General features: G+C 68.8%; 98 protein-coding genes and 7 pseudogenes (2 of these 105 cut by a window edge). 59 read left to right on the forward strand and 46 right to left on the reverse strand.

The annotated features are described in order from the left end of the window. Window positions 1–1,098, forward strand: partial view of an ABC transporter ATP-binding protein gene (locus OIE74_RS37670; protein ID WP_443076332.1) — the 3' portion only. The gene continues 690 nt to the left of window position 1, outside the view; the window shows 1,098 of its 1,788 coding nt (coding positions 691–1,788); its start codon lies off the left edge, out of view; it ends in the stop codon at window positions 1,096–1,098. A gap of 22 nt (window positions 1,099–1,120) precedes the next feature. Here OIE74_RS37670 and OIE74_RS37675 read toward each other — a convergent pair whose 3' ends face one another. Beyond that, window positions 1,121–1,969 (reverse strand): helix-turn-helix transcriptional regulator, encoded by an 849-nt coding sequence (locus OIE74_RS37675; protein ID WP_329391985.1) that lies wholly within the window; start codon window positions 1,967–1,969, stop codon window positions 1,121–1,123. 86 nt (window positions 1,970–2,055) lie between these two features. Here OIE74_RS37675 and OIE74_RS37680 point away from each other — a divergent pair, with 86 nt between their 5' ends. Both OIE74_RS37680 and OIE74_RS37685 read left to right on the forward strand, forming a co-directional pair. After that, a complete protein-coding gene (locus OIE74_RS37680) occupies window positions 2,056–2,838 on the forward strand; it encodes an SDR family NAD(P)-dependent oxidoreductase (protein WP_329391987.1) in 783 nt (260 codons plus the stop codon). A gap of 74 nt (window positions 2,839–2,912) precedes the next feature. After that, the gene (locus OIE74_RS37685; RefSeq protein WP_329391989.1) at window positions 2,913–3,503 is read left to right on the forward strand and encodes a helix-turn-helix domain-containing protein; all 591 of its coding nucleotides are present in this window, start codon (window positions 2,913–2,915) and stop codon (window positions 3,501–3,503) included. 12 nt (window positions 3,504–3,515) lie between these two features. Here the strand turns inward: OIE74_RS37685 and OIE74_RS37690 are convergent, their stop codons facing one another. After that, on the reverse strand, window positions 3,516–4,571 hold the full coding sequence (locus tag OIE74_RS37690) for an SMP-30/gluconolactonase/LRE family protein (protein WP_329391991.1): 1,056 nt from the start codon (window positions 4,569–4,571) through the stop codon (window positions 3,516–3,518). A gap of 198 nt (window positions 4,572–4,769) precedes the next feature. Here OIE74_RS37690 and OIE74_RS37695 point away from each other — a divergent pair, with 198 nt between their 5' ends. Then, window positions 4,770–6,578, forward strand: coding sequence for a flavin-containing monooxygenase (locus OIE74_RS37695; protein ID WP_329392578.1), 1,809 nt, complete (start codon window positions 4,770–4,772; stop codon window positions 6,576–6,578). Between the two features lie 92 nt (window positions 6,579–6,670). Here the strand turns inward: OIE74_RS37695 and OIE74_RS37700 are convergent, their stop codons facing one another. Together OIE74_RS37700 and OIE74_RS37705 are read right to left on the reverse strand one after the other, a co-directional pair. Beyond that, window positions 6,671–7,633 carry a hypothetical protein gene (locus tag OIE74_RS37700; RefSeq protein WP_329391993.1) on the reverse strand — a complete coding sequence of 321 codons (963 nt, stop codon included), beginning with the start codon at window positions 7,631–7,633 and terminating at the stop codon, window positions 6,671–6,673. Window positions 7,634–7,821: 188 nt separating this feature from the next. Further along, window positions 7,822–8,247, reverse strand: a complete 426-nt coding sequence (locus tag OIE74_RS37705; RefSeq protein ID WP_329391995.1) for a class II aldolase/adducin family protein — start codon at window positions 8,245–8,247, stop codon at window positions 7,822–7,824. A gap of 107 nt (window positions 8,248–8,354) precedes the next feature. Between OIE74_RS37705 and OIE74_RS37710 the strand changes: the two genes are divergently transcribed. The 5 genes from OIE74_RS37710 (at window position 8,355) to OIE74_RS37730 (ending at window position 13,011) form a co-directional block, all read left to right on the forward strand. Then, on the forward strand, window positions 8,355–9,143 hold the full coding sequence (locus OIE74_RS37710) for a FadR/GntR family transcriptional regulator (protein WP_329391996.1): 789 nt from the start codon (window positions 8,355–8,357) through the stop codon (window positions 9,141–9,143). Beyond that, a complete protein-coding gene (locus OIE74_RS37715; RefSeq protein ID WP_329391997.1) occupies window positions 9,140–10,381 on the forward strand; it encodes a cupin domain-containing protein in 1,242 nt (413 codons plus the stop codon). Before OIE74_RS37710 ends, OIE74_RS37715 begins: the two co-directional genes overlap by 4 nt. Before the next feature lie 58 nt (window positions 10,382–10,439). After that, window positions 10,440–11,114 carry a TetR/AcrR family transcriptional regulator gene (locus OIE74_RS37720; protein WP_329392000.1) on the forward strand — a complete coding sequence of 225 codons (675 nt, stop codon included), beginning with the start codon at window positions 10,440–10,442 and terminating at the stop codon, window positions 11,112–11,114. A 92-nt stretch (window positions 11,115–11,206) separates the two neighbouring features. After that, window positions 11,207–11,992, forward strand: a complete 786-nt coding sequence (locus OIE74_RS37725; RefSeq protein ID WP_329392003.1) for an electron transfer flavoprotein subunit beta/FixA family protein — start codon at window positions 11,207–11,209, stop codon at window positions 11,990–11,992. Between the two features lie 56 nt (window positions 11,993–12,048). After that, window positions 12,049–13,011: an electron transfer flavoprotein subunit alpha/FixB family protein gene (locus tag OIE74_RS37730; RefSeq protein WP_329392005.1), complete on the forward strand. Its 963-nt coding sequence runs from the start codon at window positions 12,049–12,051 to the stop codon at window positions 13,009–13,011. A 12-nt stretch (window positions 13,012–13,023) separates the two neighbouring features. Here the strand turns inward: OIE74_RS37730 and OIE74_RS37735 are convergent, their stop codons facing one another. The 7 genes from OIE74_RS37735 to OIE74_RS37765 form a co-directional block, all read right to left on the reverse strand. Then, window positions 13,024–15,360 (reverse strand): glycoside hydrolase family 3 N-terminal domain-containing protein, encoded by a 2,337-nt coding sequence (locus tag OIE74_RS37735; RefSeq protein ID WP_329392007.1) that lies wholly within the window; start codon window positions 15,358–15,360, stop codon window positions 13,024–13,026. A gap of 122 nt (window positions 15,361–15,482) precedes the next feature. Next, on the reverse strand, window positions 15,483–17,432 hold the full coding sequence (locus tag OIE74_RS37740) for a glycoside hydrolase 5 family protein (RefSeq protein WP_329392009.1): 1,950 nt from the start codon (window positions 17,430–17,432) through the stop codon (window positions 15,483–15,485). A gap of 147 nt (window positions 17,433–17,579) precedes the next feature. After that, window positions 17,580–18,581, reverse strand: coding sequence for a LacI family DNA-binding transcriptional regulator (locus OIE74_RS37745; protein ID WP_329392579.1), 1,002 nt, complete (start codon window positions 18,579–18,581; stop codon window positions 17,580–17,582). A gap of 95 nt (window positions 18,582–18,676) precedes the next feature. Further along, window positions 18,677–19,504, reverse strand: coding sequence for a carbohydrate ABC transporter permease (locus OIE74_RS37750; RefSeq protein WP_329392010.1), 828 nt, complete (start codon window positions 19,502–19,504; stop codon window positions 18,677–18,679). A 13-nt stretch (window positions 19,505–19,517) separates the two neighbouring features. Next, window positions 19,518–20,459, reverse strand: coding sequence for a carbohydrate ABC transporter permease (locus tag OIE74_RS37755; protein ID WP_329392012.1), 942 nt, complete (start codon window positions 20,457–20,459; stop codon window positions 19,518–19,520). Window positions 20,460–20,491: 32 nt separating this feature from the next. Continuing rightward, window positions 20,492–21,784 (reverse strand): ABC transporter substrate-binding protein, encoded by a 1,293-nt coding sequence (locus OIE74_RS37760; protein ID WP_329392014.1) that lies wholly within the window; start codon window positions 21,782–21,784, stop codon window positions 20,492–20,494. Window positions 21,785–22,159: 375 nt separating this feature from the next. Then, on the reverse strand, window positions 22,160–22,444 hold the full coding sequence (locus tag OIE74_RS37765; RefSeq protein ID WP_329392016.1) for a hypothetical protein: 285 nt from the start codon (window positions 22,442–22,444) through the stop codon (window positions 22,160–22,162). A 236-nt stretch (window positions 22,445–22,680) separates the two neighbouring features. Between OIE74_RS37765 and OIE74_RS37770 the strand changes: the two genes are divergently transcribed. From OIE74_RS37770 to OIE74_RS37780, 3 genes and pseudogenes are all read left to right on the forward strand, one after another. Beyond that, window positions 22,681–22,953: a DUF1876 domain-containing protein gene (locus OIE74_RS37770; protein ID WP_329392018.1), complete on the forward strand. Its 273-nt coding sequence runs from the start codon at window positions 22,681–22,683 to the stop codon at window positions 22,951–22,953. A gap of 610 nt (window positions 22,954–23,563) precedes the next feature. Then, window positions 23,564–24,076: pseudogene (locus OIE74_RS38765) on the forward strand (ATP-binding protein); the annotation flags it as partial. Between the two features lie 72 nt (window positions 24,077–24,148). Next, the gene (locus OIE74_RS37780; protein WP_329392020.1) at window positions 24,149–24,739 is read left to right on the forward strand and encodes a lytic polysaccharide monooxygenase auxiliary activity family 9 protein; all 591 of its coding nucleotides are present in this window, start codon (window positions 24,149–24,151) and stop codon (window positions 24,737–24,739) included. Window positions 24,740–24,893: 154 nt separating this feature from the next. On the opposite strand, the gene OIE74_RS37785 is transcribed toward OIE74_RS37780, so the two are convergent. The 20 genes from OIE74_RS37785 to OIE74_RS37880 all read right to left on the reverse strand — a co-directional run bounded on the left by OIE74_RS37785 (window position 24,894) and on the right by OIE74_RS37880 (window position 42,927). Next, entirely contained in the window at window positions 24,894–25,970 is a 1,077-nt protein-coding gene (locus OIE74_RS37785) for an MSMEG_0565 family glycosyltransferase (protein WP_329392022.1), read from the reverse strand. Continuing rightward, complete coding sequence (locus OIE74_RS37790; RefSeq protein WP_329392023.1) at window positions 25,967–26,803, reverse strand: carbon-nitrogen hydrolase family protein; 837 nt, start codon at window positions 26,801–26,803, stop codon at window positions 25,967–25,969. Before OIE74_RS37790 ends, OIE74_RS37785 begins: the two co-directional genes overlap by 4 nt. Next, on the reverse strand, window positions 26,800–27,648 hold the full coding sequence (locus OIE74_RS37795; RefSeq protein ID WP_329392024.1) for a carbon-nitrogen hydrolase family protein: 849 nt from the start codon (window positions 27,646–27,648) through the stop codon (window positions 26,800–26,802). The genes OIE74_RS37790 and OIE74_RS37795 overlap by 4 nt, the downstream gene beginning before the upstream one ends. After that, on the reverse strand, window positions 27,645–29,138 hold the full coding sequence (locus OIE74_RS37800) for an MSMEG_0567/sll0787 family protein (protein ID WP_329392026.1): 1,494 nt from the start codon (window positions 29,136–29,138) through the stop codon (window positions 27,645–27,647). The genes OIE74_RS37795 and OIE74_RS37800 overlap by 4 nt, the downstream gene beginning before the upstream one ends. Continuing rightward, complete coding sequence (locus OIE74_RS37805) at window positions 29,108–30,205, reverse strand: MSMEG_0568 family radical SAM protein (protein ID WP_329392027.1); 1,098 nt, start codon at window positions 30,203–30,205, stop codon at window positions 29,108–29,110. Before OIE74_RS37805 ends, OIE74_RS37800 begins: the two co-directional genes overlap by 31 nt. 10 nt (window positions 30,206–30,215) lie before the next feature. After that, entirely contained in the window at window positions 30,216–30,737 is a 522-nt protein-coding gene (locus tag OIE74_RS37810) for an MSMEG_0572/Sll0783 family nitrogen starvation response protein (RefSeq protein ID WP_329392028.1), read from the reverse strand. 44 nt (window positions 30,738–30,781) lie between these two features. Then, on the reverse strand, window positions 30,782–31,597 hold the full coding sequence (locus tag OIE74_RS37815) for an amidohydrolase family protein (RefSeq protein ID WP_329392029.1): 816 nt from the start codon (window positions 31,595–31,597) through the stop codon (window positions 30,782–30,784). Window positions 31,598–31,620: 23 nt separating this feature from the next. Beyond that, window positions 31,621–32,934, reverse strand: coding sequence for an MSMEG_0569 family flavin-dependent oxidoreductase (locus tag OIE74_RS37820; RefSeq protein WP_329392031.1), 1,314 nt, complete (start codon window positions 32,932–32,934; stop codon window positions 31,621–31,623). Further along, a complete protein-coding gene (locus OIE74_RS37825) occupies window positions 32,931–33,236 on the reverse strand; it encodes an MSMEG_0570 family nitrogen starvation response protein (RefSeq protein WP_329392032.1) in 306 nt (101 codons plus the stop codon). The genes OIE74_RS37820 and OIE74_RS37825 overlap by 4 nt, the downstream gene beginning before the upstream one ends. Window positions 33,237–33,505: 269 nt before the next feature. Then, window positions 33,506–34,660 (reverse strand): hypothetical protein, encoded by a 1,155-nt coding sequence (locus tag OIE74_RS37830; protein WP_329392033.1) that lies wholly within the window; start codon window positions 34,658–34,660, stop codon window positions 33,506–33,508. A 38-nt stretch (window positions 34,661–34,698) separates the two neighbouring features. Beyond that, window positions 34,699–35,604 (reverse strand): ABC transporter permease, encoded by a 906-nt coding sequence (locus OIE74_RS37835; protein ID WP_329392034.1) that lies wholly within the window; start codon window positions 35,602–35,604, stop codon window positions 34,699–34,701. Beyond that, window positions 35,601–36,413 (reverse strand): ABC transporter ATP-binding protein, encoded by an 813-nt coding sequence (locus OIE74_RS37840; RefSeq protein ID WP_329392035.1) that lies wholly within the window; start codon window positions 36,411–36,413, stop codon window positions 35,601–35,603. The genes OIE74_RS37835 and OIE74_RS37840 overlap by 4 nt, the downstream gene beginning before the upstream one ends. 183 nt (window positions 36,414–36,596) lie before the next feature. Beyond that, window positions 36,597–37,250: an SAM-dependent methyltransferase gene (locus OIE74_RS37845; RefSeq protein WP_329392036.1), complete on the reverse strand. Its 654-nt coding sequence runs from the start codon at window positions 37,248–37,250 to the stop codon at window positions 36,597–36,599. A 5-nt stretch (window positions 37,251–37,255) separates the two neighbouring features. Next, on the reverse strand, window positions 37,256–37,624 hold the full coding sequence (locus OIE74_RS37850) for a hypothetical protein (protein ID WP_329392037.1): 369 nt from the start codon (window positions 37,622–37,624) through the stop codon (window positions 37,256–37,258). Continuing rightward, a complete protein-coding gene (locus OIE74_RS37855; RefSeq protein ID WP_329392038.1) occupies window positions 37,621–38,130 on the reverse strand; it encodes a nuclear transport factor 2 family protein in 510 nt (169 codons plus the stop codon). Before OIE74_RS37855 ends, OIE74_RS37850 begins: the two co-directional genes overlap by 4 nt. Further along, window positions 38,127–39,362 carry an aromatic ring-hydroxylating oxygenase subunit alpha gene (locus OIE74_RS37860; RefSeq protein ID WP_329392039.1) on the reverse strand — a complete coding sequence of 412 codons (1,236 nt, stop codon included), beginning with the start codon at window positions 39,360–39,362 and terminating at the stop codon, window positions 38,127–38,129. Before OIE74_RS37860 ends, OIE74_RS37855 begins: the two co-directional genes overlap by 4 nt. An 82-nt stretch (window positions 39,363–39,444) precedes the next feature. Next, complete coding sequence (locus tag OIE74_RS37865) at window positions 39,445–40,275, reverse strand: aspartate dehydrogenase domain-containing protein (RefSeq protein WP_329392040.1); 831 nt, start codon at window positions 40,273–40,275, stop codon at window positions 39,445–39,447. Then, window positions 40,272–41,684 carry a gamma-glutamyltransferase gene (locus OIE74_RS37870; RefSeq protein ID WP_329392041.1) on the reverse strand — a complete coding sequence of 471 codons (1,413 nt, stop codon included), beginning with the start codon at window positions 41,682–41,684 and terminating at the stop codon, window positions 40,272–40,274. Before OIE74_RS37870 ends, OIE74_RS37865 begins: the two co-directional genes overlap by 4 nt. Continuing rightward, on the reverse strand, window positions 41,681–42,118 hold the full coding sequence (locus OIE74_RS37875; RefSeq protein ID WP_329392042.1) for a VOC family protein: 438 nt from the start codon (window positions 42,116–42,118) through the stop codon (window positions 41,681–41,683). The genes OIE74_RS37870 and OIE74_RS37875 overlap by 4 nt, the downstream gene beginning before the upstream one ends. A 146-nt stretch (window positions 42,119–42,264) precedes the next feature. After that, complete coding sequence (locus tag OIE74_RS37880; RefSeq protein WP_329392043.1) at window positions 42,265–42,927, reverse strand: GntR family transcriptional regulator; 663 nt, start codon at window positions 42,925–42,927, stop codon at window positions 42,265–42,267. A gap of 1,991 nt (window positions 42,928–44,918) precedes the next feature. Here OIE74_RS37880 and OIE74_RS37885 point away from each other — a divergent pair. The 3 genes and pseudogenes from OIE74_RS37885 to OIE74_RS37895 all read left to right on the forward strand — a co-directional run. Beyond that, window positions 44,919–46,274, forward strand: a complete 1,356-nt coding sequence (locus tag OIE74_RS37885; RefSeq protein WP_329392044.1) for an amidohydrolase family protein — start codon at window positions 44,919–44,921, stop codon at window positions 46,272–46,274. Then, window positions 46,271–47,596, forward strand: a complete 1,326-nt coding sequence (locus tag OIE74_RS37890; protein WP_329392045.1) for an MmgE/PrpD family protein — start codon at window positions 46,271–46,273, stop codon at window positions 47,594–47,596. Before OIE74_RS37885 ends, OIE74_RS37890 begins: the two co-directional genes overlap by 4 nt. Before the next feature lie 570 nt (window positions 47,597–48,166). Beyond that, window positions 48,167–48,265, forward strand: a pseudogene (locus tag OIE74_RS37895) (helix-turn-helix domain-containing protein); the annotation flags it as partial. A 314-nt stretch (window positions 48,266–48,579) separates the two neighbouring features. On the opposite strand, the gene OIE74_RS37900 reads toward OIE74_RS37895, so the two are convergent. Together OIE74_RS37900 and OIE74_RS37905 are read right to left on the reverse strand one after the other, a co-directional pair. After that, window positions 48,580–49,566 carry a LacI family DNA-binding transcriptional regulator gene (locus OIE74_RS37900; RefSeq protein WP_329392047.1) on the reverse strand — a complete coding sequence of 329 codons (987 nt, stop codon included), beginning with the start codon at window positions 49,564–49,566 and terminating at the stop codon, window positions 48,580–48,582. An 814-nt stretch (window positions 49,567–50,380) separates the two neighbouring features. Beyond that, window positions 50,381–51,550, reverse strand: a complete 1,170-nt coding sequence (locus OIE74_RS37905) for an NAD(P)/FAD-dependent oxidoreductase (RefSeq protein WP_329392049.1) — start codon at window positions 51,548–51,550, stop codon at window positions 50,381–50,383. Window positions 51,551–54,044: 2,494 nt separating this feature from the next. Here OIE74_RS37905 and OIE74_RS37910 point away from each other — a divergent pair. The 4 genes from OIE74_RS37910 (at window position 54,045) to OIE74_RS37925 (ending at window position 57,921) form a co-directional block, all read left to right on the forward strand. Further along, window positions 54,045–55,097, forward strand: coding sequence for an extracellular solute-binding protein (locus OIE74_RS37910; protein ID WP_329392050.1), 1,053 nt, complete (start codon window positions 54,045–54,047; stop codon window positions 55,095–55,097). Continuing rightward, window positions 55,094–55,990: an ABC transporter permease gene (locus OIE74_RS37915; protein WP_329392051.1), complete on the forward strand. Its 897-nt coding sequence runs from the start codon at window positions 55,094–55,096 to the stop codon at window positions 55,988–55,990. The genes OIE74_RS37910 and OIE74_RS37915 overlap by 4 nt, the downstream gene beginning before the upstream one ends. Window positions 55,991–56,179: 189 nt before the next feature. Further along, window positions 56,180–56,800, forward strand: a complete 621-nt coding sequence (locus tag OIE74_RS37920; protein WP_329392052.1) for an ABC transporter permease — start codon at window positions 56,180–56,182, stop codon at window positions 56,798–56,800. Beyond that, window positions 56,797–57,921, forward strand: a complete 1,125-nt coding sequence (locus OIE74_RS37925) for an ABC transporter ATP-binding protein (RefSeq protein WP_329392053.1) — start codon at window positions 56,797–56,799, stop codon at window positions 57,919–57,921. Before OIE74_RS37920 ends, OIE74_RS37925 begins: the two co-directional genes overlap by 4 nt. A 362-nt stretch (window positions 57,922–58,283) precedes the next feature. On the opposite strand, the gene OIE74_RS37930 is transcribed toward OIE74_RS37925, so the two are convergent. After that, window positions 58,284–58,622, reverse strand: a complete 339-nt coding sequence (locus tag OIE74_RS37930) for a hypothetical protein (protein ID WP_329392054.1) — start codon at window positions 58,620–58,622, stop codon at window positions 58,284–58,286. On the opposite strand from OIE74_RS37930, the gene OIE74_RS37935 reads away from it, so the two are divergent. The 3 genes from OIE74_RS37935 to OIE74_RS37945 all read left to right on the forward strand — a co-directional run bounded on the left by OIE74_RS37935 (window position 58,621) and on the right by OIE74_RS37945 (window position 61,211). Further along, complete coding sequence (locus OIE74_RS37935; protein WP_329392055.1) at window positions 58,621–58,770, forward strand: hypothetical protein; 150 nt, start codon at window positions 58,621–58,623, stop codon at window positions 58,768–58,770. The genes OIE74_RS37930 and OIE74_RS37935 overlap by 2 nt on opposite strands. Window positions 58,771–58,993: 223 nt before the next feature. Then, entirely contained in the window at window positions 58,994–59,326 is a 333-nt protein-coding gene (locus OIE74_RS37940) for a DUF262 domain-containing protein (RefSeq protein ID WP_329392057.1), read from the forward strand. Further along, a complete protein-coding gene (locus OIE74_RS37945) occupies window positions 59,292–61,211 on the forward strand; it encodes a DUF262 domain-containing protein (protein ID WP_329392059.1) in 1,920 nt (639 codons plus the stop codon). The genes OIE74_RS37940 and OIE74_RS37945 overlap by 35 nt, the downstream gene beginning before the upstream one ends. A gap of 372 nt (window positions 61,212–61,583) precedes the next feature. On the opposite strand, the gene OIE74_RS37950 is transcribed toward OIE74_RS37945, so the two are convergent. Continuing rightward, window positions 61,584–62,546: a GntR family transcriptional regulator gene (locus tag OIE74_RS37950; protein ID WP_329392061.1), complete on the reverse strand. Its 963-nt coding sequence runs from the start codon at window positions 62,544–62,546 to the stop codon at window positions 61,584–61,586. A gap of 90 nt (window positions 62,547–62,636) precedes the next feature. Here OIE74_RS37950 and OIE74_RS37955 point away from each other — a divergent pair, with 90 nt between their 5' ends. The 14 genes from OIE74_RS37955 to OIE74_RS38020 all read left to right on the forward strand — a co-directional run bounded on the left by OIE74_RS37955 (window position 62,637) and on the right by OIE74_RS38020 (window position 77,393). Further along, window positions 62,637–63,680: a BMP family lipoprotein gene (locus OIE74_RS37955; RefSeq protein WP_329392062.1), complete on the forward strand. Its 1,044-nt coding sequence runs from the start codon at window positions 62,637–62,639 to the stop codon at window positions 63,678–63,680. 4 nt (window positions 63,681–63,684) lie between these two features. Continuing rightward, window positions 63,685–65,253, forward strand: a complete 1,569-nt coding sequence (locus tag OIE74_RS37960) for an ABC transporter ATP-binding protein (protein WP_329392064.1) — start codon at window positions 63,685–63,687, stop codon at window positions 65,251–65,253. Continuing rightward, window positions 65,253–66,368, forward strand: coding sequence for an ABC transporter permease (locus tag OIE74_RS37965; RefSeq protein WP_329392066.1), 1,116 nt, complete (start codon window positions 65,253–65,255; stop codon window positions 66,366–66,368). Before OIE74_RS37960 ends, OIE74_RS37965 begins: the two co-directional genes overlap by 1 nt. Window position 66,369: 1 nt before the next feature. Further along, the gene (locus OIE74_RS37970) at window positions 66,370–67,449 is read left to right on the forward strand and encodes an ABC transporter permease (RefSeq protein ID WP_329392067.1); all 1,080 of its coding nucleotides are present in this window, start codon (window positions 66,370–66,372) and stop codon (window positions 67,447–67,449) included. A 3-nt stretch (window positions 67,450–67,452) separates the two neighbouring features. Next, entirely contained in the window at window positions 67,453–68,346 is an 894-nt protein-coding gene (locus OIE74_RS37975) for an amidohydrolase family protein (protein WP_329392069.1), read from the forward strand. Window positions 68,347–68,372: 26 nt separating this feature from the next. Then, on the forward strand, window positions 68,373–69,065 hold the full coding sequence (locus OIE74_RS37980; RefSeq protein WP_329392071.1) for a cupin domain-containing protein: 693 nt from the start codon (window positions 68,373–68,375) through the stop codon (window positions 69,063–69,065). A gap of 16 nt (window positions 69,066–69,081) precedes the next feature. Continuing rightward, entirely contained in the window at window positions 69,082–69,606 is a 525-nt protein-coding gene (locus OIE74_RS37985; protein WP_329392072.1) for a YbhB/YbcL family Raf kinase inhibitor-like protein, read from the forward strand. A gap of 26 nt (window positions 69,607–69,632) precedes the next feature. Continuing rightward, the gene (locus tag OIE74_RS37990; protein WP_329392073.1) at window positions 69,633–70,781 is read left to right on the forward strand and encodes an FAD-dependent oxidoreductase; all 1,149 of its coding nucleotides are present in this window, start codon (window positions 69,633–69,635) and stop codon (window positions 70,779–70,781) included. A gap of 14 nt (window positions 70,782–70,795) precedes the next feature. Continuing rightward, window positions 70,796–71,683: an MBL fold metallo-hydrolase gene (locus tag OIE74_RS37995; protein ID WP_443076400.1), complete on the forward strand. Its 888-nt coding sequence runs from the start codon at window positions 70,796–70,798 to the stop codon at window positions 71,681–71,683. A gap of 29 nt (window positions 71,684–71,712) precedes the next feature. Next, on the forward strand, window positions 71,713–72,099 hold the full coding sequence (locus OIE74_RS38000) for a carboxymuconolactone decarboxylase family protein (RefSeq protein ID WP_329392077.1): 387 nt from the start codon (window positions 71,713–71,715) through the stop codon (window positions 72,097–72,099). After that, window positions 72,096–72,977 (forward strand): NAD(P)-dependent oxidoreductase, encoded by an 882-nt coding sequence (locus OIE74_RS38005; RefSeq protein ID WP_329392079.1) that lies wholly within the window; start codon window positions 72,096–72,098, stop codon window positions 72,975–72,977. Before OIE74_RS38000 ends, OIE74_RS38005 begins: the two co-directional genes overlap by 4 nt. Next, on the forward strand, window positions 72,974–74,407 hold the full coding sequence (locus tag OIE74_RS38010; RefSeq protein ID WP_329392081.1) for an aldehyde dehydrogenase family protein: 1,434 nt from the start codon (window positions 72,974–72,976) through the stop codon (window positions 74,405–74,407). Before OIE74_RS38005 ends, OIE74_RS38010 begins: the two co-directional genes overlap by 4 nt. Window positions 74,408–74,451: 44 nt before the next feature. Then, window positions 74,452–75,237 carry an aldehyde dehydrogenase family protein gene (locus OIE74_RS38015; protein ID WP_329392082.1) on the forward strand — a complete coding sequence of 262 codons (786 nt, stop codon included), beginning with the start codon at window positions 74,452–74,454 and terminating at the stop codon, window positions 75,235–75,237. A 1,184-nt stretch (window positions 75,238–76,421) separates the two neighbouring features. Further along, window positions 76,422–77,393, forward strand: a complete 972-nt coding sequence (locus tag OIE74_RS38020) for a DUF4238 domain-containing protein (RefSeq protein ID WP_329392580.1) — start codon at window positions 76,422–76,424, stop codon at window positions 77,391–77,393. Between the two features lie 230 nt (window positions 77,394–77,623). On the opposite strand, the gene OIE74_RS38025 is transcribed toward OIE74_RS38020, so the two are convergent. Together OIE74_RS38025 and OIE74_RS38030 are read right to left on the reverse strand one after the other, a co-directional pair. Next, window positions 77,624–78,895 carry a competence protein CoiA family protein gene (locus OIE74_RS38025; RefSeq protein ID WP_329392083.1) on the reverse strand — a complete coding sequence of 424 codons (1,272 nt, stop codon included), beginning with the start codon at window positions 78,893–78,895 and terminating at the stop codon, window positions 77,624–77,626. 133 nt (window positions 78,896–79,028) lie between these two features. Beyond that, a protein-coding gene (locus OIE74_RS38030; protein ID WP_443076401.1) for an IS3 family transposase occupies window positions 79,029–80,260 on the reverse strand; the annotation gives its coding sequence in 2 pieces (ribosomal slippage) (window positions 79,029–79,957 and window positions 79,957–80,260; 1,233 coding nt in all). Between the two features lie 72 nt (window positions 80,261–80,332). Between OIE74_RS38030 and OIE74_RS38035 the strand changes: the two are divergent. The 5 genes and pseudogenes from OIE74_RS38035 to OIE74_RS38055 form a co-directional block, all read left to right on the forward strand. After that, window positions 80,333–80,506: pseudogene (locus OIE74_RS38035) on the forward strand (type I-E CRISPR-associated protein Cas7/Cse4/CasC); the annotation flags it as partial. A gap of 181 nt (window positions 80,507–80,687) precedes the next feature. Then, window positions 80,688–81,482, forward strand: a complete 795-nt coding sequence (cas5e, locus tag OIE74_RS38040) for a type I-E CRISPR-associated protein Cas5/CasD (protein ID WP_329392085.1) — start codon at window positions 80,688–80,690, stop codon at window positions 81,480–81,482. Continuing rightward, entirely contained in the window at window positions 81,479–81,688 is a 210-nt protein-coding gene (locus OIE74_RS38045; protein WP_329392086.1) for a type I-E CRISPR-associated protein Cas6/Cse3/CasE, read from the forward strand. Before cas5e ends, OIE74_RS38045 begins: the two co-directional genes overlap by 4 nt. Further along, complete coding sequence (locus OIE74_RS38050; protein ID WP_329392087.1) at window positions 81,655–82,116, forward strand: type I-E CRISPR-associated protein Cas6/Cse3/CasE; 462 nt, start codon at window positions 81,655–81,657, stop codon at window positions 82,114–82,116. Before OIE74_RS38045 ends, OIE74_RS38050 begins: the two co-directional genes overlap by 34 nt. Before the next feature lie 27 nt (window positions 82,117–82,143). Further along, window positions 82,144–83,724, forward strand: a complete 1,581-nt coding sequence (locus OIE74_RS38055; RefSeq protein ID WP_329392088.1) for a Mu transposase C-terminal domain-containing protein — start codon at window positions 82,144–82,146, stop codon at window positions 83,722–83,724. A 290-nt stretch (window positions 83,725–84,014) separates the two neighbouring features. On the opposite strand, the gene OIE74_RS38060 is transcribed toward OIE74_RS38055, so the two are convergent. Continuing rightward, the gene (locus OIE74_RS38060) at window positions 84,015–84,344 is read right to left on the reverse strand and encodes a hypothetical protein (protein WP_329392089.1); all 330 of its coding nucleotides are present in this window, start codon (window positions 84,342–84,344) and stop codon (window positions 84,015–84,017) included. 213 nt (window positions 84,345–84,557) lie between these two features. Here OIE74_RS38060 and OIE74_RS38065 point away from each other — a divergent pair, with 213 nt between their 5' ends. After that, window positions 84,558–84,788, forward strand: a complete 231-nt coding sequence (locus tag OIE74_RS38065) for a DUF4387 family protein (protein ID WP_329392090.1) — start codon at window positions 84,558–84,560, stop codon at window positions 84,786–84,788. A gap of 276 nt (window positions 84,789–85,064) precedes the next feature. On the opposite strand, the gene OIE74_RS38070 is transcribed toward OIE74_RS38065, so the two are convergent. Continuing rightward, window positions 85,065–86,090: a LacI family DNA-binding transcriptional regulator gene (locus OIE74_RS38070; protein WP_329392091.1), complete on the reverse strand. Its 1,026-nt coding sequence runs from the start codon at window positions 86,088–86,090 to the stop codon at window positions 85,065–85,067. Window positions 86,091–86,401: 311 nt separating this feature from the next. On the opposite strand from OIE74_RS38070, the gene OIE74_RS38075 reads away from it, so the two are divergent. From OIE74_RS38075 to OIE74_RS38100, 6 genes are all read left to right on the forward strand, one after another. Then, window positions 86,402–87,769, forward strand: coding sequence for an extracellular solute-binding protein (locus tag OIE74_RS38075; RefSeq protein ID WP_329392092.1), 1,368 nt, complete (start codon window positions 86,402–86,404; stop codon window positions 87,767–87,769). A 97-nt stretch (window positions 87,770–87,866) separates the two neighbouring features. Further along, window positions 87,867–88,775 (forward strand): carbohydrate ABC transporter permease, encoded by a 909-nt coding sequence (locus OIE74_RS38080; RefSeq protein WP_329392093.1) that lies wholly within the window; start codon window positions 87,867–87,869, stop codon window positions 88,773–88,775. Between the two features lie 2 nt (window positions 88,776–88,777). Next, window positions 88,778–89,665, forward strand: a complete 888-nt coding sequence (locus tag OIE74_RS38085; protein ID WP_329392094.1) for a carbohydrate ABC transporter permease — start codon at window positions 88,778–88,780, stop codon at window positions 89,663–89,665. Between the two features lie 45 nt (window positions 89,666–89,710). Next, window positions 89,711–91,228 carry an arabinosylfuranosidase ArfA gene (gene arfA / locus OIE74_RS38090; protein WP_329392095.1) on the forward strand — a complete coding sequence of 506 codons (1,518 nt, stop codon included), beginning with the start codon at window positions 89,711–89,713 and terminating at the stop codon, window positions 91,226–91,228. 614 nt (window positions 91,229–91,842) lie between these two features. Further along, a complete protein-coding gene (locus OIE74_RS38095; RefSeq protein WP_329392096.1) occupies window positions 91,843–92,019 on the forward strand; it encodes a hypothetical protein in 177 nt (58 codons plus the stop codon). Window positions 92,020–92,408: 389 nt separating this feature from the next. Then, the gene (locus OIE74_RS38100; protein WP_329392097.1) at window positions 92,409–93,401 is read left to right on the forward strand and encodes an immunity 49 family protein; all 993 of its coding nucleotides are present in this window, start codon (window positions 92,409–92,411) and stop codon (window positions 93,399–93,401) included. Between the two features lie 829 nt (window positions 93,402–94,230). On the opposite strand, the pseudogene OIE74_RS38105 reads toward OIE74_RS38100, so the two are convergent. Further along, window positions 94,231–95,295 (reverse strand): annotated as a pseudogene (locus OIE74_RS38105) (transposase); the annotation flags it as partial. Between the two features lie 25 nt (window positions 95,296–95,320). On the opposite strand from OIE74_RS38105, the gene OIE74_RS38110 reads away from it, so the two are divergent. The 3 genes and pseudogenes from OIE74_RS38110 to OIE74_RS38120 all read left to right on the forward strand — a co-directional run. Beyond that, window positions 95,321–96,268, forward strand: coding sequence for a GMC family oxidoreductase (locus OIE74_RS38110; protein ID WP_329392581.1), 948 nt, complete (start codon window positions 95,321–95,323; stop codon window positions 96,266–96,268). A gap of 350 nt (window positions 96,269–96,618) precedes the next feature. Next, window positions 96,619–97,782, forward strand: coding sequence for an FAD-dependent oxidoreductase (locus OIE74_RS38115; protein ID WP_329392098.1), 1,164 nt, complete (start codon window positions 96,619–96,621; stop codon window positions 97,780–97,782). Beyond that, window positions 97,783–98,076 (forward strand): annotated as a pseudogene (locus tag OIE74_RS38120) (transposase); the annotation flags it as partial. It abuts the gene before it with no gap. Between the two features lie 326 nt (window positions 98,077–98,402). Here the strand turns inward: OIE74_RS38120 and OIE74_RS38125 are convergent. Beyond that, complete coding sequence (locus tag OIE74_RS38125) at window positions 98,403–99,035, reverse strand: acyl-CoA-like ligand-binding transcription factor (protein ID WP_329392099.1); 633 nt, start codon at window positions 99,033–99,035, stop codon at window positions 98,403–98,405. Window positions 99,036–99,146: 111 nt separating this feature from the next. Here OIE74_RS38125 and OIE74_RS38130 point away from each other — a divergent pair, with 111 nt between their 5' ends. Then, on the forward strand, window positions 99,147–100,085 hold the full coding sequence (locus tag OIE74_RS38130; RefSeq protein ID WP_329392100.1) for a zinc-binding dehydrogenase: 939 nt from the start codon (window positions 99,147–99,149) through the stop codon (window positions 100,083–100,085). Window positions 100,086–100,170: 85 nt separating this feature from the next. Continuing rightward, on the forward strand, window positions 100,171–100,545 hold the full coding sequence (locus OIE74_RS38135; RefSeq protein WP_329392101.1) for a hypothetical protein: 375 nt from the start codon (window positions 100,171–100,173) through the stop codon (window positions 100,543–100,545). 671 nt (window positions 100,546–101,216) lie between these two features. Here OIE74_RS38135 and OIE74_RS38140 read toward each other — a convergent pair. After that, window positions 101,217–101,708 (reverse strand): helicase associated domain-containing protein, encoded by a 492-nt coding sequence (locus tag OIE74_RS38140; RefSeq protein ID WP_329392102.1) that lies wholly within the window; start codon window positions 101,706–101,708, stop codon window positions 101,217–101,219. A 75-nt stretch (window positions 101,709–101,783) separates the two neighbouring features. On the opposite strand from OIE74_RS38140, the pseudogene OIE74_RS38145 reads away from it, so the two are divergent. From OIE74_RS38145 to OIE74_RS38155, 3 genes and pseudogenes are all read left to right on the forward strand, one after another. Further along, window positions 101,784–102,710, forward strand: a pseudogene (locus OIE74_RS38145) (IS256 family transposase); the annotation flags it as partial. An 809-nt stretch (window positions 102,711–103,519) separates the two neighbouring features. Continuing rightward, window positions 103,520–104,383 carry a hypothetical protein gene (locus tag OIE74_RS38150; protein ID WP_329392103.1) on the forward strand — a complete coding sequence of 288 codons (864 nt, stop codon included), beginning with the start codon at window positions 103,520–103,522 and terminating at the stop codon, window positions 104,381–104,383. A 447-nt stretch (window positions 104,384–104,830) separates the two neighbouring features. Then, window positions 104,831–105,445, forward strand: a complete 615-nt coding sequence (locus tag OIE74_RS38155; RefSeq protein ID WP_329392104.1) for a hypothetical protein — start codon at window positions 104,831–104,833, stop codon at window positions 105,443–105,445. On the opposite strand, the gene OIE74_RS38160 is transcribed toward OIE74_RS38155, so the two are convergent. Continuing rightward, window positions 105,430–106,659 (reverse strand): hypothetical protein, encoded by a 1,230-nt coding sequence (locus OIE74_RS38160; RefSeq protein ID WP_329392105.1) that lies wholly within the window; start codon window positions 106,657–106,659, stop codon window positions 105,430–105,432. The genes OIE74_RS38155 and OIE74_RS38160 overlap by 16 nt on opposite strands. Window positions 106,660–106,663: 4 nt before the next feature. After that, the gene (locus tag OIE74_RS38165) at window positions 106,664–107,773 is read right to left on the reverse strand and encodes an ImmA/IrrE family metallo-endopeptidase (protein WP_329392106.1); all 1,110 of its coding nucleotides are present in this window, start codon (window positions 107,771–107,773) and stop codon (window positions 106,664–106,666) included. A 1,620-nt stretch (window positions 107,774–109,393) separates the two neighbouring features. Here OIE74_RS38165 and OIE74_RS38170 point away from each other — a divergent pair. Both OIE74_RS38170 and OIE74_RS38175 read left to right on the forward strand, forming a co-directional pair. Beyond that, window positions 109,394–110,272 carry a helix-turn-helix domain-containing protein gene (locus OIE74_RS38170; RefSeq protein ID WP_329392107.1) on the forward strand — a complete coding sequence of 293 codons (879 nt, stop codon included), beginning with the start codon at window positions 109,394–109,396 and terminating at the stop codon, window positions 110,270–110,272. Next, window positions 110,269–110,760, forward strand: coding sequence for a hypothetical protein (locus OIE74_RS38175; protein WP_329392108.1), 492 nt, complete (start codon window positions 110,269–110,271; stop codon window positions 110,758–110,760). Before OIE74_RS38170 ends, OIE74_RS38175 begins: the two co-directional genes overlap by 4 nt. Window positions 110,761–111,694: 934 nt before the next feature. On the opposite strand, the gene OIE74_RS38180 is transcribed toward OIE74_RS38175, so the two are convergent. Continuing rightward, a complete protein-coding gene (locus tag OIE74_RS38180; RefSeq protein ID WP_329392109.1) occupies window positions 111,695–112,045 on the reverse strand; it encodes a nucleic acid/nucleotide deaminase domain-containing protein in 351 nt (116 codons plus the stop codon). Window positions 112,046–112,103: 58 nt separating this feature from the next. Further along, window positions 112,104–112,619, reverse strand: a pseudogene (locus OIE74_RS38770) (hypothetical protein); the annotation flags it as partial. A gap of 310 nt (window positions 112,620–112,929) precedes the next feature. Here OIE74_RS38770 and OIE74_RS38185 point away from each other — a divergent pair. Continuing rightward, window positions 112,930–115,343, forward strand: partial view of an RHS repeat-associated core domain-containing protein gene (locus OIE74_RS38185; protein WP_329392110.1) — the start only. The gene runs 4,453 nt beyond the window's last position; the window shows 2,414 of its 6,867 coding nt (coding positions 1–2,414); it begins with the start codon at window positions 112,930–112,932; its stop codon lies off the right edge, out of view.

The following is a 115,343-nucleotide window of genomic DNA, read 5'->3' on the forward strand; positions in this document are numbered from 1 at the left end:
GCCGGGGCCCTGGACCGCAGGCGGGCCCGTCTGCGGTCATCCGGCCACCGGCTGGCACGGGAACAGCGGGCCGAGCAGTCCTGGGAAGCGAGCGCGGCGGGCCTGCGCGATCTGCTGGTCGTCGGCGCGGTGATCGGCGTGGTCGCCGCGACGGTGTACGTGGCCGACGGCGGCCGGCTCGAAGGAGCCTGGGCACCCGCCGCGATGGCGCTGGCCCTCGGCGCACTGGCACCGGTCGCCGACTCCGCGGCGACGCTGGGCCAGGCGGGCGGGCTGCGCGCCGCGGCCGTCCGGGTCCGCGCCGCGCTCCGGGCACCCGCGGGCGCGCCGGAACCGGCGGCTCCACGCCCCGTACCGGCCGGACCGCTCGGGATACGGCTGCGCGGCGTGCGGTTCGGATACGGCGGCGGGGCCGTGCTGGACGGACTCGATCTGACGGTACGGCCCGGAGAGACCGTGGCCCTCGTCGGGGCGTCGGGGGCGGGCAAGACGACCTGCGCACATCTGCTGGCCCGCTACTGGGACCCGCACGAGGGGGCTGTCGAGCTGGTGCCGGAGTCCGGCGCCGACCCCGCCGAGCTGAGGGATCTGTCCGAGCGGGACCTGCGTGCGGCGATCGCCGTCGTCGGACAGGAGGCCCCCCTCTTCCACGGCACGCTCGCCGAGAACCTGCTTCTCGGAGCCCCCGACGCCACCGCGGAGCAGCTGCGCACGGTGATCCGTGTCTGCGGCATCGACTCCCTCGTCGGCGCCCTCCCCGAGGGACTCGGCACCGCGGTCGGCGAACGGGGCGCCACCCTGTCCGGCGGACAGCGGGCCCGGGTGGCCCTGGCCAGGGCGCTGCTCAGCGACCCCCGGGTCCTGGTCCTCGACGAGACCACGGCACATCTCGACCACCGGGGCGACGCCGAACTCGCCGCGGCCCTCGCGCGGGTCTCCGCCGACCGTACGACCCTGGTGATCGCACACCGCCCCGCCACCGTGCGCAGAGCCGACCGCATCGCGGTGCTGGAGGACGGACGGGTCGTGGAGGAGGGAACCTGGGACGAACTGACGTGTTCCGGGGGCGCGTTCGCGCAGCTGTTCCGTGCCGGCTGATCGGGCCGGCCGGCATGGGCGGTCAGAGATAGTCACCGGCCTCGGCTCCCAGCACGTTCAGAAGTGCCAGGGCCTCGGCCCCGGAGGATCCCGGGGGCGCGCTGTAGAGCACGAGGTGCTGGTCGCGGTCGGTGAGTGTGAGCGCGTCGCAGTCGACGGTGAGCTCGCCGACGACCGGATGGCGGAAGGTCTTCGTGAGCATCGGCGCGGCCCGCACGTCGTGCCGCGCCCAGAGCCGGGCGAACTCGGGGCTGCCGTCGCGGAGTTCGTCGACGAGACCGGTCACAGCGGGATCCGCCGGGTAGCGGGCGAGGGTGGCCCGGAGCTCCATGACGACCTGCTGCCGGAACTCGGTGGCGTCGGAGATCCCGTACAGCTCCGCGCCGGGTCGCGGCGGCTCAAGGAACGCCCGGCGCGCGAGATTTCGGTCCTTCGGGGCCAGCGCGCCGAAGTCCTCCATGAGCGCGGCGGTCAGATCGTTCCACGCGAGTACCTCGAACACGGCGGACGTCACGAAGGCGGCCGTCTGCGGCAGCCGGTCGAGGAGCGTGAGGATGCTCGGGCGGACATCGCGCCGGTGCAGGCGGTTACGGGTCGGCGCGGTGCCCGCGAGGACGTGGAGGTGGTCGGACTCGGCGTCGGTGAGCCGCAGCGCTCCCGCGATCCCGGCCAGGACCTCGCCCGACGGCCGCGGCGCCCTGCCCTGTTCGAGCCGGACGTAGTACTCCGTGGAGATGTGCGCGAGGACCGCGGCCTCCTCACGGCGAAGACCCGGTGTCCGGCGTCGCGGCCCGGAGGGCAGACCCACATCCTCCGGCCGTAGCCGCTCGCGGCGGCTGCGGAGGAACACCCCGAGTCCCTGTCTGTTCATACTCCAAGTCTGCACGCCGCGCGGCAGCGGATCCTGGTACCGCCTGTGCCTGTATCCGGCCCGGTGGCCGACCCGACAGTGTCGTCATGACCAACACCACTCACACCGCACCCATCGGCCTGCTCACCGGCAAGGTCGTGTTCATCACGGGCGCCAGCCGCGGCATCGGCGCCGCCGCGGCCCGGCTCTTCGCCTCGGAGGGCGCCGCCGTCGTGCTCGCGGCCCGCGGCACGGACGCGCTGCGGCGGATCGTCGGCGAGATACGCGCCGACGGAGGCGTCGCCGACGCCGTAACCCTGGACCTCGCCGACCGTACGAGTGTCCGCGCGGCGGTCGGCCGCGTCGAGGAGCTGCACGGACGGCTCGACGGCGCCTTCAACAACGGCGCCGCGATCCAGCGGCCCGGCCCGCTCGAAACCACGAGCGACGAGGACATCGACGAGCAGTTCGCCGTGAACTTCCGCTCGCACTGGACCGCCATGACCGCCGAGGCCGCCCTCATGCGACAGAACGGCGGCGGCGCGATCGTCAACACGTCGAGCATCGGCAGCCGCCGCGCGAACCCCGCCCTCCCCGCGTACGGCGCCATGAAGCGCGCGCTCAACAGCATCACCGAGACCGCGGCCGTGACCTGGGGCCGTCAGGGCGTCCGGGTGAACGGCATCACGCCCGGCGGCACCGCCACGGAGATGATCGACGCGTGGGAGGCGGTGTCCCCGGGCATCATCGAGCGCAACATCGCCCTGACCCCGCTCGGCCGCATGGCCGAGCCCCGCGAGGTGGCCGAGGTGGCGGCGTGGCTGCTCAGCGACCGTGCCTCGATGGTCACCGGCGCGATCGTCCCGGTCGACGGCGGCGCCGGCGCCTGAAGGCCCTGAGGCCGTCGCCCACACCGTGCGGTCGACGCTCCGACCGGATTGCCCCGGCCCGGTACTCTCTCCGGGTGACTCGGCAACCTCCACCTGGTGAGCGGCGGCCCGCGAACGAAGGGCGCAAGGCCGCCGCCCGCAACCGGGCCGCTCTTGTCGCCGCCGCCCGGGAGATCTACGCGGACCAGGGCCTGAACGCTCCGCTGTCCGCCATAGCGCGGCGAGCCGGAGTGGGGCAGGCCGTGCTGTATCGGCACTTTCCCGATCGTGCCGCCGTCGCCACCGCGGTTCTGGGCGAGAACGTCCGGCAGATCGAGCAGGCGGCGGCAGCGCGGGGGGCGGACATCGCCGGGGTGCTCGGTGTTCTGACCTGGCATCAGACCCAGTCCGCCGCCTTCATCAGCATCTTGCACGCCGATGGTCTGGCCGGCCGCTCCGGCGATCTCTCGTACGCCTCCGAGCTGTCAGGGCGGGTCGAGCATGCCCTTCGGACACTCCTGCCGGACAACCATCCGCTGACCGGCGCGGAAGGCGATCTCATGATCGCCGTTGCCATGGTCTCCGGTGCCGTCACCGGCCCCACCCGCGAGCAGCGGGAACACCGAGCGCTGGCGGGATGGCGGCTGCTCGGTGTCGAGGTGGGACCGGTGCGCCCCTTCGACTAGTGAAGAGTGTGGTCAGCCGCCGTTGGACTGCCTGACACCTTCCGCCAGCGCGTCGAAGGAGTAGAGATAGCCCCCCGCGGGGCCGCTGACAGTCATATAGGCCTTGGTCCCGCCGGGCGTGATCGCGACATTGGTGGCCGATTCGAGCCCTTCGGCTTCGCGCCCTCCGGCCTGGGCGGGAACCGTGACGGTGGCCAGACGCTCACCGTGCCGGTTGTAGACCACCATCGCGGCGCGGCCGTGCAGGCCCTGATAGAGGTTTCCGTCCGCGTCCACGGCGATCGAGTCCGTCTGTGCCGTCCCGCCGTCGACCCGGATCGCGGTGTGCTGGGAAGTGACCCCGCCCTTGCCGTCCAGGCGGAAGTAGGAGATGCGGTTCTGAGTGAGCTCGCTGACCCACAGACCACGGTAATCCGCGTCGAAAGAGATCCCGTTCGGCGCTGCCAGCTCATCCGCCAGGACGGTCGCGCTCTTCCCCGCGCGGTCGATCCGCACCACGCGCCCCGTCGCCTCGCCCTCGGACATGCCTCGTGAATCGCTGATGTACAGGTTGCCGTCCCGGTCGAAGGCGAGGTCGTCGGGGTTCATCCGCGCTCCGTCGACCTCACCGGAGAAGAAGGTGCGCCGGTCACCGCCGTCCGGGGCCAGGCTCACGATGTCGCCTTGGGAGAAGTCGGTGAGATAGACGCGCCCGTCGTACGGGCTGAACTGGGCCGACGTGTAGGCGCCCCGGTCGTCGGTGTGGACCGGGCGCGATGTCTTCTTCGCCGTGTCGACACTCAGCACCTTGGGCTCGCCGGCGGGTGCGGTGACATCGACGACGAGCAGCTTGCCGTCCTCGCCGAAGGTCGGACCCTCCAGCAGGGTCATGCCGGTCTCTTCGTGCACCTTCGTCAGTCGCATGACCTTCTGGGCCCGGATGGTCCTGTCCGCGCCCGTGGCCGCCGCCGTGTTCCCGGCCGCCGCGGCGCCCCCGGCCGCTCCGCCTGTGCCGGTACCGCACCCGGTGAGGGTCAGCAGACCGATCGCGGCAAGCCCGCTGAGGGATCGGATCGGGGTTCGTCGCATGGGGTCACTCTCTCTGTCCGAGGTAGCCGTCCGAGGCGGGCGGATGCTTCCTCCGCCTCAACCGGACAACGCTGTCCGGTAGTTGCTACGGTAGTACATGCCTGCTCAAGTCCGGTGACTGCTCCGCCAGTTGTCGGACAAGCGGCTTTCTGGACGTGAACCGGAAGGATCGGGATCCCCCACATGACGAACTCCGAAATGACGAACTCCGACGCGTTGTCCGCCACGGAACTCGCCGAGTTGAGGCGGCGCTATCGCGTCGAACGAGAACGGCGCGTGCGCCCCGACGGCGCTCGGCAGTACCTCGCCGCCGACGCCCGTTTCGGCTACTACGCCGACGATCCGTACGCGGGTGAGACGCCTGGGCGTGAGCCGCTGCGGGACAGGGTGGACGTCGCGGTCGTCGGCGGCGGCTTCGGCGGCATCCTCGCCGGCGCGCGGCTGCGCCAGCGGGGGATCGGGCGCGTCCGCGTCGTGGAGAAGGGCGGTGACTTCGGAGGCACCTGGTACTGGAACCGGTACCCGGGCATTCACTGTGACGTCGAGTCGCACGTCTACCTTCCACTGCTCGACGAGACCGGATACGTACCGGAGTGGAAGTACGCTCCCGGCGAGGAGATCCGCCGGCACGCGGTACGGATCTCGGAGAAGTTCGACCTCTACGCGGACGCGCTTTTCTCCACGTCGGTCACGTCCTTGACCTGGGACGAGACCTCGGAGGCGTGGATCGTCACGACCGACAGGGGCGACGAGTTCCGTGCCACGTACGTCGTCACGGCCACCGGCACCCTGTCCGAGCTGAAACTTCCCGGCATCCCCGGGATCGAGGACTTCAAGGGCCACACCTTCCATACGTCACGCTGGGACTACGCCTACACCGGTGGCACCCCGGACGGCGGCCTCACCGGCCTCTCCGGCAAGCGCGTGGGCGTGGTCGGCACCGGCGCCACCGGCATCCAGGTCGTCCCGAAGCTCGCCGAGGACGCCGGACATCTCTACGTCTTCCAGCGCACCCCCTCCACCGTGGACGTGCGCGCCAACCGCCGCACCACCGCGCAGGACGTCGGCGCCGACCACGACGGCTGGGCACGGGAGCGCCGCGACAACTTCCTGCGCGTGGTGTCCGGCGAATCCGCAGAGGAGGACCTCGTGGCGGACCGGTGGACCTCGTCCGCCGGTCTGCTGGAGAAGCTCCTGCCGAGCTTCCGCCGCCCGGCCGACCGGAAGGCGTTCGAAGCGGCCTACGAGGTCACGGACGGCACCAAGATGAACGAGATCCGCGCCCGCGTCGAGCGGATCGTCATCGACGCGGACACGGCGGAGAAGCTCAAGCCCTGGTACCGGTACGCCTGCAAGCGCCCCACGTTCTCCGACCTGTACCTCCAGGCGTTCAACCTCGACAACGTCACCCTGGTCGACACGGCGGACACCCACGGCATCGAGCGGATGACCGAGCGCGGGGTCGTGGTCGGCGGCACCGAGTACGCACTCGACTGTCTGATCCTCGCCACCGGGTTCTCCGTCGGCACCTCCGGTGTCCACTCCGGCCAACTGCCCGTCCACGGCCGGGGCGGCGTCCAACTGCGGCACGCCTGGCAGAAGGAGGGCCCGCGGACCCTGCACGGCTTCACGAGCAACGGCTTCCCGAACCTGATCCAGTTGGGGGGCACGCAGAGCGCAAGCAGCGTCAACTACACGCACGTGCTCGACGAGCACGCCGTACACGCGGCGGCCCTCGTCGCGGGCGCCGAAGCCAGGGGCGCCGTCATCGAACCGTCTCGCGAGGCGGAGGACGCCTGGATCGCCGTTCTGGCCGGGAACGCCCCCGATCACGAGTGGTTCCACGCCGAGTGCACACCCGGCTACTACAACGGTGAGGGACGCGGCCGGCCGAACGGCCCGACCGCCTACCCCCACGGCGCGTACGCCTTCCACGATCTTCTGAAGCGATGGCGGGAGGAGTCCATGGACGAGGTCCTCCAGGACAGGACGTCCGCTCGGCCGTAGGGCGGCCGATGGCGCCAGGGTGGCGCGACGAGTGCCGCACCCGCTGATGAGAAGCCGGGTGCGGCACGCGCCTTCGCCCCGAATCCCCGGGGTCAGTCGCGGATGTCCTGGAGCAGCCACTCGCGGGGGATCTCCCGGCCCAGGCCCCGCTCCCGGGCACGTTCGTAGACGAGGGCCGCGATGGCGTGGAACTGGGCTCCCTGAATGTTGCCGCGTTCCGAGAAGGCCACCTGGCTCTCGTCGTCGCGGGCGCGGGCGCGGCCTTCGAGTACGGCGTCGAGGCGCACCGTCCGGGCGGTGCCCGGCGGCCGGCGGGCCTCCTTGCCATGGTGGTGGCGCTGCCAGACGGGATCGTCGGGCCGAGCCCGGTAGGTCACGTACTCGTCGTCGGTCGCCCAGGCCGGCGCCGACGTGGGCACGCTGGCACTGCCCAGCCGAAGCCAGACATCGACGCGCCGCAGCGCGTCGGCGTCCAGGCGCCCGCCGATGCGGGTCATGTGCGTTCCCGGCCGCAGCGGGCTTCCGAGGACGACGCTGCCGACCGCATCGGTGCACCCGGCCACCATGTCGGCGCCCTCATGGGCCTTCTCGGGCGCGTCCACCGCCACCACGTCGATGCCGTGCTCTTCGCGCATCTCCGCGGCGAATCGCTCCCGGTTCGCTCGGGTGGGGCTGTAGACCTGCACCCGTTCCAGCGGGCGGACCGTACGGAACGCCTCGATGTGGCTGCGTGCCACGCCGCCCGAACCGAGCAGCCCCAGTACGCGGGCGTCCTCGCGTGCTCCGAGGTCCGCGCCGATCGCGGAGTCGGCACCCACGCGCAGATGCTGCAACAGCCCGTCGTTGAGGAGCGCGAGGGGTTCACCGGTGCGCGCGTCGAGCAGAAGCACCAGCCCGCAGAAGGTCCCCGGTTCCAGGCAGTACTTCTCCTGGGTCCGGTTGCTCCCGGTGGTGACCTCCGTGAGCAGGTCCGACTTCATGCGGATGGCGACGTAGCCGGTACGCGCCGATCCGCCGTCCATCGTTCCCCACTGGTAGACGCGCTCGTCGTCCACGGGCAGGGACAGGTCGATGCGCGGACGGCAGACGGCGATACCCGCGCTCAGGTCCCGATAGGACTGTTCGAGGCCCGTACGACATCGGGCATGGTGAGCACGCCGGCCGTGACCTCGTTGTTGAGGACGAGCATGAGTCTCCCCTCGCTTGGCTTCCGTCCGGGCCGGGGCCTGGTGGCCGGGGCCGGTCAGGTACGCAGTGGTGTACCGGGACCCTCGGCCTCGACCCGGGCCGAGAGGTGGCGCCACATCGTCGACACGTTGAACGCCGCGCCGAGGTCCGGCAGTTCGCCGAGGTCCTCGTCGGGGATCGGGCGCAGCGGCGCACCCGTGGAGGCCACGGCGAGCGCCATGCGGGCCAGGGAGTCGACGGCCAGGGCCCGGGTCACGGCCTCCGCGACCGCATGGGCGGGGTCACCCGTGCCCACGGCGACCAGGCCGTGACACCGCAGGACGACCACGGGACGGTCGCCGAGCGCGGCCACCATTCCCTCCGCCAGATCGCGGCGGCGGATCAGCGCCGAACGGGGCCACACGGGGATGCCGTCGTGGGCGAGCCGGGCGGCAGGGATGTCGTACGCCCCGATGAGCGGGAGCCAGGGCGGCTCCGCCATCGACGCCCCGATCCGGAATCAGTTGGGCTATGGGTCTGTTGGTATGACTTTAATCCATTGAGTAAGATAGCGTCAATGAAGCCTCTGACCAATGGGAGAATGCGGGTATGTCATCACGCCCCGGCCAGTCCCAATCCCCTGAGACCGAAGTCGGGACCTCCGCCAAGCGGAGCGCCTCGTCCGGCGGTCTGTTCAAGGCGGTTTCCTCAAGTCGCGTCTCCCAGCTGATCGTCGACCAGATCAAACTGCTGTTGAAGGAGGAGCGCCTGCAGCCTGGTGACCGGCTTCCCAGTGAGCGAGAACTGTGCGTGCAGTTCGGGGTCAGCCGGGTGACAGTGCGTGAGGCGCTGCGCAGTCTGGAGACCAGCGGGCTGGTCGAGATCCGGGTCGGCGCCCGGGGCGGCGCGTTCGTGACGGCGCCGTCGTCGCGCCGGGTGGGGGAGGGGCTGGCTGATCTGCTGACGCTGTCGCCGCTGTCGGCGTCCGAAGTCACCGAGGCGCGGCTGGTCTTCGAGCTCGGGATCATCCCCCTGATCGTCGAGCGTGCCACCGAGGAGGACCTCGACGCGCTCCGTGTGATGTGTGACGAGCACGCGGAAGCGGTCAAGCGGGGCGCGTACGACATGGAGATGTCCGCCGCCTTCCACACCCGCGTCGCCGCGTGCACGCACAACGCCGCGATCGAGATGCTCGTGCAGTCCTTCCACGGTCCGCTGCTCATGAGTCTGCGCGAGGCGCAGAGCGTGGAGCCGAAGATGGGTCAGTACGGATCGAAGGAACACCGCCAGTTCGTCGATGCCGTTGCCGCGCGGGACGCGGAGGCGGCGACGGAGATCATGCGCACGCATGTCGGACGGACGGCTTCGCGGGTGAAGGCCGACAGCGGAGGTAAGTGACCGAAGCGCGGACGAGTCCCGGGTCCTGCCAGAACGAGGCGGCCTTCTACATCCTGGAGGGCCGTGGCTACGAGGTCCACGACGACAAGCGTTACGACTGGACCAAGGACGACCTCGTGTTCGTCCACACCGACTCGGTGCACCGCCACTTCAACCCCTACGACGAGACCGCCACCGCCCTGGTGGTGAAGGCCAAGAGCACCTGGATGTTCATGGGCCTCCCGCAGCAGGGACGCAGCGGCCCCGTCGAGGGCGAGGAGAGGTTCGGGCCCCGCGAGGACTGGTCCCGGATCTGGACGCCCGGAGTCGGGGACCGCAAGAAGGTCATCGGCGTCGGGGACACCACCTGGGAGAACACACCGCTCGGCCGTGTGCGGGTGATGTCCTCACCGGAGCGCACCGATGCCCGCATCTTCTCGATCGACGCGTTCGAACTCGACATCCCCGCCGGCAGCCGCTCGGGCAAGTACTGGAAGATGGCCGACGAGGTCCACTACGTGCTCGACGGCAGCGGCTACGCCCTCCAGTGGGAGGTCGAGGCGGAGATCGCCGAGAAGTACTACGCGCGGGTCGCCAAGGAGCCCACGCGGCACGAGATCACGAAGGGCGACACGCTGTACGTGCCGCAGAACCACGTCACCCTGGTCGACGCCGCACGCGGCGGACTGCGGGAGATCAGCGGGAACCGGCTCCGCGTCGACGGCAGCGACTACGAGGCGGACTGCCTCGTCTTCGCCACCGGGTTCGAGTGGAACACGCCCTACGTGAACAAGATCGGGTTCTACCCGGTGGGACGCGGGGGCATGAGCCTCGGGGAGAAGTGGCGCAACGGCCCGAGGACTCTCCACGGTGTCATGACCAACGGGTTCCCCAACCTGTTCATCATCCCCCTCCCCAACTCCCAGTCGGTGGTGACCGAGAACTTCGCCCACTCCATCCAGGAGAACGCCGGACACATCGCGCGCATTGTCGCCGCGACCGCGGGCCAAGGCATGGCCGCGGTCGAGGCCACCGCCGAGGCCGAGGACGAGTGGTGCCGCATCATCCTCCAGCGGCGGCGCGACGACGCGGCCTTCCTGGAGGCCTGCACTCCAGGAAGGTCCAACAGCGAGGGACATCCCGAACTCAGGTCGCCGCTCAGCTCCAACTTCGGCGGCGATGTTTTCGAGTTCTTCGGACTCCTGGCCGACTGGCGGAATGAGAGGTCACTGCCGGGGCTGCACCTCTCGCCGGGCTAGCCGCCCCCCTGTGGGGCAAGTGGCGCTCACGCGGTGAGACGGTGAAGGATGAGCGGCCATGAGCAAGCCACCTGCACGGATCCGCCTGGCAGACGCCGCGTTCGCCCTCTTCGACGAGCGCGGGTACGAGCAGACGACCGTCGATGACATCGCCGAGCGGGCGGGGCTCGGGCGAACGACGTTCTTCCGGCACTACCGGTCGAAGGAAGACGTCATCTTTCCCGACCACGACCGCCTGCTTGAGCTGATCAGGGAGCGGCTGGCGACCTCCAGTCACAGCACCGCGCTGGTCGCCGTGTCGGACGCGGTGCGGCTGGTGCTGCTGCACTACCTCGATGAGGGTGATCTGGCGAGGCGGCGATACGCGCTCACCAGCAAGGTGGCGGCCCTTCGGGACCGGGAGATCGCCAGTGTGGCCCGCTATCAGCGGCAGTTCCGGGAGTTCATCGCGGACTGGATGGGGGACCCGACGGAGTCGGCGTCGCTACGGGCCGAACTCATGGCCGCGGCGGTGGTCGCGGCCCACAACCACGTGCTGCGCAGGTGGTTGCGGGGCGAGTCCTCCGACCCGGTCGCCGAGCTGGACGAGGCGATGCGCGAGGTGCTTGCCCTCTTTCCGGCACCCGGTTCCCCGCCGGAGCCCGGCGGCACCACCGTTGTCGCGTTCAGGACCGGGCAGGACATCGACGCCTTGCTCCCCTCGCTGCGACGCCTCGTCGAGGGTGGCGAGTGATCCTTGCCGTGTGATCAACGGCACCACCACATGAACGAGACTCAGTATGCATAATTAGGTACTGAGTACCGAACACTGTAAAGGGGCGTTCAGTGAGCTTGAGGATCGTTGTCACTGTGAAGTACGTGCCCGACGCCACGGGTGACCGGCATTTCGCCGATGACCTGACGCTTGACCGTGACGATGTGGACGGTCTGCTCTCCGAGCTGGACGAGTACGCGGTCGAGCAGGCGCTGCAGATTGCCGAAGACGCGGACGGCGCCGAGGTCACCGTGCTGACGGTGGGTCCGGAAGACGCGAAGGACGCGCTGCGCAAGGCTCTGTCGATGGGGGCGGACAAGGCGGTCCACGTCGAGGACGACGATCTGCACGGCACGGACATCATCGGCACCTCGCTCGTGCTCGCGAAGGCGATAGAGAAGGCCGGCTACGACCTGGTGATCTCCGGCATGGCGTCCACCGACGGCACGGCCGGTGTCGTCCCGGCACTGCTGGCCGAGCGGCTGGGTGTGCCGCAGGTGACGCTGCTGTCCGAGGTGTCGGTCGACGGTTCCACCGTGAAGGGGCGTCGTGACGGTGACGCGGCGACCGAGCAGCTCGAAGCCTCCCTGCCGGCCGTCGTGTCGGTTACCGATCAGTCGGGCGAGGCGCGCTACCCCTCGTTCAAGGGGATCATGGCGGCGAAGAAGAAGCCGGTTCAGTCCTGGGATCTGTCCGACCTGGAGATCGACGCGGAGGAGGTCGGTCTCGCCGGTGCCTGGACGGCGGTCGAGTCCGCTGCCGAGCGTCCGGCCCGTACGGCGGGCACGATAGTCAAGGACGAGGGTGAGGGCGGCAAGCAGCTCGCTGAGTTCCTCGCGAGCCAGAAGTTCATCTAAGGCTCATCCGCCTGACCGCCCGTCAGACTTCGTAATCCGCAAGGAGATCCATTCCCATGGCTGAAGTTCTCGTCTATGTTGATCATGTGGACGGTGCCGTCCGCAAGCCCACCCTGGAGCTGCTGACGCTGGCCCGCCGCATCGGTGACCCGGTCGCCGTCGCGCTCGGGAACGGCGCCGCGGACACCGCCTCCACACTGGCGGAGCACGGCGCGGTGAAGGTCCTGACCGCCGACGCCGCCGAGTTCGCCGACTACCTCGTCGTCCCGAAGGTCGACGCCCTCCAGGCCGCCTTCGGGCAGGTGTCCCCGGCCGCCGTCCTCGTCCCCTCCTCCGCGGAGGGCAAGGAGATCGCGGCCCGTCTCGCGGTGCGGGTCGGGTCGGGCATCGTCACCGACGCGATCGACCTGGAGGCCGGTGACGGGGGTCCGGTGGCGACGCAGTCGGTGTTCGCCGCCGCATACACCACCAAGTCCCGTATCACCAGGGGCACTCCGGTCATCACCGTGAAGCCCAACTCGGCCCCTGTCGAGCCGGCCCCGGCCGCGGGCACCGTCGAGGAGCTGGCTGTCACCTTCTGCGAGGGGGCCACCGGTACGAAGGTCGTCGCCCGCACGCCGCGTGAGTCGACCGGCCGTCCCGAGCTGACCGAGGCCGCGATCGTCGTCTCCGGCGGACGCGGCGTCAACGGCGCCGAGAACTTCGCGATCATCGAGGCGCTCGCGGACTCCCTCGGTGCGGCCGTGGGTGCTTCGCGTGCCGCTGTGGACGCGGGCTGGTACCCGCACTCCAACCAGGTCGGCCAGACCGGCAAGTCCGTCTCCCCGCAGCTCTACATCGCCTCCGGCATCTCGGGTGCGATCCAGCACCGGGCGGGCATGCAGACCTCGAAGACGATCGTCGCGGTCAACAAGGACGCCGAAGCGCCCATCTTCGACCTCGTCGACTACGGAATCGTCGGCGACCTCTTCCAGGTCGTCCCGCAACTCACCGAAGCCATCAAGGCACGCAAGGGCTGAAGACCGCCGCTGCTATCGCGTGCCGTTGGTTGTTGGGGTGGTCACCAGGAGTCGGGTGCTGTGGGTCCGGTCCGAGGACGGGCCCGTCTCGATCGCGAACTCTCCCGGTTCCACCGCGCGTTCGCCTTCGCGGGTGACGGAGGCCAGGGTCTGCGCCCCCACCCGGAAGCAGACCTCCGTTCTTTCTCCGGGTTCCAGCACGGTCCGGGTGAAGCCGCGTAGTTCCCGTACGCGTGGCCATGAGGTGCCGCCGACCACCCGGCGTACGTAGAGCTGAACTGTTTCCCGGGTGGACCGGTCGCCGGTGTTGCGGATCTCGACCGTGCACAGAAGGGGCTCTTCTGTGCTGGCGGACGTGCCCGTGGCGAGTTCGGCCGCCGTGACGGAAGTGCGGGAGAGCCGGGGTTCTCCGTACTCGACCGTCGTGTAGCCCATGCCGTGGCCGAACGCGTGGCGCGCGGTGGCGGGCTGGTCGACGTAGCCGCGGTAGCCGTGGTCCTTCCCGTTGTAGAACACGGGCAGTTGCGCCGCCGACCGGGGGACCGAGACGGGGAGCCGGCCGATGGGTTCCGCCGTGCCGAACAGGACGTCCGCCACCGCGCGTCCGCCCCATGGGCCGGGGTACCAGGCGCTGAGTACCGCCTCGGCCCGGTCGGAGAGGTCCGGCAGGGCGTGTGGTCGTCCCTGGACCAGCACCACGGCGACGGGGGTCCCGGTGGCCGTGATGGCGTCGAGCAGTGCCGACTGGCCTTCGGGGAGGCCGAGTTCGGCCAGGTCCACGCCCTCCCCGCAGGTCATGCCCACGGGGTTCCCCACGGAGACGACCGCCGCCCCGTTGGCGTCGAAGCGTGTCCCCGACGCCCGTGCGCTGGAGCCGCCGAGCACCACCACCGCGACGTCGGCGTCCGCGGCCAGAGCGACCGCCGCGGGCAGGGCCGACAGGTCGCCGCCCACGAGATCGCTGCCCCGGGCATGAACGACCTCCACGCCGTCCGGGGCCGCGGCCCTGAGCCCGTCGAGGACGGTGATGCCTGTGCCGGGCCGCTGGGGTGCGGTGTAGTCGCCGATCTGCTGGGGTACGGAGTCGGCGTTCGGACCGACGACCGCGACCCGCCGGACGCTGCCGGTCAGCGGGAGGGTCATGCCGTCGTGCGCGAGCAGGGTGACGGATTCCCGGGCGATGCGTTCGCTGAGGTGCTCCGGGCCCGGGGGCGGGACGCGTTCCCCGGTGTACGGCTGCTCGAAGAGGCCGAGCCGGAACTTCAGGGCGAGGACCCGTCCGACCGCGGTGTCGAGGGTGTGTTCGTCGACCAGTCCACGTCGCACGGCCTGCTCCAGCCGGGGGAAGCTGTCGTCCCACAGGCTCAGGTCGGTCCCCGCCTTCAGCGCCATCGCGCCGGCCGCCGCCGGGTCCCCGGCCAGCCGTACCAGGCGGTCGATCGCGAGTCCGTCGGCCATCACCAGACCGGTGAACCCCCACCGTTCGCGCAGGATTCCGGTCAGCAGTTCCCGGTTCGCGGCACACGGGAGGCCGTCGAATTCGTTGTACGCCGCCATGACGCCCGCTGCCCCGGCGCGGACGCCTGCCAGTGCGGCTTCCAGGTGGATCTCGTGCAGCTCACGGGTGCCGAGTTCGGTGGCCGCGCTGTTTCGGCCGCCGACCGTGGCGCCCTGTCCGGCGAAGTGCTTGAGCACGACAGCGGCCCGGTCCGGCTCGATGCGCTCTCCCGGCGGTCCCTGGACGCCGCGTACCAGGGCTTCGGTGAACCGTGCCGCGAGGTAGGGGTCCTCGCCGAAGCACTCTTCCGCGCGGCCCCACCGTGGATCCCTTACCAGGTCGAGCGCGGACACCAGCGCCACATGGCCGCCGCGCGAGCGGAGCTGCGCGGCGGCGAGGGCGACGGCCTCCTCGTACAGTTCCGGGTTCCAGGTGGCGCCGACGGCGAGGTTGACGGGCAGCAGCGTGCCGTCCAGTGCCTGGAGGCCGTGCGGCATCTCCTCGACCAGCAGGACGGGAATGCCGAGACGGGTGTTCTCCACCACGTGCCGCTGCACGTCGTCGCTGACCCGGGCACCGTCCGCCGCGCCGATGCCCGTGGCCGCCGTCACGCCCGACCAGGGGTCGGCGCGCTGGAGCCCGTAGAGCGCGCCCATCCCGTCGTACGTGGCCACTTCCGTCCGGAACGCCCCGGTCAGCCGGTGGCCCGAGGGGGTGCGTTCGTACGCGTCCCACCCGTACATCCGCTGGTTGACCTGACCCGCCTTCTCGGTGAGTGTCATCCGCGCCAGCAGGTCACCCACCCGGTCGGCGACGGGCGCCGTGGGATCCCGGAACATCGGTTCGGACATCGGATGGCTCGCTTTCACGCAACAGGAGGGGGTGTGCGCCGCTACGGCAGCACACCTGGCGGGCTCAGAGGTTCGCGGCGGGCCCGGAGCTCGGGCCCCGGGCCCGCCGCGCAGGCGGCCGGTCAGCGCGGTTCGGGTCGGCGCAGTTCGAGGACGCGCACCCCGTACGGGGCGATCACCACGTCCCGTACCGGTTCGCCGCCGGCCGGCTCGCGCAGCTCTCCGTCGGCCGACGGGCGGACGGTCAGCTCCTCGTCCGACTGGCTCACCAGCCACACGTAGCGGGTGCCGTCCTCATGGACCAGGGTGTCGGCGGCGACGTACGGCGTGTCGACCGTCACCGGCCGTGCGGCCCCGGCGAGTTCGGCGAGCGCCGCGTACAGGCGATGTGTCTGTTCCGGGTTCGCGCGGGCCGTGCGCGCGGCCATGTGCTCCAGCGGGTAGGTGGCCAGGACCGTACGGCCCTCGCCCGTCTCGTGGCACAGCAGCGCCGGGCGGCCGTGCGCGTCGGTGGCGACGACCCGCGCACCGGCCGGTACGACGGGCAGGTAGGCGCGGCTGTCCTCGTTGCCGGCGACCGGGAAGAGAAGGGTCTCGCCGGCGGCTATGGAGCCGAAGTCCTCGGTGAACGTCATCTCCAGGACGTCGTCCTCGATCGGTTCGGCGACCCCGTAGGAGAGCTGGAGTTCCACGCCGAACAGGCCGTCCAGGTCGTGGAACCACGGGCCGCGCGTCGCCGGGTGCTCGCCCGAGCAGAACGACAGGTAGACCGTGGCGCCCTCCCGGGCCCGCCGCTCCAGCACCCGCCGGGTACGGGTGGTCAACTGCCGTGTCGAGGGCAGCAGATACAGCGCGGCGTCCTCCGGCAGCCCGTCCGCCTCCCGGGCGAGCGCCACGGGCAGGTCCGCGCCGCGCGCGGCCACGTATCCCTGGTGCAGCGACGTGAAGATCAGCGGCCGGTCGGCGGGCCGGCTGTAGGGGTAGCCGCGCTCCAGGAAGGCGGGCACGACCAGGGCGGTGTCGGCGTCCGTCCGGCGGCAGCGGGCGAAGTCGACCCGCTTCAGCACCTCGGCGAAATCGGCCAGCTCCCGCAGCGGTTCCTTCGGGCGGCCGGTGTGGTCGGTGATCCCGAAGTGCATCTCGAAGGGGTGGTGGTCGTACGGAGACTGTTCCCACAGTTCGTCGTAGTCGGTGTTGTTCCAGGCGATCCACCCCGTGGCCCCGCCCAGCAGCGAGTTGTGGAGGGTCTGGCGGTAGAACACGCCCGCGTTCGCCGCGGACACGGTGTCGGTCGACAGCCCGAACTCCTCCAGGACGACGGGCCGGCCGGCGACGGCGGCGAGTTCGCACTCGAACGCGGCACGGTAGTGCTGGCGCGCCCGGTCGGTGTCCGAGCGGTAGACGTGCGGTCCCACGAAGTCGACGTACTCGGCGGTGTCCCGCAGCGAGAAGCCGTTGTCGCGGCCCGTCACCTCGATGCCCCACGCGCCGTCCCCGAGCGACACGGGCTGGGTGCCGCCCGCCGCCCGTACCGCGTCGCACATGAACTGCGCCCAGGCGGTGACGACATCGCTGGAGGGCGGGTCGACCTGGTAGATCCGGCCGTAGCCCGGCATCTCGTTGGTGATCAGCCAGCCGGTGACCGCGGGATGGTCCTTGAAGCGGCGGGTCATCTGGGAGACGAACCACGCCTGCCGCCCGACGAGCCACACGTCCTCGTACAGGTCACGGTTCCCGCGCCAGGCGGGATCCCAGTTCTCGCCCGACATGTGGCCGACGATGAAGGTGGGAACGGTCCCCATGCCCGCCTCGGTGTGGGCGTCCAGGAAGTCACGGAAGCGGTCGCACAGTTCCTCGTCGATCCGCCCCGGCTCCGGGTGGAAGTCGGGCCAGTAGAAGAAGGACCGGGTCATGTTCAGCCCGTGGTCCCGCAGGACGGCCAGCTCCTCGCGGACCGTCTTCGGCTCGTAGTTCCGCCACATCAGCGGACCACCGGTGCGGGACCAGAAGTTGGCGCCGAGCCAGGGCAGGACGGCGGAGTCATGGGTGAGCTGGGCGCTGTGGCGTCGCATGGTCTTTCTCTGACCTCTTCGAAGTGCGGGGGTGGGGCAGGTGCGGCCGGCGCGGGGCCCGTTCGGGCCGGGCCGGGTGAGCCGCGGGGCAGGGCGGGGGCCGTGCCCCGGCGGGCCGCGTGCGCTGCGGATCGGGAGGCTCATGCTTCAGGGCGCGGACGGTACGGGGCCGGTGGACTCCCGTACGACCAGGCACGGGCGTCCGTCGAGGACCGGCGGGGGTACGTCCTCGCCGCACCGGACGAGCAGCGTGCGGGCGGCGGCCGCACCGACCCGCTGCACCTGCTGGTCCACGGTGGTGAGCCGGGGATGCAGCCAACGGCCGAGCGGCAGGTTGTCGTACCCCACCACCGACACGTCCGCGGGCACCCGCAGCCCGCCGCGCTGGGCCGTACCGATACCGCAGACGGCCATGGAGTCGTTGGAGAAGACCAGCGCGGTCGGCCGGTCGGGCAGGGCGAGCAGTTCCTCGGTGACCGCGACGGCCGCCCGCTCGGTGAAATCGGTGTGCCGGACGGCGGCGGGCCGCAGCCCCGCCCCGGCGAGGGCGTCCTCGAACGCGGCCCGGCGCAGACCGGTGTGCACCAGATCGGCCGGGCCCGCGATGTACGCGAGGCGCCGGTGGCCGAGCTCCAGCAGGTGCGCGACGGCCTCACGGACACCGGCGTCCTGCTGCCCGAGGCCGACGCCGGGCACGGGCGAGGCCGGGTCAGGCGCGCCCAGCAGTACGGCGGGCAGCCCGAGGTCGCGCAGCAGCCGTGGGCGGGGGTCGTCCGCCCGCGCGTCGGTCAGGACCGCGCCGTCGATCCGGCCTTCCGCGGCCAGCCGTTCGTACAGCGCGCTCTCCTGGGCCATGTCGGCGACCAGATGGAGGAGCAGACCGTAGCCCCGGGGGGCCAGTTCGCCCTCCAGACCGGTGATCAGCTCACTGAAGTGCGGGTCCGCGCCCAGGACATCGGTGGGCCGCCGCACGACGAGCGCGATCGTACGGGTGCGCGCACGGCGCAGGGCCGACGCCGACGCGCTCGGCGACCAGCCCAGTTCGGCGGCCGCGTCCAGGACCCGGCGGCGGGTGGCATCCGAGATCCGGCCGGTGCCGTTGACGGCCTGGGAGACCGCGGCGGTGGAGACCCCGGCCGCGGCGGCCACTGCCTTGATCGTGGGCCGGGCGGCCGGGGCCCCTGACCCCGGCGACGTGCCCGCGCTGTTCCCCGCGTCCTCAGGACGCTCCTCGATACGTACCTTCACATCTTCACCGCCCCGCTGACGAGAGCCTGCTGCATGCGCTTCTGGAGCACGGTGTACACCACCCACACCGGGACCAGCGTCAGTACCGTGCCCGCCGTCAGAATGCCGTAGTCGGTGCCGGTCAGGGACTTCAGGGTGGGCAGGGCCACCTGTACGGTGCGCTGCTCGGGGTCGGGTCCGATGATGACGAGCGAGTAGAGGTACTCGTTCCAGAAGGTCAGGAAGTTCAGCAGGAGGATCGTCGCGATCCCCGGCATGCACATCGGCGTGTAGATGTGCCGCAGGACGGCGAAGGTGGACGCGCCGTCCAGGCGTGCCGCCTCCTCCATCTCCTGCGGGATGGTCCGCATGAACTGCACCAGGATCACGACCGAGAGCGGCATCGCCGTGGCCGGCAGGAACAGCACCATGAACGCCCGGGTGTGGAACAGCCCGGTCGCGGCGGCGAGCAGGAACGTGGGGAACAGCGCGGCGAACGTCGGGACCAGGAATCCCAGCGAGAACACCCGCTCCACGAACGCGCCGACGCGCCCCTGGCTCCGCGCGATGGCGAAGGCCGCCGGAATGGCGAGCGCCAGGGTGAGAGCCAGCGCGAGCACCGTGACCAGCGCGGAATTGACGATGGCCGTGCCCAGATCCGCGGAGGAGAACGCCTCCCTGAAATTGTGCGGGGACAAGGAGGCCGGCAGGGCGAACGGGCTCCCGAAGATCTGGTCGTTCGTCTTGAACGCCGAGACCAGCAGGTAGTAGAGGGGGACCACCAGCAGTGCCGCGTACAGCCAGGCGAGGATATGGGCCGGCAGCCAGGACCTTCCGAACTTCATGGAACCGCTCCGATCAGTAGTTCTGGCGGAAGACGCGACGGATGGTCAGCAGCCCGGCCAGACCGACCAGGAACAGGACCACACCGACGGTCTGGCTGTAGCCCAGATCGGCCGCGATGAACGCCTTCTGGTACACAAGGAAGGACAACGTTGTCGACGAGCTTCCCGGACCGCCCTGGGTGAGCAGCAGCACGTTCTGCGCGGAGCCGAACAGGGTCCACAGGAACTGAAGCATCGTCACGACACCCACGAAGTCCCGGATGACGGGGAAGTGGATACGCCACATCGCACGCCAGTGCCCGGCGCCGTCCAGCTGGGCGGCCTCCCCGATCTCGTCCGGCACGCTGCCCAGCCGGGCGGCGAACAGAACGGCCGTGAAGCCGATGCCGCTCCACACGTCGAGGACGATCAGGCAGTACAGGGCGGTGGACGGCGAGGCGAGCCAGGCGTCCGTCAGCGAACCCAGACCGACCTTGTCCAGACCGCCGTTGAGCAGCCCGTCCGGCGAGAGGACCGCGTAGAAGACCATCGCCTTGGCCGGGGTGGAGATCAGACCGGGGATGAAGAGCAGGTACCGCAGAGCGCGGTGGCCCGGCGGCCTCTGTGCGACGTAGTACCCCAGCATGTACGCGCCCACGATCATCACGGGCAGCGCGACGACGAGCTGGACTGCCGTGTTGCCCACCGCGTCCCAGAAGACCGGGTCGTCGAGGACGGCGCGGACGTTGCCGGAACCGGCGAACGACACCGGCTGGAGCATGCCCGGCCAGTGCAGGGCGGCGATGACGAAGATGGCGACCAGCGGGCCGACCATGAAGACGAGGTACCAGACCAGTGCCGGTACGGCCAGGACGACCCCGCCCTGCTTGCGGCGCGAGGGAGCGGCGGGGGACGGCGGCGGCGGGTCCGGCCGGCGGACCGGGGCGCCGCCCGGGGCGGACGAGAGCAACGTCATGAGGGGCCTCGCAGAGGGCTCGGGCGCGCGGATCAGGCCGTGCGGTAGGCGGATTCCAGGGCGGAGCGCACGGCGGCGGCGCTCGTCCCCGGGGTGAAGGCGGTGCTGGTCGCCGTGATCAGCGGCTGGGTCGCCGTCGGAGGGACGTACAGATCGGGCAGCAGGACCTGGCTGACCCGCTCACCGAGCCGCTGCGCCTCGGCCACCAGCGGGAACTGCTTGCTGACGGTGTCCGTCACGAGAGCCATGTCGCGTCCGCTCTCGGTGATGAAGCGCGAGACCACCTCGGGCCGGTACATGAAGCGCAGGAACTTCTCGACCGAGGACAGCTTCTTGACGCCGTTGGGACTGATCCAGAAGCCGATGAGGGTGTACGAGCGCAGGATCGTCGGTTTGTCGTGCGAGGCGCCGGGGGCCAGCGGCCAGCCACCGATCGCGGTGTGCCCGGCGGGCTTCGGGGCGACCTTCGCCAGCGCCGAGGACATCGCGGACTGGATGGCCGCCGCCTCGGTGTTGTACTGCGTCGTCATCGTGTCGGAGGTCAGTCCCTGTGCCTTGTCGGCGAAGACACCGGCGTCGCGCAGCTGGACGAAGTAGTCGATGCCCTCGCGGACGCCCCTGCTGCCGCTGAAGTCACCGGTCGAGTAGACGTTCCTGGCCTCGTCGGGCGTGAGGAAGGTCTGGATGATCTGGGCCAGCAGCTTCTGGCCGGTCCAGTCGTTGCCGCCGACGGTGACCGGGGCGATGCCCTTGGCGCGCAGCTTGCGCGCGGCGCCGATCAGCTGGTCCCCGGTGGTGGGCACGGAGTCGACGCCGGCCCGCTCCAGCAGGGCCGTGTTGTAGGCGACGGGCCAGTTGGTGGCGAAGTAGGGGAAGGCGCGCAGCCTGCCCTTGCTGTCGGTCCACTCCGCCAGGGCGGCGGGCAGGACGCGCTCGCGCAGTCCCCAGTCGTCGAGATACCCCTTCACATCGACGGTGGCACCGACATCGGTCCAGGCCAGCGTCTTGTCGTAGAGGTTGACCATGACCACGTCCGGCTCCTTGCGGGCCAGCCGGGAGGTCTCGTACACCTGGGGAAGGTCGTCGCCGTTGACAAGGTTCTTGATCCGGAGCCCGGGGTTCTCCTTCTGGAAGGCCTTGACGGCGGCCGTGTAGGTGGGGGAGCCCGGTGCGGTGGTGCCGAGCTGGGTGTGCACGAGCAGGGTGCCGGGGTCGGAATCGGCCGAGGCGAACGTGGAACAGCCGGACAGGGCGGGAAGTGCGGTAGCGGCGGCGAGGCCGGAGCCTGCCACGAGGAAACCGCGCCGACTCGGGGATGAGCGCACAGCGGGATGCCTCCAACCAGGATGCGAATCTTGTGGTTAATCGATGTACCAGTGGGTTGGGAGCAACTTAGAGGCACTTCCCGAAACGGTCAACCCCCGGTTGTGCATGCCGGAAACACGGACATCTCACGCGGATCGGCGCGGCGGCGCCCGGAGTTGGGAAGGCCTCCGGCGGTCTGCCGTATCCGTCGCAGGGCCGCCCGGCCGTCCGGCGCCGGCACATCCGCAGGGGGGCGGGGGCCGTCAGCTCCGCGGCAACTGGTCAGGTTCCGCGCTCTGTTGAAGTGCCGTAACGGTGATGCCCCCCCGCACCCGTACGGATCCGGTCCCTGTTCCCTCTGCCTGTCGCCCGGGCTATTTTCGGCGCAGGTCTCGCTACGCGGAGGCCCCGACTTTGCCGGCTGTGATCTGGGGAGGGTTGGGGAGCCGTGAGGCGAGGTTGTCCCGCACGAAGTGCGATGCCCGCAGGGTTGATTCCTCGGCACCGGCCTGGTCCCGGAAGACGCTGGTCGAGACGAATACCCCGTTCCCGGCGTCGATCCAGTAGAAGGCCACGAAGCCGGGGATCTGGCGCACGAGCGGTACGAATCCCTCTCTCACGAGGCGTGCCACCTCGGGCGGGTCGGTCACGCCTTCGTAGCGCCGTACCGCTGCGTACATGGCTGGTCTCCTCGCCGGTTCCGGGGGTGGTTTGCCTGTGCCGGAGTGCCGTACCCCCGCGGGGGTCAACCTGCTCACGAGGTGTCCCGCAATCACCGGAAAGGGCCGCTCGCGGTGATCCGGACGGCGGTTCCCGCTCCGAGTGGCTGTGGGGCCGGGCCGGGCGCAGGCTGGAAAGGGGCGTGTCATGCGGTGCATGGCAAGGGGGTGCAGGGGGGACCTGGAGGTGATTCGTCATGTCCACGCTCGTGGGATGGCATGTGGAGTTGCAGTTCACTGAGGAGGGCAGCCGTACCACGGCTGCGGCGCTGGTCAGACTCGCCGACGGCTCGGAGCTGAGGGGTCGGGGCCACGCTCTGCGTCACCCGACCGATCCGGAGCAGCTTCGGGTGGGCGAGGAGATCGCGGGCGCGCGGGCCATGTCGGACCTTGCGTCGCAGCTCCTGGAGAAGGCGCACGCGGAGATCGACGAGACGACGGGCCGTCACTCTCACCCGATCAACCACTGAGGGCCCGGATGCGCCGCGGGGGTCCATGCGTCCTGGCTCCGTCACGGGGAGCCCGGGCAGCCCCGGAAGCCCCCCAGTCCTTCACACGCCGTTTCGGACGCCGACGGCCGGAACGGCGGCCGATTGCCCGAGGCGGGCAGGCCCGCCACTACGGTCGTAACGGTCGGTGTCCTGATGGCCGAACGTCCGGACCGGGACACCGCCCTGGGCAGGAGCTGTGATCATCGTGTCCAACACGGTTGCCGGACCCGGCCTGGTGAAGCAGATGGCCGCCTGTGAGTGACACGACGACGTCACGATCCTCACACCCTGATGCGTCGGGAAAGCGGAACAGGTTGTCGTCGGTCCGGTTCTCGGCGAAGTCGCCACGGCGCACCGCCCGGCCGAGAGCGTCTTCCTCACCCAGGCCGGGTCACCTGGCGACGGCTCCCGGCAGGCCGGTCGTCGCGGGCATGAAAGCGGTCCTGGATGCGGGATCCATCTCGCCCGACCTGGTGGCGATCGAGGAACCGAAACCGGATCCGCCCAGGTCATCTCGTTGCCGCAGCGGCGGTCTGCCCTGTCGCCGGACTCCCGAAGCGGATCGAGGACTTCGACTTCGCGGCCCGCTTGGGTCCAGGCCGGCAACCCGCTCTGCCTGATCGGCGACTCCGGCACCGGCAAGTCGCACCTGCTGATCGGCCTCGGGACCGCGATCGCGGAAGCCGACGGCCGCGTCCGCTACACCACCGCCGCGAACCTGGTGAATGAACTGGCCGGAGCCGCCACCGGCAAGCGCCTCTGCCAGGCCATCGTCGACCGGCTCACCTTCGAGGCCCACATCATCGAGACCGGCACCAGACACGATCCCTCTCCCTCCCAGGACAGCCCGGAAACGTCACCTGATCGAGGGTGGGACCAACACAACTCGTTCAAGTGGGGCCGCTACGAACCGTCGAAAACACGGTTCGGGAACGCCGTGCCCGGCCTCGCCCCTTGCGTATCACCGATGCCCGCTGGGGAACGTCCCGGGGCTCGCCGGGAGGGCGGTCGTGAGGCGTACGCGCCGTGCGGGCGCAGGCTGGCGGGGCAGGGTGAAACCGCTCTCTTTATTGGTCTGGACATGACCAAGCCGGGCGGTTAGCTTCGTAGTTGGTCTGGACCAGAGCGCTGTTTTCTCATATGCGTGCCCCCCACCACGACTGGAGTGAGTAGGATGCGTAAGAGACTCATCACGGTACTGGCCGCCATAGGTCTCGCGGGCGCGAGTGTCTTCGTCACCACCGGCCCCGCACAGGCCCACGGTTACGTCTCCGACCCCACCAGCCGCCAGGTGTACTGCGCCGACGGCACCGTGTCCGGCTGCGGTCCCATCCAGCACGAGCCGCAGAGTGTCGAGGGACCCATCGGATTCCCGGGGGCGGGTCCCGAGGACGGGCAGATCTGCGCGGGCGGCAACGAGACGTTCGCGCCCCTCGACGACCCGCGGGGCGGCGCGTGGCCCACCACCAAGCTGACCGCGGGCGCCGAGCACACCTTCACCTGGACGCACACCGCGCGCCACGCGACCGTCGACTACCAGTACTTCGTCACCAAGGACGGTTGGGACCCCGGCTCCGAACTCACTCGCGCGGATCTGGAGCCGCAGCCGTTCCTGACGGTGCCGATGGGCGGGCAGCTCCCGGACATGAAGGAGAGCCACGCCGGGAAACTGCCGGACAAGTCCGGGCGCCACCTGATCCTGGCCGTCTGGAACAACGTGAACACTCCCACCGCCTGGTACGCCTGCTCCGACGTGGAGTTCTAGGGCGCGTGAGCACCGGGCGTCGCGTACTCGTCGACGGTGCGCTCGCGGCCCTCGCCCAGGACCAGCATGTGCAGGTTCATCGAGGGCGTGTCGCGACGCGCATGGCAAGCCGCGTGGGCCACGGTCGGCCCTGGGCCGAGCGCTTCCATCTGGATCAGGCGCGCGAGCGGTAGAAGTCCAGGTGGCGTTGCGCGGCGGTGTCCCAGGTGTGGCGGGTGGCCAGTGCCCGGCCGGCGGCCTGTCGGGCCGGGTCGTGATCGGTGAGGGCCTGGCCGAGTTCGCCGGCCAGGTCTTCCGGGGTGGCGCCGAAACGGGCAGCGGGTCCGAAGACCTCGCGCAGGACAGGGAGGTCGCGAACGACCAGCGGGACCCCGGCAGCCAGTGCCTCCATGGCGGCGAGCCCGAAGCCCTCTTTGAGGGAAGGGAAGGCGAAGGCATCGGCGGCCGCGACGAGCGCGGGGAGTTCGTCGTCGGGGACAGGTCCGAGGGCAACGGGTTCGACGCCGAGTTCGCGGGCCCGGGTCTCCCAGCGGGCGCGGTAGTCGCGGTAGTCGAAGAGGGTTTCACCGCCCGCGATGACCAGCCGCACGTCGGGGTGTTCGGCACGCAGCAGCGCGTAGGTCTCCAGCAGGTCCAGTGATCCCTTGCGAGGCTCGATACCTCCGACGGTCAGCACATAGCTGCCCAGCTGGTCCTTCCAGCGGGCTCGGTCGGCCGGGACGGTGGTCGCGAAGCGCTCGTACGCCACCCCGTTGGGGATGACCTCGGTCTTCAGGCCCCAGCCCCGGGCGAGTTCGTCGGCGACTGACTGTGACACGCACACATGCGCGTACGGCTCCACGATGGCGCGTTCGTGGCACGCGGCCAGTTCGGGGGTGGTGAAGTGGTCGAGGTGGTGGACCGTGCGGATGCAGCGGCCCACCGCGTTGGCGCTGATGCAGTCCTGGGCGTGGACGATGTCGTACGGTCCCGGATCGAAGGCCGCGCGCAGGGTCGCGATGGAGCGCAGAATGCGGGCGCCGACCGTCTCGTCCGGCGGCCCGTCCGGGAAGGGCACGATCCGTACGCGTACAGCCGGGTCCACGGGGCGGAAGAAGCCGCCGTCGCCGCCCCGGCCCAGCGACCAGACCGTGACGTCCTGTCCGGCGGTGGCGAGTGCCTCGGCGAGGGCAAGCGTGTGCACGACGCCGCCGCGCGGTTTGGTCGAGTAGCTCAGCAGGGCGATCTTCACGAGGGAGTCTCCCGGTAGGCGGCGGGCCGGCGTTCGTCGAGGTGGCGCAGGATGCGGCGGGCGCGGTCGATCTCGGCGGCCACGTCGATCTCGGCGACGGCGAGGCCGGCTTTGGCCCAGGTGCGGGCGAGGATGTCGCCGCCGGGGCCGACGACCTTGGACTGGCCGAGGAAGCGCATGCCGCCCATGGCGCCGGTCTGGTTGGAGGAGGCGAGGACGACCTGGTTCTCGGCGGCGCGGGCCTGGTCGTAGAGGTCGAAGAGTTTGGCCTGGCGGTCCTGGGCCATGCGCGGGGCGCGGTTGGTGATGCTGGTGGGCCATGCGGACAGGCAGGCGAGGATGCCGGCGCCGTCCAGGGCCAGGGAGCGGGCGGACTCGGGGAAGGTCTTGTCGTAGTCGATGAGCATGCCGATGCGGCCGACGGGGGTGTCGAAGGCGTTGAAGCGGTCGCCGGGCGCATAAGCCGTGACCTCGCCGGCCGGGAGGTGGACCTTGCGGTGGCGGCCCAGGACGCCGTCACCGCTGACGCATACGGCGGCGTTGAAGCGCTCGGTGCCGCCGTCCTCGCAGTAGCCGACGCACACGACCATCTCGGCGGCCAGGCGCGCGACTTGGAGGATCAGCGGGTCGTCCGGCTTCAGGGCCGGGGGCAGGGCATCCGGTTCCGGGTGGCGCAGGTCGGCGAGGTAGCCGCCGAGCGCGGCGTCGGGCAGGACGAGCAGTCCGGCGCCGGACTTGCGTGCGTCGTCGATGAGTTTGGCGATACGCGCGAGGTCGAACTCCAGGTCGCGGCCGAAGTGGGCGGCGGCGGCCGCGATCCGGATCGTGCTCATGTGCGGGACGCTCCTGCGTACGTGTAGGTTTCCGGGCGCCGGTCGCGCAGGTGGCCCATCGAACGGCGGGCGGTCTCCAGGGCCTGGGCGACATCGAGTTCGGCGACCGCCAGGCCGGCTTCGACACCGGTGTCCGCGAGGATCTCACCGCCGGGGTCGACGACCTTGGCGCTGCCGACGAATCGTAGCGATCCGAAGGTACCGGCCTGGTTGGAGGAGATCCACACGATCTGATTCTCCAGGGCGCGGGCCCGGTCGAACAGGTCGAAGCGGCGCTTCCAGCGGTCGTCCGCGAGGTCGGTGGCGGCGTTGGTCCGTGAGCCGGGCCAGGCCGAGACCACCACGCCGATCTCGGCGCCGTCGAGGGCCAGTGCGCGGGCCGACTCGGGGAACGCCTTGTCGTAGCAGATCATCATGCCGATCCGGCCGACCGGGGTGTCGAAGGCGTCAAAACGGTCGCCGGAAGCGTAGCTGGCGTCCTCGCTCAGCGGCTGGTGGACCTTGCGGTGGTTGCCGAGCACGCCGTCGCCGTTGACGCAGACCACGCTGTTGTAGCGGGCGTCGCCGGCGTCCTCGCAGTAGCCCGCCACGACCGTCATGTCACCGGCCAGGCAGGCCAGTCGGCGGATCTCCGGCCCGTCGAGGGCGAGCGCGGGCGGGCCCTCGTCCACCTCGCCGTCGTCATCAAGACTCAGCAGATAGCCGCCGAGGCAGGCCTCCGGCAGGGCGAGGAACCGGACGCCCTCGGCCCGAGCCTCCTTGATCAACCGCTCGACCATCGCGAAGTCCTCTTCGAGGTCGCGGCCGAACTCGGCGGCGACGGCCGCCATTCGCAGGGTGGTCATGCGCTCCCCATCCCGGTTACCGATGAGGTGACCGCTTCGGTGATCTCTCCGTCGGGCCAGCGCAGCCCGACGCCTTGTCCTTCTGTCAGCTCGCCGCACACGGCGCCCGTCGCGGGCCCGGCGGGCAGCGGCGGGGCACCCGGCGCGTCGGTGGTGAGCATGGCGAAGCCGGGGAAACAGGTGAACCAGTCGCCCGTCGTCGCGGCCGGCGGCCGGGGCACGGCGGCCACGTCGAGGACGGCCCCGCAGCCGCTCGCCTCGGCGAGCATGCCGAGGGTACCGGCGATCCCCGCCATCGAGACGTCCTTGGCGGCGGCAGGCCGGGCGGCGGCCACCGCGCCGGTCATGGCGCGCAGTTCGTCCGTACGACGACGGGTGGACGAATCCCACTGCCGGCCCCGGTAGCCGGGGCGCCAGCTCCCGCCGAGGTCGGCTGTCAGGCGTACGGCGTGTCCTGGGCGCCCGCCGCCGCCCGGGACGGGACGGTCGGTGCGGCCGAGGGCTGTCACCGACAGGGCGGCGGGGACGCCCAGTTGGGTGTGCCCGCCGAGGACCGGCACGCCGTACGCCTGCCCCGCCCGGCCCAGTCCCGCGAGGATCCGCGCGGCGTGTGCGGCGTTCTTCGCGGCCACCGCGTCGAGCAGCCCGAGCGGTGAAGCACCCATCGCCGCGAGGTCGTTGACGTTCACGAGGACGGAACACCAGCCCGCCCACCCGGGATCCCGCTCGACCATGGACGGCACGATCGCGTCGCAGGCGGCGATCACGTCGGTGCCGGGGATCGGGGCGCCGTCGTCCCCGATGAAACCCGCGCCGCCGAGGGCGGCCGGGTCCCTCGCTGTTCGCCGCAGCTCCGTGAGCAGTGGTCCGAGCGCGGCTTTGGCAGATGTTGCCCGGGCCGCCGTCCGCCCGATCGGCCACCGCATCAGCACATGCGGCGCGTTTGCGACCGTCGCCTCGCGCACCGAGCGCCAGCCGAGCCGCTTGAAGAGGACTTCGTTGCGGGCCTGGACGGTCGCGTCGAAGCGCAGCGCACCCTCGGCCTCCGCCCTCGCGCAGGCCGCCCGGACGAGCGCGGCGCCGATGCCCTGCGGGCCGCGGGCGCCGGGGGCGACGACGAGTCGGCCGCCGGCCCACCAGCCGATGTCGGGGCCGTCGGCGACCGGACCGAGCCGTACTCCGCCGACGATGGTGCCCGCGTGATCCCTGGCGACCAGCACGAGTGTACGGGCGTCGCCGTCCCGGTCGTCGAGATCGTGGCCGGTGAAGAGGCCCTGCTCGTGGACGAAGGCGTCCCGCCGCAGGCGGTGGTAGGCGACCAACTCCGCTTTGTCAGCGGCCTGTTCGATGTGGAACCGGGGTCTGCGGGCGAGTGTGCTGCGGTCGCCGAGCAGCGCCAGGATGTCGACCGGCCCGTCCGCCGTGGGCGGTGCCGTGGATCCGTCGAGGTACACGGGCATCACCCGCCCGCCGTCCTCAGTACGCTGCACGCGCCGCAGGCCGCGCAGCCGGCCTGCTGGTCGGCACCGTTCATGCCCGCCGCGCGCAGCTTCACGGCGACGCCCTCGGTGACGTATCGCAGCAATTCCGCACTCGGGGCCGCGATCCCGTCGCGGGCGGCGAGCGTGCCGCCCATCGGCCGGAAGGGCACGACGAAGGGGTATACCCCGCGGTCGATCAACTCCGCGGCTCCCGCGATGAGTTCGTCGGGATTCTCACCGAGGCCGACGAGCAGGTAGGTGGAGACCCGGTTGGGTCCGAAGACCCGTACCGCCTCGTCCCACGCGGCCTCGTACTCGGCCATCGGGACGGTGGACTTGCCGGGCATCCACCGCCGGCGCACCTTGTCGTCGAGGGATTCGACATGAATGCCGATGGCGGTGGCTCCGGCTTCGTGGAGTTCGCGGATCCAGGCCAGGTCGCCGGGCGGTTCGCACTGCACCTGGATGGGCAGGCCGGGCACGGTGGCGAGGACGGCGCGCACGGAGCGTACGAGATTGCGGGCGCCCCGGTCCGGGCCGGTCGTCGTGCCGGTGGTCATGACCATCTGCCGGACACCGTCCAACCGCACGGCCGCCTCCGCGACTTCGGCAAGCTGCGCCGGGGTCTTGGCCGCGACCGTGGCGCCGGTGCGCAGGGACTCCTCGATTGTGCAGAAGCGGCAGCGGTCGGACTCGGCGTAGCGGATGCAGGTCTGTACGACGGTGGTGGCGACGACGTCGGCGCCGTGCAGGCGGGCGATGTGCTCGTAGGGGATGCCGTCGGCGGTGGTCAGGTCGTAGAACTTCGGGCGGCGTACGGTGGTCAGGGTCAGGCCGGTGTCCTGGGGTGTCCCGGTGTCCTCGCCGAGCCAGACCTTTCCGTCGCGCACGGAGTAGGGGCTGTCGGGGTTGGTGGGCAGCGCGGCGTTGGCACCGTCGACGAGGACGTGCCCGTCGTCGCTGGGTCCCGCGCCGTCCGGCCGCCGCACAGGAGCCGCCAACCGGACTCCGTGGAGGGCGAGTTCGGCCCGGGTCATGATCCGCACGTCCACCGCTGTGTTGGTGCCAACGCTCACGGCATGCCCCTCAGAGCTGGTAGGTGGAGTTGATGATGGCGCCCTTGCGCGCGTAGTGGATCAGCGCGTCCTGGACGTCCAGGGGATGGGTCGGGATGACGCCCTCGATGAGGTCCTCCTCGCGGGCGCCGTGCAGGGACAGGCCGAAGCGGCAGCAGAAGGCCTTGCCGCCCTCGGCGATGAACGTCTTGAGCTGGTTGTTGATGTTGTGCTCGCCGGGGAAGGCGGAGTTGCCGACGGTCGGGAACCCGCGCGTGGCAAGGCAGTTCAGCGAACCCGGGCCGTAGAAGTAGATGGCGGTCTCGAAGCCTTTGCGCAGGGCACGGGTGGCCTGGAGCACAGCGACGAAGGAGACCGACGACTCGTGGGCGATGCCGTGCACGAGAGTGAAGTAGGTCTCTCCGTCCTCGGCCTTGTAGTCCGGGAAGACCTTGGTGTCGCCGTAGATGCTCGTGCCCTCGGGGAGGGAGGGGTGGGCGATCTCGTTGAGGGACTTCCGCTCGATCTCGGTGAGTTCGACGATTTCCGACATGGCTGTCTCCTTGTACGAGTGGACGGTGAGGTGGGTGGAGGTGGTCAGTCGTAGAGCGCGGCGAAGGTGTCTTTGAAGACCAGTTCGCCGAGTTCGCCGCCGCCGGTGGCTTCGGCGAGCCGGGCGTACTCGCCCGTGAAGTCGCCCCACGGCTGGTCGCTGGCGAAGAGCACCCGGTCGTGGCCGATGCCCCGGCGCTCGATCTCCTGGGCCAGCCAGCGGGGAGTGAAGCCGATGGCCCAGGAGAGATCGGTGTAGACGCGCTTGCCGGCGCTGATCCAGTCGAAGAACCGCGAGCCGGCAAGCTTGATGTGGCCGCTCATCCCGCCGCCGAAGTGCACGAGATGGACGGGGACCTGGCCGGCGTACCAGTCCACCAAATGGCCGACCTCGTCGATGTCGGAAGCGGCACCGGGCGAGGTGTGGACGTGGACGACGAGATTGCCGCGCTCGGCCTCCTGGAAGATGCGGTCCAGCATCGGGCGGCAGGCCGGGTCGGTGGGGCGCCCGCCGAGCAGGAAGCTGAGTTTCAGCGCTTTCACGCCCCGTTCGCCGGCCAGAGCCAGCGCCTGTGCGGTGAGGTGTTCGTCCTCGGGGCGCGGGGAGACCCACAGTCCTGCCCGGATCCGGTCGTCGCTCTGGGCGGCCTCGACCGCCAACTCGTTGAAGGAGAAGGCGATGCCGGGGTCGGGTACGCCGTAGTTGGGGATGACCAGGGCGCGTTCGGTGCCCTCCGCGTCCAGGTCGGCGATCAGTTGCCTGACGGTGGCGCGGGCGGTGGTGTCGGGGTTCACGGGCGGACCGCCGTAGAAGGGATGGGCGGGCAGGACGCCGATGTGGCGGTGTGCGTCGTAGACCATGGTGATGGGTCCTTAAAGCCTGCTCAGCCGATCGGGAGCGCGGAGGCGAGTTCGCCGGGGGCGCCCGTGAGGGTGCCGCAGACGTCGGCCGTTCGGCGTGAGGCGTCGATGTGGTTCGCGAGGAACTCGGCGTCCCTGCCCACCGCCTCGAAGCGACCGGAGCCCCACGAGTACTGCCAGGGCAGGCCCAGGAAGTACAGGCCGGGCGTGCTGGTGGCACCGCGCCAGTGCATGGGGTAGCCGCGGCCGTCGAAGACGGGTATCTCGACCCACCGGTGGTCGCGGGTGAAGCCGGTCGACCAGATGACGGAGGTGATGCCGGAGGCCTTGAGGTCCAGTGCGGCCGGCTGCTCGGAGGGCTCCCACACCGGTATGTACCGGGGCTCGACGGGGGCGTTGACCCTCCGCGCGGTGATGTGGGCGTCGATGCTGTCCTTGATGCCCTCGGCCACCGCGTCCGCCCGGTCGAGGTTGACCTTCAGGTCGTCGGCGAAGTCCAGCCGCACACCGTCGATGCCGGTCAGCCGTCCGTACAGACGCATCCCGTCCCGGGCGAAGGCACGCAGGTCGATGTCACGGCCTCCGTCCCGCCCGGTCACGTAGTGGTTGACCCTCATCCGGACGGCACCGGCGTCGTCGAACTCGTCGATACCACGGGCGTAGTAGCCCATCTCGTCCAGCCAGGCGACGCAGTCCCGGCCACGGTAGAAGCGGGCCACCCGGGGCGCGCTGCCGACGGCCAGATGGACCTGCCGGCCGGCCAGGTGCAGGTCCTCGGCGATCTGACAGCCGGACTGTCCCGTGCCGACCACCAGGACCGCCCCGTCGGGGAGCTGTTCCGGGTTCCGGTACCGGGAGGAGTGGATCTGCTCGACACCGGCGGGCAGCCGCTCGGCCATCCGGGGGACGGACGGGGTGTGGTACGGCCCGGTGGCCACGACCACCTGGTCGGCTGTGAACTTCCCTTCGGTGGTGGCGAGTTCGAAGACGCCATCGGCGCCCCGGCGCAGTCCGGTGACGGCGAGGCCTTCCACCAGCGGGGGCCGGGAGAAGGCGACGTACTCCTCCAGGTACCGGATGATCTCGTCGCGGACCATGAAGCCGTCGGGGTCGTCCCCCTGGTAGGGGTAACCGGGCAGTTTGCACTGCCAGTTGGGGGTCACCAGGCAGAACGAGTCCCAGCGGCGCTCGCGCCACTCGTGGCCGGCCCTGTCGCGCTCGACGACGATGTGCTCGATGCCGCGCTCGCGCAGGCAGTAGCTGACCGACAGGCCGGCCTGACCGCCGCCGACGACCGCCACCGGGTAGTGGGCCCCGACCGGCCGCCGGGCACTCACCGTGTGCTCCCGTCGGCGTTGTGCAGGGCTTCGACGGTCACCTTGGCCCCGCCGAGGGAGGCGTACGCGGCCGCGGTCTCCTCGATGAGCGCCAGTTGTCCGGACGCCCTCGTGCACGCGAACCCGTACTTCTCGCGCACCCTGTCGCTTGCGATACGCAGCGCCGTCCGGCTCCGCTCCACGAAGTCGTCGAGTTCGTACACGCCACCAGTGGCAAGGTAGTCCTCGATTACTGTGGAGGGTGAGTAGCAGCGCTGGGTCTCTCCGCCGGGCCAGCGCACATGGAAATACAGCTCAGGCATGAAGTCCTCCATGCGGGGCGCCGAGGTCTTGACACCTCGCCGCTGCTTGTGAAGACCATTTCAGCCAGCGGGAATTACCGAACGAGGTCATCCGGAATAAAGCGGAGTTACGGAGTCCTCACGGGAGTGGTGCCCGGCCTGGAGGCCACCGGGGCGACCGCCTCGGTCACCCTGAACTCGTTCTCGTCCGGACCGTATCGAGATCGCCGGCCTGTTCAGCCGGTTCGCTCGCTTCCACGGCTGCGGCGGTCTGCTGCGGAACCGGTGGATCACTTCATCGAGATCGAGGTGTCCTGGTATTCGTTGGTGACGAGGGCATCGGCGGCGAGACCGCTCCGGACCGTGATGTGCTGCTTCTTGGCAACCGGCGCCATGTCGCTGATGAGCTGGGTGACGCGGTCGGCGTCGAAGCTGCCCACCACACCGTCGGTGCCGGCGGCCAGGATGCCGTTGTCCTTCATGAAGGTGACCGAGTAGGCGTTCTGAGCGGGTGTCAGTGTCGTCGGGCTCTTGGCGTCGGTCGCGTACTTCTCCATGGTCGCGTTCATCGGATCCGGATTCGTCGTGTAGCTGACAACGGCCTTCTGGATCATGGGCACGAGCGCCTTCAGACAGGAGTCGTACTTCGTCCTGTTCGCCGGTGTGACGGACAGGGAGTTCTCGTAGGTGGTGTAACCGCCGTCGGCGAGCGGGAGACTGCTGAGTGTCTTGCCCCACTGCTTGAGGTGCTCGAACCGGTACGTCGTGGCATCGGCGTAATCGATGATCATGTCCTTGCCGCCCGCGGTGATGAAGCGTCCCGGCGAGCCGTCGTAGCTGTAGTCGAGCTGGCCGGACTTGAGGCTGCCGTTCGCGACCAGGAGGTTGCTGGAGGCGTCCTCGCCGGCCTTGAGCACGGTGGCGCCGGTTTTGGCCACGTCGGCGATGGACTTCACGTCGGGGTACGTCGCGGGGTCGTAGATGATTGCCTTGGGGCTCTTCTGCAGGGTGGCGACGACCGCGATCACGGGCTGCTCGGCCGAGACCTCGATGGCATCGTCCGTACTGACCTCGCCGAGCAGGATCGAGGAGTCCTGGTACATACGCGCCATGACGGACTGGTTGCCGAGGAAGGGGCCGCCGGCCAGTACCGAGACGGTCACACCGCCGACCTCGCCGCTGTAGGTGCCCTGACTGGTGTCGACCGTCCCGTTCGGTCCGACGAGCTGATAGAGCGGGCCCTTGGACGGCTGCGGGTACCAGCTCGACTGGATCTTCACGGTGCTCGGGCAGATGCCGGCCAGCGGTCCGCTGCCGGTGGCCGCGGTGCTCGCGGGAGCGCTCGTGTCGCTTTCGCAGGCGGCGAGCAGCATGATTCCCGCCGAGGCGACCGCGAGAGGCGTGGATCGCCGGAGTCTGCGGGCGGTGCGGGCAGTGGTGTGCATGTTCTCTCCAGTGTGGCGAGGGGGAGCGGTGTGGTCGGTCAGTCGTCCGAGCGCGTCGCGGTCGACGTCTCCCACCGGCCGATGGTGAGCCTGCGGACGAGTCCGACCGCCCAGAACACCGCGAGACCGAAGGTGCAGGTGACGATCAGCGCCGCGTAAAGCCGTTCGGACTGCAGGTTGGCCGAATAGTTCTGCAGGAGGCCGCCGATACCGGGCTGCCCCTGCCGGATGAAGAAGTCGGTGACGATGGAGGCGATCACCGACAGTCCCGCCGAGATCCGCAGCCCGGTGAAGATCGCCGGCCGGGCGCCGGGGAGCCGCAGGCGGACGAGCCGGACCAGACGCGACCGGTTGTGCAGTCGCACCAGGTCGTGCAGGGCGGCGTCACCGGACTGTAGTCCGAACAGCGCGTTGGTGGTGATGGGGAAGAGCGAGACCAGCGTCGCCACGATGATCCGGCTCTGCTCGTTGAATCCGAACCAGAAGCCGATCAGCGGCACGAGTGCCAGGAACGGGATGGTCTGGAGCGCGACGGCGAACGGGTAGAACGACCGCTCGATCCAGCGGGCCTCGCTCATCGCGATGGCGAAGACCAGGCCGATGACGGTGGAGAGCGCGAAGGCGACCAGCGCGACGGTGCCGCTCGACAGGAGCCCCTGGAGGATTTCCCTGAGGTTGATCCAGTCGAGGAAGCCGACCTTCACGACCTCGTGCGGTGGGGGAAGGATGAAGCGCTGTGACCGGCTGAGGCCGAAGTACGCCAGCAGGTACCAGATTCCGATGGCGGCCGCGCCCACCAGGGCGGGTGGCCCGGTGACGGCGAGGACGTTGCCGGCGCGGGTCCGGCGTCGCTTGGTGGAGGGAAGGATGACCTGGGGTTTCTTCAGGATGCCGGCGGCGGACTCGGCGGGGGGTGTCGCCGGGACGCGGGAGGTGGCGGTCATGCGCTCGCTCCTCGCAGGCACTCGGAGACCTCGTGGGCGATGGCGCCGAACTCCTCGCTGTAGCGCAGGTGTGGAGACCTGGGGTAGTCGAAAGGGACGTCGAACTCGCCGATCACGCGTCCGGGGCGGGGCGCCATCACGACGACGCGCGACGAGAGGTATACGGCCTCGGCGATGGAGTGGGTCACGAAGACGGCCGTGAACCGCCGTTGCGTGTACAGCTTCAGCACCTCGTCGTTGAGCCGCTCGCGGGTGATCGCGTCGAGCGCGCCGAACGGCTCGTCGAACATGAACGGGTTGGGGTTCAGCGTGAGCGAGCGGGCCAGCGAGACGCGCATCCTCATGCCACCGGACAGCGTCTTGGGGAAGTTGCCCTCGAACCCGCTGAGGCCGACGAGGTCGATGGCCTCCTGCGCGAGGAGGCGCCGACGGGCCTTTGGCAGACCCTCCAACTGGGCGAGTAGCTCGACGTTGTGCGCGACCGTCCGCCATGGCATGAGCGTGGCGTCCTGGAAGATGTAGCCGAGCGAGTCGAACCGGGTCTCGACGCGGCCCTCGCTGATCGGGCTGAGGCCAGCGGCGATCCGCAGCAGGGTCGACTTGCCGCAGCCTGACGGTCCGACGAGCGAGACGAACTCTCCCGGCCTGATGGAGAGGTCGAGGTCGCTCAGGGCCACGGTGCCGTCGGCGAACCGCTTCGTGAGTCCTGAGAACTTCACGATCGGCCCGAGGGACTCGTCGAGCGAGGCCGGAGTCCCGTCGGCCCGGTGCTGTCCCACCGGTCCCCGCCCGTCTTCTGTCGTGTCCATCGGCAGGATGTTCGTCATACGTCGTCTCCGCCTCTGCTGGTACGCGGCCTGGGTCCCCGCTTTGTCTGATGAATTTTGTATCCCAACCCCGGGGAAGGGTTTCTGCGGCGTAAATCTGCGGTAACTGCTGAATCTGCGGTAACTGCTGTAGGAGCGGCGCGCGGCGCCCGGTCCGGCGGGGTTTCAGGATTCCGCCAGCGGTCGGAACGCGAACAGGACGCCGTCGTCGGACCACGGTCGGCCGGCGCCGTCGAAGCGGTGCACGGCCACCAGCCAAGAGCGGTCGGCCGCCCAGACCAGCGACACGAGGGTGAATTCGGCGGCGGCGAAGGCGGTCAGGACATCGCCGGCGTCGCCGACGGAGCCGCCGTACGTCGTCCAGATCACCGACCCGGCGGGCGCGACGAGTTCGTTGAGGCGGCTGATCGTGTGCCGGGCGGCCTTGCGGTCGATGTTCGCGAAGACCCCGCACATCAGGAGCAGTTCGGCCGGGACGTGACCGGCGTACGACGCCGCCGCGCCGGCGTCCGCCACGACGACGTCGACCGAGGTGAGAGCGGTGCTGCCGAGCGCACCATGCAGGAACGAGGCGTTCAGCGGGTCGAGTTCGATCAACAGCGCATCGATGTCGGGACCGCGGGGATGGCTGATGAGGACGGGAAGGAGGTCCCGCGCCTGCCCGGCGCAGGCGCTCACCGCCGTGAGACGCCCCGGTGGCGCGGTGTCCAGAGCGGCGGAGATCGCTTCCTGCACCTGCTCAAGACGGTCGGTTTCGGGCGTGCGGAGCTGATCGTACGGTGCGTGCCACGCGTACCAGTCGTAGTTGGTGAGCGGCATGGGGTTCAGGTCCGTTCTGTGGCGAGCCCGAGGCGCTGTAGCCGGTCGTGGGCCGTCCCGGGGATCACGAACGCGAGCTGCCGCGTGTTGAGGGAGGCCATCGAGGTGATCTGCTTTGTCGCGGCGTGTTCCTGCTCGAAGTCGGCCATCGAGGCGAATGAGGCCTCCAGGACCAGGTGGTGCAGACCGCCGAAGGCCGGTGCCCAGATCGCGTACGGCGTCAGCCCGGCCGCGAGCAGCAGCGTGTTCTTCTCCTCCTGCAACCGGGTGAAGGCGGGCAGGGTGCCGAACGCGAGGTTGCGCAGGATCTGGTGGCGGTAGGTCATCGTCGTCATGGTCCGGTCGCTTTCAGGGAGTTCGGGAGAAGGGGTCACGGCGTCTCCAGGTGGGGCACGGCGACCCAGCCCTGGTCGAACGGCGTGGTGAAGAAGTTGCGGACGCGCATGTGGGCGATGAGCCATCGTCCGTCCACCCGGGCGAAGTCGTTGTCGTAGGAACCGGCGATCCAGAGCGGCTGGTTCCCGCGGTAGGTGCAGGCCTGGAAGTACATGAACTGTCCGCGGGCCGTGTCGCCGGACACCTCCACCGCGGGGTTGGTGACGAAGTGTGCCGAGAACGGCATGCGTTCGACATTGCGGTCGAACTTGGTGACGAGCGCCAGTCGCCCGGCGGCGGCCCATCCCGGGTTCCCGTGCGGTCCGACGCTTTGCCAGCGCCCGTCCTCGGTGAACAGCGCGGCGACCTTGGCTCCTTTGTCCTGGCCGGCGTCGGTGGCCGCCATGTAACCGACCATGAGGGCGTTGATCTCGGCGCGGGATTCGAGCAGGTCGAGCCGGGCGAGGACGGCGGACAGATCGGGCGGGGTGGCGATGTCGGTCACAGCGTGTCCAGTGCCTTCTGATAACGCTCGACGAGCCAGGCGTTGAGCTGGGGGATGTTGGATTCCATCCAGGACAGGGGGCCGCGTGGGGCGTACCGTGAGCGGAGTCCCTGCTGGAGGGCCGCGGTCGTCACGGCGTCCTGATGGATCGCGAGCGACTTGCGGTCCAGGAACTTCTCGTAGGCCTCGGCGAAGCCCGGCTCCTCGACGGCGTGCTTGGGATAGAGATTGACCCGGCGCAGGTCCATCGAGCCCGGCCCGTTCGGATGGATCATCGCCAGTTGCACGAAGGTCGGCTGGAGGATCGAGAAGAGCATGGGCGGGATCGAGGCGAACATGACCCGCTTGCGCTGTTCATCGGTCAGGCCGGGGATGATGGATGTGGTCCGCCTGCCGTCGGTGCTGGCGAGACCGGCGTTCTCGTCGAGCAGATACGTGGGGTGCATGACCTGTCCGTCGCCGCGCTCGAAGTCGTAGAAGCGCGCGTTCTTGGCGGGAGCGGCCTCGTGCACGCCGCGGTGCACATAGCTCGTGTGGTACGGCTCCAGAGCGTTGTCGTGGTGGATCTTCCAGTTCCATTTCTGGTCCTCGAAGACGGAGGCCGGCATCGGGACCAGCTCTTCAAGACCGAACGTCGACAGCTCCTCGTCCATCCGTGCGACGGCCGGGGCCAGGGGGGCGGCGTCGTCGTCGAAGTTGATGAACACCAGGCCGTGGAAGATCTCGTGGCGGATCTGGGGGAGGCGGATCGTCTCGCGCAGGCGCTTGACGGGTACCGTCTCGGTCATGGACGGAGCCGCCGCCAGCCGGCCGTCGAGATCGAAGGCCCAGTTGTGGTACGGGCACTTCATGACCCGGCCGGAAACGCAGGGGGCCGCGGCGCTGCGGCCTTCGCCGGCGAGTCCGCCGAACAGCGGCTGGCCGCGGTGCCGGCACACCGCCGACATCACCCGGATGTGGCCGCCGAGGTCGCGCAGCATCACGATCGGCTCGTCGAGAATCGTCAGCGGTAGCTGGTCGCCGGGCTCGGGAACCTCGTTGACGTGACCGACACACAGCCACTCGCGGTGGAAGATGGCTTCCTTCTCGAACTCCCAGAAGTCCCGGCTCGTGTAGACGGCAGGGGGTAGGAGCCGTGCGGTGGCGACCGGATCGGTGGTGCGGTCGACGTCGGCCAGCACAGCCCGGGCCGCAGCCAGGGCGCGGTCACTGATCGGGGGTGTCGTGCTCATATGTCTCCTCGTCGCTGCCGAACCGGGCCGACCGTATCTTGTATCCAATAGTGGGCAGGGATTTCCTCGCTGCGGACTCGCGTCACGAGGGCGGAGCCAGTCCGCGGCCCGGTGACCGCCTCCCGGGCCCCGACGGCGGGAGATCCCGTGGGCCTGCCGGGGTCTGGCACCTGGCAAGCTTCTCCAGGGTGTCGATGACCGACCATGCGGTGATCTCCGACGTCCGTCCGCCCGAGCCGGGGGACACCGCGTTCTCGATGGCGAAGTCGTAGCGGCCGACGGGCGAGGACAGCTCGATCCGGTGCCGGGTGCGGGTCGCGTCCGGATCGGCGACGACAACGACTTCCACCGCGTCGAGGCCGGCCGTCGCGAGCGCCAGGGCGACGGAGGAGTTGGAGGTACGGGGATGGGCGAGGGCCGCCTCGCGCGCGGAGCCACGGAAGACCACATCGGGCCGGGTCGGGGTGACGATCATGCCGAGAGCCGCCGGACCCTTGGTGGTGGTGTGCCGCACGGAAACCCTGTCCACCGCACGGCCCACCGCGCGGTACGCCGCACCGAGGATGTCGAGACCGCCGATCGCCCCGGCCGGCACCATGACACCTGAGCCGAGCACAGTGCCGCGCCGCCGCAGATCGAACTCGACGCAACGATCGGCGAGGACACCGCAGGAGCAGAGCACGACCCGCCGTCCGGCGTCGAGCGCGCGGGGGAGTAGCGCGCGTGCCGCCTCGGCGGTGCTGGCCTCGACCAGGAGGTCGGCCGCCCGCAGAGCCCGGCCGATCACGGTGGCGCCGCTCGACGAGTCCAGCACAGCCACGAGTTCGCAGCCCGCGACCCGGCCGGCGCTGAGCTCGGCTGCGACACGTGCTCCGATCGTGCCCTTGCCGGCGACGGCGATCCGCCACGTCATGACGCGACCGCCGTCGTGTCCCACCGTGGATCGGCGGCTGCCGAAACGAGGTCCGCGCCGAGCCGGACCAGGGTGTGGGCCGACCGGGCACCGAGCGGCGGGATCTCGGCTCCTTCGCGCAGGACACCGCGCTCGGAGATCTCCCACTTCGGCGCCGTCACGGCGTCGCCCAGCCGCGCCGGGCCGTCGAGCAGATCGGGGTGGGTCAGCCGATCGATGACCTGGACATTCCAGGGGACCTGCCGAGCGCCACCGGGCGTGGCCCCGAGGACCCACGACTGCGCCGCGTCCTTCAAGGCCCAGGCGTGGAGCGTCGTGAGGGGCCGCCGGCCCGGGCGGGGTGCGTTGGGATGGCCCGGCTCGAAGGTGAAACCCCGTCCAGCGCGATTGGCCAGGACGAGGTCGTCGCCCGGAAGGACCAAACCGCTGCCGTACTGCGGGAACGAGTTGGAGTGGACGATCACCACGGCGTTGCCGTCCGCGTCGGCGGCCGACACGGTCGAGGTCCCCTCGGCCGCCGGCGCTGGGTGGAGCCCGCCCCGGGCCAGGACGGCGAGAGCCTGCGTCACCGCGTCCGGCGAGGTGGGAGCACCGCGATCGATGCGGTGCTCGCGGTCGAACGTCCGAGTGAGGGCGATCCCGTAGCTCGGGCCGTTGGTTGCCCAGATGCGGCCACGCTCCGACTCCACGCTGTGCGCGCGCTCCTCGATCACCTCGGCGGCGCCGAGGTCGTCGAGGTCCAGGACGCCCCCGTGCTCCTGTACGTAGTCGGCCAGGCGCCGGCCGAGCCCGCCGGCGAACAGGTCCGGCCCGTCGCGGACGAACCGCTCCAGCACCCCCGCGAGACCGGGCATCCGTACGGCCTCGCCCTCGGCGAGGGGTCCCGCGGCCGGGAAGCACCGGCCGCCGCCGGGCTGGTAGCGCGTCAGCGTCGGGAGCGACTCCCGGGTCAGCAGCACGTTCAGCCGCGACCAGGGGAAGCCCCGGCGCGCCAGCGCGACCGCAGGCGAGGCCAGGCGCTCCCGGGTCATCCTGCCGAGCGCCCCCAGGCGGGCGTATCCCGCCGGCGCACCGGGAACACCGACCGACAGCGGGCCGGTCGCGGGGACCTGCCAGCCGCGGGCCGCCGCGGCGGCGTAAAGGCCGGCCGGCGCGCTGCCCAGCGCGATGACGGAGACCGGCTCCTCATGGTCCGCGGTTACGTACAACGCCACGAGGTCGCCGGCGAGGCCGCACTTGGACGGCATCACGACGGTCTCGGCGAGGGCGGCTGCGAGGGCGGCGTCAAAGGCGTTGCCGCCGTCCAGCAGGGCAGCGAGCCCGATGCCGCTGGCCGTCGGTGAGCCTGCGGCCACCGCGCCGAGCGTCCCGGAAGCCACCGCGCGTCGCGCCATCGTCCGCAGGCTCATGTGTCCAACTGGCTGGGAGCGTAATGGCGCAGCTCGATCGTGTTGCCGTCAGGATCGTTGACGTACACGAGGTCGCCGGGCCCGCGCGCTCCCCAGCGGCGGAACGGGCCCTCGACCGTCTCGAAGACACCGGAGTCCCGCAGAGCGACGAAATCGGTCGCCTCCACCTCGATGGCGAAGTGGGAGACGTTCGTGCCAGTGGCCTCGGCGCGTGCGTCGAGGTCGATGATCGTGCCCGGGCACACCTCGACCGAGGGGAAAGGCACCGTTCCGGCGCGGAACTCATCAAGCCGGTGCACCAGGAAGCCGAACTTCTCGACGTACCAGGCCACGGAGGCTTCGGGATCCTTCACGCGCAGCACGATGTGGTCCAGCCGTTTCGCGGACACGACGGCGCCCTCGCGGGCGGGGATGGAGGAATAAGCAATCGCCATGGATATTTTGTATCCAAAAGCCATCACGAATGGTGGCGGCTTGTGTTAAACCCGTGTGTCCAGGCGGCTGCGCCGGCCTCGGGCTAGCAACGCACGGATGCCCGGAGAAATCTTCCTCCGGGCATCCGCGGGCGACCTGGCGCCGGTCAGCCTTGAACCGCTTCGACAGGCTGGGGTCCGCCCTGGTTCGTGTGGCGCTGCTGGAGGTGGCGACGCATCAACAGCACCGCGAGCTCGGCGTCCCGGGCGAGTGCCGCCTGGATGATCGCCGCATGCTCGTCCCACGACTGGTTGACCGCCGCACTCTTGCCTCCCACCAGGTGATGCGCCTGGTTGCGCACCGAGCGCAGCGTGTCGGCCAGGAATCGTGAACCGCCACCGGACGCAAGCAGCTCGTGGAACTGGTCGTTCAGCGCGTTGAGTTTGTCGTGATCGGCGGCTGCCGCCGCGGAGTGCCCCTCCTCGAGCGCCACGCGCAGGGCGGCCAGCGTCGCCTCGTCGGCACGTTCCACCGTGTGCTGGACCGCGATCAACTCAAGCGCCAGACGGATCTCCCGGACGATGCGCAACTCGTCCCTGTCGAGTTGGACGACACGTACTCCACGGCGCGGAAGCGCTTCGAGCAGGCCCTCTGTCTCCAGCCGGCGGAACGCCTCGCGCACGGGGTGGCGAGAGACCCCGAGGCGCTCGGAGATCGTGGCCTCGCTCAGACGCTCGCCAGGGCGCAGGTGGCCGTCGAGGATGAGCCGGCGCATCTCATCGGTCGTCTCGTCACGGAGGGAACGATGACGAGATCCCACGGATGACATAGGTGACTCCTCGGCACACAGGGCTTTGAATACAAGATACAACCGAGGTTACCGTGTCCGAGCCGCCGACGGGGTGAGCTGACAGAGAGTCAGATGGGAATCATGAGAGGAACATCGACCATGGCTGCCCCCAGGAAGTACTCGTTGGAGTTGCGCGAGCGTGCCGTGCGGATGTACCGCGCCTCCGGAGGCATGCGCGGCTGGATCCGGCAGGCCGAGGCGGACGCCGGCGAGCGCGATGACCGCCCCACCACCGGTGAACGCTCCGAACCCGCCGCCCTGCGCGTCAAGGCGCACGTGCAGATTCGAGGACCACTGCACGGACGCCCTCGCGGAAGCCATCAAGGCCAAACGGGACGGGCACGCACTTCCCGAGGCCCCGGAGCCGGAAAAACCCTCGGGGCAGGTTGTTGATCTGATGTCCGCGCCGGAGGCATCCGTGAAGAAGGCCGGGGCCTCCCGCGGTGAAACCTGACGTCCCACGGACCGCACCTCATGTACGTCATGTCAATGAGGTGCGGTCCGTGGGACGTCCCCCCTTTGCTCTCCCAGCAACCTATGGCGTCTTCTCAAGGAGTTTCGCCGGCGAGGGCGCGGTGGAGGCCACCGACGCCAAAGTGCGTGACCCGGCGACAAGGCCGGCAGGCCGGAGGCCGGGATCTCAAGTACGCCGGACGTGACCATCACGCCGAACGGCGCATGGCTGATGGCGTTGGTTATGTCCTTCCCGCTGGAGAGGGGAGGCGAGTTATCGGGTGTTCCCGGAGCGGTCCGCCGGGGCCGGTCCGGTCGTGCGCCCGACGACCAACTTGCCGCGCAGCAGGATTCCGCCTGTCTCCACGTGGCTGTCGCGGGCCGTCCACCAGCGTGACTGCAGTGAATTTGAGCCTCCACCAGATGGACCCGAAGGCACAGAAGACGTGTTCGGGTGCGGACAGCATCCCCGGGAGTGAACGAATCCCCCCAAGTGTGTAACTAGTTTCACCACATTGCCGGCGGTTCCGCAACAGGCCATGCCATGCGGGAGTCTTCGATGCTGCCCCAGTGCTCACCGTGGAGCGTGGTCGCGTCAACGCGGCAGGCCATGGGGTCCGAACTTCCGAACCTCGGCGTTCGGGCCTTCATTTCGAGGTCTCGGCGCAAGCTTACGAAGGTAACGCCCGGATAACGTTTCGAACCTCGATGAAACTAGTTACAGTCAAGTCTTGACGCCGTGGGCCCCGGCGTCGACATGATGAACAGCATGCGACGACAGCCGACGCCCGCGGCTGAGCCCACGGGTGACCAAAATTCGACTATGCGTGCCGAGCCCCCGCCGGCAGCACCGGACCTGGCCATCGACATCTCGACACAGCACGGCTCTGCGACACCGGCGCAGCCATGATCTTCATCAGCCGCGACCGTAATTTGGCCGGCAGCCTGGCCGACCGCATCCCTGTCATGAACGGAGGTGGTCGTGTCATCGAAAGGGGCCTGCTTGCGTCGACGCCAGAACTGTTGAGCCCGCGCGTCGCACGGTTCGCCGGCGTCGACGAAAAGCATCGCCGACGCCACGCGCGCGGAGGTCTTCGGAGCTCCCGGCGGAGCAGGGGGCCTGGAGAAGCTTGCCGTGGCTGACGCGGTAGCTCTTCAGCCGCCGTACCCGTCATCCCCGCCGAACCGGAGCCGGAGTCAGGAGACACGACACCGCTGCACCCGCGTCCACGCCAGACACGGACAGGCACGTCACCGAAATCCTCCTTGATGTGCGGGACCTCAGCGTGCGAGTCGGCTCGGTGGGACGAATTGGCCGCGCACCCCCCGCCGTTGAGGCTGGGGCAGCATGACCAAGCGCCAGCAGCCCCTGGTGGCCACCCAATGGTGGATCTCTACCTTCCCCGGCGCCGCGCTGCTGTTCATCCTCGTCCTCGTCGATCTCGTGGGTGAGCAGATCCACGACCGACTTGATCCGCGCCTCAAGCGCTTCTGCCTCACCTCGCGAAAGGAATTCCATGCTCATCCTCAACCATGGCCTCATCGTCAACGGGGACGGACGAACGGCTCCCTTCACCGGTTCGGTCGTCATCGAAGGCAGCCGCATCGCCGCCGTCGGCCCGGGCAACTACACCGGCGGCATCGACGACACGGTCATCGGCCTCGAAGGTCGCCTGGTCATGCCAGGAGCCATCGACCCGCACACCCATGCCGTTGCCCCGGGCCCCCGATTTGCTAGCGGCACGCCTGGCGTCTCGCTGGAAGAGGTCCTGGGTAACCTGCGGAGGCACCTCAGCCAGGGCCACACAACGGTCGTCGACCTCGACGGCTTCAAGGTGCCCGAGGAGACGGCACTGGCACAGGGACGCCAGCCCGTACGCATCGAGGCCGGCACAGTGCACTTCGCCCCGATGTTCGACGCTGCCGACGCCGCGGACGGCGCCGGACTGAACGACGTGCACCGCTCCATGACTGCACGAGAGATGGTCGATGCGGGCGCGGTCGTCATCGGTGAGGTCGGGGCCGGTATGACACTCGGTGGCGGCGGCCAGGACTACATGTACATTCCTGCCGCAGTCGAACAGACCACGGGCGTGAAGATCCTGCCGGCACAGGCAAAGGCCCTCAAATACGCCGTGCTGGGCCGGCATATCCGCCCGGGCAATCCCGACCGTGAGAAGATCGCCGAGCTCCTCCAGCAGCAAGGCCTGGCCGGTCTGATCACCATCGACAAGATGATCAAGCTGATCGAGGAGTCGGTGCTTCCGAGCTTCCAGGTCGCGCTCGACGGGCTGGTGGCATCGGCCAACCTCGCGGTCGAACTCGGCGTCCCGACGCTGGTACACAACTCGGCCCCGTCGGACGAGGCCGCCCGAGAGGCCGCGAGCATCGCCAAGGAACTGTTCATCGGCGGCCACACGAACCACGGAACGTTCAGCGCCGAAGAAGCGGTTGAGAACGCGCGCTGGATCCGGGAACAAGGCGGCTTCGTCGAGATCGACACCTTTGACGCGTGGGGACGGAAGGAACTGCACGCTACCCCCGAGCACCTGATCGCACTGATGCAGGAGGGCCTGGTCGACATCATGGCGACGGACTACGCCGCCGGACACTGGGACGGCATGTTCGAGATGGTCGATGCGGTCGCCCGCGTGGGCCTCGTGCCGCTGGAGCAAGCCGTAGCCATGGCCACGGGCAACGTCGGCAAGGCGTTGCCCCGGGTGGGCGCCGACCGCGGTCAGCTGAAGGCTGGCCAGCTCGCCGACGTCGTCGTATCGGCGGCCGCCAGCCCGGCCGACGTGCAACTCGTTGTCATCGACGGAGAAGTCGCGCTCACCCGTGTCGACTTCGCGGTGCCGACGGTAGCGGCGTGATCACCGACGGGGCAACACACCAACTGCTGGAGCGGTGCCAGGCGATGGCGGGCACAGCGCTGCCCGAGGAGGTGCGACGGCGCGCACGGCACTGCCTGCTCGACCACCTCACCTGCAGCCTCGTCGGCGCCCAACTGGACTACGTGCAGCCCAGCTTCACTGCCACAGCACCGCTCAGTGGACAACCCGAGGCGACTACCGCAGACGGCCGCCGGCGCTCCGCGTTTACCACGGCCTATCTCAACGGCGAGTCCGCCAACGCACTCGACTACGACGACACCCTGTTGGGCCACCCCGGCGCCCCCATCATCGCCGCGGCCCTCGCGGTCGGTGAGCGGGCGGGTGCCACACTCGACGACCTCATCACGGCCATCGTCGTCGGCTACGAGACGCACTGGCTGCTCGCCCGGGCGGCATCGCCGTCGCAGGCCCGAGCAGGAAAGGTGCGCGGGGACGGGGTATTTGACGCCATCGCCGCCTCGCTCGCGGCGGCCGCAGTCACCGACGCATCAGCTCAACGGCTAGGCCGCGTCATGGGAGTTGCCGGAGCACAGTCCTGCGTCCCGTACGTCGCCAAGTGGTACGAGAGGCCGGTGCCCAGCGTGAAGAACAATGCGGGATGGAACGCAGCCGCAGCCGTCCTCGCGGTCGACCTGGCCGACTCCGGCGCAGTGGGCCTGCCCGACGTCCTCGACGGGCCGGCCGGGTTCTGGCTGATGGCAGGCAGCGACCGTTGGCGCTGGGACGACACGCTGGCGGAAACCGTGGAACCCGCGATCCTGCGGACCGGCTTCAAGCGATTCCCGGCATGCTGGCACACCCAGCAGTATCTGGCCGTACTCGCATCCGTACTGCAACACATTCCCGAGGGCCGCGCCATCAGGCACATACAGGTAGCTGGCCCACAAGACCTGCAAAAGTTCGCCGAGACACGGATCACCGGGCCCGCCGACGTCGCGTTCAGCATCCCCACGCTGAGCGCCCTGCTCGCCGGCGGCGTCGAGCCCGGTCCGGCGTGGGTGCACCCAGACACTCTCGCATCCATCACGTCGCTGACACAGCGCGTGATGGTGTCCCACACTCAGCAAAGGTCTGTCACCGTAACCCTCGATGACGAGCAGTCACTGCGAGCCAATGTGCCCGAGGCAGACTTTGCTTACCCCCACCCGTTCGGCCTCACCGAACGTGAGGTACGGGACAAGTTCGACCGGCTCGTCTCACCGTTGCTCGGTGCAGACACTGCAGGGGCACTGCGGGAATCGGTGATCGACACCGACGGTTCGCAGAAGCTTTCGGAGATAACCGCAGCCATGCATCGATGAACAGCACGTCCGGGACGGCTCACTGCCATCCAAGCCGGTCCCGGAACGACAGATATGCGTGCTGTTGGGGAGGGAGCCCCGTCGCAACGACCTGTGTCGTTGCGACGGGGCCCCGACCAGATGGCTCCAGGGCGTGTCCGCAAACTCCCGTCCGGCTCACGCCCGCCGCGGAGCGGCTGATGACTCGTTGGCACGCGCGCTCTCCCCCGTAGCCCTTCGGGCACGGGAGGTGCTCCCCGCGTTGTCGGAGTCGTCCACGTACGTCCGGTCCATCTGCGGGGCCGATCCTCCGCGTTGCGATCGCACGCACCAACGGGACATCAGCCGCTGCCGCGGCTGGCGCGAGCCCCGCCCTTTCGGCCGGACGACGCTACTTTGCGGACACGCCCCAGTGCTGGGTTTCTCTTTCGCTGGGTATATGTCCTGGTGGCGGTGGTTCGGTTGCTCGGTGGCGGGTGCTGGACGGTGGTGTTACAGGCACGGCCGAGCTGTGACGCAAACGACGAACGGGTCGTACTTCAACTGTCACGAGCCCGCAAGGCTCCGCGTGATCTGGCGCCGCGGCCACGGATGGTTGAGCTGAGCCGGTCCGGACAGCGAGTGCCTGCCATCGCTGATGAGTTGAGATGCAGTGCCAAGGCGGTCCGCCGCTGGCTGAACCGCTTCAACCGCTCGGGGCGTGCGCTCGCGAGGGGAAGGCAGGCGCGGCAGCGGGCCGTGTCAGACGAACTACGGTCCCTGAACGAGCCGTTGCCGGCCGAGCAGGGACCGAAGTCGGTAGAGAGCCGGCCACGGGCCGGGCTGGCAGGCGTTGTGCGGGTTCCTGGACGTGGTGCACCCGCGCCCAGGGGGAGTAGGGGCAACTTGCCGCAGGAAGTCAGTTTCCTGTTCGGGCATGACCCGCGCACACGCCTACCACACACTGATCCCAGGTCCAGGCCGATACACCCTCCGCTGTTCGGGCGCGCGGATCCCGGTCTGGGTCATCCGCGCTCGCCACAGGATGTGCGGGCAATGAGCTCCGGCTGGAACGTCAACTGTGCCGACTCCGCGGGGCTTTCAACGATGAGTCCGGCCGCCTTCAGCCCCATCTGGTACGACGGTTGCGCGATGACAGTGATGCCGAGTGCCGGCGCCCAGGAGAAATCGTCCATCGTGAGGAATCCGATGTCATCCGGGATCATCAGTCCCCGGGCCATCAGTGCGGAGTGGACAGCTACGGTGCGCCGACCTGCAAAGCACACGATCGCGTCGGGAGCGCAGCGTTCCAGCAACACCTCAATCGCCGCGTCAACATCCTCATTGCCGGCCACGGCCACCACAGCCTCGTCAGGCAGCGGAAGACCTGCCTCGGCGAGCCCCCGCTGCAGCCCTTCGGTGCGCCCGCTTTGCGAGGGCCGTTTCCCGGAGGTGATCACACCCACGGTTCGCCGCCCGCAGGAGACCAGATGCTCCGCGACGAGCCGACCGGCCGCACGATTGTCCAAGGCAACCGAGTGCAGATTGGGCAGCGGACTCTGTACCGATCGTGCGACGACTACACAGGGAGTCCCCCGTGCGGCCATCCTGCGTGTTCGGTCATCAGTGGACACACTGGTGGTGACGATCAGCCCCCGCACTCGCTGCTCATCCATCGTCTGGACCTGGGCGACCTCGCGGTCGACATGGCGGAAAGTGTTGGAGAACATCACAAGGCTGCCGTTGGCGTCAGCGACCTCGTCGATCCCACGCATCAAGTCCAGGTAGAACGGACTGCTGAGATCGTCGATCAGCACCCCGATCGTGCTGGACTTCCCGGCGAAAATGCTCTTAGTCAGGGCGTTCGGCGTGTAATCCAGTCGGTTGGCCGCGTCCCACACCCTGGTTGCGGTGGCCCCTTTGACGGCGCCGCCGTTGAGCACCCGCGAAACCGTCGCCACTGACACCCCGGCGGCCGCCGCGACATCGCCAATGGTCGTTCGCTTTCCCATCCTGCACCCTCTCACTGCATCAATCAGGCGGCGGCCACATGCCATCGCGAACACCGCCCATGATGACGATGCGTACACGCCACCACTACTTCGGATCGGTCAACTCGGATTGGCGATCACGTCCGGTGCGACGCGCACCGCAACGGCAGCACCAGAATGGCATCGGCGACATGGGCGGTGCGACGCCAATCACTGGCAAGCACACCACTCTTGCCTCGGCGGTGCCGTTCCCGAGGGGCCGACCGCCAACCGCAACGGCGCGCCGCAGACCCGGGAGCCCATAACATCGACCTGCCTGGACATACGTGGATATTTTACTCGCTTATGTGAGGGCGAATTTCTGAGCGTGAACACCTGTCGCCCGCTTCGATCTGCGATCAGCTTCTGAAGGTACGGCAGGCGAACTCGTCATGTAATTAGTTTCAGATGGAACACGAGAGCGCGTGGAAAGTCAACGCCAGGCCGCGACGTGAATACGGAGGCCCTAACGGCACGGCCTGGCCGCACTTGACCACCGCTGGGCAAGAGGCCTCGGCCAGGGCGTGCCCAACACCGTAGACAGATACTTTTGACTCCTTCATGGGGCAGGACGCAAGTTGCCGCGGGCGCTGACGGTGAGCGCCCGCGGCTACGGCTGCGGATCTGGAAAACCGGACAGTTGCTGGGACTGCGGTCGTGGAGAGGACTCAGAAGGCAGGCTGTGGAGGGTGCCAGCGCGAGTCGCAGCGGCTGTCGGCGGCTGCCACGCGGGTCCAGTGGTGGGGGAGCGGCCTGGAGCTTTTCGAGATCACGTTGCTCATGACCGCCCCTTCCTCTACCTCTGGGAAGCCTTCTCGCCCTCGATGGCGTAGGGGTCGAAGCGAGGTACGCCGTCAGCGGCCTTGGCGATCACCCGCGCTGGACGGAAATCGTCGAGCAGCGAGGACTCCTGGCCTGTCGTAACCTCGTGGGCCGCGAGACGACCCATGAGGGCGCCCATCGTTACACCGCTGTGCATGGTCATGACGTACAGGCCCGGCACACCGTCCCAGAATCCGGCGACGGGCAGGCCATCAAGGGGGTACGGGCGGGTCGCGATCTGAACCCGCTCACTGCGCACGGCGGCGGCGTCAACGTCGGCGACTCCGTCCGCAGTCTGTGCGATCAGCTCCTGGATCGCCTCGTCGGGGAGGGTCCAGGTCGAATGATCGATCTGCGTGTCGCTCTTGCTCGACCGTATGACGAGACGGCCGCTGGTGTCGGGACGGACACTGAGGCCGGGGAGGTGAAGCATCGTCGTCAGGTTGGACGTCCCGGGCGAGGTCGTCACTGTGAGGCCAGGAGTGCCCGCGGTCACCACGTCGATGCCCTGCGTCTTCATGACATCGCCGATGCCGGCACCGGCCGCCAGCACGACAACGTCGGCGTCGAGCCGATCCCCGTTTTCGAGGACCACGCCGCAGACTCGATCGCCGTGGTCGATGAGGCCAACCACGTTCGATCCGTCACGGACGCTCGCACCGACATCCCTTGCGGCGCGTAGAAGGTCGTGAATGAGCAGCGGCACTGTGATGTGGCCTTCGCCCGGGTAGAACGCGGCCAGCTCGTACGCATCCTTCCTCCGGATGAGCGGGTCAATCCGGCCGAGCTCGCGAGGGGGCACCGGGATTGCGGCGTACCCGTAGAAGTTGAGCCGCTCAATCCGGTTCATGAGCTTCTGAGCGTCGGCGGCGTTGTCGACGACATCGACGTTGCCCTGCTTGTGCAGCCAGTCAGACTTGCCGAGGTCCCGTGCGACCGCATCCCATTCCGTCATCGAGATGACGTTGAGGTCGTGGTAGTTCCTCGGCTCCTTGCCGTGGGAGTTCAGCCAGGCGAAGCTCGCTGCGCTGGCGGCGTCGCCCGGGACGCCCTTGTCGACGACGGTGACATCGACGCCGCGCCGAGCGAGCTGGTAGGCCGTTGAGGCGCCGAGCACGCCCGCGCCTATCACGACTGCTTTCATTACAGTTTCTCCCTTGTCAGGTGGTGCCGACGCGAAGAGGGCCGTCGGCTGGTGAGTGCGCCCTGCCCTCGTCGATGAGGTCGAGTTGGATGTCCGGGTAGCGTTCGGGGCGATGTGATGACGGTGTCTGCCGCGAGCCCCGGTTTGAGTACGCAGCGCCGCGCATGGATCCGATGCGGGGTGGCGTAGGCGATGTCGCCAGCCGCCAGCGCGACTGACTGTTCATGGGCAGAGCGTCCGGGGCCGGCATGACTCCTCCTCTCACAAGTGCAACTAGTTACATCTGCGGCCGTGGGCCTTGTCCTGCCTGCGGGTCGATGTGGCGAGTTGGCAGCCGCTTCGCCAGGGATGAGCTTGATGTCCCCGAGCTGGTGTGGCCGTTGCGGCCCGCGGTCCGCCCCCACAGCTCAGAACTCGCGGCCGGCGGCAGCAGGTGGGCTCGGCGGATTGCATGCAGAGCTGTCCCGCGAGCCTGCCTATCTCGAATGTAACTAGTTACAGGATACCATGAGGAGCTTCTGGCTGCTCCGCTGAGACCGGCCATGGCCCCGTGGATCGCTGTGAAGGAGGATGACTTCAGTCAGGCCGCCGTCATGATCAGGTGCTTCGGCGCACCACTGGTCAGGTCCACGCTCTCGCTGGTGTCCTGCTACCGGGACGTGATCGACAGGGCTCGTAACCGCCGCAGTCGGGGTGCTGGTCCAGCGGGCCCGCAGAAGCCCGGACCGGGTACTGCGGATCGCGGCAACTGTGTGCTCGGACTGTGGCGCACCCGGTTCCTCTGATCCCGGGGCGACGGTTTGCGGTTGGTCGCACCCAGGTCGGGAGAGCCCTTCCTTCGATGCATGAGCATTGAGGCCCCAGGCATTGACTGCGGTGCGGGCGTGTGCTCTAGTTGTAACTAGTAACAGTAACTAGTTACATCAATACGTTCCCTACACGGAACGCTGCGCCTTGAGGTCGGGTCCACCCCTTCGACCGTCGCCGGCGGGATGCCTTCACGGATAGGGTAATAGGCGGCAGAACCACCTCATTCTGTCGTTGATCTGTCCGGTCGAACCGCGCCATTCATATGCGTCAGGACCTTCGGCGCAGGACGAACTGCAGGCATCTGTCACCTGGTTGGGCGGAGTTGGGCTCTCCAGGCGAACCTCAGTACCAGATCGGGCCCAACACCAGGGCCCCCTCCCAGAATTGAAGGAGGAGCGTGCATCATGCCTCCTTACGTCGCACAAAACCTGCCTGAGGTCCGAGTCGGGGTAGCAAATTTAGCCCCGCAGCGATTCGAAATGGGGACTCTAAGGGCGCCCGAAGTTGTCCCTCGGTCCTCGCGGAATGCTGGGGCTCGGCACGACCCTGATGCTGGTTCGAGCCTGGCTGCTTCGCGCACCGACACCCACAGCACACCCCTGCCGGCCATTGGGTCGCCCGCTTCGATCCGCGATCCTCTTTCTGAGGGCATCGAACACTTCTGGATGATCGGGCTTCGGTTCTGTACGGCGACCGGCCAAGAGGTCAGGCAGTACTACCTGGTCGAGAAGGCTCAGGACGATGACAGCGCTAGGGCGTGTTTGAGAAGTAGCGTCGTCCGCCCACTGGGCGGGGCCCACGGCGTCTGGTGCGTGCGATCGCAAGGCGGAGGATCATCCCCGTAGATGGACCGGACGTACTTGGATGACTCCGACAACGTGGCGAGCGTGCGTGCCAGGCGTCGTGGGCCAGACGGGACTTCTCAAACACGCCCTAAGCGCATCGCCCAGTACCGGGCTGGGTCCACCAAGGAAACTGGGCTGCGTGGGGGAGCGCCACTCGACGATCAATGGGCTGAAGTGCGGCAGGTGCGATGTGACGATCTGGGAAACTGGTCCCTCTCCGAGTCAGGTACGTGAGGTTCTTTTGAACGTGGCCGGCGCAGGTGGCGAGGTGTCGAGGGTGAACAAGTCTCAGGTACTCGGCCGACTTGAGAGAACGGACCAGGCTCTCGGCTCCGTAGGGGTTCATCGCCGATCGGCCCGATCACGGGGTGGTCGTGGTCGATCGTCACAAGGTCACCAACTTACTTCGAGCGGGGCAGAAAGAATCCACCCGTCAGCCACTCGGGGATTGTGTGAACGTAGCCCGCGTGTGGCTTCCGAAGAACCTCCTTTAGGGGCAAGCTAATCTGCCACTGCTCCGCCGATCACCGCGCTGAGCCTCTGAGTGCTTAGCGAGACTTCCACCGCGTCTGTCGGTGCACAGCTCTCAACTGGCTCCCCGGCTCACGCCTTTCTGTCAGGCGGATGAGCCTCCCGTTAATTCTGGCGGCCCAGTCTCTTCGTCAGCGAGGGTGCCGTCCTGTCTGACGTATCCACTCTGCGATCTCGACGGCTCCGGAGATGGAGACCCCCGATTCTCCCGGGAAACGCGACGAACCAATCATTCTCGTCTATGCATGAACCAGCGCATATGGCATTGATGTATCCGAACCAGTCTAAGAAATGGAGGTGCGGCCGACATGAAGAAGATCATCAGTGTTGCGCTCGTGCTCGGGCTCTCAGCGTCACTGGCCGCCTGCACGTCAACCGGCCCGGATGCCGGCTCCGGGGGAGGGGACGTAGTCGTCGTTGAAGGCTATGGCGCTGAGTACGAAACCCTCTTCAGAGAGAACATCGCGAAGCCGTTCACGAAGGAAACCGGCATCAAGGTCGAGTACAGAGGGGGCGGCTCCGGGGCGGAGACCTACGCCGCCGTCCGTGCCGCCAACGGTGACCCTGGTTTTGACCTCGGGATAATGACCCACCTCGAGCTCGAGCAGGGCCATCAGGACAATCTGCTGGCCCGGGTGACCGAGAAGCAGGTGCCCAACCTGGCCAACGTGCCCCAGAAGCTGAAGGAACACACCAACGGCGTCGGCGCGATTCAGGAAGTCCAGCAGGTCTGCCTGATGTACAACCGCGACGACTTCCCCAAGCCGCCCACCAGTTGGGACGTGATGTGGAATCCGAAGTACCGTCAGGGAACGTTGATCTTCAGCCCGAGCAACGCGCTCGGGGTCTATTCCCTGCTCACCCTCGCCGACATGGGCGGCGGAAGTAGCAACAACATGGGGCCCGCGTTCAAGCGGACCGAGGAGATGGCCAAGTACGCCTTGGCCACTCCGACGAGTTCCTCGGAAGCCGTGCCCTTCATGGCGAAAGAGACCGCCACGACCTTCCCCTACTTCGACGGCCGCGCCGCGATCTACGCCAAGACCAACAACTACGACTTCACCGTTCCCAAGGAGGGTACATACGCGAACCTGGGCGCCTTGGGCGTCCCGGACGGCGCGGACCACAAGGGCAACGCCTTCAAGCTCATCGACTACTGGCTCTCCAAGGAGGTCCAGGAGCGCTGGGCGCTTGCCTACAACGTCGGGCCCGCCATCACCAGTTTGACTTTTCCCGCGGCCTTCGCGGCCAAGCACGTCACGACGCCGGAACAGCTCGACAAGATCAAGATCGCCGACGCGTCAACGGTCAACGACAACCGTAACGAGTGGCAGCAGCAGTGGCAGGAGGCCGTGCGATGACCACCTCGCTGACAGGCTCGCCCCCGCGCGTGCCCGGGCACACGCCGACGCGGAAGCGTTCCAACTTGCCGCTGCTGTCATTGCCGGCGACGGTCTGGGTCCTGGCGGTCTTCGCGGTCCCGACCATGATCCTCCTCGCCAGCAGTGTGCTGACTTACGACGGCGCCCAAGTCACCACCGATCTCACCACCGAGCACTACACGGGCCTGTTCGGCGACAGCTATTTCCGTTCCGTGTTGTGGGACACCATCTGGACGTCCATCGTTGTGGGCCTGACTTGTACGGCCATGGGGCTTCTGGTCGCGCACTTCCTCGTCCGCTCCCGCTCTCGTCTGCGCACACTTGTGCTGCTCATCGTGGTTTCGCCTCTCGTCTCCAGCGTTGTCGTGCGCACCTATGGCTGGTTGGTGGTGCTCCAGAACGACGGCCTGCTCAACACGATCCTCCAGTGGTCGGGCGTGACCGATAGACCGGTTGCGTTCATCGGCACCTGGTTCGCGGTCATCGTTGGGCTCGTGCACGTGCTGCTGCCGTTCGCGGTATTTACCGCGATGTCCAGCGTGCAAAGCGTCGACCCAGCCTTGGAACGCGCCTCACGCGACCTGGGTGCCGGACCGGTGCGTACCTTCTTCCGGATCACGCTGCCGCTGATCAGGCCCGGTCTGATCTCCGGTTTCATGCTCACCTTTGCGATCAGCCTGGGCTCATTCGCTGCGGCTGCGATCCTCGGCGGCGGACGGGTCCAAACCCTCGCGACCCTGGTTCGCGAGCGCATGGTGGTCAGCCTTGAGTGGGGGGAAGCTGCAGCCATCGCCGTGGTCATCCTCGTGGTCAGCGCGATCACGGTCGGCGCACTTCTGTGGGCCGGCAACCGGTCACGAAAGGGGATCTGACCATGCGCCCTCGCCTCTGGATCCTGCTGCGCTCCACACTACTAACGCTCGTGATGCTGTTCATCGCCGTGCCAATGGCCGTCGTGGTGTGGACCTCCATCCAGCCCGACACCTACCCGGCCTTCCCCCCCAAGCGGCCTCTCCCTGAAATGGTGGGACTCCGCGCTCACCCGCGAGTGGCTGCTGCCGATGGCTCTGTCCGCACAGATCGCACTGGCCTCTGCCCTGTGCGCCCTGATCACCGGTACCGCCGCCGCCTATGCACTCTCTCGCGGCCAGGGGCGCGGCCGGGCCGCCCTGGAGGGCTTTCTCGCCACCCCGCTGCTCTTGCCGGAGATCGTCATCAGCCTCGCCGTCGTGCAGCTGATCTCCATGATGAGCGCACGCGGGCTCATCGGCTCGCCCCTGCTCGTGGTGACCCACACGGTGATCGGTATTCCGTTCGTACTGCGAACCGTCGGCGTCAGCCTACTCGGCGTCAACACTTTGTGGGAGCGTGCAGCTCGCGATCTCGGAGCCACCCCGCTGCGCGCTTTCACCTCGGTCACTCTGCCGCTCATGCGGTCAGGCATGTTCGCCGGCGCACTCTTCGCCTTCATCATGTCGTTCAACAACGTCGAGTTGTCCCTGTTCCTGACCACCCGCGACGCGAACACCTTGCCCATCCAGCTCCTGCAGTACATGGAGTACGAGTACTCGCCCACCCTGGCCTGCGTCGCGGTCACCAGCGTCCTCGGCATCTGCGCCATCGCAGGTATCGCATCCAGGTTCACCCACCTGACCGAGTTCATCCACGGAGGTACCAAGTGACCGCACTGAGCGCCGCCAAGCGGCCCGCCATCCAGGAAACAGCCGGTAGATACGCGGTCACACTGCTCGGCATCCGCAAGGAGTTCGGCTCCGCAGTCGCCGTTGAAGACCTCGACCTCGACGTTCGCCCCGGCGAGTTCCTTACCCTGCTCGGACCGTCCGGATGCGGCAAGACAACCACCCTGAACATGATCGCGGGCTTCCTCACGCCCGATGCCGGGCAGATCATGCTCGACGGACAGGACGTCCACCATTTGCCCCCTGACCGACGCGACACCGCGATGGTATTCCAGCAGTACGCCCTCTTCCCTCACCTGACCGTCGGCCGCAACGTCGGCTACGGACTGCAGATGCGCAAGCGCCCGAAACCGGAGATCCGCAAGCGCGTCGCCGAGGCCCTCGAACGCGTTGGCCTGGCCGGCAAGGAAGACCGTCTACCCGGTCAGCTCTCCGGCGGGCAGCAGCAGCGCGTCGCGCTCGCCCGGGCCATCGTGGTGCAGCCGAAAGTGCTGTTGTTCGACGAGCCGCTGTCCAACCTGGACCTCAAGCTGCGCGAACAGCTCCGCCTGGAGATCAAGCACCTGCAGCGCGAACTCGGCATCACTTCCATCTTCGTGACACACGATCAGACCGAGGCCCTGGTGATGAGCGACCGCATCGCAGTGATGCGCGGCGGCCGGATCGACCAGCTCGACACACCAGAGATGATCTACCGCGAACCTGCAAACGCTTTCGTAGCGGGGTTTATCGGCCAGTCCAACCTCATCTCCGGCGTCTGTACCGAGGCCGGCTCCGACCGATGCACGATCGAGCTGTCCACATCGAACACCGTGCACGCACGGCACCCGGGCACGGTCACCGCGGGCGACTCCGTCCGTGTCCTGCTCAGGCCTGAAGCGCTCCGCCTGGGCAGCGACGGCGCCCCCTCAACCCTCACGGGCGCGGTGATCGAGATCATCAACGAGGGCAACATCGCCACTGTAGTCGTTCAGGTCAGCACGGATGTCCGGCTTCGCGTCGCCGTCTCCGACCCGGGCGCACTCAGGCTGCCCACCCTCGGCGACGTGATCCCCGTCTCGATTCCCCCCGGAGCCGCCCGAGCTCTGCCCACCGGCGGCTGAAACCCTCACCTTCCCTCCTGCACAGGGGTGGAGCCAGTACGACCAAGATCGGCAAAGCCGCTGGCTCCGCTCGGTTCTATCGCGCCGTTGCCCGAGCGGAAGAGCCCCCGGCCACCCCACGAGGTTGGCCGGGGCGCTGCCCTGCGTCTCGGAGCGATGGGAACACTTCGACACCGGACTGAGATCGATCACCCCGGCACGTCCCCCCGACCCGCGGCCGTCCGCCGCCGGGACTGTGTCCTGCCTGCCGATGTGTCGTGGTCGCGCCTGGTGTCCACGGGCCCGCTGGCTGGCGCCGCCCGGTATGCGGGATCCCTCCTCGTCGGCCTCGCGGTGGCTTGGTGGCACCACGAGTGACCCCCTCAGGGGGTAACGTGGGTGCCGTCGAGACGGCGGTGCACCATCGACAGCGTGGTCAGCAGATCCAGCCGGTGGGTCACTGGCTTGACCGTTTCCAGGTCGGCGTGGGATGCGTTCTTGGCGGGGTTCTCCAGCGTGCGGTAGGGCAGTTCCTCCGGGTGCTTGGTACGTTGACGCAGTTCGGGCTGCTGGGAACTGGCTTGCCGTGACCGCGAAGGAGTCGGGGATGTCCGGTGCCTGCCGTCACTGGTGTGCTTGCTACATCTGCAGGCCGCTCGGGACGTATTCACTGCGGTGGAACTCCTGTCGCTCTGGGAGATTGCTGCGATCGTGGCCTGCATGACGTCCGCCGACTGGGTCCGTGGCATCGCTACCGTGGCCGCGCCGCCCATTGTCGCGCAGGAGCCGCTGGACCCGGCCAGGGCGCTGGACATCTTCCACCACCCGTCCGGTGCAGGCCGCAAGTCGCCACCGTCCTCGGTCCGATGACGTGGCCGGCCCGTCCAGAGGCAGTCCGCGGAGCAGCTGCCGTCGTGCGGTCGCCCGGTGGCTGCTTGGGCAGCGGTATCGCCCGGCCCGGCAGGGCCGGGGAGGCCACGGTCGCCTGCGCTGATGTTGTGCATGCCGCCGATCAGAGTCCCGCGCCGTCTGTACGCCGTGGCGCCGGATTGGGAGCGTGACGGGATATGCCTGGCAGGTGAGGGGTGGTTGCGTGGGCGCGGACGAGATCAGGTCTCAGGGATTCAACCTGAATGAGCTGTTCCGTGACGTGACGTACGAGATCGACTACTACCAGCGTGACTACATGTGGGGCAGCGAGGAAGTCCGCACCCTGCTGCGGGACTTGTGCGATTCGTTCAAGCACTGGTTGGGCGACTCCGCGTACCGGCGCCGTTCCCACACCGCGCCGCAGTATTTCCTCGGCCCCTTCGTTTACCACGAGCCCTCGGAGAAGCGCCGCTTCCTCGTCGACGGTCAGCAGCGCTTCGTCACTTTGCACCTGCTCTTTTTTGCGGCTGAGACTGTCGGCCCAGGAAGCCGGTGATACGCACACGGTCGACCAACTCAACCGTGTCATCACGACCGACGGGAAGCACTTCTGCGTCGGCATCACCGACCACGACCCCGTCCTGCAAGCCATCAGCGAGGGCCGCAGATACGAGGCCGGCGCGGGGGACTCCCTCTCCCGCCGCAACCTGTGGGCACGCGGCCAGCAGATCGAATCCCGGCTCGCCGAGGAACTCGACGCCGAGAAGCTCCACCCCTTCACCGAATGGCTCCTGACACGCGTGGTCCTGGTGGGCATCCGCGCGGCAGGCCCCGACCACGGCTACCGCATGTTCGAGACGATGAATGACCGCGGCGCCCGCCTCACCACCGTCGACCTCCTGAAGAGCCATCTGCTGTCCAACGTCGGCTCCGCTGAAGATCAGCTGAATACCCGGTGGAAGGAGATGCTGCGGGAGCTCCCCGCCGACCGCGATGACCCCCAGGCGGCATCCCGTTTCATCAAGGCCTACCTCCTTGCCCACTGCGCGCGCGAGGACTGCGACGAGGACCGCCGCCAGATCACCACCAACCTCAACGTGTGGGTACGCCACAACGCGGAGTACCTCGGCTTGACCCCGGGACGCCCCGACCACTTCCTCAACTTCGTGCAGAATCTGCTGAAGACAGCCCGTCTGTACAGGCCCGTCCTCGCCGCCACCCGCACCCTGAAGATGGACGGCGACCGCCTGGAGACGGTGCTGTTCAACGAGCGCAACGGCCTCGGCGTCCAGTCCGTCGCCGTGCTCGCTGCCATCGCCCCCGACGACCGGCCCACCGACGCCAAGGACAAGGGCCGCCTCGTCGCCTCCTGCATCGACCGCTGGTACGCCCTGCGGATCCTGCAGGATCTGCCCGTCCAGTCCGCCGATGCCGACGCCCTGGTCCACACCGAGCTCGTCCCTGTCCTGCGCGGCTGCCGTACCGTCGCCGACGTCGCCTCCACACTCGGCGGCCTTGCCCAGCACAACGGGAACCCGGTGCGCGAAGCAATCACCCTGGGCCTGCGAGGCAACAACGCCCATCAGATCCGCTATCTCCTCGCCCGCGCCACCGCTTACGCCGACAAGGCCTGCAAAAAGCCCTTCGGCATCCTCGCCTACCTCGACCGCGACCAGTTCCACATAGAACACCTGTGGGCCAACCACCACCATCGCGTCGCCGGTGACATCCCTGACCCGGTCGTCTTCCGCAGCCGCCGCAACCAACTCGGTGGCCTCGGCCTGCTGAGGGGCCGCGAGAACGCCAGCATCAATGACCTCCCCTTCCACGACAAGAACCGCCTCTACGCCCGCGACAACGTCCTCCTGGGCGTCATGGCCCCTGAATACGATCACCGCAACCCTGAACTGCGCGACTTCATCAAGGCACACCAACTCGACAAGCACATGCGGGCCTTCGGGCCGGGAGAGACCATGACCACGGTCATCGAGACCCGGCAGGAGCTGTATCTGCGCCTGTTCGAATACATCTGGAAACCCGAACGCCTGGGGTTGCCCGTCTCTGCTGCCGTTGCACCTCCACAACGTGACGCCGGCCGGCCGGTCGCCCGTCCGCGCCGGGCCCCTGTGCGGCGCGAAGCGGCTTCTGGCCGACGCACCGACGTGGCCAGGATGATCGACGCCCAGGTTCTGACAGCCGGCACCCGGATCGTGCTCACCTACCGCGCCACCGAGCACTGGGCCACCATCGACGCGAACGGCGGCATCATCCTCGCCGCGACCGGAGGCACACCCTACGGCCGGGCCGACGAGGCCGGGGCCGTCGCCCGTGGCACCAAGACCTGCCAGGGCATGAACGAATGGCACATCGAAGACGAGAACGGAGTACGCGTCAGCCTGCGAACCATCCGTGACCGCGCGGCGGCGGCCGGCGCGCTGTAGCCGGTCAGGCAGGTCTGCCGACGGCTGCCCCGGTCCCGGTCAGCGAAGTGAGCGAGGGATCCTTTCGGCAGAGGCGAAGCGCGGACACAGGGAATGTACCAACGTGCCCTGGAAGAAAGGCCGTTGGGATCTCGCCGTCCACGCCCGCATGCTGCTCCAGCCGGATGTCGCGGCCGGTGTCCGCGAGGCCTTCCCCCATCCCGGCCGGCCCGGCCGGACTGGCCGCCGAAGCGACCGTATGCGCCCAGGTCATCGCTGACCTCGGGCAATGCGAGGCTTCGTAGCCTGGGGCGTCGCCGTCAGGTGGTGTGCGTGGCCGTGGAACAGCAGGCTCGCCGGACCGTCGGTCAGATCGCCACGGACCGCTACGTGTCAGGCGTGATCGGTCGGCTCGGGGCCGCCGAACTTTGTGCTGACCTCTTCCTGGAGCTCGAGCCGGCCCCGCCGGACGTGCTCGCGCATGGCCGTCTCGGCCTCGTCCGCACTGTGCGCGTGCAGGGCGCGGACGATCTCGCGATGCTCGGCGAGGGAGCGCTCCATGCGGCCTTCACGGCGGGTCACGATCGAGGAGAGCAGTCCGCGATGCAGATACTGGATCAACAACCGGTAGTGGTCACTGAGGCGCTCGTTGGACGCGCCGGCCACGATCAGGCCGTGGAATTCCGCATCAGCGCGGGTGTAGCCATCCGAATCCGCGACACGGACGTGCTCTGCCATGTCAGCGACCGCCCGGTCGATCCGATCGAGGAAGCCATTGTTCGCCCTCCCGGCACACAGCCGCGCGGCCATGCCCTCGACGGCCTCGCGCACCTCGAACAGATCGAGGATCTCCGAACGGGAGACCGAGCGTACGAACGTACCCCGGCGCTCCTCGATCGCGACGAAGCCCTCCCGTTCGAGCTCCTTCAACGCCTCGCGGACCGGCATCCGGCTGACACCGAAACGGGTCGCCAGACGCGCCTCCGAAAGCCGCTCCCCCGGCGGGACCGCGCCCGTGACGATGTCCCTGCGCAACAGGCGGAGGATCGTCTCCCTCTTCGAGCTCTCGCGGGCCGGGGCAGGGTCGGTGTCCACTCGGGGTCCGTTCGTCAGGGGGGAGATCCGGGTACACGAGAAGCCGGCGAGCGGCCTCCGCCTTCCTAGTATGGTAGCCGTCGCCCACCGATCGGCGCCGAGCCACCGGTGCCTGCCGCACAGGCCGAAGGCCGGTTCCTTCCGTCGATGTCGCGCTCCACACCACAGCGTCTGCCCTTCGAATTCGTTCTGCGATTCTCTTGACAGCTGGTATGTCAGAACCGCAGAGTGCGTCCCACGATACGAAGAACCCGTCGTCACTGCTGCTCAGTACTGACATACCAGTGATGCTGGGATCGCGCGGGTATTCGTAACGAGCTCGGAATCCTGGCCGACGAAGGGGCCCCTCGGATGAGAAACAAGATCGTGCTCGCTGTGGTGGTAGCTGCCATACCAGTGGTGCTGACCGCGTGTGGCGGCAGTTCCTCCGGTAACGCCGGCGGCTCCGCCGGCTCCGGCAAGAAGACCATCGGCTTCCTGGCCCAGGCGCCGCGCAATGACGGGGGCTTCACCCAGTTCAGCCTCGCCGGCGTCAACGCCGCGATCGCGAAGAACGCGGACCTCAGGCTCTCGTCCGTCGTCGATAATGCCGGCAACTCCCAGGAGCAGATCCAGGGCCTGGAGTCGCTGGCGGCCAAGAACGACATCGTCATCGCGGACGGCGCCTCGCTGAACAAGCCGGTCGCGGTCGTCGCGCCGAAGTACCCGAAGGTGCGCTTCATCCTGGTTGCCTCCGACCTCGACAAGTACGCCGGGAACGTCACCTCCGTGACCACCGCCGTCGGGCACAACGCCATCGTGGCCGGCGCCGTCGCCTCGATGCACTCGCACTCCAAGAAGCTCGGCATGATCGCCGGCCTGCAGGTCCCGGCCTCGACCGCCTGGTACCACGGCATGGTCCAGGGCGCCAGGATCGACAACCCGGCCACCAAGGTCGTCCAGACCTACACCGGTGACTACAACGACGTCGGCAAGGCCAAGCAGGCCGCCGAGGCGATGATGGCCAACGGCGTTGACCAGATCCTTTCCGACCTGGACTCCGGTTCCGAGGGCGTCTACCAGGCCGCCGATGCCGGCAAGCCCGCCGCCAGTGTGTACGACGTCTTCGCCACGCACTGCGACTCCAGCCCGAACATCATCGGCTCCGGTGTCGTCTCGTGGGCAGACATCCTGCAGAGTGCCGTCACCGATGCCGCGACGGACAAGCTGCCCTCGGGTGCGATCAGCTACGGACTCGCCTCGGGTGCGCTCCGCTTCGAGTTCTGCCCCGGCAAGGGCAGTGCCGCGGAGAAGGCCCTTGCGCAGAAGGTGACCAAGCAGATCGTCGACGGTGGGATCACCGCGGACAAGGGCGTACTGCTGCCCAAGCCGAGCTACAAGTTCGAGCAGCGCTGATCCGATGACGACCATCCTCGATCCCGGCCCGGACGCCCAGGCGTCGCAGGGCAGTGCGCCCGCGCTGCGGCTGCGCTCGGTGACCAAGCGCTTCGGAGCCTTCGTCGCCAACGACGCCGTCGACCTCGACGTCGCCTGGGGTGAGATCCACGCCCTCCTCGGCGAGAACGGGGCCGGGAAGACCACGCTGATGCGCATCGTGACGGGTCTGTACGACCCCGACGAGGGACAGGTGGAGGTGTCCGGCGAGCCGGTCCGTTTCCGTAAGCCGCAGCACGCACTTCGTGCTGGGATCGGGATGGTCCACCAGCACTTCACCCTGGTTCCCACGCTCACCGAGCTGGAGAACCTCGTGATCGCACCCTCGCCGGTGCCGTGGCGCAATGGCGCTGCCGCCGCCCGTCGGAGGGCGGAGGAGGTGGCCGCGGCGACGGGTCTGCGGATCACCCCCGACCAGCTGGTCGGCGATGCGGCCGTCGGTGAACGGCAGCGACTGGAGATCGTCAAGCTGCTGTGCGGCGGTGCCCGGATCCTCATCTTCGACGAGCCGAGCGCCGCGCTCAGCCCGGGGGAGTGGGACGAGCTGGCCCGCCTCATGCGGCGGCTCGCCGACGACGGTCACGCGATCATCCTCATCTCCCACAAGCTCTCGGAGGTCTTCGCGACCGCCGACCGCTGGACCGTGCTGCGTCGTGGCGCGGTGGCCGGGAGCGGCCGCATCGCCGATGCCACGCCCGACCGGCTGGTCGAGCTCATGGTCGGCGGGCCGGTTGCCGAACGCCCCCGGCCCGAACCGCAGGAGCCCGGTGCCGCGGTGCTGTCGGTCCGCGAGCTCACAGTGGCGCGCGATCCCGGCGTACCGCAGGGGCCGCGTGCTCTCGAGGAGGTCTCCCTTGAGGTCCGCGCCGGGGAGATCCTCGGCGTCGCCGGTGTGGCCGGCAGCGGTCAGGCCGAACTGGTCGAGGCCGTGATGGGCCTGCGTCCGGCGCTGTCCGGCGAGGTCGGCCTGGGCGGCTCCGCCTTCACCGCGCGCTCGCCGGAGGAGTTCTACCGCCGCGGCGGTGCGCTGATCCCCGAGGACCGTCACCACGTCGCGATCGTCGGCGACATGACCCTGTGGGAGAACATCGGCCTGCGTGCGCTGCGCACCGAACCCCTTGCCCAGCGCGGTGTTCTCCGCACCGCTGCCGCCCGCGAGCACGCCCGCGCGCTGATGGCCGAGTACGACATCCGTGCCGAGAGCGAGGTGCTCCCGATCGCACGCATGTCGGGCGGCAACCAGCAGAAGGCGGTGCTCGCCCGGGAACTCTCGGCCGGTCCGTCACTGCTCATCGCGGCACAGCCGGTACGCGGTCTCGACGTACGGGCCACGGACTTCGTCTACCGCCGCCTGGTCGAGCACCGGGAGGCCGGGGGCGCCGTACTGCTGATCTCCATGGACCTCGACGAGGTGATGTCGCTCTCGGACCGGATCGCCGTGCTCGCCCACGGCCGGATCCGCGGGACCGTCCCCGGCGGGTCCGCCACGCGCGCCCAGTTGGGCGCCCTGATGACGTCGTCGGAGGCGGTGTGATGACCGGGAAGGACCTACTGCCCCGGATCGGGGCCCAGCTCGCGGTGGTGGTGGGCGCGATCGCGCTCGCCGCCGCGATGGTCGCCGCGATCGGGGTCTCGCCCGGCGACGCACTGTCGGTCTTCTGGGACGGCACCTTCGGCCGGAGCGCCAACCTCGGTACGACGCTCACCCAGAGTGTTCCGCTCCTGCTGGTCGCCCTCGGCTGGATCGTCACCACGCGGGCCGGTCGCCTGCACGTCGGTTTCCCCGGCCAGGTGATCACTGGCGGCTCGGCGGCGACCGCGGTCGGACTCCAGTGCGGTGGTCTGCCGATGCCGCTCGCCGTACTCGCGACCGTTGCCGCCGGCGGGCTCGGCGGCATGCTGTGGGCCGCCGTGACCGCGTGGCTGTGGGCCTCGCGGGGCGTGCTCGAGATCGTCTCCTCGCTGCTGCTCAACCTGGTCGCGGTGCAGGTCGCCGCCTGGCTGGTGCGCGGTCCGCTGCAGGGTTCGCTCGACGGGCAGCCGCAGTCGAAGACCTTCCCGGATTCCACCTGGTGGCCCGCGTACGACGGCATCCCCGGCCGGACCCTCTCGTACGACGTGGTCCTGCTCCCGATCTGCGCGATCCTCGTGGTCGTCGTGCTCAGCCGGACCGTCTTCGGCTTCCGTCTCCGCATGGCCGGTGGCAATCGTGATGCCGCCCGCTGGTCCGGTGTCGATCCGGTGCGTGAGGGCGTGAAGGCGATCCTGATCTCCGGCGGCCTCGCCGGCGTGGCCGGGGCTGCCCTTCTCTTCGCCGGATCGACTCCGTGGATGAGCGACGGCTTCGAGGCCAATGTCGGCTTCAACGGCATCGCGGTCGCACTGCTCGCGCGCAACTCGGCGGCCGCGGCACCGATCGCCGCGATCGCCTTCTCCTCCCTCAATGTCGGCGGGACCGCACTGCAGGCCCAGCTCGACGTACCGAGCTCGATGGCCTCGGTGCTGCAGGGTGCCGTGATCGTCCTCGTCCTGGTCGCCGCGGTGCTGCTCCAGCGCCGGGTGTCGCGACGCGCCGCCACCGCGCTGTCACCGGCGCCCGAGTCCGACGCGAAGGATGCCGACCCGGCACCGCTCGCGGAGAGGGTCTGACATGGGGATCTTCGACGTCGCCTTCCTCGTCTCCGCGGTGACCATCGCCGCACCGATCCTGCTGGCCGCCACGGGCGAACTCGTCTCCGAGAAGGCGGGCGTGATCAACGTCGGCCTCGAGGGCGTCATGCTCACCGGCGCCTTCACCGCCTACTGGACGATGCTCGGCACCGGCAACATGTTCGTCTCCTTCCTCGGGGGCCTGGCCGGTGCACTGCTCTTCGGTGTCCTGATGGCCGTGCTCGCCATCGAGGCCAAGGTCGACCAGATCGTGTCGGGCATCGCGATCGGCCTGCTCGGCTACGGCATCACGACCTTCCTCAACAGCGATGCGATCAAGGATCCGAAGACCCTCGCACCGATGGAGCGCCACGGCATCCCCGGCCTCGAACACCTGCCGGTGGTCGGCCAGGCGCTCTTCAACCAGGACGTGTTCATCTACGTCACCGCGGTCGTCGTCGTACTCGTCGCGCTGGCGATGACACGCACGACCTGGGGCGTGAACCTCAAGGCGGTGGGCGAGACGCCGATCGCCGCCGACGCGGCCGGTGTCAGCGTGCGCGGCCTGCGCTGGGCGGCGACCGTGTTCTCGGCGGGCTGCGCCGGACTGGCCGGTGCCTACCTCTCGATCGGCGATGTCGGTGTCTTCCGCGAGTCGATGACCGGTGGCCGTGGCTACCTTGCCCTGGCCGCGGTGCTCTTCAGCCGCTGGCGTCCGGGCGGGGTCGGCCTGGCCGTGACGATCTTCGCGGTCACCGATGCCACCCAGCTCCGGCTGCAGGCACTGGGGGAGATCCCGCGCGAGGTCTGGATCGCGGCCGCCCTGATCGTGCTCGTCGTCCTGGCGCTGCGCGCCCGGGGCCGGGCCGGTATCCGGCTCACCAGGGGCGATGCCTTCATCGGCGTCGTACTGATCGCCCTGGTGGTCACCGCGATCGCCGCACCGAAGACAACCCTGCCGGTCCCGCTGTGGCTGGCGATGCCCTACGTCCTCGCGCTGGTCGCGCTGGCCACCGCCGGGAACACCCGGAACCAGGCGCCGGCCGCCCTGTCTATTCCCTATCTGCGAAGTGAGACCTGAGCCGTGATCACCGATGTGCACACGCACTTCTGGACCCCCGACCACCAGGGCTCGCCGTGGTCCGACGGACTGGAGCGGGTGAACCGCGAGCTCTCCGAGGAGGAGATCGACCGGGTCACGCTGGAGTCCTACATCCAGCGGGTGGCACCGGCCGAGCGGACGATCGTCTTCGGTCTCCAGGCCTTCGCGTCGGGGATCGTCGTACCGAATGATGCAGTCGCTGACTTCGTCCGCAAGGCGGGCGGCCACACCGTCGGCTTCATGTCGGTCGACCCCACCCGCCACGACGCCTGCGACGAGATCGAGCGTTGCCACGCCGAGCTCGGCCTCCAGGGCATCAAGCTCGGGCCGATCTACCAGGGCACCTCACCCCTGCACCCGCTCACCCTGCGGGTCTTCAAGACCGCCGAGCGACTCGGCCTGCCGGTGATGATCCATCAGGGCGCGATCTTCGCCAGCGCCGGCCGGCTCGCCGACTCCGGCGCCCTGCTCCTCGACGATGTCGCGATCGCCTTCCCCGACCTGCGCATCGTGATCGCACACATGGGCCACCCGTGGATCTACGAGACCGTCACGGTGATGCGCCGCCACGCCAACGTGTACGCCGACACCTCCGCGATCCCCAGCCGCCCGACCGTGCTGGCCAACGCGCTCGTCGCCGCCAAGGAGTACGGCGTCCTGCACAGGGTCCTCTTCGGCAGTGATTCACCCATGGTGAGTGCCGAGTCCGCCGTCGACGGCCTGCACAAGGTGGTCGCACAGACTCAGCGTCACGGCTACACCGCCATCACCGACGAGGAACTGCACGAGCTCCTGCACCGGCCCGCGTTCGAACTCCTCGGCATCACCGACCCGGTGACCGAACCCGCTCCCGGCCTGGCCCCGACCAGTTCCTGATCCATCCCCACGAAGAAAGAGTGACGATGTCAGACGGCACGACCGCACCCGTCGCGGCGCCCTTCCGGAACGCCGGCACGGTGCTCTCCGGACCGCTCCCGGTGGAGATCTCGATGGAGCCGACCGTCAGCGGAGCCGAATTCGCCTACGAGGACGTGCTCCTCGACGACGACAACGGCTTCTTCGCGGTGTGGGCCTGTGATGCCGGTGTCTACCCACGCCACAAGGACCGCCGCGGTTCGTTCATGTACCTGCTCGAGGGCGGTGGTGTGATCGCCGACGAGGACGGCACCGAGTACGAACTCACCGCCGACTCGATCCTGGTCCTCCCATTCGGCTGGAAGGGCCGCTGGAAGATCACCAGGACGGTGCGCAAGGTCTACGTGCACACGACGCCGGTGCCGCCGTACCGCGAAGGCGTGCAGAAGTGCACCTTCGTCCCGACCGACGAGGTCGCCCAGGACGGCGTCGTCTTCGACGGCCCCGACGGGACCGCTCTCCTGCGCACCACCGGGGTCGGCGAGCACACCGAAGAGATGCGCGGACGGGCCCGCTTCGTCCACGTGCTCTCCGGCATCGCCGTCCTCGAGAACACCGACGGCTCGCAGGCCGAGCTGACCAGCGGCGCCACCGTCGGCCTCCCCGACGGCTGGTCCGGCACCCTGCGCGTCACCGAGCCGCTGCGCACCTTCGATGTCATCTCCACCCCCGCCCGTTGATCCAGGAGAGAACCCCATGACCGACGACCCGTACGCCGTCGTCACCCCGGCGCCCGCACTCACCGTCACCAGCACCGACCTTGTCCACGGGGCGCAGGTGCCCGTCCCGTTCCGCGACCCGGCCATCGGCGGCACCGGCGCCAGCCCGCAGCTGTCGTGGGCGCACTTCCCCGCGCAGACCAGGAGCTTCGCGATCACCTGCTACGATCCCGACGCCCCGACCGGCATCGGCTTCATGCACTGGGCGGTCTTCAACATCCCGGTGACGACCACCGAGCTGCCGACCGGTGCGGGTGCACCCGGATCCGCCGGCATGCCCGCCGGCGCGGTGACGCTGCCCAACGACGTCCGCCTCCCGCACTACGTCGGCCCCAACCCGCCGGCGGGCTCCGGACGCCACCGCTATGTCTTCATCGTGCACGCCGTCGACGTGCCGCACCTGGAGATCGAGGCCGACCTGACGCCGACCGTGCTCGGTTTCAACCTGCACTTCCACACTCTTGCCCGCGGCAGCCTCACGGGCTGGGTGGATTCCGAATGAGCACGATCGCGTCCGAGGGGAGAACCATGAGTGACCAGGCCCGTCACGCCGAAGTCGCCGGCGCCGGTTTCGCCGGGCTGACCGCCGGCATCGCCCTCGCCCGCAAGGGATGGAGCGTCCGCCTGCACGAACAGAACGACGAACTGCGCGACTTCGGCGCCGGCATCCTGTTGTGGCGCAACGCGATGCTCGCGCTCGAGGTGATCGGCGTCGCCGCGACGATCCGCGAGCGGGGTGTCCTGCCCGACTCCTACGACACCAGCCTGGGCGGTGAACTCGTGTCCGAGGAGATCCCGGGCTTCCCGTACTGGGCGATCACCCGCCCCGAGCTGCACGCCCTGCTGACCGATGCCGCCCGTGAGGCCGGTGTCGAGATCGTGGCCGGTTCGAAGGCGGTGGCCGCCGAGCCGGCCGGCGTACTGGTGCTCGAGGACGGGAGCCGGCTCGAGGCGGACCTCGTGGTCGCCACCGACGGTGCCGGCTCGGCTGTCCGTAATTCGCTGCCCGCCCTGGTGCAGGAGCGGAAGAAGTACCAGGACGGCGTCTGCCGGGTACTGATCCCGCGGCCCGACGAGTTCAAGGGCGAGGAGTGGGACCGGGTCATCGACTTCTGGACCCTCGAGCCGGATGCCATGCGGATCCTGTTCATCCCGACCGGGCCGGACACGATCTACATGGGCATGATGGCCTCGACCGCCAATGAGCGTGCCTCACGGATTCCGGTCGATGCCGAGGTGTGGTCCGAGCGTTTCCCGCATCTGGCCGGCGCGATCGAGCTCGCCGGTGTGGCCACCGGCGGACGTCACGACGCCTACCAGACCAACAAGGTGACGCCGTGGTCCGACAACCGCGTCGTCCTCGTCGGTGATGCCGCCCACGCGATGTGCCCGGCACTCGGCCAGGGCGCCAGCGTCGGCATCGTCAATGCCGTCGAGCTGGCGCACACGCTCGACCAGTACGACGACATCACCGAGGCCCTTGCCGTCTGGGAGGAACGCGAGCGCCCGATGTCGGATGCCGCGCAGGCCCGTAGTGCCTTCATGGCCGAGACCCGCACGATGGCGAAGGGCAACGGCTTCTCCGCCGAAGTGATGGAGACCGCCAACTTCGAACTCTCCGCCGCGGGACCCGACGTACTCGCTCTGTATCCGGTGCCGGAAGGGGCACGGCCGTGACCACGGACACCGTGATGATCGGCGATGTCGAGATCATCCGAATCCAGGAGTACGCCGGGCCAAGCCCCGCGGTCCCGGCGAAGGTGTTCCCGGACAGCGACCCGTCCTACTGGCACGACAACGCCGACCGGCTCTCGCCGGACTTCTTCGACGCGGGCACGGGCACCTTGCGTTCGGTGCTGCACTCCTGGCTGATCCGCAGCCAGGGGCGCCTGATCCTCCTCGACACGGGTGCCGGCAACGACAAGGAACGGCCGTACGCCTCCGTATACGGTCACCACCACACCGGGTACCTGGAGAACCTTGCCGCCGTCGGGGTCGCGCCGGACGACATCGATGTGGTCGTCAACACGCACCTCCACGTCGACCACGTCGGCTGGAACACCCGCCTCGACGGCCGTTCCTGGATCCCGACGTTCCCCCACGCGGAATACCTGATGACCTCGGAGGACTTCGAGTTCTGGAACCCCCTGCTGCACCCGAGGGAACCCGGCGACGGCAACCAGAACGTCTACGAGGACAGCGTCGCCCCGGTCCACGAGGCGGGCCTCGTCCGCCTCTGGAGCGGCCGCCACCGGCTGGACGACGACCTGGTGCTCGAGGCCACGCCGGGCCACACGCCGGGCTCCGCGATCCTGCGGATCGAGTCGGGAGGGCAGGGCGCGCTGTTCGTCGGCGACATCCTGCACTCACCGGTGCAGATCGCCGCACCGGACGTGAACAGCTGCTTCTGCGAGGACCCGGCCCAGGCGCGCGCCCAGCGGCGCCGGCTCCTGGCCGAGGCGAGCGAGCGCAACCTGCTCGTCTTCCCCGGTCACTTCGGCGGACACTCCGCCTGTCGCGTCGCCGCTGACGCCAACGCGTTCGTCATCACCGACTGGGCCGACCTGGCCCGGATCTGAACCCCGTACTCACCCCCGGGAAGGAACCCATGAACCAGGACCTGTACGACCAGGGCATCACGATGCGCCGGAAGGTGCTCGGCGACGCGCACGTGGACGCTTCGCTGGCCGCGGCCACCGGCTTCTCCCGCGACCTGCAGGAGTACGTCACCCAGTACTGCTGGGGAGACATCTGGAACCGCCCCGGCCTGACGCTGCAGGAGCGCAGCCTCGTCAACCTTGCGATGATCACCGCCCTCAACCGCGGCCACGAGTTCAAGGCGCACGTCCGTGGCGCGATCAACAACGGCGTCACCGTCGAGCAGATCAAGGAGGTCCTCATGCAGACCGCCTTCTACTGCGGCGGTCCCGCTGCTCTCGAGGCCTTCCGTCTCGCCGCCGAGGTCATCGCCCAGATGGACACCGAGTCGAAATGAGCGAATTGCGAACCCTGGGCTTCATCGGCCTGGGGAAGATGGGTACACCGATGGCCTCCCTGCTCCACCGGGCCGGCTTCGCCCTCGTCGTCGGCGATCTCGACGAACAGGCGGTCGCCGGCTTCGTCGAGGAGCACCCCGGTACCACCGCCGCGACGGGTCCCTCATCGTACGGCGAGGCCGACGCGCTGGTGCTGATGGTCCCCAACAGCGCGGTCGTCGAGGCCGTGCTCGAAACCGACGGTGTCGCCGCCGCACTGCGACCCGCAACGCTCGTCGTGGACATGAGTTCCTCGGTACCCACGCGTACCCGGGCGCTGGCCGCCCGGCTGACCGGGGCAGGCCTGCGCTTCGTGGACGCGCCCGTTTCCGGTGGGGTTCGCGGTGCCGTCGCCGGGAAGCTGGCCGTGATGGCCGGAGGGGAGCGGTCCGATCTCGACCAGCTGGTGCCGGTCTTCGAGCCGCTCGCGTCCACGGTGATCGTGGTCGGACCGGTCGGTTCGGGCCACGCCGCAAAGGCGCTGAACAATCTCGTTTCGGCCGCGACCATTTCGGTCACGGTCGAGGCACTCCAGCTGGGGGAGCGGTTCGGGATCACCCCGGAGACCATGACCGAGGTGCTGAACAGTTCCTCGGGCCGCTCCAACACCAGTGAGAACAAGGTCATCCAGTTCATGACGAGCGGCACCTTCGGGTCCGGCTTCGCCCTCCATCTGATGGCCAAGGACGTCGGCATCGCCGTCGACCTGGCCGACGACCTCCACCAGGAGGCCGAGGTCGCCCACGAGGTGGCCCGACAGTGGAGCCGGATCGCCGCCGCGGTCTCCGCTGCGACCGACCACACCCAGATGTACGAGCTGATCGGAGCACGGCGTTGAGCGAGAACGATGCGGTGCTGACGCACTGGATCAACGGGAAGACGGTGGCCGCGGCCACCTCGCGACCCGGCGAGAACCCCGCCACCGGTGGCGCCGGAGCCGAGACCGGCCTGGGCAGCGCGGCCGATGCCGACCTGGCCGTCCGCGCGGCTGCCACGGCGGCCCCCGGCTGGCGCCGGTTCCCCTCGATGGACCGCGGCCGGCTGCTCTCGGCCGTCGCGGACCGGCTGCGCGCCGATGTCGACCGGCTCGCCGAACTCGAGTCCGCCGACACCGGCAAGCCGCTGGTGCTCTCGGCGGCCGAGATCCGAGGCAGCGCCGACTACTTCGAGTTCTACGCCGGTCTGGTCAACCTGCCGGCCGGTGACGTCCTCGACATCCAGCCCGATCTGCACGTCTACACCCGTCGTGAGCCCTTCGGAGTGATCGGGGTGATCACTCCGTGGAACCTGCCGATCAATCAGGCGGCACGGGCGTGTGCACCGGCGCTGGCCGCCGGCAACACCATCGTCGCCAAGCCGGCCGAATCCACGTCGCGTACGACGCTCGAGCTGGCCCGGATCGCCACCGAGGCGGGCCTGCCCGACGGGGTGTTCAACGTCGTACTCGGCCGCGGCAGCGAGGTCGGCACCGCGATCGTCGAACACCCCCTGGTCCGCAAGGTGGCCTTCACCGGCTCCGTGCGGGTCGGCCAGGAAATCGGGCGGATCGCCGCCGACCGGGTGCTGCCGCTCACTCTCGAACTCGGCGGCAAGTCGGCCAACATCGTCTTCGCCGATGCCGACCTGGAGTTCGCGGCGAGCGAGGCCGTGCGTGCCTTCGTCACCAACGCCGGACAGGTGTGCTCCTCCGGCACCCGCCTGCTGGTCGAGCGTTCCGTGCACGACACGTTCGTCGAGGCAGTCGCCCGCATCGCTGCCGCCGTACGGCCCGGGGAGAACCTCGGTCCGATGATCACCCGCGACCAGTACGAGACGGTGCAGCGCTATTTCAAGGTCGCCGCCGAGGAGGGCGCGACCCCCGTGACCGGTGGCCATGTCGCCACGGTGCCGGGCCGGGAGGGCGGTTTCTACGTCGAACCGACCGTCTACACCGGCGTCACCAACGACATGACGGTAGCTCGCGAGGAGGTCTTCGGGCCCGTGCTCGCGGTGATCCCGTTCGACACCGAGGACGAGGCGGTCGCGATCGCGAACGACTCCGACTTCGGTCTCGTCGGTGGCGTCTTCACCGCGGACATCTCCCGTGCCTTCCGGGTCGCGGAGTCGATCGAGGCCGGCCAGGTCTACGTCAACTCCTGGTCGACCCAGTCGGTGCAGATGCCCTTCGGCGGCCACAAGCTCAGCGGCTACGGCCGGGAGAAGGGCATCGAGGCGCTGCTGCACTACTCCCACGTGAAGAGCATCAGCGTCCGGCTCGCCCCAGCCTGACCACCTCGCCCTTCTTTGCTTCCTCCCATCAACCAGGAACGGTCATGGCTGCCATTTCCCCCTTCGCCCCCCAGCTCGAGGCGGACATCGACGCCGCCACCCGGATGTTCATCGGTGGCGAATGGGTCACCGCGCAAGGCGGTGAGACCTTCGACGTCCACGACCCGGCCGACGGCCGGGTGATCGCCCACGTGCCTGCCGCGCAGCCGGCCGACGTCGACGCCGCGGTGGCCGCGGCACGTGCCGCATTCGCCCCCGCGGGACCGTGGCGCACGATGACGCCGCAAATACGCGGCCGGCTGCTCTGGAAGCTGGCCGATCTCGTCGAGCGCGATGCCGAGCGACTCTCGGCGATCGACTCGGTCGACAGCGGCAAGCCCATGGACGAGATGCGCTACTTCGACATCCCCTTCTCGGCCGACGTACTCCGGTACTACGCCGGCTGGGCCACCAAGATCACCGGCGACACCATCCCGATCTCCTACCCGGCCGGCCACGGCGGCACCTTCCACGCCTACACGCTGAAGGAGCCTGTCGGCGTCGTCGCGGCGATCGTGCCGTGGAACCTGCCTCTCCTGATGGCGATCAAGAAGCTGGCACCTGCCCTGGCCACCGGCTGCACGATCGTCGTCAAGCCGGCCGAGCAGACCCCGCTGTCCATCGCGGCGCTGACCCGGCTGACCATAGAGGCGAGCTTCCCGCCGGGTGCTGACTGTCACTTGGTTGTCCTGAGCGATTCTCACTCCAGTGTCTTTTCCTCTGGGCCGCAGAGCCGTTGGAGCATAGGAGAGTTGTGGACCCTGGGTCGGGCACCCGATGAGATTTACTGATGCTGCCTAGTGAGAAAGACCTGTTCGCTGTGGTGAGAGTTGCAATACGAGGAGGGCTCTGACCTGCTGGTTTTGTTGGTGTGCTGTGTGAAGGACAGCCACTGTCCGGAGGGCGGCCGTGTCATGGGTGGGCGTCGGCTCTCGGCAGGTTGCCGCAGGCGGCCTTCTTCGCGGGTTCCGGGACTGGGACACGACTACGGCTATTGCCCACCGAATCACCCCCGCTCGCGCGGGATCTTGCCTCTTCAGGCCGCGTAAGCGCTCGTGGAGGAGTCACTCCTGCTTGCGCGGGTCGTAGACCGGGCTGATCTTCGTGAACCCGATGCTCGGGGAGTCACCCCCGCTCGCGCGGGGCGTAGGCTTGCTGACCTGTAGTTTAGCAAGCGGGCAGGGTGTTCTTCGGTCACTTTGGCGCAAGGGTTTCCCGTCGGACTTCGGTTGCGTGCCGCCGTGTGCGAAGCGGGGCGGTGGGGTGGGGACGTCCGCCGGTCGGGATTGCTGTGATGGATTGGTGGGACGCGACGGTCGGGTGTGGGGCAGCCGTGGAGCTCCGGGTCCCGACCTCGGCGTTCGCCGTCATCGAGATCACCAGCTTGTGGAAGACCGTTCGGCGACGGAGGCGGGCGCGAAGGCGCCACCAGGAGCGGCTTCGCGGGCAGCCGGTCGGCCGGACAGACCCTCAACCGGCCGAGTGCGGCGCCCGGCATGCCCTATGTGGGCAAAGAGTTCATTGGTGCCCGGAAAGGGGGTGCATCGCTAGCGCCGGGGGCCTGTTTGTGCTCGATGTTGAGCGGTCAGCACGGCTGTTCTCTGTCTGACCGGCGGGTAGACGCCGGGACGGCTGCCGGTGCCGCACGTGGCGGCCCCCTACGGGGATCGGTCTGCTCCTCAACTCTGCATCAGTAGTGATGACTTCACCGTCCACATGCCTTTCGGCTGTGTCGGATACAACCATCTCGCACCGGTAGATACGGCGTCCGTGCCCATCCGCAACTGTAGGCGGGTCGCCCTCGGTTGTTTGGTCTCGTGCGCCTGCGGCTTGGTCGGCGACCAGCGGCACCAGGTCGCGCCTGCGGTGTCCGCTGACCGGGGCTGCGGGCCGTGAGGCTCGGGAAACCTCGTGGGGCATCGAGGTCGCGTCGCTTACGCTGGGCGATGTGTCTGTGCCGAAACTTCACCACTATGTGCCTCAGAGCTACTTGGCACGGTTCGGGCGGGGCGACATGGTCAGGGTGAGACGCCGGTATCCACCAAAGACGCACCTCGCCAACGTCAAGAACGTTGCAGCCGAGACCGGGTTCTATACGATCACTGACGATAACGGCATGCCCTCCACGGCCATCGAGCACGAGCTCAGCGGCCTGGAAGGGCAGGGGCTTGCCGCCCTGCGCCGAATAGACGAGACGGGAATGCCTCCAGCCGCCGGCACCGACGACCGTGAACTGCTCTGCCTCTACCTGGCTGTTCAGATGGCCAGGACCCCGCGGAAGCGCACAGGCCCGCTCTTCGGCCGCAACGTCACCGCCTACGCGCACGGCCGGGTGGTCGACCTGGCGCTGATGACCGAGTACCTCACACGCAGACATCTCGGTCACCTGCCACGGGAAGCCGAAGCCCAAGGTGCCTGTGACTACTACCACGGCACCCGAGCGATGAACGGCGGCAACGACCCCACCCACGACGAAGCGGTCGCCGTGACGCTCAGCTCTGTCCGTGTGTGCATCCCGCACTACCGTGCCCGGCACTGGCGACTCGAGACCAGCCGCAAGCCGATCTTCCTCACCTCTGACGCACCCCTCGTACTTTGGCGCCCGGAAACACCGAGTGACGCTTACCAGGGCTTCGGCCTGGAGGGCGCCCACGAGATCAGGTTCCCCGTCAGCCCCACCGCCCAGCTCGTGCTTACCCCCGGACACGGCACATCCGCCGATGAGGTCAAGCTCAGCCGAGTACGCAGCTGCAACCAGGACCTCACGGACAGCTGCGAGCAGGTCGTCATCGGGCACCCGGACCGGCACGCAGCACTCGACAAGGTTCAGCTGAGCAAACGGGGGCCCACACTGCGCTTCAACACCGCTCCCGGCATCCGGAAGAACCCGGACGGCACGGAGGAGCCCATGGGCGACATCTTGCACATGTACACCACTCGCCGCTGAAACCACACGGCAGTGGGTTGAGCAGGAGTCCTGCCCGGCCCACCCCTGCGTAGCCGTGTGACGGCAACTCCTGCATCCAGTCACCCCCGCTCGCGCGGGTCTGATTGCCGGACGTCAGGGGATCCACACCGCTCTGTGGAGTCACCCCCGCTGGCGCGGGTCTGATCCGCCGGGGCGCCGCGTGACCTACCGGCTCCACGAGTCACCCCCGCTCGCGCGGGTCGTTAGGACTACGGCATCGCCTCGAAGAAGAACAGGACCGAGTCACCCCCGCTGGCGCGGGTCTGAGGGTTCCTGAGCTGCATTTTAGCAAGCGCGCGAGGGAGGGCTCGGTGCTTCTCCGGATCAATACGATGGCGCGGGGGTTCGGCAGGCCGGGCAGGCGAGGGGCTGTTGGTGCCGTAGCGGTGTATCGGGGTGGCGCACACCGTGCACGGGCCGATTTCCCAGGGCGGGCAATTCAACTCGCGGGAGACGGCGACGCGTTCACGGGTGGACAGCTGTAGCTGCACGGGTCGGCTGGGGATGCGATAGGGCTCGTTGGGGGCGTGTTCGAAGGTGTGCAAGCCGGTGGCGGAGGACATGTCCCTCCGTGGCCGGGGATCACTGCGGTGGTGGCTTTCCTCTCCGTAGCGGCATGAACTGTCGAGCTCTTCCTCGGTGAAGGTGACCGGCTCGTCGTCTGCCGCTTCGCTGTCCGGCGGCGCGCTGTTCCCGTCGTCGAGGTTGTGCCAGCGCGTCACATCGCTTTCGAGGGCCCAGAGGTAGGAGACGCGGCGGGGGTCGTGCATGTTGCGCACGCGCAAGGGGACGTGCTCGCCGTCCGCGCTGGTGACGACGAGTTCGTCGAGCAGGGTGGCACGTTCTTGCGGGAGGCACAGGGCCGGCAGGAACCATCCGCTGTGATACTTGCCGCATGCCTGCCCGGTGGTGGGGCATGGCCGCTCGCTGCTGGTGTCGCATTTCCAGACCTGCAGATGGCGCACACCGCCGCGGATGACCATGGCCAGAGGCGAGGCGATGCGCTGCCAGGGAACGTCGTCGACCCTCGCCCACGGAGCCCGGTCGATGAGCGCCGACGACGCGTCCCCGGTCACCCACAACGGGGCGATGTTGTTGTCACGGGCCTTCGTGGAGCGTCTGCGGACGCTGCCCGAGCTGATGGGGGAGTACTGGGCTTCCCAGCCGACTCGGGCGCCTGCCCCGGACACCAGGACGTCGGAGATCATCCGGCCGTCCGGGGAGCGAGCCTCCACCTGGACGTCCAAGCCGTGCCGGGCAGCAGAGCGGGCGATCCGTTCCTTCATCGCCTTGTGCTTCTCGCTCTCCTGCGCGGTGGCGATGTGCGTCAGCGGCAGATGCGCCGCCACCCATATCACCTGACTGCCACTGCGCTGACGGCGCACGAACATCCAAGGCGTCTTGTCAGCCAGCGCGCACTGGCACTGGCCGTTGTCGTAGTCGGTCAGGCACTGCAGCAGGTCGCGTGGCCGCTGCCCCACGGGCTGGGTTATCTCTTCCAGAAGCCCTGGCCGGTCAGGGTGGCCCAGGTCCTCATGGGTCAGGTTGATTCTGATGCCGTAGCTGGTGTGGAAGTGAGCTGTACTGAGTTTCGCAGAGTCCGGTGATCTTGGTTCAGGCGGACTGCGGGACTTGTTCCAGGTTCTGCGAGAAGTCCCGTTCGTACTCGGCGGGCGGTACGTAATCGAGAGCGGAGTGGAGACGCTCTTCGTTGTACCACGTGACCCATTGGAAGATCGCTCGCTCGACCTGGTCGACGTCCCGCCAGGGGCCCTGCATTTCGATCAACTCAGCTTTGAAGGTGCCGTTCAGTGCCTCGGCCATGGCGTTGTCGTACGAGTCCGCGACGGAGCCGACCGACGCGGAGGCGCCGATGTCCGACAGCCGGTCCGTGTAGCGAATTGATACGTATTGCGACCCCCTGCCGGAGTGGTGGACCAGGCCGGAGTCCTTCTTGATCCGCCGACGCCAGAGCGCCATCTCCAATGCGTCCAGGGGGAGTTCGGTCCGCATATGGTTCGCAATCCGCCAGCCGACGATCATGCGGGAGAACACGTCCAGGACGAAGGCGACGTAAGCCCAGCCGGACCAGGTTCTGACATAGGTCATGTCGGCGACCCAGAGCCGGTCGGGGCCGTCGGCGGTGAAGTCCCGGTCGACCAGGTCCGGCGGCCTCGGCGCCGACGGCTCGCTGACGGTGGTTCGCCGGCGCCGGCCGCGGATGACGCCCTCGATGCCGAGCTCGGCCATCAGGCGCTCGACCGTGCAGCGGGCCACCTTGATGCCATTGCGCCGCAGCGCGCGGGTGATCCTGCGGGCTCCGTAAGTCCCGCCGGACTCGGCGTGGGTCTGCTCGATCATGGGCATGAGCTGTTCGTCCCGCAGTCGGCGGGCGGACTTCGGGCGCTTCTTGCGGGCGAAGTACGTCGACGGCGACAGGTCCAGCTCCCGGCAGACGGGATCGACCCCGAGGCCCTTCTCGCGCAGGTGGTCGATCACCTGCTCGGCCTCGTCCGGGGACGGTCGATCTCCTGGGCAAAAAACACCGAAGCGGCCTTCAGAATCTCATTGGCCCGCCTCAACTCGGCGTTCTCCTTGCGGAGTTGCCTGAGTTCGTCGAGTTCGGCCGTACTCAGCCGGTCGTCGCGTTCACCGGCATCCGCCTCGGCCTGGCGGACCCAGCCGCGCAAGGCTTCCTTGTGGATGCCGAGGTCCTTCGCAACGTGCGCGACGGGGCGGCCTGTGGTGCGGACCTCGCGGACCGCCCGCTCACGCAGTTCATCGGGGTATTTCCGTGGTGCTGGCACTGATGTGGTTCTCCTTCGCCAGGATCGTAACCCTGACATCAGGGACTCCACGAATCTCAGTGCAGCTCAAACCTCCGAGGCAACACCGACGGCCTCAAAGAGCTCATCGAACTGTTCACCTGGCACTTCATCATGAGCCTGCCACAGGGCAAGAAGACCTCCACCGCCCCGCACACCGTTCCCGACCTCGTCCACTACGCAGTACGCGACAGCCGCCCCATCTCCTACGGCGCCGCATTCGAACAGCCAGTCAAAGCAGCCCCCTCCGGTGGCTACACCACCCCCGCCCGCCAGGTACTTGCCGACTACGCCAGCACCATCAACCGCCTCGTCGGCACCCGCCGGCGTATCGCCCACGGCCACGCCGCCAGCACCCGCTGGCACCGCAACTGGGCACCCGCCACGACTCCTTCGACGACCTCGCCGAAGCCTGCGCCACCGCCGCCCTCACCCCACAGGACCCCCAGTGACCACCACCGGCCTGATCCTGCGCCTGTCCGGGCTCCTGCAGTCCTGGGGAGAACGCGGGGTGTTCCACCACCGCGACACGGCCCCCTTCCCCACCCGCTCCGCCCTGATCGGCATGTTCGCCGCCGCCCAGGGCCGCACCCGCGAAGAAGCCCTCGCCCCCTATCCGAAGTTCCCGGACACACCGGACCACCGCGACCTGACCTTCACCCTCAGGATCGACCGCCCCGGCACCCTCTACCGCGACTACCACACCGTGGGAGGCGGCCGCCCGCCCGAGGAGAGCCTGCACACCGCGAAGGGCGGACACCGCCCACCGGCTGGCTCCACCCTCATCTCTCACCGCGACTACCTCGCCGGCGCCGTCTTCACCGCCGCGGTCCAGGGCCCCGACGCCCTCATCACCCACATCGCCGACACCCTCAACCAGCCGCGCTACGCCCCCTTCCTCGGCCGCCGCACCTGCGTTCCCGACGAGCCGCTCGTCCTCGCCCGCACCGACGACCCGCTCACCGAACTCCGCGAGCGCGTTCCCCTCAGCCTCAGCACACCACCCCGCCCCGGCGCTGACAGCGTCCCCGTCACCTTCGTCTTCGAACACCCGCCTCCCGGCGACAGCACCGCCTACCCCGACCGGGAATCGGCCGGCGAACCGGTCGACTTCACCACCGCAGGCCGACGCCACCTACCTCGCCCCCTGTGGTTCACCACCGAAGAACTTCCCGCCCGCCTCTACGCCGGGCCGCGCCCCATCGACGCCCTGGCCGCCTACATGCACGGAACACACCTGTGACCACACTGACGCGTATCGTCCTCAACCCCCGCCACCGCGCGGTCCGCAACGACCTCGCGGACTCCCGCCAGCTGCACAAAACGCTCATGCGCCTGGTCCCCGACAACCTCGGGCCGTCCCCCGCGCCGCCGCCGGGCTCCTCTACCGCCTCGAACCCGCAGCCGAGCCCGTCGTGTTCGTCCAAACCGCCCACCAACCCGACCTGACCTCCCTGCCCCGGCACTACGCCAGCGCCCAAAGCCGTGATCTCACCGCCATGTTCACAGGTCTGCAACCCGGCCTCCCCGTGCACTACCGCATCAACGCGGCACCCCTCGCCAGCCGCTCGGCCACCGCCGTGCGCGACCCCGTCACCGGCGGCCGCCGTGGCAAGCGCACCCCCCTGGCCGGCGACGACGCACTGGCCTGGTGGCACCGCCGTGCCACCGCGGCAGGACTCGAGATCATCACCGGCCACGGCACCCCACGGCCCTTCCCCCGCCGCGATCGCAGCACAGGACCGCACTACCGGCTGACCCAGTTCAACGGCACCGCCCGCATCACCGACCCTCACCTCCTCGCGCACGCACTGACCAACGGCATCGGCAAAGGCAAACCGTACGGCGCAGGCATGCTCTCCCTCGTCCCAGCCTGACCTGCCGAAACCCCCAAGGACCCCCGCATGTCGCAGCCCTTCGGCCCCGACCTCACCGCCCTGCGCGCCCGAGCCGTGCGACGCCTCCTGGCCCTTGAGCAGCAGCAGAAACTCACCCCCACCCGCATCACCGGCGTCGCCGACGCCTTCGGCGTCGACCCCCGCACCGTCGACCGCTGGCTCGCCAACGCCCGCCTCAACAACGGCACCTACACCCCAGCAGGCCGCACCCGCTTCGACCTCACCCCCTACATGATCGACGCCGTGGCCCGCTCGCGCGGCAACGCCAACGCCGCCTGGAGAGAACTCATCGCCGAAGACCAGTTCGACCAGGACCCACCACCCTCCCTGGCCACCTTCCACCGCGCAGCAGCACGGGCCCTGTCACCCGGCCAGCGCGCCGGCCTGCGCCAGGGAGAAAACGCCCGCCGCCGCTACGACATCTCCGGCGAACGCGAACGCCACTACCGCAACTACGCCTGGGAAACAGACCACGTCGAAGCAAGCGTCAAAGTGAACATCGACGGCCACATCCGCAAACCCTGGATCACCTGGTTCACCGACTGCTCCACCAGCGCCATCTGCGGCCTGGCCATCACCCCCCAACGCCCCAGCCGCGAAGCGGTCCTCCTCGCCACCCGAGACGCCGTACTCATCGACGACGACCACGGCCCCTTCGGCGGCGTCCCCGAACGAGTCCGCGTCGACGGCGGCAAGGAATTCCTCTGCAACGCCGTCGGAGAAGCCTTCGGACGCATCGGAACCGAACGCATCGCCCTGCCCCCGTTCACCCCCGAAGGCAAACCCACCGTCGAAGCAGTCAACGGAGCCGTCAAGAAGACCCTGTTCGCCGACATGCCCGGCTACACCCACGCCCCCACGCTCCGCGGCGGCAAACCCGTCGACCCCGACCAACCCCTGCTCCGCTTCGAGGAATTCGTCGCCAGGGTCCGCGAATGGGTCCACTGGTGGAACCACGAACACCCCATCAGAAGCCTCAACGGACAGACCCCCGCCCAAGCCTGGAACGCGGACACCACCCCGATCGAAACCATTCCCCCCGACGACCTCCACACCTACACCCTCGAACGCCACGGCGCCCCCCTGACCATCAACAACAGCGGGGTGCGCTGGCGCAAGAAGAACTACATCGCCGACTGGATGCACGGCCTCGCCGGAGAAAAGGTCACCCTGCGCTACCTGCCCGAACACGACCGCCGTATCGAGCTCTACGATCCCCGCACCCACCGCCACCTCGGCCCCGCCTTCATGGCCAACCAGGCAACCCCCGAACAGACCCGCGCCCTCACCCGCGCCCGGCGCCGCGAAGCAGACCGGCTGCGCGCACAACTGAAGAAAGCGGAGAAGAACCGGCGCGTGCGCTACGCCGCCGCCACCGAGCCCGCCCCGCCCCAGCCCCTCGACGCCCTGCCCGAAGAACAGGCCCTCGAACACCTGCGGGACCTCGACGGCTTCGACCTCACCACCCAAGCCCTGCCCGGCCACATCCCCCTGCCCGCCCCCGCAGACGAATGGACCCGCCCCCACACCAACCCGCCCACCCCCACACCCGACACGGACACGGACACGGACACGGACCAGGCATGACCCAACCGCCCACCGCTCCGCAACCACCAGCCAACTCCCACCACCCCACAAAGACCACTACCTCAGCCGCCTCGACCCCACCACCCGCCACGTGCCCCGGCACGGATGAGCCTCAAAACGACGGGGCCTCGGGCCGGCCACGCAGGTGGTGCTCGACGCGGTGCTGTTGCCGCGCCGCGCGTACACCGTCCGCATCATCGGCCGCGCGCTTCTTGATGCGGTCCGTGGACGCCGGTCACTGCACCGTCGCGGGCTGCCGCAGTCGCCGCTCCAGGCAGCTAAGGGGTGCTTTAGAGGTCGCTGATGTGTTTGTTTGGCCGTGCGGGGTAGTCGCGGGCGGCCATCCAGACGGTGAGGTCGCGGGCGATGTGATCGATGCTGGTCGCCGTAATGACCTGGTGCTCGTTGCGGGCGGTGTCGCGGCGGACGATTTCGTAGCCGCCTTCGTCAGGGACGGCTACTGAGACGAACCAGAGGGGATCGTCCTCGTCGGGCTGGACGACGACGAAGGTGTTGTCGGAGTCGTTCAGGTCGCTGACCATCATGAACAGCGCGTCCTCGGAGGGATCGTCCACGCGGTCGCCGTTCTCGCTGTCGGCGCCGTAGTACTGAGCCCCCATCCTTGTTCCTCTCTCACCCTGCCGATCCTGGTCGCGGTCAGCATGGCATGAGGAACCGTCAGTTCAGGCCGGTCGGAGCCATTCACTGATTGCGGCGATCAGGACGGTGGCTTCGAAGCGGACGGAGAGTTTGTCGAAGCGGGGTGGCGACCGCGCGGTTGCGGTCGGGGAGCCGGGTCACGTCGCCGTGACCCGGCCCCCTCAGAACCGGACGTGCCTGTGGAGGGCTACCGGATCGCTGCCGATGAGACGTTCATCGATGAGCGCACCATCGCCCGGCTCTACGGCATCGACGCGGCCATGGCCGAGATGTTCCGCATCCCGTCCCTGAACGTTGTCAAGATCTCCTTCCCGCGCCCCGTCAGCCAAGGCTCGATCCACGACCGGGACATCCACGCCGGTCAGCACCATGTGCCGCTGGCGAGCCTGTGCCTTCCGCGGTAACGGCCTTTGCGCGGGAGCAGGTGGGAGGTAGAAGCGGCCGTGATCACTTACGGGCAGATCTTCCTGCTCTCCCTGGCCGCCCGGGGATTCGACGGCGTCCCGATGACTGGTCCGGGGATCGGGCGGCGTCCCACTGTTCGCATTGCGGCTCGCCCACGCCGCGGGAGCGCGCGTGATCGCTCCGAGATCGCGGAACTCACCGAACTGCGTCACCCTCGCCATGAACTGCGTGCACCTGTTCGGCCAGGCCGCCGCCGCACTCCCGGCTGCGATACGTCAGCGCCCCTGCTCCCTGGCCCGCGTGCTCTCCCGCACGACCAGTTCGTACCCCGCTGTGAGTCGCGTGTGAGGGGCCTCCGCGTCGGCGGTGATCCTGTGCAGCACGGCGTTCACGGCCAGTTCGGCGATCTCCCTCTTGTCCGGCGAGACGGTGGTCAGTGAGGGGACGCTGTAGCGGGTCTCCTGGATGTCGTCGAAGCCCACGACCGCCAGGTCCTCTGGCACTCGCAGGCCGTGTTCGTAGGCCGCGCGCACGGCGCCCGAGGCGAGCAGGTCGCTGAAGCAGAAGACGGCGTCCGGAGGGTCGTCCAGAGCGAGCAGGACCCTCATGGCGGCGGCCCCGTCGGCGCGGGTGAACGCCGCGGTGTCCGGGACCAGTCGGGGGTCGTGCGGGACGCCTGCCTCGTGCAGCGCGGTCAGGAAGCCGTGCATGCGCTGCACTGTCGTCGCATGGGCCCGGTCCGACGGCTGTCCGATGACTGCGATGCTGCGCCGTCCGAGCTGCAGCAGGTGCTCGGTCGCGTCCCGTGCCGCCGCGGAGTTGTCGATCAGGACGTGGTCCGCCGGAATTTTGTACGACTGCTCGCCGAGCAGCACGAGGGGTACGCGGCGCTCGCGGTTGGCGAGCATCGTCTCGTCAAGGTAGAGCGGACTGAGCAGCACGCCGTCGATGAGCGGGTCGCTGAGCCCGCAGGCGATGCGCAGTTCCTCCGCCGGGTCGCCCCCGGTGTCTTCGATGAGTACGGTGCAGCCGCGCTTCTTGGCGGCCGCGATGACCTCTGCGGCGAGCTCAGCGAAGTAGGGCGCGACCAGTTCGGGGACGGCCAGCGCGATGATGCCGCTACGGCCCGTGCGCAGGTGCCGGGCGGAGGCGTTGGGCTGGTAGCCGAGTTCAGCTATGGCACGCAGGACACGGTGCCGGGTCGGTTCCGCGACTCGGGCCTCTCCTCGTACGACGTTGGAGACCGTCTTGATCGATACGCCCGCGCGCTCGGCGACGTCCTTGAGGCGTGCGCCTGCCATGGCGGCCGCCCTCCCTCCCCGGTTTCCTTCCGGCCGCCCTCTGCGTCGATGGGTCACGCGAGTCGTCCGGTGCCCTGGCCAGCGTACGCCCAGTTCCAACGTTGCAATGACTTCGGTTCCGGAGTGAGCGATATGGACCGTATGTGCCGCTGATCTGACGAACAAGCAGTTCATGCAGAGGTGTTGACGTCGCATTTCCGCGGCGATACAACGTTGTAACTACCTCTGTCCACCGATCGAACAGGTTTGTTCGGTCGCTCATTACAACGTTGTACTCGCCCTAGTTTCCTGCCGCGGAAGGACGCGTGCCCATGCGGAACCGAACGCCGTACAGCTCCCCGCCTGATCCGTCCCGGCGCCGCCTGCTGCGCGGCACGCTCTCGTTCGGTGCTGTCGCCACCTCCGCAGGGGTTCTTGGCGGGTGTGACAGCACACTCGTGCAGGGCTTCACCGGCGGGTCGCCCAGTCCGTCACGGTTGAACTTCTGGAACCCCTTCACAGGCGGCGACGGCGAGCGGCTGCTGGCCATGCAGTCCGCCTACCGGAGCCGGCATCGGGCCACGGACCTGAAGTCGGCGACTTTCGTCTGGGGCAACCCGTACTACACCAAGCTCACCCTGGCGACGCTCGGCGACCGGCCCCCGCAGGTCGCCGTGAGCCATCTGTCGAAGGTGCCCACGCTTGCCGAAGCTGGACTGCTCACCGAGATCCAGCCGTCTGATCTGGCCCGGCACGGACTGACCGAGGACAAGTTCGACCCGCGACCGTGGAAGAAGTCCCAGCTGGACGGGAAGCTGTACGCCATCCCGCTCGACACGCACCCGTTCGTGCTCTACTTCCGCACCGACATCGCCGAGAAGGCCGGACTGCTCGACAACAAGGGCCGGTTGACGGACGTGGACGGGCCCGACGCCTTCATCGACGCCCTGCGCGCCGCGAAGGAAGTGACCGGGGCATGGGGCGGCTCAGTCGCCTCGGTCAAGGACGCCTCGACGCAGTTCCGGCTCTTCTGGTCGCTCTACCGGCAGCTCAGCGGCGGCGATCTCGTTGCCGACCAGGGCAAGAGGGTCGTCATCGACACAGCCGCCGCGGCCGAGGCCCTCGCGTACATCCGTCGGCTCACCCAGGAGAAGGTCATCCCCACCAGCACGGACGGTCCGGGAGCCATCACGATGCTCACGACCGGCAAGGCCGGCTTCCTGATGGACGGTGTCTGGCAGGTCATCACCGTGCAGGGCGCCAAGGTGAAGTTCGACATGCGACCGCTGCCAAGGATCTTCCGCGACGCGCCCTACGCCTGCGCCGCCGACTCGCACGCGCTCGTCCTGCCCAAAGCCCCCTCCGCCACAGCGCAACGCCTCGACCTCTCCCTGGGGTTCGTCGCCTCTCTCCTGGGATCGAGCGAGCTGTGGGCGGAAGGCGGACACATCCCTGCCTGGCTGCCCACCCAACAGTCGAGCGCCTACAAGGCCCTCGAACCGCAGTCGCACTACGCCGCTGCCGCCGAAGGGGCCGCCTACGACCCGGCTGCCTGGTACGGCGGCGCGGGCAGCACCCTGCAGATCGTCATCGGCGACGCCGTGACCTCCGTGTTCACCGGCGCCACCAGCCCCACGGCCGGAGCCGCACGGATGCGCCGCGAACTGCGCCAGCTCGCGAGCCGGCCCGCACCCCTGTAGCCCACCTGTTTCGCAGGCCGCCGAACTGCCCCTGGTACGGCCCTCATCGGGCCCCGCACATCGTGAGACTCCGGATGTCCTGACTGAAAGGGCCCCCATGGCCACCACAACCGTACCGACCAAGGCCCCTGGCAGAGGCGACCGTTGGGCCGGTCCGGGGATGCTGTTGCCCTTCTCCCTGTTCTATCTGCTCTTTCTGGTGGGGCCGCTGATCTACACCGTCGTGGCCGGTTTCTTCGACACCAGCCTGCTCAAGGCAGGGCTCGGCGACTTCGCCGGGCTCTCCAACTACACGGCCGTGCTGGGCGACGACGAGTTCTGGCGTACGCTCCAGAACACCCTGTGGTTCACCGTACTGACGACCGTCCCCCTGGTGCTGCTCAGTTTGGCGCTGGCGATCCTCGCCGACCGCATCGTCCGCGGGCGCTGGTTCTTCCGCTTCGCCTTCTTCGCACCGTTCGTGCTGCCGTCGGCGGTCGTCGCGCTGATGTTCACCTTCATGTACGCCGATCAGGTGGGCCTCGCCCAACAGGTCACGCGGTGGATCGGTGTGGACACCCCGCCGTCCTTCCTCGGTGATCCGGACTGGGCGATGATCTCCATCGCCGCAGCCACCGTGTGGTGGACACTCGGCTTCAACTTCGTCCTGTACCTCGCTGGTCTGCAGGACATCCCACGTTCCGTGCACGAGGCCGCGGCCATCGACGGAGCCGGGCCCTGGCAGCGCATCCGCCATGTGATCGTGCCGATGCTCGGCCGCACCACGACCCTCGTCACGGTCCTCCAGGTGATCGCCTCCCTGAAGGTCTTCGACCAGATCTACATGCTGACCAACGGCGGCCCCGACGGAAGCACCCGCTCCTCACTCCAGCTCATCTACGACACAGGCTTCGTCGAGGGCCGCGTCGGCTACGCATCGACCGTCTCGCTGCTGCTCTTCGTGGTGATCCTGCTGGTCTCGCTCGTCTGGTTCGCCCTCGTACGCCGTGCCGAGAAGGAGCGCTGATCATGACCGCCGTCGCCACACCGCCCGTGAGCGAGCAGGGGACACCTCTGGCGGAGCCGTCGCAGAAGTACGACGCCGAGCGCCTGTTCAACCGAGTGGCTCTGGGAGCTCTCATCGCCTTCGCGGTGCTGTGGCTGGTGCCCCTCGCCTGGGCACTCGCCACCTCGATCCGGCCCGCGCAGGAAGTCATCACCGACCCCACCAACTGGTTCACCGCCCGCCCCACACTCGCGGCGTACCAGGACATCTTCGAGGCGGGAAAGCTGCCCTACTGGTACGCGAACAGCCTCATCACCTCGACCCTGACGACCGTGCTCACGGTCATGGCCGCGTCGCTCGCCGCCTTCGCACTCTCCCAGACCCGCTTCAGAGCGCGCCGCGCCGCCTTCATGCTGCTCCTCGCCGGGATCATGATCCCGGGACAGGTCCTCATGATCCCCCAATTCCTGGCACTCCAGGCGGCGGGCCTGCTCAACACCTACTGGGGAGTCGTACTGCCCCAAGTCCCCAATGTCGTCGCCGTTTTCGTCTTCAAGCAGTTCTTCGACGGCATTCCCCGGGAACTGGTCGACGCGGCACGCGCGGACGGCGCGTCCTGGCTGCGTACGTACCGACAGATCGTCATGCCCATCTCGCGTCCGGTGATCTCCGCGGTCACGATCTTCGTGTTCGTCGGGGTCTGGAACAACTTCCTGTGGCCCCTCCTGGTCGTCACCGACCCGGAGATGATGACTCTCCCCGTCGGGCTGACCTCCGTCCAGGACGTCTTCGGCGCGCCCTACGCCCAGTTGATGGCCTCCGCCGTGCTCGGCGCCATCCCACTCATCACGGTGTTCCTGCTGTTCCAGCGCCGCATCGTCGAAGGCATCGCCGGCACCGGCCTCAAGTAGACCCACCCGCACGCCTGTTCATAGCCCCCCGAGAAAGGCTCCAGCATGCCGCACACCGCACGGTTCACCGTCGACCCCCAGTTCGTCATCGGGGAGGTGGACCCGCGCCTGTACGGATCGTTCGTCGAGCACATGGGCCGCTGCGTCTACACAGGCATCTACGAGCCGGAGCACCCCACGGCGGACGCAGCCGGCTTCCGGACCGACGTCGCGGACCTCGTACGGGAACTGGGCACGGGCCTGGTCCGCTACCCCGGAGGCAACTTCGTCTCCGGCTACCACTGGGAGGACGGGGTCGGTCCCGCCTCCGAGCGGCCGCGCCGGCTCGACCTGGCGTGGCGCTCCATCGAGACCAACCATGTGGGCACCAACGAGTTCCTCACCTGGGCCCGGCAGCTCGGTCTCGACCCGATGATGGCGGTCAACCTCGGCACCCGCGGCATCGACGCGGCCCGCGCCCTGGTGGAGTACTGCAATCAGCCCGGCGGTACCGCCTGGTCCGATCTGCGGATCAAGCACGGCGTGACCGAGCCGCACGGGGTCAAACTGTGGTGCCTCGGCAACGAGATGGACGGCCCCTGGCAGACCGGCCACAAGACCGCCACCGAGTACGGACGGCTCGCGGCCGAGACAGGCAAAGCGATGCGGCAGGTCGACCCGTCCATCGAGCTGGTCGCCTGCGGCAGTTCCAACGCGGCCATGCCGACCTTCGGCACCTGGGAGCGCGAGGTCCTGGAGCAGACGTACGACGAGGTCGACTACCTCTCCCTGCACGCCTATTACGAGGAGTTCGACGGCGACCGCGCCAGCTTCCTCGCCTCCGGCGCGCACATGGACCAGTACATCCGCGATGTGGTCGCCACCGCCGACCACGTACGTGCCTCGCGCCGCGCCAAGAAGCACATCAGGCTCTCGTTCGACGAGTGGAATGTCTGGTACGCCGCCCGCTTCGTCGGCGAGCGGAACCTCGAAACCGCCGAGACCCCCCGCCTGATCGAGGACACCTACAGTGTGACCGACGCCGTCGTCGTCGGCTCGCTGCTCATCACGCTCCTCCGCAACGCCGACCGGGTGGCCATCGCGTGCCTCGCCCAGCTGGTCAACGTCATCGCTCCGATCCGTAGCGAGCCGGGCGGCCCGAGCTGGCGACAGACGATCTTCCACCCGTTCGCCCAGGCGGCCCGCTTCGCTACGGGACAGGTTCTGCGCACCGAGATCACCGGGTCCCTCATCGACACGCGGCGACACGGGGACGTATCGGCGCTCGACACGGCGGTGACGTACGAGGAGGAGAGCGGCGCGCTCACCGTTCTCGCCGTCAACCGCGGCCAGGAACAGTCGCTGCGCCTGCGGGCGGAGTTGCGTGGTGCGCTGTCCGGATACCGAGTACTGGAGCACCTCGTCCTCGCCGACCAGGACCCGGACGCCGTGAACACCGAGGCCGAGCCGCACCGCGTGACGCCGCGCACCGGGGGCGGAGCCCAGGTCTCAGCCGACGGCACGCTTGAGGCGGAACTGGCCCCGGTCTCCTGGAACGTCATCCGCCTGACCCCTGCCGGGTGACACCGCGGCCCTCTGACAAGTGACGTTGGCCCGACGTCACAGACCGAACGGAGTCAGCCCGTAACCCGATGGGAGTCTCTGATGTCAGCAAGACCCGTTGGTCGCGCTCGCGGCGGCCTTGGTCACCGCTCAGGCCGGACCGGCCGACGCCGCGACAGGCACCGAGCTGCGCAACGACACCGGTCTGTACCCCCGGGCCATCGCCGAGCCGGGCGAACAGCTCGGCGTGGGCGGCTTTGCTGTGACCCTTGGGGTAGGTGGCCGCCAGGGCCTTCGCCCGCTCACCGTACGGACACTTGAACAGACCATGTGGCCAGGGAAGCTGGGAGGCGGCGACGGGGCGGATGCCGGTGACGCCGCCCAGGTGCAGAGCCCGCTGGGCAGGGCTGCTGAACCTGCTGGGGTACAAAGCGGCCTCCGAACCAGACGTCTCCGGCCGTAGACGGGCATCGGCGTGAAGCTGCTCGGTGAGGTCGGGTTCGGTAACACCGGCCAGTTCCTAGAAGGGACCCTCGTGCCAGGCTTTCGTCCTCGTCGGAGCGGCGACGCTCCGGGTTAGGCTGGATCAGGACAGTCACCGCAACCTCGGGCAGCACGAGGATGCCGGACAGGCCATGGACCGAGGCGAGGGTAAGGCGACTGCGCGCCCAGGCAAGATCGTTCAGCACTGCGTCGAAGGCGTCACCGCCGAGGTGGCCGATCCATTCGACACGGTGGAGCCCTTCATCGACGCGCATGTCCCACTTCGGGTGCCGCAGGGCATGGATCTGCAGGTAGTCACCAACCCATGACCATGTGGGCCGGCTTGTCGAACACGACAGCGACCTGCCGGGCAGCCCGGGTACCACGCGGGTGGAGCCCGGAGCAAGGAAACCGATGCCGGTGATGACCTCCACCCGCTCGATCCGGGCGAACCCCTCGCCGTCCGGCACGCCGTCGACGGCCATCCGTTCCGAAGCGGCCTGGAGGTAGTCCCCCGGGCGAAACGCGGTACTCACGTGCGGAACGGTCATTCCCTACCCCCGGTGCGCCGGCTCACAGTGCGGCGGTCTGTGATCTCCTCGTGTATACCGCACCGGACCAACAGCTCCTGCCCGGCCTCGCGAGAGGACCAAGTGCTGTCAGTGCCCGTTGATAACGTGCTTCGTCCAGTCGTGGAGTTCATGAAGGGACGGGGTACGTGCGGAATGTGACATGCCATCAGGTTGGTGAGCAGCGGTTGGCCGAGGCGCTCGACGACATCGACGGGCGGGCCTACACGCGGTGGCACTCGCTGCGGTACGGCAGCATCTCGCCGACGCTGATCCGGGCCATGGCGGACGAACTGCTCGACCATGTCGCCGCGCGAACGGTGACGGAGCCGGGGCTCGACGCTGCGGCCGGCACGGTCGCCGTCACCGCCGCGGAGTGTGTGCACGGAGTGCTGAGCATCATGTGCTTCCCGGACGGGGACCAGGAACTCCGGTTCCCCCTCGTCGGGGAGCGGATCAGCACGGACCCGGACGACGACGAGTTCGGGGACGGGCCCATCACCTTCCGGGACGTCGTCAAGGAGGCGCCCACCGCGCGGACCTGGCTCGACATGTTCGGGATGTGTGTCGTCAGCGGGCATGTGTGGGACTGGGAGCGGGTCACCGGGCTGCTGCTGCGGGGCGACTACGCGCCCGCCATCCGTGACGGCGTGCCCTACAACCGGTGCACCTCCGTCTCCGGCCCCGCCGACCTCGCCGCCATGGACGCCCTGTGCCCCTATCTCACCGAGGCGGCCGGGCATCTGCCCCGCGACTGGCCTACGGTTCCGCTGCGCAAGCCGGACGCCGGGGAGCGCGCGGAGGCCGCCCGGCGGCTCGACGAAGTCGGTGACGCGTTGAGCGCGGACCAGCGGCTGCTCCGCGTACTCCTCGACGACGACCAGCACGCCTTCGAGGACGCCCTCGTCGCCCGGCTGGTCGCGTACCGGGAGAGCGTCGAGGCTGATGCCGGTGATCCCGCGCCCCGGTCCCTCCTCCCCCTCGGCACCCTCGCCCTGGCCTGCCTCGCCGTCCAGGTCCATGGGTGGGAACTCGATGTCCGGTCCGGGTATCTGCCGTCCGGTCTGCTGGGATCGCCGGACGCGCTGCGCCGGGCGGCGGAGGGGAACCGGAACAGCTTGGGCTGCTGGGCCGCCAAGTAGGCCACCCGGGGTGCGGAGGTGGGCCTGGCCCGGCATCCAGGACATCGTCGTGGAGACGGACTCGCCCCCACCGAGGCAGCGCGTACGTCTGTGCGATAGCAGTCAGCGCCCCGAGCCGACGAACGGCGTGGCGCCCCCGTCGAGTCGAGCCCGAGGGATCCGCAGGTGCCCTGCGGCATCGGTCTGCCGCTCCTCACGCGAACCTCGGCCCACTGGTTCAAGGCGGAGGCGAAGAAGCTCGGCTTCGATCAGAGCCATCTCACCGACCGCACCACCGCACACCACTGCCTGTTCCTCACGCTTCGCGGGCCGACGGAGCGGAGCGAAAGGTACCCGCCATGTCGGCCACCCAGACCAGCAGCCGGGCCCGGACGTACGCCCTCTACACCGGAGCTCCCGCCAGCTCGCGTGCGAGGTCGTCGCCGGCCTCCCCCGGCGCGCCCCTCTCATCCCCGCTCCCGCCCACCATGAGCAACTCCTCCTCGAGTCCGAGGTGTTCTACTGGGTTCTCGGCTCCCAGCGGAACTTCTTCGAGTTCCCCTTCGGTATCCAGTACGTGCAGCCCACCGCGGACGGCATCAGGCTCCACCTAGAGAGCAACGCGAGCCTCGACAGCCTGCTGGCCGGCCTGCTGCCTGGGCGGGTGAGCGTGGGTACCGGCGACGACGAGATCCACGGCCTCAACGGGTGCCGGATCACGGCACGAAGCGAGCGCGGCATCGAGCTTCGCCGCCTCGGACAGCCGACAGGATCCGGCTCACCGGACCCTCCCGACGCGCCTTCCAGAAGGCCGAAGCCGCGCTCGCCGAGCGCATCCGTGAGCTTGTCTTTAACCTCTGAGGCTGTTGCGCTCGATGATGCTCTCAGTGCGCCTGGTCGTTTTCCCGACGTCATAGTGGGGCGTGGGGCGGCGGTTCTTCGAACCAAGTGGCCTTCCTGGTCCAGGTATTGAGGGTTTCGGTGCACTGGCCGGACAGTGCAGGTGCGGGCGGAGGTTCCGAAACCCTCGGCGGACTCGGGCCGGGGTAAGCCGTGCGGGTTCGGCCGGCTTCTCCCAGGGGCGGCGGAGGTCTGCCGCGGCTTCACGGGTGAGCCGGATCTGGGTGCGGGCGGCGATGATCAGCCACGTCCAGCGGTCTCCGGCCTCCGGGGGTGCGGAGTTTCGGCCGGGTCCAGCCGAGGGTCTGTTTCATCAGCCGGAAGGTGTACTCGACGTCGAACCTGCGCAGGAACGACAGCGGACGTCGACATCCTCGCCGCTCAGCCCGGTGGCCGACGACCACAGCCAGAGGGGCAGCGGGTCTCCACCACCGGGCAGGCGGTCGACCTGGAGGCGGATCAACGTGCCTTCGATGATGGGGAGTTCATCGGTGTGGTTGATCCAGGCGGAACGGGTGGTCAGCCTCGGGTGGATGCGGTCCCAGGCCATCGCGCGGGCGGTGCCGTACCGGTCGGTGACCTGGACCGTCGCCGCATCCGGCTCGCCCCAGGTCTCCGGCTTGGCGAAGTGGAACTCCTTGCCGTGCTTCGGCGGTCGCCCGCCCTGGGGATAGGACAGGGCGTACTCCTTGAGTGAGGGCGTCGGCCGTCGCATGACGCGGTCGGAGCGCATACGTCCCAGGACCTCGACCGGAAGGCCGTCGAGGAGGTGGGCCATGCGCGGGGCGTCGAAGACGATCAGGATGTCGCGGTCACCCGCGTGCCAGCGGCCCATCTCGATCAGGTCCACGACCACCCGGCGGACCTGGGCGGCGGTGACCTCGGCGACGTCGTCGGCCGGACCGAGACGCACGGCGTCCAGGTGCTGGCACCACGACGTCCGGCCCGATTCCAGGGCCGCGACGAACGAGTACGGCCAGCCGGGCACGAACTGATGCGAGGTCCGTCCGCTGCGGGGTGCCGCCAGTCACGATCTGCTGATTGTCGGCGGTGTCCGGCAGACCACCGCGTCGGCATACCTGGACCCGGCACCGGCACGTCCGAATCTCGGCCTGATGACCTCGGTGCTCGTCACGGGGATCGACCTCGGCACAGAGCGCTGCCTCGGGGTCAACCTGGTCACTGCCGGCCGTCGGGTCCGGGTCCGGGCCGGGCGCACGGTGCTCGCCGCCGGCGCCATCGGTACCCCGCACCTGCTGGTGGCTTCCGGGATCGGTCCGGCCGAGCACCTCCCCGACGTCGGGGTCCGGGTCCGGGTGGAGAGCCCGGGCGTCGGCGCGCGACTGCTCGGCCACATCATCCTGGCCGGGTTGACCGTGCAGGCCGCGCAGCCGCTGCCGCCGCCGTCGGCACATCTCGGTGAGGTCACCCTGCTGCTCGACAGCGAACCGGGACGGGCCTCGGCCGGCTTCCAGGTCGTGTTCATCCACGTGCCGTTCGCGAACCCCTGGCAGCAAGTCCCCGAGAACGGATTCACCTTCGGCGTCGGGCACATGCGACCTTCCGGCGTCGGCACGCTGACCCTGCGCAGCACCGGCCCGACGGTCCCACCGGTGCTCGACTTCGGCTATCTGCGTGAGCCCGACGGCCTGCGCGCCCTGGTCGCCGGAGTCCGCCAGGCCCTCGGCCTGAGCATGATGCCGGCGTTCGACGCCTGGCGCGCCGAGTCGCACGCCCTCCTGGGCGCGTCCGACGCGGCGGTGGAAGCATTCGTCCGCGAGGCCGTACAGTCCTACGGACACGCGGCAGGCACCTGCCGGATGGGCGTCGGCTCCACGTCCGTGGTCGATCCGAGGCTGCGAGTGCACGGCGTGGAGGGCCTGTACGTCGCCGACGCGTCGGTGATGCCCACGATCGTCTCGGCCAACACCAACGCTGCCACCGTGATGATCGCGGAGAAGGCGGCCGACCTGATCGGAGTGGGATGAGGGCGGCCTGCGATCGCGACTTCCTGCACGGGACGTATCCGAGCCTGTTCCCGGGGATTGGCGAGCGGGGCGCAGGCCACCCGGACGGACCGGAAGCCGCCGCCCCCACGGGTGCCGTGGCCGCCCCTTGACGCCGGCACCCTGGCGCGGGACGGTCCTCTTCCGTCCGGCCATCACCGTTGTTGTGTGGCACCCGGACTCCCTCGTCGCCGAAGCCGGCCATGTCCGGGATGCCGTCTCCGGTGACGGCGAGGGGCCGCCTCCCGTCGGCCCGGCTTCGTGGCGGCGCCTGTGCCGGGGGCCGGCGTCCCTGATTGAGGGCATGATCCATGACTTGCTAGCCTTCGGCCATGTTGCGTTTGGATCAGGCGTCGCGCGCCCGCGTCGTAGTGGCGGGGATGGGCGATGCCGGACTTTTGGCGGCCATCAACCTGGTCCGGCATCGACGCCTCGTCGACGTGGTGGGTGTCTCCAGCAAGCCGGGCCTGATCAGTGGACAGAGCCTGGGATGGCGACTGGCCCGGCCCGAAGAGTGGGTGACTCGGTTCAACATCTCCTACGACCGCTTTCGGGTCCTGGACCGCGCGCGCCTGGTGCATGGCTCGCTGACCGGCCTTGATACGGACGCCCGTACGGTCACCGTGAGGTCGGCTGACGGCACGACGACACGCGAACCGTACGACGCGCTTGTGCTCGCCACAGGCGTGAGTAATGGGTTCTGGCGTCAGCCCGAGTTGCAGGACCAGAGTGAGATCGACAAGGGGCTGCGCGACATGCACGCCCGGTTCGCCGCCGCTGATTCCATCGCTGTCGTCGGTGGCGGGGCGACAGCGGTGGGCAGCGCCGCGCAGCTCGCCGAGGCGTTTCCCGCCGCACGGATCGACCTGTATTTCCCCCGAGACCGTGCCCTCACCAGCCATCATCCCGACGTCTGGAACGCGGTGAGGGCGCGGCTCGAACGGCTCCGCGTTCATCTGTACCCAGGCCACCGTGCAGAGCTGCCGGCCGATCTGTCACCGGCGGCGGGGCCCGTCACCTTCGTCACCGGCCAGCCCCCCGCCGAGGCAGGACTCGTGCTCTGGGCAGTCGGCCGGGCCCGCCCGAACACCGCGTGGCTGCCCGAGGACCTGCTCGACCCGCACGGATACGTCCGCGTGGGCGCAGACCTGCGAACGCCCGATCACGACCGCATCTGGGCCGTGGGCGACGTAGCAGCCAGCGATTCCCTGCGTGGTTCGGCCCGCAACGGAGGCCCCGCATTGGTCGCGCGCAACGTCGTGGCCGCACTGCGTGGAAAACCCGGCCGTGACGTGCAGATCCGGGGGCACGCACAAGGAGCCGTTCTCGGGCCCCTGCAGGACGGTCTTGAGATCTTCTCCCACGCCGGCCGCCGCTTCCGCATACCTCGTCGACCCTATTTCGCCTTGGAGCGTTACCTGGAAGGCCCGTTCGTCTACGGCGGGATTCGCCCGGCTTCTTCGCAGGTAGCGGACTCCATGAACCAGGTTCTCTGAAAGCGTCATCTTGTGGCCGACACCCGCGGGCTGCCGCTGATGGTGATGGTCACCCCGGCCGACCTGCACGACTCCGCCGCGGCGAAGGAAGTCCTGTTCCGCCTCCGCCTGATGCACCCTGGGATTACCCTCGTCTGGGCTGACTCCGCCTAGGCGGGAAAGCTCGTGACCTGGGCCAAACGCTATCTCAACCTGACGATCAAGACCGTCAGCCGCCCCAAGGACACCTCCGTCTTCATCGTGCTGCCCCGCCGCTGGGTCGTCGAACGGTCGCTCGCCCGGATGATGAACGCGTGGTGCAGTTTCGCTCGGCTGCTCCTTGGTGCGTTCGTCGGGCTGGGTGCTGGCGGGGTGTCGGCAGTGGGTCTGGTGCTTGCCGGTGGGTTGGTGGCGTGCGTGGAGAGCGCGTGGCCGAGGCCGGTTCGTCATGTCAGGTGGGCCAGGGGTGGCCAGGGGTAAAGGTCTTTGTCCGGTTGGAGAGGCCGGTGTGGGGGCCGCGGGTCTGGCTGACTGCGGGTCGAGCCGCTGTTGGGCAAGCCGTCGTTTACTGACGTCTCGTCCGGTTGCACCGTGCACCGCGCGTTGTCGCCGAACTCGCCCGGGACCCTCGGAGCATCCGGTCAGCCTCCCGTCATGCCGTCGAGCACCACCTGGAAGGCGTCGGTGACGGGCCTCAGCGCACGATCCAGCTCGTCGATGTCGACCACCGCGTCCGCCTCAGCCACCGCGTCCACCGTGACCCAGCGCCTGAGCACCGCGACGTAGGCGGCCTGTACGGCGCCGCCGATCGCGGCCGGGACGGGAGCACTCGCGTCGAGTCCGGTGAGTTCCGCCGCGTACCCGCTCACCGTTTCGGCCCATACGCGCCAGTGCGCGGCAGCTTCCGCGACAAGCGCGGGGTCCCTGTCCAGCACGCGGAAACGGTCGAGCCACGAGTCCGGCGCCGCCGCCTGCGAAAGGCGTGTCGACTGGACGACCGCCGCTCGCACGGCCGCCATGACGGGTACGTCGTCGGCATCACGGAGAGCCGATCGCAGCCGCTCGACGGCGCGGTCGAATTCGCCCCACACGATCCCCGACTTCGAACCGAAGTAGCGAAAGAGCGTCGAGCGCCCGACGCCACCGGCGGCCATGATGGCCTGGAGTGTCGTCGCCTCGTAGCCGTCGCGAAGCAGCAGGTCGAAGGCGATCTTCTCAAGGGTCTCTCGGGTCGAGGCGGGGGGTCGCCCGCGGCGATTGGGGGAGGTGGTCATCGCCCGAGCGTAGTGGAGGAGTATTTTTGGGACGAGGTACCGATATTGGTCCGGTTGACCGCTCACACCACACCGGCCACCCGCCGGGAGACAAGCTCCAGGGAGCAGAGAATGCGCGCATGGCAGTTCACCGAAGTAGGGAAGCCCCTCACCCTGAGAGAGGTGCCGGCGCCGACACCGGACGCCGACGAACTCGTCGTGCACGTCCGCGCCGCCGGGCTCTGCCACAGCGACGTCGGGTTCCTCGACGGCACGCTGACGCCACTGCTCTCGTTCCGCCCGATCACGCTGGGCCACGAGATTGCGGGGGTCGTCTCCGCCGTGGGATCTGGTGTGACGCGGTTCACCGTGGGCCAGAAGGTCGTCATCCCCGCAGCCATCGAGGGTCCGGGAACATCGAAGAACGGCGGGTTCGCGGATGAGGTCGTCGTCCTTGAACGACTCGTCGTCGCACTGCCCGACGGGGTGCCGTTCGATCAGGCGGCAGCCGCCACCGACGCGGGGCTTACCTCGTACCACGCGGTCTCGGTACAGGGGAAAGTCACCGCCGGCTCCCGAGTCGGGATCATCGGCCTCGGCGGGCTCGGCTCGCTCGGCGCGCAGACGGCGCTCGCACTCGGCGCAACGCTGTTCGTCGCCGAGAAGAACGAGCGCGTGCACGATTTCGCCCGCTCACTCGGCGCCGAAAGGGTCGTTGGCGACATCACCGACCTCGCCAGTGAGAACCTCGACGTGGTCATCGACTTCGCCGGGTTCGGGACGACCACCGACGGTGCGATCCACTCCGTCCGCCGGGGCGGACGTATCGTCCAGGTCGGCCTCGGCCGCGCGCGTGGCGAGATCGACCTTCAGGCACTCACCCTCAACGAGGTCGAACTCGTCGGCTCGCAGGCCGGGTCGAAGGAGGACTGCGCGGCGGTGCTGGACCTCGTGGCCGAAGGGAAGCTGTCCTCGCGCATCACCGAGATCGGTTTCGAGGAGATCGGCGACGGCGTCGGCCGACTGGAGCGCGGTGAGGTCATCGGACGGCTGGTCGCCGCCTTCGGATGACATCCCTTGTGCGGACACCGACGGCCGTCCTCGACTTCGATCATTCACGATCGCGCGCCGCCGCGAGGGGAAGGCGCAGGACTGCGTGGAGCACTTCGACGGCGACATGAGCGCGTACGAACGTCGGAACAGCACCGGCAACACGACGTTCAACATCGGGGAGAACACGGGCAACATCGCCGCGAACAGCCGTGACTTCACCATGAACGCCACGACCAACAAGGACGCGATCGACCCCGCAGTCGTCATGCCGGCCCGCGCACTGCGTCAGGCCGCGCCTGCCCTGGAACTGCCGGAAGAAGACGCCCTCGAGTTCACCCAGCTCGCCACGCGTCTCGAAACCGAGCCCGCCAACGGCTCTCCCGACCCCAGCCGGCCCCAGCGCTGGGGCGGATCCATCGTCGGCATCCTCAACTCCCCCGTAGTCAGTGGAGCCCTGGGAAGCGTGCTCGCCGCATAAACCGGCACGGTGCTTCCGGGCCTGCCTCCCGCGTAAGACCGCAACCCAGAATGACCACGGGGTGGGCCGCAAGAGAAAACTCTTGCGGCCCATCCCGTAGTACTACGCCGCCGCCCATTCGAGTCCGAGGTTGGCGAGCATGGTGAGCTTGTCTGTGGTGGGTTTGGTGCGGTGGGTTTTCTGGTTCGTGATCGATAGTCTCCGAGTTTGATGTCCGACTGGTTTCCCAGCAGTTCTAGGTGTCTTCTGGGGGCTGTCAGGGAGCCGGTGCGTGTCTTGTGCTGGGTGAGGGTTGCTTCGCTTTTCTCGAAGGCGCTTATGGGCGCTGTGGCCGGCTTCGCGGGCGTGTCAGGTTCCGCCGGGGCCGGGGTCGGGGCCGGTGGGGTGATGCGGAGTTGTTCCGGGCGGTCGCGGTGTTCGTCGGTCAGGGCCGCCGACACCTCGGGTTTCCGCTGCCGGGTGAGCCTTTTGGCGATGTCGATGCCATGGACGGTGATTCCTGGCTGTAGCTCGGTCATGCCGGCTTCGTCACGCAGCAGTTCACGTGCGGCGGCGTAGTGGCGCTGCCACTGGGCCGGCCGCGCCGGGTTCCAGTCCTCGTCGATCTCCTTCAACGTTGTTTCCCATTCAGGGTGTCCGGCCACCGCTCCGGGGCGGCGGAGGTTGGACGGTCACTGTCCCACCGGCCTGTCCAGCACCGTTGCGGTCCGGGGCGCGCACAGCGTCCAGTACTGGTCGTCGTACGCGCGGGCTGCCGCCAGGTTCTCCTGGAACCGCTCATCCGCCACGGACCAGACCATGCCCAGCCTCTCCAGCCGCGCCGCGCGCCGGCCGGTCATCTGTCCGGCCCCGTACTCGCGCCGCTGCTCCGCGACCCGGGCCCCCAGCGGGAACGGGCCCTCCCGGTGCCCGTGCAGCACCCGGGCATGGCCCTCACGCTCCACGAACTCCCTCAGCGCCGCCCAGCCGCGCGCCCAGTCCTGCCGTTCGGTGTCGATCACGTTGAAGGACACCCAGTCCGCGACCATCACCCGATCACGCGGAGCCGCGAAACGGAGCAGCAGCCGGGATTCTTCCTCGTCACCCTCGGGCCCGGATCCGATGTTCACGGACGGCTGCGCGACGTCCTTCTGCGGCTCCTGCGGGATCGCGAGCAATTCCACGGCCTCTTCGTCGTGAGCGCGCAGCCCGGGACTGTAAGGGGTTCGGTGTAACTCCCGATCATGGAAGATGCATCGATGACGAAGGCTGTGTCGGCGAAGGCTGTGGACGACCGGCTGATCGACGAGCTGGTGGGCCGAGCCCAGGCCGAGGGCCTGCAGCTGACCGGCGAGGGCGGACTTCTCCGGCAACTGACCAAGCGGCTGTTGGAGTCGGCCCTGGAGGGCGAGATCACCGACCACCTCGGACATGACAAGCACGACCCGGCGGGCAGGGACGGCGGCGACTCCCGCAGCGGCGAACGCTCCAGGACCGTGCTGACCGATGTCGGCCCGGTGGAGACAGCCGTGCCCCGCGACCGCGACGGCTCCTTCGAGCCGAAGATCGTCAAGAAGCGGCGGAAGCGCCTGACCGGCGTCGACGAGATGGTCATCTCGCCGGCCGTGAAGGGCTTGACCACCGGTGAGGTCCAGGCCCACCTGGCGGAGGTCTATGGCGCGGAGGTCTCCCGCCAGACCGTCTCCACCTTCACCGACATAGTGCTGGGGGGCATGGCCGAATGGCAGAGCCGCCCGCTCGACGCCGTCTGTCCGGTGGTCTTCATCGACGCCGTCCACGTGAGAATTCGTGACGGCGCGGTCGCCAACCGGCCCGTGACCACCGAGGGCCGGCGGGAGATCCTGGGACTGTGGGCGGGCGACGGCGGCGAGGGCGCCGAGCGCTGGCTGCGCATCCTCACCGAGATCAGGAACTGCGGCGTCAGCGACGTCCTCATGCTGGTCCGCGACGGGCTCAAGGGCCTGCCCGAGGCGGTGGAGACCGTCTGGCCGCAGACGATCGTGCGGACCTGCGTGGTGCACCTGCTGCGGAACTCCTTCCGCTGTGCCGCCCGTCAGGACTGGGACAAGATCGCCAAGCTTCTCAAGCCCGTCTGCACCGCTCCCGCCGAAGAGGCCGCCCTGGACCGGTTCGCCGAGTTCGCCGATGCCTGGGGCCGGAAGTTTCTCCCACTCCTCGAACGAAAGATGGGAGCGTGTGTAGCCTGCGGCCTCATCCTTCATTTTCTCCAGGCTCAGTGAAACAAGCCTGGTGAAATCGCCGATCAGAGGCTCCTCGTCGAAGTCTCCGCTGGTGACCACGGCGATCGACCGCGAACGCCGGCGCGCTGGGCTCAAGTCCTGCAGCCGCGAACGCAGTTCGCCGTCGAGAGAACCCGCGAAGCACGAGTCGACCATGATCAGGATGTGTTCTGCGGGGCTGTCCATCAGCGCGGCGATGAACTCACCGGTCGGGAACGCAGTGCTCAGCAACCGCTCGTCGTCCGTGTGTATGAACGTCAGATAGTGACGACCGGACGAACTGCGCGCTCCGTGCCCGGTGATGTAGACCACCAGCGCCTCGTCGTAGAAGACCTCGTTGAGCTCCTCGGCAAGGAACGAGCGCAGGTCAGCCGTCCTGTGTAGCTGCTTGGGCCGTGAGAGGGCGAAACGGCGCTCACTGTCCAGGGCGCTGCCACTCAGCCACCCTGTCACCACTGCCACCTGAGCGGTGATGGCCTTGGTGAACGACTCGTCCGCGTAGCCGTAGTCGTCAACTCCGATGACCACAAGCCGTCTTGAGACGCAGGGGTCGTCCACCTTGCCACGCTCACTTCACTCGTTCCGGCTACGGGCACACCACTGTAGTCAAGAGCTGTACGCCAGAACGGGTGGCGGTTCTCGACCGAGCTGGATCACCACGAGCGATGAGCGGGGCCGCTAACATCACATCACCACACCGGCCGGTCATGGCGGGGACGACCGCGGAGGAGCGAATGGACAGCTTGCGTGTTGTCGGCGTCCACGGAATCTGGCAGGGCAACACCAACAGCGAGAAGCTGGCGGCTGATTGGCGCGGAGCACTCACCAGAGGCATGAGCCGCCATTTCGGCGCCGACATCCCGATCCCTGCGCTGACTGTACGTCACTACGCGGAAGAGTTCCGGCGCCGTAAGGGCACACTGGGACCGGGAGCCGACGTCTTCGACGACCAGCCGATCGACGCCGATGAAGAAGCTTTCATCGCCGAAGCCCTCACCGAGGTTGTTCCACAAGCCCCCGCAGCGGCTCCTCAGCAGGTCGGAACGCTCGGCATGGGGCTGCCGTACCTCCCTCTGCCGGTCACCCGGCTGATGGCCGGTATCGACGCCACCTGCGGGCGTCACACAGGCAAGCGCCTGCTGTACACCGTCCGCCAGGTTTACAAGTACCTGTACAAGGGAGATATCGGTGCACGTATCCGCGACGTAGTCCGGGAAGACCTTACGCAGCCGGGCACCCGTGTGACCATCGCTCATTCGCTGGGAAGCGTTGTCGTCTACGACCTGTTCCACCGCGGTGAACTCGACCCCGCCTCATGCGACGTGAGCACCTTCATCACTTGCGGCTCTCCGCTCGGCTGGCCCACCGTAAGGCGCGCCGTCAACGGACTTGAGCACCCGCTGTCCGTACCGGGGGGTGTCGAATGGGTCAACGTGTACTCTCTGGGCGACTTGGTGGCTCTGGGACAAGGACTTGCTGGAGTGGCCCTCAAGGTCAGGGACGAGGAAGTCAGCAACGGGACCGCGCCGCACGAAGTAACGCGTTATCTCGACAAGCGCCCCGTATCCGAATCAGTTGTCCGCGCGCTCGCGATCTAGGACCTCTCACCCGGCTCGCAGCCGTAGAACTGTCCTGCTGCTTGACGTGTGCAGCATGATTAATGAATCATTAATCATGCCTCACGAGCAGATGCGCTGTGTCTCCGCGAAGCTGTTCGGCAATCGCTATCGTGCCGAGCTGATGCTGGCGTTGGTGCACGCAGGTACTCAGGGGGTCTGCATGGGGGATCTCGCCCTTCGGAACGGGGTGCCGCCGGGCGTCTACCGGGCTCCGATGGGGGCACTGATGGCTCTGGGGCTGGCGGAGGCTCTCCCCGCAGTGGCTGGGGAGCGGCGTCGTTGGCACCGGACCACGGCCCAGTCCCCGCTATGGCCGTTGCTTCGGCCGCTGCTGGACTGTTTGGCCGAGGAGGCGTCCCCTGCACCGGCACCGTAGACGGGATGCCCCTGCGGGCACGGGAATCGCACTAGGGCAGGGTGGGGTCTATGTCAGCCGTCACGAGCAGCGCAATGGGCAGTTCGGTCAGAGCCGCTTCGGGCGCCCTGGTCCATCCCGGCGGCCACGCGCAGACGCTCTCCCTGCTTGGCACCGACGCCCTGCTCTTCTACCGCTTCGACGCGACCGAGCACTCCCGCAGGCGGCGCGCCGGAATGAAGGCCCTGACCGGTATGGGGCCGCTGGAGACGCTGCTGACTCTGCCGGTGGACATGCCCGTTCCCCTGGACTCCCTCAGTGCGAAGGACAGGGCCGCTGTTCGCAGGCTTCCGGCCGGCTCGGCCGACCGTGACCGGCATGAGATCACCCGCCACGCTGTGCGTCCCCTGCACGTGGACCTGGCGGTCGTGACCGCGGAGCAGCCGAGGCGGGGCCTGGAAGCGGCCACTCGCTTCGCCCCGTTCTGCAGCCGGGCGGTTTTGCTGCGGCGTCCGGCTCCTCGGATGGACGATTTCCTCAACGAGGCGTCGTTCTACGGGGTGGGTGTACTCGTCGACTCGTCCTGCGGCATCGAGATGGTGCTGGAGCCGCGCGCCTACCGGCCGCAGCGTCATACGGCTGCGGCCTGGAATTTCACCGAGGAGCTGTATCAGCGGGTGCGCTGACCTGCCGGCGCTGCACTGCTCGCGGGAGCGGCGTCCGGTACGAGCGCGGCCCACCGCTTGAGCTGCGCGTCGGGCTTGAAGGCGCCCTTCTGGTCGACGGACGCGTTCAGGACGGGGTAGTACTCGACGGCGCTGCGGCACAGTTCGTGCCACCGTGTCTGACGTGCGTAGCCGGGCGGTGCGGCCATGACCGCGTGCAGCCAGGTGCCCATGGTCTCGACGTTGTGTGCCGCGGCCTGACGCTGGTGCTCTCCGAGCATGCTGGTGAACCGGTCCAGTCCGTCGCCGCCGCAGACCGTGCAGTTGCACCGAGGGCTGTCCGCCGCAGCGAAGGCTTTGGCGATCTTCGAACCCAGGAAGAAGCCCATCAGCTCCGGAAAGATCACGTGAGGGGCGCGCATGATCGCTTTGGTGGACTGGGTCGGCTGGCCGGGCGGGACGATGTGCCGCAGGGAACCGGTCGTTCCGTAGGAACCGAAGGACGCCCCGTGGGCCAGGGCGCCGAAGACCGCGAGGTCGGTGCGCATCAGGGCGGCCCCGGGCACCGACGCCAGGACGCGGCGGAGGTTGCCGACGGCCTGCGGGAAGCGGCCGAGCGGGTCCATCTGCCCGCCCAGCATGAGGGCTTTGGGGCCCTTGGCCAGGTTGAGCGCGCCGATGAGCTGGCGCACGCTGTCGTCCTCCTGCAGCCACCCGACGTCGACGGGGGCGGCGAAGATGAGCGACGAATCGTCCAGAGCCTCGACCTGCCGGGCGGCGGCCAGAAGCGAATCCGCGTCCTCTGCCTGGATGTAGCCGGTCGGAGTGATCGCGGCGGTGACGCCCGCTGCGCGCTGCCTGTTCACCGACACCCGCAGCGGGTCGTCGAACTGCGGGTCTCCGAAGGAGAGCCCCTCGTCCTCGGTCTGCGGGAACGGCGCCTCCGGTGTGGCGACGTGCGACGTGTACACCTCGGGATCGACGAGCAGCGGCGCGGTGAGATCCTCCTTGCGCAGCTCCATCACCTTGTTGACCGCCCCGTCGCCGCACAGCACCAGGCCACCGCGACCGGTGTCGATGTGGTCCCGGACCTGCCAGAGGCGGGACATGGAGACGTGCAATAGCAGCCGGCCGTCCAGAGGCCCGGGAGACAGGTATGCCGCGCGGGCGGTCTGGTCGGACGGGCCGGTGCCGTTACCGGGCAGCAGGGGATCGGAGGGGGAAGTGCCGGTCATGTCGTCACCTTCGAGGAGGGTTCACGGACAGCAGGCGGTTGCCTTCGCGGTAGAGGCGCACGAAATCCGCAGGAAGCAGACGGGCGCTTGAGGCGGCCTGCTCCGTGGTGAGGGTGCGTTCTTCCAGCAGCCTGTCGACGAGGAACGGCACGCGACAGGGCTCTTCGAGGGGAACGTGCACCGGTTCGGAGGTGCGGTATCCCAGGGCCGACATTTCGATGATAACCGTGCGGTACTGCCAGTCTGTGATGGCGTTCAGCGACATGGCGCGGCGCAGCAGGGCGCTCATGGAGACCCTCCAACTACGCTTCAGGCCAATCAGTTTGGTGATGTCGATGCCGCCGGTGAACTCTCCGCGGATGTCACTTGCGGGCATCAAGAACTCCGAGGCGAAGGCATCGGCCTGTTTCTCCTGTTCCGGGCCGGATCCCGGCTCGCGGTGCAGGACGAGATGACCGATCTCGTGGGCCACACTGAACCGGCAGCGGTCTCCGGGTGCACGGCTGTTGACGAGGAACAGCGGGGCCTGGCCGGCAGTCCACTGGCTCGCCGCGTCTAGCAGGTCGCTGTCCAGGTCCCGCAGCACGACCAGGGCTCCGGCTTCCTCCGCGGAGCGGACGACGTCGGTCACCGGCCCGGCGGGCATGCCCCACCGCTTGCGCACCAGACGGGCGGCATCCTTCGCCGTGACCAGGTCGCTCAGCTCAACCTGGGGGAAATCGGCTTGCGGGTTCTCCTCCCCGGCCGCGCGGTACAGGCCGTTGAGCTGGATCCGTGTCAGGGCGAGTTGCGCGTGGATGCGGCGCAGCGCTCCAACCGGCAGGGAGGCCCGCTTGCGGTGGTGGATCAGCCCGACTCCCACTCCGTGCACCTGTGGATCCAGGCACAGTAGGTCCGGTGGGTAGGACAGGGCGGCGGCATACAGCTCCAGCCGTTCACCGGTGACCACCAGGCGCCCCGACTCGGCCTTGCTCACGTATCCCTGGGACACCGAGACGCCCGTCCCCCCGGAAGCCTCGGCCATCGCGGCGGCCACATCCGTCTGGGTCATGCCACGGGACTCACGGACAAGCGTGAGCATCGCCGACTGCGCCTGCGGATCCTTGGCCACCATTCATCACCCCCTATCAGACCTCGAAATACTACCACCAATTATTCCCGGAGTGATTCGTCGAGATCGTGCTGGCAGAGGGGCGGGGTGTCCGGCAAGTCGCCTGTTCCCAGGGAGTACCGACGGGCAGTCACTTGAGCGGCAAGCCCCCCGAGGGGAGCCGGATTCTCTTTAGGCCGGTGAGGACTCCGAGCAGACGTGCGTCCACGTTCCCGCGCGAGGCGCGGGCCAGTTCGGGAAGACGCCTCAGGTTGATGCGCATCTGGCGCACCGCCCTGCCGCTTCCCGGCGAGGGAGATCTGGGCTTCGGCTTCGGACACCTTGTACTCGGTGCCCAACTCGCCGGCCCATGACGGCGGTACGGCACCGGTCACGCGGAGCGCGAGATCCTCGTGCTCCGAGCGCTGGCCGAAGTACGCGCGGACGAGGGCAAGTTTGAGCGCAAACTCCGCACCTGGCCACCGCCGAAGAAGACGAGCAGCGCTAGATCGTCCTAAGTGCACCCCGGTTTGGCATGCCGCGCCAGGGCGCGGACCAGGTCACCGGTTGAGGGTGGGTAGAGCGCCTAACTTCCTGAGCGCCCCCGTCGGCGTCTCCGGCTCCGGGATCAGGCCCCGGCGGCGAGCGCCGCGGCCGAAGTAGTACGACCAGTCGGGCGGTGCGGGAGCGGGGCTGGGATGCCTCACTCAGCGGACGTCTCCTGGGGGCCGGTCAGTTGCCAGCCTCCGGCTTTGTGTCTCGGCCGTGCATGCCGGTCATCGGTGGCGGGGCTTCTCTGCCTGACCGTTCTCGGTCGGCCTTGAGCACAGTTGCGCACGTACGGTCGAGAGTTGACCGATTTTTGCGTTCGGGAACGTCGAGAACCGCAACCTGTGCATTAACTGACAGTAGTGGTGGTGAGTCGTTGGGTGAGGGACTAGCGTCTTCATACGATCGGCTCACCCAACGGGCCGACCGAGGCCGACTCTGTCGCGGGGCCAACCACATACAGAGCCGGACTCGTTCGTATTCACACCCAAGACGACCAGGAGTACGTGTGTCTCTTGACCATCTCTCCATGCCGCACGAGAGCGGACCGGCAGGGCTTTTCGACCGTAGCATTCCTCCGACACGCCGGACTGAAACCCGCGTGCTGCGTGACTTTCTGGTCAGTTCGCAGGTAGGGCCCCTTATCTCTATGCCAGTTGTCGGCATGGTCCTGATTTTCCGGCCCGAGGCCGCAGAAGCCGTACTGACAGCGGCCGTCCTCACCACGGTCGTTCTGAGGAACTCCCTGGTCCGCTACCGGCGGCAGCGCTGGTCCTAGCGGTGCTTCAGGCCCGGGGGTGCGCCGAGCGCACCCCCGGCGTCGCCGGACGCTCGTTCGACCGGCTGTAAAGCAGTCGGCTCATGGGGCAGAGGCCCCTGTCTCGCCGGTCCGGCAGATTGCCATTTTCCGGCCCGTGTTCTCAGAAGAGAACGTGAGTGCGAAGGATCAAGCGCATGCCCCAGAAAGAACCTTCCGAGACCCGCTGTCTCGGTCCCGGGTGCCGAAGCACCATCACGCGGAAGCCCGGTTCGGGACGTCCTCGCCTGTACTGCTCCGACGCCTGTGGTGCCCGTTACCGCAAGGCCAACCCGCGCGTGAACGACACCGCCGACACCGCGGCCGCCCTGGCCCGGCACGCGGCTCTGCTCGAGGAAGCCAGCACGACCGGTGACGTCGACCGTGCGCTCCGCCTGTACGCCGAGTGTAACCAGATCATGAAGGAGTTACTCAAGGCCGTGGTGGTCCTGTGCCGCACCAAGATGAAGACCTCGGAGGTCGCATCGGCCCTGCACGTAAGTGTGGACACCGTGAATCGGCACGTGCTCGCGGCCCGCGAGCGGGCCACCGCGTCGGCGCCGCCCGTGGTGCCACCACCCCGCTCCCGTCATCCGGAGCGGGCACCGCGCCGCCCGCTGCGTCCGGCCGGCGGTACCGGCAGCGCCGACGGCGGCCCCCCGGGCCGGCCAGGCGTCATCCTCGCCAGCGCGCTGTCCCAGCTCCAGCGCACCAGCAAGAAGAACCACAAAGAACTCGCGTCCGAAGCGTGTGTCGATCCCTCGTACATCTCCCGCATCCTCAGCGGCGAGCGTGTCCCCTCATGGGGCGTGACCCGCAGATTTGTGGTGTCCTGCGGCGGAGACCCGCTCGAAGTGCGGCCCCTGTGGGACACCGCGCGCGGCTACCACGTCGTACTGCCCACCGCCCTTCACGCCGCACTGCGGGGTCTGCACCTGGCCGCCGCCCAGCCGCCCATCGACCTTCTCCGGGCCAGGACCCACCTGTCCGCAGCCGACATCACCGCCGCACTCCAGGGCGACCGCCTGCCGGACTGGCCCACCACCACCCGCCTCGTCACCGCTCTGCAGGGCCAGCCGGAGGCCATCCGCCCCCTGTGGGACGCCGCCCAGGCCACCACGCCCGCTGGGCCCGACACCACCATCACCTGCAGCATCTCCACGGGAGCGTTCGGATGACCACCCTCACCCGTCCAACAGCCCGCCTCCCCACAGCCGATGCCCTGCCTTCCACCGGCCCGGACATCGCCCTGCCGTTGGAGTTCCGGGCCTTCCACACCCTGCACCAGCACGCGTACCTCGCCTACGCCGCGGCCCACACCACCACCCACGCCGTCGACCTCGTAAGCGGCGCATTCGGCACACTGGCCGTCAACTGGACCACACTGCTGCGCAGTTCCAACCCCACCGCCGCCGCCTGGGACCAGGTCGCCGCCCACATCGCCCGCCGCGCCCGCCGCCTCCCCCTGGGACCCGTCTCTCCACTCCAGTACCAGCTGACCGTTCTCCACCAGCTCGCCCGCCTCTCCATAACCGCCGCCGCCGAGACAACCGGCCGCGACCACGCCACCGCATGCTGCCTTCTCGGCAGGCCCTACCAAGCGCCCGCTCCCGCTGCGTCACGGCCCGCGTGGCGAGCGCGCCTGCCCAGCCTGCGAAGAAGCTGACCACGGGAGTGTGCGTAGGACTGCCGAACGTCGGCCTGGGAATCACCGAGGCGGTCGAACGGCCGACCTGCGCGATGTACCCAGGCCAGGGGCTGAGGCGCGGTGTGGAACGCGTCGCGTTCTCTTCTGCGGCTGAGACGCCGGGCTTTCCTACCAGATGCCGTCGATGACTTTTTCGAGGGCGAGGTTCCACTGCGATTCGTCATCTTCGAAGGGCCGTCGGCGGTGGCCGCCAACTGGGCGAGTTCGGGCCGCAGTCTCGGATCCGCGGCGTCGCGCAGGGTGGTGAGCAGCACCAGTGCCCGCTCTGCGGGTCTCTGGTCCCGGCACAGCGACTGCCCGGCACGCAGCCAGGCGGAATGCAGCCCCTCCGCGCTCCTTCCTGTCCGCGTCGAAAGCGGCGGTGACCAGCCAGGGATCGGCCGCACGCACAACGCGGCCGGGTCGTCCAGATCCATCAACGCCGCCCCCGAGCAGGTCAGTTGCCGGTGGACGGCGGTGCCCGAGCGGGTCTCGACCACGAGCCGGACATGGTTCAGGGCATCGAGCGCGAGCACCAGCCCGGCGAGCCTGTCCGGATCAGAGCCCGCGTGCAGATCCGGACGGGCGATCGTGGCCCGGCGCCGGTCGGCGGCCAGCCGCGTCAGGAACTCTCCAGGCCTCCGGGCGACAAGACTCAGCTGATCGGCCATCGTTCAGACCGCGCCGTGCGCGCTTTGCCCCGCGAGGGGTGCATACGATTGGACGGTGTGCTCCGTCCGGTGCCGGGACGGGTGCCGTGCCGCACCAGCCAGGCCCAGCAGCGCCGACTTCCCGCACCGCGCCCCGCCCGTGATCAGACACAGGCCCGGCGCCGCGGAATCGGCCAGCCACCCGAGCAGCGCGGCCCCTGCCGGTTCACGCCCGGCCGCGGGCCGGCCCCACTTCACCGTGCTCACCCGCGGCATGCTTGCTCTGCCGCCCGCGTGATCAGCCCCTTGAGTCCCGCCTCGCGGGAGGCGGCATCACTGCCGTAGTCGAAGGCGTGCGTGAACTCCGCCTGCGGGAACAGTCTCTGCATCCACACCGCGCAGTAGTGACCGGGCATCATGCACGCCTGCAACTCGCAGAACACCCGCCGCACCTGCCCCGGAGCCACACCCTGGGCGGACAGCTCCCGCCAGACAAGCTCCTCCGGATGCGCGCGCCCCGATCCCGTCGCACCCGTGACGATGTGCTTCTCCCCGGGCCCTGTCGACGTACTCGAACGCTGCGGAGAAAGGGAAGTTGAGGGTGTGCCGCACATCGTCCAACACCCGCGGCCACCACCCCTCCCGCTCGTCGAACGCGCCCGCGTCGATCCCGCGCAGCGTCTCGGTCAACTCCCGGAGAGCGCCCGCCGCTTCCGTAAGAACGGACGAGGTCGCGATGACCGGCAGGATCCGGTCCAGCGCGGCCAAGGACGTGTTGAACGTCGTAAGGGCCGAGCTGACGTACAGGTCCTCCTCGCAGCCTTCCGTCATGACCGCCTGCAGAACGGCGTCCGGCCGAGCACACAGATGAGCCGGCCCGCGTGACGATCCGCAGCCATCCCTCCAACTCCGTTGCCGGGCGCGGAGGACTGCTCTGAACCGTGAGAACGCCCAACGAGAGCACGTCACTTCCGCCGGCGGCAGTGAAGTAGGGGGAAATTTGCAGCGGCACACCCGTCTTCTCCAGGCCCGCGCGTCGGCTCGGGAAGCCGTGCATCTGAGTCGGGCCCAGGGGGAAGCGGCGCTTGCCTTCGGCACCGAACTGCGCGACGGGTGGATCACAGGGCGGCACTGGTACCGGGCTCTTCGCGCAGCAGATGGACGGTCTACGGCCGCAGCCCGCCGCATTCGTGGGATCTCTGAGCCGGTTCATGGGCCGAGAGACGGCGACGTCATGACCGCAGGGTTGCCTGTGCCGGTGACTGCCGTCTTGGAGTGTGAACTCTTGGCGGCGCTGGAGCCAGTTCCGGTTGTCTTTCGCTTTGCCGTTCGAGGTTGTTGGCGTGATCTTGTCATTTGCCGCCCGGCCGTGACGGTTTGTGTGTAGGTTGTGACTGCTCGCATGGGGAGTGTGGGTGTCATGGGTTCTTCGTGATCCATGAGGGGGTTTTGGGGAGGGGCCGCGGTGCGCATGCACGGCGAACGTTTTGGGATACGTATGTCCGCGCGCAGACGGTCTTTGACGGTGGGTCTGCTGGCGCTGGCCCTGTCGGCGGGTCTGGTGTCGGCGGAGGCGGCGCCACCGTCGCCGGCAGCGGCGCCCGAGGCATCTCAGGCTCCTCCGTTCCTTCCTCCGGCCGCCCCTGTCGGCCCGGTGGCCCCGGCAAGCGCGGCCGCTGCCGAGCCGACGACGAAGAACGCGGTGTACGCGTACGACGCCGCCTCGCGTCTGGTCGGTGTGACGGACCCGGCGGGTCAGACGGCGCGCTACCGGTACGACGCGGCGGGCAACCGTCTCGGCGTCGATCGTTTCGCGTCGAGCACGCTGTCCGTTCTCTCCCTCGTTCCGGTGCGTGCCCAGGCGGGCGCGAAGGTGACGCTCTCCGGCACCGGCTTCTCGACCACACCGGCCTCGAACGCGGTGAAGTTCGGTACGACCGCGGCCACGGTCGACTCGGCCACGGCGACCCGTCTGGTGGTGACGGTCCCGGCCGCAGCGGCCAGCGGCAAGGTGTCGGTGACCACGGGTGGCACGACGGTCCAGTCGGCTGAGTCGTTCACGCTGGCCACGCCGGCACCGTCGCTGATGGCGGTCGCCCCGGCCTCCGGCACGGTCGACACCGAAGTCACTCTCACCGGCGCGGGGTTTGCCCCCGCGCTCACCGACAATGTGGTGCGCTTCGGTGGCGGCATCGTGGCGCAGGTGACGGCGCGTACGGCCACCGCGCTGACGGTGCGGGTGCCCTTGGGCGCGGTCACGGGTCCGGTCGAGGTCGAGACGCCGGACGGCCGGGTCACGTCGGCGGATTCGTTCCGGGTGCTCTCGGGCACCGGGGTGGGCGAGATCGAGTCGTCGGTGGTGACATCGCTGACGGATGAGAGTCCGCCGACGGTCTCGGTGGCCACGCCGGGCAACCGTGCGCAGGTTCGTTTCGACGCGGACGCGGGCGCGGACATCGGCATCGGATTCACCGCTTCGACGTTCAATGCCACGGTCACGGCCCGTCTTTACGACCCGGAGGGTGAGCAGGTCGGTGGCAACGAGTCGCTGACGGGTGTCGCGGACGACTGGGAGGTCGAGGACCTTCCGCAGGCGGGGACGTATTCGGTGATCCTGACTCCGGCGGCCACCGCGGTGGGCCAGGCGACGATCACCGTGTCCGCCCCGAAGACCGGCGTGCTGGGCCTGACCGGCCCGACGGCGGAGGTGTCGCTGGCGCGCGCCGGGCAGGACGGTGTGCTCACCTTCGATGCGGTGCTCGGTGATTCGCTGAGCCTGGGTATCGACTCGGCGGATATGCCCAAGGGCATGTACGCGCGCCTGTACGGTCCCGACGGCGATCAGGTGATCAACCGGTTCGTGGGTGGCGGCGGCGCGGGCGCGATCGACATCGACACGCTGACGCAGTCGGGCACGTACACCCTGACCCTGGATCCGGACACGGCGACCAGCGGCACGGTGAGGGTGACCGGGTCGCACTACGCCGACGCGGGCGTCCTCGACTCGGCGGGCCCGACAGTCGAGCTGCCGCTCAACCGGCCGGGCCAGGACGGACGCGCGACTTTCACCGCGCAGGCGGGCGAGCGTGTGTCGCTGGGGGTGACGGCGACCGGCTTCACCGGCCACGTGCGCATGGAGTTCAGGCGGCCGAACGGGACGCAGTTCGCGTTCTTCCTGGCGCCAGGCACCACCAGCACCGAGTACGACACCGCGGTGCTGCCCGACTCGGGGACGTACACCCTCGCCGCGCTGCCCAGCAACGCGGCGACGACGGGCAACCTGTCCCTGACCCTGTCGCGCCCGCTCGGCGTCGCCCAGCTCTCCACGACCGGCGGCCCGGTCGACGTGGACATCACGCGCTTCGCGCAGGACGCCGAGTCCGCCTTCCAGGCGACGGCCGGCGACTCGCTCACCCTCGGTGTCACTGACAATGCGTTCACCGACACCGTGCGGGTGTCCGTGATCGCGCCGTCGGGCACGGCGATCGTCGACGAGAAGATCGTCTCGACCGGTAAACCTGCCACGTTCCCGCTGGCCGCCCTTGCGGAGTCGGGCACCTACCGGGTGGTCGTCGACCCGAACCGGGGCGCGCGCGGCACGCTGAAGCTGACCCTGTCGGCGGGCGCGCAGGCGCAGCGGGTGGTGGACGTCGCCGAGGACAAGCCGGCCGCGCCGAAGAAGCCGACGGCCGGTGTTGTCCCGGCCGGTCCGGACGCCTGGCAGCCGGGCAAGTCGAGCCTGGCGGGCCGGGATTGGGTCACGGCACGCGGCAAAGCCCCGAAGGCGCCGCCGGCCCTGCGCGGCCCGCCGGGCAAGACCACGCTGACCGGCCACATCCTCAAGCTCGACGGGAAGCCGCTGGCGAAGGTCACGGTCTCGGTCGGCAAGAAGAGTGCGAAGACCGACACGCG

Source organism: Streptomyces sp. NBC_01716 (assembly GCF_036248275.1).
Classification (GTDB): domain Bacteria; phylum Actinomycetota; class Actinomycetes; order Streptomycetales; family Streptomycetaceae; genus Streptomyces.

Coding starts and splice junctions, on each gene's coding strand:
- OIE74_RS37675 (WP_329391985.1), bottom strand. CDS start 1,969: ATGAACAGACAGGGACTCGGGGTGTTCCTCCGCAGCCGCCGCGAGCGG.
- OIE74_RS37985 (WP_329392072.1), top strand. CDS start 69,082: ATGACCGACGACCCGTACGCCGTCGTCACCCCGGCGCCCGCACTCACC.
- OIE74_RS37740 (WP_329392009.1), bottom strand. CDS start 17,432: ATGCGACGCCACAGCGCCCAGCTCACCCATGACTCCGCCGTCCTGCCC.
- OIE74_RS37825 (WP_329392032.1), bottom strand. CDS start 33,236: ATGCCTGAGCTGTATTTCCATGTGCGCTGGCCCGGCGGAGAGACCCAG.
- OIE74_RS37960 (WP_329392064.1), top strand. CDS start 63,685: ATGACGACCATCCTCGATCCCGGCCCGGACGCCCAGGCGTCGCAGGGC.
- OIE74_RS38165 (WP_329392106.1), bottom strand. CDS start 107,773: ATGGTGGCCAAGGATCCGCAGGCGCAGTCGGCGATGCTCACGCTTGTC.
- OIE74_RS38125 (WP_329392099.1), bottom strand. CDS start 99,035: ATGACCACCTCCCCCAATCGCCGCGGGCGACCCCCCGCCTCGACCCGA.
- OIE74_RS37780 (WP_329392020.1), top strand. CDS start 24,149: ATGCGTAAGAGACTCATCACGGTACTGGCCGCCATAGGTCTCGCGGGC.
- OIE74_RS38075 (WP_329392092.1), top strand. CDS start 86,402: ATGCGGAACCGAACGCCGTACAGCTCCCCGCCTGATCCGTCCCGGCGC.
- OIE74_RS37755 (WP_329392012.1), bottom strand. CDS start 20,459: ATGACGTTGCTCTCGTCCGCCCCGGGCGGCGCCCCGGTCCGCCGGCCG.
- OIE74_RS37865 (WP_329392040.1), bottom strand. CDS start 40,275: ATGACGTGGCGGATCGCCGTCGCCGGCAAGGGCACGATCGGAGCACGT.
- OIE74_RS37810 (WP_329392028.1), bottom strand. CDS start 30,737: ATGTCGGAAATCGTCGAACTCACCGAGATCGAGCGGAAGTCCCTCAAC.
- OIE74_RS37905 (WP_329392049.1), bottom strand. CDS start 51,550: ATGAAAGCAGTCGTGATAGGCGCGGGCGTGCTCGGCGCCTCAACGGCC.
- OIE74_RS37840 (WP_329392035.1), bottom strand. CDS start 36,413: ATGGACACGACAGAAGACGGGCGGGGACCGGTGGGACAGCACCGGGCC.
- OIE74_RS37910 (WP_329392050.1), top strand. CDS start 54,045: ATGAAGAAGATCATCAGTGTTGCGCTCGTGCTCGGGCTCTCAGCGTCA.
- OIE74_RS37980 (WP_329392071.1), top strand. CDS start 68,373: ATGTCAGACGGCACGACCGCACCCGTCGCGGCGCCCTTCCGGAACGCC.
- OIE74_RS37935 (WP_329392055.1), top strand. CDS start 58,621: ATGACGTCCGCCGACTGGGTCCGTGGCATCGCTACCGTGGCCGCGCCG.
- OIE74_RS37795 (WP_329392024.1), bottom strand. CDS start 27,648: ATGACCACCCTGCGAATGGCGGCCGTCGCCGCCGAGTTCGGCCGCGAC.
- OIE74_RS37965 (WP_329392066.1), top strand. CDS start 65,253: ATGACCGGGAAGGACCTACTGCCCCGGATCGGGGCCCAGCTCGCGGTG.
- OIE74_RS37875 (WP_329392042.1), bottom strand. CDS start 42,118: ATGGCGATTGCTTATTCCTCCATCCCCGCCCGCGAGGGCGCCGTCGTG.
- OIE74_RS37680 (WP_329391987.1), top strand. CDS start 2,056: ATGACCAACACCACTCACACCGCACCCATCGGCCTGCTCACCGGCAAG.
- OIE74_RS37815 (WP_329392029.1), bottom strand. CDS start 31,597: ATGGTCTACGACGCACACCGCCACATCGGCGTCCTGCCCGCCCATCCC.
- OIE74_RS37835 (WP_329392034.1), bottom strand. CDS start 35,604: ATGACCGCCACCTCCCGCGTCCCGGCGACACCCCCCGCCGAGTCCGCC.
- OIE74_RS38085 (WP_329392094.1), top strand. CDS start 88,778: ATGACCGCCGTCGCCACACCGCCCGTGAGCGAGCAGGGGACACCTCTG.
- OIE74_RS37690 (WP_329391991.1), bottom strand. CDS start 4,571: ATGCGACGAACCCCGATCCGATCCCTCAGCGGGCTTGCCGCGATCGGT.
- OIE74_RS37995 (WP_443076400.1), top strand. CDS start 70,796: ATGATCGGCGATGTCGAGATCATCCGAATCCAGGAGTACGCCGGGCCA.
- OIE74_RS37915 (WP_329392051.1), top strand. CDS start 55,094: ATGACCACCTCGCTGACAGGCTCGCCCCCGCGCGTGCCCGGGCACACG.
- OIE74_RS38150 (WP_329392103.1), top strand. CDS start 103,520: ATGGACAGCTTGCGTGTTGTCGGCGTCCACGGAATCTGGCAGGGCAAC.
- OIE74_RS37920 (WP_329392052.1), top strand. CDS start 56,180: ATGGCTCTGTCCGCACAGATCGCACTGGCCTCTGCCCTGTGCGCCCTG.
- OIE74_RS37885 (WP_329392044.1), top strand. CDS start 44,919: ATGCTCATCCTCAACCATGGCCTCATCGTCAACGGGGACGGACGAACG.
- OIE74_RS37730 (WP_329392005.1), top strand. CDS start 12,049: ATGGCTGAAGTTCTCGTCTATGTTGATCATGTGGACGGTGCCGTCCGC.
- OIE74_RS38015 (WP_329392082.1), top strand. CDS start 74,452: ATGGCTGCCATTTCCCCCTTCGCCCCCCAGCTCGAGGCGGACATCGAC.
- OIE74_RS37720 (WP_329392000.1), top strand. CDS start 10,440: ATGAGCAAGCCACCTGCACGGATCCGCCTGGCAGACGCCGCGTTCGCC.
- OIE74_RS38175 (WP_329392108.1), top strand. CDS start 110,269: ATGACCACCCTCACCCGTCCAACAGCCCGCCTCCCCACAGCCGATGCC.
- OIE74_RS38070 (WP_329392091.1), bottom strand. CDS start 86,090: ATGGCAGGCGCACGCCTCAAGGACGTCGCCGAGCGCGCGGGCGTATCG.
- OIE74_RS37845 (WP_329392036.1), bottom strand. CDS start 37,250: ATGCCGCTCACCAACTACGACTGGTACGCGTGGCACGCACCGTACGAT.
- OIE74_RS37880 (WP_329392043.1), bottom strand. CDS start 42,927: ATGTCATCCGTGGGATCTCGTCATCGTTCCCTCCGTGACGAGACGACC.
- arfA (WP_329392095.1), top strand. CDS start 89,711: ATGCCGCACACCGCACGGTTCACCGTCGACCCCCAGTTCGTCATCGGG.
- OIE74_RS38080 (WP_329392093.1), top strand. CDS start 87,867: ATGGCCACCACAACCGTACCGACCAAGGCCCCTGGCAGAGGCGACCGT.
- OIE74_RS37705 (WP_329391995.1), bottom strand. CDS start 8,247: ATGGCGGAGCCGCCCTGGCTCCCGCTCATCGGGGCGTACGACATCCCT.
- OIE74_RS37695 (WP_329392578.1), top strand. CDS start 4,770: ATGACGAACTCCGACGCGTTGTCCGCCACGGAACTCGCCGAGTTGAGG.
- OIE74_RS38060 (WP_329392089.1), bottom strand. CDS start 84,344: ATGGGGGCTCAGTACTACGGCGCCGACAGCGAGAACGGCGACCGCGTG.
- OIE74_RS37765 (WP_329392016.1), bottom strand. CDS start 22,444: ATGTACGCAGCGGTACGGCGCTACGAAGGCGTGACCGACCCGCCCGAG.
- OIE74_RS38180 (WP_329392109.1), bottom strand. CDS start 112,045: ATGTGCGGCACACCCTCAACTTCCCTTTCTCCGCAGCGTTCGAGTACG.
- OIE74_RS37900 (WP_329392047.1), bottom strand. CDS start 49,566: ATGGGAAAGCGAACGACCATTGGCGATGTCGCGGCGGCCGCCGGGGTG.
- OIE74_RS37750 (WP_329392010.1), bottom strand. CDS start 19,504: ATGAAGTTCGGAAGGTCCTGGCTGCCGGCCCATATCCTCGCCTGGCTG.
- OIE74_RS37970 (WP_329392067.1), top strand. CDS start 66,370: ATGGGGATCTTCGACGTCGCCTTCCTCGTCTCCGCGGTGACCATCGCC.
- OIE74_RS37930 (WP_329392054.1), bottom strand. CDS start 58,622: ATGCAGGCCACGATCGCAGCAATCTCCCAGAGCGACAGGAGTTCCACC.
- OIE74_RS38095 (WP_329392096.1), top strand. CDS start 91,843: ATGGACCGAGGCGAGGGTAAGGCGACTGCGCGCCCAGGCAAGATCGTT.
- OIE74_RS37735 (WP_329392007.1), bottom strand. CDS start 15,360: ATGTCCGAACCGATGTTCCGGGATCCCACGGCGCCCGTCGCCGACCGG.
- OIE74_RS37790 (WP_329392023.1), bottom strand. CDS start 26,803: ATGAGCACGATCCGGATCGCGGCCGCCGCCGCCCACTTCGGCCGCGAC.
- OIE74_RS38055 (WP_329392088.1), top strand. CDS start 82,144: ATGTCGCAGCCCTTCGGCCCCGACCTCACCGCCCTGCGCGCCCGAGCC.
- OIE74_RS38130 (WP_329392100.1), top strand. CDS start 99,147: ATGCGCGCATGGCAGTTCACCGAAGTAGGGAAGCCCCTCACCCTGAGA.
- OIE74_RS37710 (WP_329391996.1), top strand. CDS start 8,355: ATGTCATCACGCCCCGGCCAGTCCCAATCCCCTGAGACCGAAGTCGGG.
- OIE74_RS38155 (WP_329392104.1), top strand. CDS start 104,831: ATGTCAGCCGTCACGAGCAGCGCAATGGGCAGTTCGGTCAGAGCCGCT.
- OIE74_RS38160 (WP_329392105.1), bottom strand. CDS start 106,659: ATGACCGGCACTTCCCCCTCCGATCCCCTGCTGCCCGGTAACGGCACC.
- OIE74_RS37860 (WP_329392039.1), bottom strand. CDS start 39,362: ATGAGCACGACACCCCCGATCAGTGACCGCGCCCTGGCTGCGGCCCGG.
- OIE74_RS38005 (WP_329392079.1), top strand. CDS start 72,096: ATGAGCGAATTGCGAACCCTGGGCTTCATCGGCCTGGGGAAGATGGGT.
- OIE74_RS38000 (WP_329392077.1), top strand. CDS start 71,713: ATGAACCAGGACCTGTACGACCAGGGCATCACGATGCGCCGGAAGGTG.
- OIE74_RS37870 (WP_329392041.1), bottom strand. CDS start 41,684: ATGAGCCTGCGGACGATGGCGCGACGCGCGGTGGCTTCCGGGACGCTC.
- OIE74_RS37990 (WP_329392073.1), top strand. CDS start 69,633: ATGAGTGACCAGGCCCGTCACGCCGAAGTCGCCGGCGCCGGTTTCGCC.
- OIE74_RS38115 (WP_329392098.1), top strand. CDS start 96,619: ATGTTGCGTTTGGATCAGGCGTCGCGCGCCCGCGTCGTAGTGGCGGGG.
- OIE74_RS37770 (WP_329392018.1), top strand. CDS start 22,681: ATGTCCACGCTCGTGGGATGGCATGTGGAGTTGCAGTTCACTGAGGAG.
- OIE74_RS37955 (WP_329392062.1), top strand. CDS start 62,637: ATGAGAAACAAGATCGTGCTCGCTGTGGTGGTAGCTGCCATACCAGTG.
- OIE74_RS37830 (WP_329392033.1), bottom strand. CDS start 34,660: ATGCACACCACTGCCCGCACCGCCCGCAGACTCCGGCGATCCACGCCT.